Source organism: Ureibacillus aquaedulcis, from assembly GCF_030418165.1.
Lineage (GTDB): Bacteria > Bacillota > Bacilli > Bacillales_A > Planococcaceae > Ureibacillus > Ureibacillus aquaedulcis.
In genome coordinates this window covers 1-115,343 of record NZ_JAUHTQ010000002.1, presented here as the reverse complement: position 1 = coordinate 115,343, position 115,343 = coordinate 1, and the positions used below count along the sequence as shown (strand labels likewise).

106 protein-coding genes, 1 tRNA gene, 3 pseudogenes and 1 riboswitch (1 of these 111 running past the window's edge) are annotated in these 115,343 nt (G+C 37.0%); of the genes and pseudogenes, 24 read left to right on the top strand and 86 right to left on the bottom strand.

The window, feature by feature from the left end; genetic code table 11:
- The 4 genes from QYB95_RS03205 to QYB95_RS03190 all read right to left on the bottom strand — a co-directional run.
- On the bottom strand, positions 1–413 hold the 5' portion of the coding sequence (locus QYB95_RS03205) for an AAA family ATPase (RefSeq protein WP_301136650.1). The gene continues 103 nt to the left of window position 1, outside the view; only the first 413 of its 516 coding nucleotides appear in the window; its start codon is at positions 411–413; its stop codon lies beyond the left edge, outside the window.
- Positions 414–636: 223 nt separating this feature from the next.
- The gene (locus QYB95_RS03200; RefSeq protein WP_301136648.1) at positions 637–1,311 is read right to left on the bottom strand and encodes a serine/threonine protein kinase; all 675 of its coding nucleotides are present in this window, start codon (positions 1,309–1,311) and stop codon (positions 637–639) included.
- Between the two features lie 643 nt (positions 1,312–1,954).
- Positions 1,955–3,586 carry an L-glutamate gamma-semialdehyde dehydrogenase gene (gene pruA, locus QYB95_RS03195; RefSeq protein WP_301136647.1) on the bottom strand — a complete coding sequence of 544 codons (1,632 nt, stop codon included), beginning with the start codon at positions 3,584–3,586 and terminating at the stop codon, positions 1,955–1,957.
- A 174-nt stretch (positions 3,587–3,760) separates the two neighbouring features.
- Positions 3,761–4,714, bottom strand: coding sequence for a LysR family transcriptional regulator (locus QYB95_RS03190; RefSeq protein ID WP_301136645.1), 954 nt, complete (start codon positions 4,712–4,714; stop codon positions 3,761–3,763).
- Positions 4,715–5,016: 302 nt separating this feature from the next.
- Between QYB95_RS03190 and QYB95_RS03185 the strand changes: the two genes are divergently transcribed.
- Positions 5,017–6,231, top strand: coding sequence for a pyridoxal phosphate-dependent aminotransferase (locus QYB95_RS03185; protein WP_301136644.1), 1,215 nt, complete (start codon positions 5,017–5,019; stop codon positions 6,229–6,231).
- Positions 6,228–6,671 carry a RidA family protein gene (locus tag QYB95_RS03180; RefSeq protein ID WP_301136643.1) on the top strand — a complete coding sequence of 148 codons (444 nt, stop codon included), beginning with the start codon at positions 6,228–6,230 and terminating at the stop codon, positions 6,669–6,671. The genes QYB95_RS03185 and QYB95_RS03180 overlap by 4 nt, the downstream gene beginning before the upstream one ends.
- 93 nt (positions 6,672–6,764) lie before the next feature.
- Here QYB95_RS03180 and QYB95_RS03175 read toward each other — a convergent pair whose 3' ends face one another.
- The 4 genes from QYB95_RS03175 to QYB95_RS03155 form a co-directional block, all read right to left on the bottom strand.
- On the bottom strand, positions 6,765–7,514 hold the full coding sequence (locus QYB95_RS03175; RefSeq protein ID WP_301136642.1) for an SDR family NAD(P)-dependent oxidoreductase: 750 nt from the start codon (positions 7,512–7,514) through the stop codon (positions 6,765–6,767).
- A gap of 399 nt (positions 7,515–7,913) precedes the next feature.
- Positions 7,914–8,591: a hypothetical protein gene (locus QYB95_RS03170; RefSeq protein ID WP_301136641.1), complete on the bottom strand. Its 678-nt coding sequence runs from the start codon at positions 8,589–8,591 to the stop codon at positions 7,914–7,916.
- 472 nt (positions 8,592–9,063) lie between these two features.
- Positions 9,064–9,582, bottom strand: coding sequence for a GrpB family protein (locus QYB95_RS03160; protein ID WP_301136639.1), 519 nt, complete (start codon positions 9,580–9,582; stop codon positions 9,064–9,066).
- A 133-nt stretch (positions 9,583–9,715) separates the two neighbouring features.
- Positions 9,716–9,970, bottom strand: coding sequence for a hypothetical protein (locus QYB95_RS03155; protein ID WP_301136638.1), 255 nt, complete (start codon positions 9,968–9,970; stop codon positions 9,716–9,718).
- Positions 9,971–10,505: 535 nt separating this feature from the next.
- Here QYB95_RS03155 and QYB95_RS03150 point away from each other — a divergent pair.
- Positions 10,506–10,931 (top strand): hypothetical protein, encoded by a 426-nt coding sequence (locus QYB95_RS03150; RefSeq protein WP_301136637.1) that lies wholly within the window; start codon positions 10,506–10,508, stop codon positions 10,929–10,931.
- A gap of 407 nt (positions 10,932–11,338) precedes the next feature.
- Here the strand turns inward: QYB95_RS03150 and QYB95_RS03145 are convergent, their stop codons facing one another.
- A complete protein-coding gene (locus QYB95_RS03145; protein WP_301136636.1) occupies positions 11,339–11,542 on the bottom strand; it encodes a hypothetical protein in 204 nt (67 codons plus the stop codon).
- A gap of 651 nt (positions 11,543–12,193) precedes the next feature.
- On the opposite strand from QYB95_RS03145, the gene QYB95_RS03140 reads away from it, so the two are divergent.
- Positions 12,194–12,970 (top strand): glycosyltransferase family 2 protein, encoded by a 777-nt coding sequence (locus QYB95_RS03140; protein WP_301136635.1) that lies wholly within the window; start codon positions 12,194–12,196, stop codon positions 12,968–12,970.
- The gene (locus QYB95_RS03135) at positions 12,963–13,325 is read left to right on the top strand and encodes an SMR family transporter (protein ID WP_301136634.1); all 363 of its coding nucleotides are present in this window, start codon (positions 12,963–12,965) and stop codon (positions 13,323–13,325) included. Before QYB95_RS03140 ends, QYB95_RS03135 begins: the two co-directional genes overlap by 8 nt.
- A gap of 72 nt (positions 13,326–13,397) precedes the next feature.
- Here the strand turns inward: QYB95_RS03135 and QYB95_RS03130 are convergent, their stop codons facing one another.
- The 6 genes from QYB95_RS03130 to QYB95_RS03105 form a co-directional block, all read right to left on the bottom strand.
- Positions 13,398–14,837 (bottom strand): ArnT family glycosyltransferase, encoded by a 1,440-nt coding sequence (locus tag QYB95_RS03130; RefSeq protein ID WP_301136633.1) that lies wholly within the window; start codon positions 14,835–14,837, stop codon positions 13,398–13,400.
- A gap of 595 nt (positions 14,838–15,432) precedes the next feature.
- Positions 15,433–15,636: a hypothetical protein gene (locus QYB95_RS03125; protein ID WP_301136632.1), complete on the bottom strand. Its 204-nt coding sequence runs from the start codon at positions 15,634–15,636 to the stop codon at positions 15,433–15,435.
- A 581-nt stretch (positions 15,637–16,217) separates the two neighbouring features.
- Positions 16,218–16,499: a hypothetical protein gene (locus QYB95_RS03115; protein ID WP_301136631.1), complete on the bottom strand. Its 282-nt coding sequence runs from the start codon at positions 16,497–16,499 to the stop codon at positions 16,218–16,220.
- A 186-nt stretch (positions 16,500–16,685) separates the two neighbouring features.
- Positions 16,686–17,237, bottom strand: a complete 552-nt coding sequence (locus tag QYB95_RS03110; protein WP_301136630.1) for a GNAT family N-acetyltransferase — start codon at positions 17,235–17,237, stop codon at positions 16,686–16,688.
- A 158-nt stretch (positions 17,238–17,395) separates the two neighbouring features.
- Entirely contained in the window at positions 17,396–17,611 is a 216-nt protein-coding gene (locus QYB95_RS19285) for a DUF4181 domain-containing protein (RefSeq protein ID WP_425609175.1), read from the bottom strand.
- Positions 17,612–18,472: 861 nt separating this feature from the next.
- Positions 18,473–18,700: a hypothetical protein gene (locus tag QYB95_RS03105; protein WP_301136629.1), complete on the bottom strand. Its 228-nt coding sequence runs from the start codon at positions 18,698–18,700 to the stop codon at positions 18,473–18,475.
- Positions 18,701–19,356: 656 nt separating this feature from the next.
- Here QYB95_RS03105 and QYB95_RS03100 point away from each other — a divergent pair.
- Positions 19,357–19,497, top strand: a complete 141-nt coding sequence (locus tag QYB95_RS03100; protein ID WP_301136627.1) for a YrzI family small protein — start codon at positions 19,357–19,359, stop codon at positions 19,495–19,497.
- 620 nt (positions 19,498–20,117) lie between these two features.
- On the opposite strand, the gene QYB95_RS03095 is transcribed toward QYB95_RS03100, so the two are convergent.
- The 18 genes from QYB95_RS03095 to QYB95_RS03010 form a co-directional block, all read right to left on the bottom strand.
- Complete coding sequence (locus QYB95_RS03095; protein ID WP_301136626.1) at positions 20,118–20,738, bottom strand: HAD family hydrolase; 621 nt, start codon at positions 20,736–20,738, stop codon at positions 20,118–20,120.
- Between the two features lie 685 nt (positions 20,739–21,423).
- On the bottom strand, positions 21,424–21,561 hold the full coding sequence (locus QYB95_RS03090; RefSeq protein ID WP_301136625.1) for a hypothetical protein: 138 nt from the start codon (positions 21,559–21,561) through the stop codon (positions 21,424–21,426).
- A 171-nt stretch (positions 21,562–21,732) separates the two neighbouring features.
- Positions 21,733–21,897, bottom strand: coding sequence for a hypothetical protein (locus QYB95_RS03085; RefSeq protein WP_301136624.1), 165 nt, complete (start codon positions 21,895–21,897; stop codon positions 21,733–21,735).
- Positions 21,898–22,262: 365 nt separating this feature from the next.
- Positions 22,263–22,442, bottom strand: a complete 180-nt coding sequence (locus QYB95_RS03080; protein ID WP_301136623.1) for a hypothetical protein — start codon at positions 22,440–22,442, stop codon at positions 22,263–22,265.
- 424 nt (positions 22,443–22,866) lie between these two features.
- Positions 22,867–24,330, bottom strand: a complete 1,464-nt coding sequence (locus tag QYB95_RS03075) for a S8 family peptidase (protein ID WP_301136622.1) — start codon at positions 24,328–24,330, stop codon at positions 22,867–22,869.
- Positions 24,331–24,618: 288 nt separating this feature from the next.
- Positions 24,619–25,260, bottom strand: coding sequence for a hypothetical protein (locus tag QYB95_RS03070; protein WP_301136621.1), 642 nt, complete (start codon positions 25,258–25,260; stop codon positions 24,619–24,621).
- A 22-nt stretch (positions 25,261–25,282) separates the two neighbouring features.
- Positions 25,283–25,774, bottom strand: coding sequence for a hypothetical protein (locus tag QYB95_RS03065; RefSeq protein ID WP_301136620.1), 492 nt, complete (start codon positions 25,772–25,774; stop codon positions 25,283–25,285).
- 864 nt (positions 25,775–26,638) lie between these two features.
- Complete coding sequence (locus QYB95_RS03060) at positions 26,639–27,613, bottom strand: agmatinase family protein (protein ID WP_301136619.1); 975 nt, start codon at positions 27,611–27,613, stop codon at positions 26,639–26,641.
- Between the two features lies 1 nt (position 27,614).
- Positions 27,615–28,871, bottom strand: coding sequence for an imidazolonepropionase (gene hutI / locus QYB95_RS03055; protein WP_301136617.1), 1,257 nt, complete (start codon positions 28,869–28,871; stop codon positions 27,615–27,617).
- Positions 28,871–30,547, bottom strand: a complete 1,677-nt coding sequence (hutU, locus tag QYB95_RS03050; protein ID WP_301136616.1) for a urocanate hydratase — start codon at positions 30,545–30,547, stop codon at positions 28,871–28,873. The genes hutI and hutU overlap by 1 nt, the downstream gene beginning before the upstream one ends.
- A 91-nt stretch (positions 30,548–30,638) precedes the next feature.
- Positions 30,639–32,156 carry a histidine ammonia-lyase gene (gene hutH / locus QYB95_RS03045; protein WP_301136615.1) on the bottom strand — a complete coding sequence of 506 codons (1,518 nt, stop codon included), beginning with the start codon at positions 32,154–32,156 and terminating at the stop codon, positions 30,639–30,641.
- 122 nt (positions 32,157–32,278) lie between these two features.
- Positions 32,279–32,722 (bottom strand): histidine utilization transcription antiterminator HutP, encoded by a 444-nt coding sequence (gene hutP, locus QYB95_RS03040; protein WP_301136614.1) that lies wholly within the window; start codon positions 32,720–32,722, stop codon positions 32,279–32,281.
- A 523-nt stretch (positions 32,723–33,245) separates the two neighbouring features.
- Positions 33,246–35,351 (bottom strand): transglycosylase domain-containing protein, encoded by a 2,106-nt coding sequence (locus tag QYB95_RS03035; protein ID WP_301137050.1) that lies wholly within the window; start codon positions 35,349–35,351, stop codon positions 33,246–33,248.
- 365 nt (positions 35,352–35,716) lie between these two features.
- Entirely contained in the window at positions 35,717–36,709 is a 993-nt protein-coding gene (bioB, locus tag QYB95_RS03030; protein ID WP_301137048.1) for a biotin synthase BioB, read from the bottom strand.
- A 161-nt stretch (positions 36,710–36,870) separates the two neighbouring features.
- Positions 36,871–37,230 (bottom strand): hypothetical protein, encoded by a 360-nt coding sequence (locus QYB95_RS03025; RefSeq protein ID WP_301136613.1) that lies wholly within the window; start codon positions 37,228–37,230, stop codon positions 36,871–36,873.
- Between the two features lie 373 nt (positions 37,231–37,603).
- Positions 37,604–39,094, bottom strand: coding sequence for an MFS transporter (locus tag QYB95_RS03020; RefSeq protein WP_301136612.1), 1,491 nt, complete (start codon positions 39,092–39,094; stop codon positions 37,604–37,606).
- 440 nt (positions 39,095–39,534) lie between these two features.
- Positions 39,535–40,083 (bottom strand): hypothetical protein, encoded by a 549-nt coding sequence (locus QYB95_RS03015; protein WP_301136611.1) that lies wholly within the window; start codon positions 40,081–40,083, stop codon positions 39,535–39,537.
- A 166-nt stretch (positions 40,084–40,249) separates the two neighbouring features.
- Positions 40,250–40,672: a hypothetical protein gene (locus QYB95_RS03010; RefSeq protein WP_301136609.1), complete on the bottom strand. Its 423-nt coding sequence runs from the start codon at positions 40,670–40,672 to the stop codon at positions 40,250–40,252.
- Positions 40,673–41,604: 932 nt separating this feature from the next.
- On the opposite strand from QYB95_RS03010, the gene QYB95_RS03005 reads away from it, so the two are divergent.
- The 4 genes from QYB95_RS03005 to QYB95_RS02990 all read left to right on the top strand — a co-directional run bounded on the left by QYB95_RS03005 (position 41,605) and on the right by QYB95_RS02990 (position 46,655).
- Positions 41,605–42,495: a dimethylarginine dimethylaminohydrolase family protein gene (locus tag QYB95_RS03005; protein ID WP_301136608.1), complete on the top strand. Its 891-nt coding sequence runs from the start codon at positions 41,605–41,607 to the stop codon at positions 42,493–42,495.
- A gap of 52 nt (positions 42,496–42,547) precedes the next feature.
- Positions 42,548–43,348 (top strand): dimethylarginine dimethylaminohydrolase family protein, encoded by an 801-nt coding sequence (locus tag QYB95_RS03000; protein WP_301136607.1) that lies wholly within the window; start codon positions 42,548–42,550, stop codon positions 43,346–43,348.
- 102 nt (positions 43,349–43,450) lie between these two features.
- Positions 43,451–45,070, top strand: a complete 1,620-nt coding sequence (locus tag QYB95_RS02995; protein WP_301136606.1) for a M20/M25/M40 family metallo-hydrolase — start codon at positions 43,451–43,453, stop codon at positions 45,068–45,070.
- A gap of 172 nt (positions 45,071–45,242) precedes the next feature.
- Positions 45,243–46,655 (top strand): amino acid permease, encoded by a 1,413-nt coding sequence (locus QYB95_RS02990; protein ID WP_301137047.1) that lies wholly within the window; start codon positions 45,243–45,245, stop codon positions 46,653–46,655.
- 58 nt (positions 46,656–46,713) lie between these two features.
- Here the strand turns inward: QYB95_RS02990 and QYB95_RS02985 are convergent, their stop codons facing one another.
- The 3 genes and pseudogenes from QYB95_RS02985 to QYB95_RS02975 all read right to left on the bottom strand — a co-directional run bounded on the left by QYB95_RS02985 (position 46,714) and on the right by QYB95_RS02975 (position 49,853).
- Complete coding sequence (locus tag QYB95_RS02985) at positions 46,714–47,448, bottom strand: IclR family transcriptional regulator (protein ID WP_301136605.1); 735 nt, start codon at positions 47,446–47,448, stop codon at positions 46,714–46,716.
- Between the two features lie 504 nt (positions 47,449–47,952).
- On the bottom strand, positions 47,953–48,468 hold the full coding sequence (locus QYB95_RS02980) for a P-loop nucleotide/nucleoside kinase family protein (RefSeq protein WP_301136604.1): 516 nt from the start codon (positions 48,466–48,468) through the stop codon (positions 47,953–47,955).
- A gap of 432 nt (positions 48,469–48,900) precedes the next feature.
- Positions 48,901–49,853, bottom strand: a pseudogene (locus tag QYB95_RS02975) (aldo/keto reductase).
- Positions 49,854–50,311: 458 nt separating this feature from the next.
- Here QYB95_RS02975 and QYB95_RS02970 point away from each other — a divergent pair.
- Complete coding sequence (locus tag QYB95_RS02970; protein WP_301136603.1) at positions 50,312–51,706, top strand: hypothetical protein; 1,395 nt, start codon at positions 50,312–50,314, stop codon at positions 51,704–51,706.
- A 52-nt stretch (positions 51,707–51,758) separates the two neighbouring features.
- Here the strand turns inward: QYB95_RS02970 and QYB95_RS02965 are convergent.
- The 3 genes and pseudogenes from QYB95_RS02965 to QYB95_RS02955 form a co-directional block, all read right to left on the bottom strand.
- A pseudogene (locus QYB95_RS02965) lies at positions 51,759–52,100 on the bottom strand (DUF2812 domain-containing protein); the annotation flags it as partial.
- Positions 52,101–52,117: 17 nt separating this feature from the next.
- Positions 52,118–52,294 (bottom strand): DUF2812 domain-containing protein, encoded by a 177-nt coding sequence (locus tag QYB95_RS02960; protein ID WP_301136602.1) that lies wholly within the window; start codon positions 52,292–52,294, stop codon positions 52,118–52,120.
- Positions 52,294–52,518, bottom strand: a pseudogene (locus tag QYB95_RS02955) (helix-turn-helix transcriptional regulator); the annotation flags it as partial. The gene QYB95_RS02960 and the pseudogene QYB95_RS02955, both read right to left, overlap by 1 nt.
- A 216-nt stretch (positions 52,519–52,734) precedes the next feature.
- On the opposite strand from QYB95_RS02955, the gene QYB95_RS19245 reads away from it, so the two are divergent.
- A complete protein-coding gene (locus QYB95_RS19245; protein ID WP_345783702.1) occupies positions 52,735–52,962 on the top strand; it encodes a hypothetical protein in 228 nt (75 codons plus the stop codon).
- 37 nt (positions 52,963–52,999) lie between these two features.
- Here QYB95_RS19245 and QYB95_RS02945 read toward each other — a convergent pair whose 3' ends face one another.
- The 9 genes from QYB95_RS02945 to QYB95_RS02905 form a co-directional block, all read right to left on the bottom strand.
- Positions 53,000–53,860 carry an MBL fold metallo-hydrolase gene (locus tag QYB95_RS02945; protein WP_301136601.1) on the bottom strand — a complete coding sequence of 287 codons (861 nt, stop codon included), beginning with the start codon at positions 53,858–53,860 and terminating at the stop codon, positions 53,000–53,002.
- Positions 53,861–53,990: 130 nt separating this feature from the next.
- Entirely contained in the window at positions 53,991–54,929 is a 939-nt protein-coding gene (gene metA / locus QYB95_RS02940; RefSeq protein WP_301136600.1) for a homoserine O-acetyltransferase MetA, read from the bottom strand.
- Between the two features lie 101 nt (positions 54,930–55,030).
- Positions 55,031–55,140, bottom strand: a riboswitch (SAM riboswitch).
- A gap of 84 nt (positions 55,141–55,224) precedes the next feature.
- Positions 55,225–56,004: a hypothetical protein gene (locus tag QYB95_RS02935; protein WP_301136599.1), complete on the bottom strand. Its 780-nt coding sequence runs from the start codon at positions 56,002–56,004 to the stop codon at positions 55,225–55,227.
- 15 nt (positions 56,005–56,019) lie between these two features.
- Complete coding sequence (locus tag QYB95_RS02930; RefSeq protein ID WP_301136598.1) at positions 56,020–59,805, bottom strand: DEAD/DEAH box helicase; 3,786 nt, start codon at positions 59,803–59,805, stop codon at positions 56,020–56,022.
- Positions 59,806–59,961: 156 nt separating this feature from the next.
- The gene (locus QYB95_RS02925; protein WP_301136597.1) at positions 59,962–60,387 is read right to left on the bottom strand and encodes an acyl-CoA thioesterase; all 426 of its coding nucleotides are present in this window, start codon (positions 60,385–60,387) and stop codon (positions 59,962–59,964) included.
- Between the two features lie 234 nt (positions 60,388–60,621).
- Positions 60,622–61,320 (bottom strand): DUF421 domain-containing protein, encoded by a 699-nt coding sequence (locus QYB95_RS02920; protein WP_301136596.1) that lies wholly within the window; start codon positions 61,318–61,320, stop codon positions 60,622–60,624.
- Between the two features lie 231 nt (positions 61,321–61,551).
- Positions 61,552–61,626 (bottom strand) — tRNA-Asn (locus tag QYB95_RS02915).
- A gap of 230 nt (positions 61,627–61,856) precedes the next feature.
- Positions 61,857–62,153 (bottom strand): spore coat protein, encoded by a 297-nt coding sequence (locus QYB95_RS02910; protein WP_301136595.1) that lies wholly within the window; start codon positions 62,151–62,153, stop codon positions 61,857–61,859.
- Between the two features lie 13 nt (positions 62,154–62,166).
- Entirely contained in the window at positions 62,167–62,355 is a 189-nt protein-coding gene (locus tag QYB95_RS02905; RefSeq protein WP_301136594.1) for a hypothetical protein, read from the bottom strand.
- Between the two features lie 317 nt (positions 62,356–62,672).
- Between QYB95_RS02905 and QYB95_RS02900 the strand changes: the two genes are divergently transcribed.
- Entirely contained in the window at positions 62,673–63,047 is a 375-nt protein-coding gene (locus tag QYB95_RS02900) for a nucleotide excision repair endonuclease (RefSeq protein ID WP_301136593.1), read from the top strand.
- A gap of 53 nt (positions 63,048–63,100) precedes the next feature.
- Here the strand turns inward: QYB95_RS02900 and QYB95_RS02895 are convergent, their stop codons facing one another.
- The 3 genes from QYB95_RS02895 to QYB95_RS02885 all read right to left on the bottom strand — a co-directional run bounded on the left by QYB95_RS02895 (position 63,101) and on the right by QYB95_RS02885 (position 65,501).
- Positions 63,101–63,679: a hypothetical protein gene (locus tag QYB95_RS02895; protein ID WP_301136591.1), complete on the bottom strand. Its 579-nt coding sequence runs from the start codon at positions 63,677–63,679 to the stop codon at positions 63,101–63,103.
- 113 nt (positions 63,680–63,792) lie between these two features.
- A complete protein-coding gene (gene panF, locus QYB95_RS02890; protein ID WP_301137046.1) occupies positions 63,793–65,238 on the bottom strand; it encodes a sodium/pantothenate symporter in 1,446 nt (481 codons plus the stop codon).
- A complete protein-coding gene (locus QYB95_RS02885) occupies positions 65,238–65,501 on the bottom strand; it encodes a YhdT family protein (RefSeq protein WP_301137045.1) in 264 nt (87 codons plus the stop codon). Before QYB95_RS02885 ends, panF begins: the two co-directional genes overlap by 1 nt.
- Before the next feature lie 259 nt (positions 65,502–65,760).
- Between QYB95_RS02885 and QYB95_RS02880 the strand changes: the two genes are divergently transcribed.
- Complete coding sequence (locus tag QYB95_RS02880) at positions 65,761–66,222, top strand: hypothetical protein (protein ID WP_301137044.1); 462 nt, start codon at positions 65,761–65,763, stop codon at positions 66,220–66,222.
- On the top strand, positions 66,219–66,503 hold the full coding sequence (locus tag QYB95_RS02875) for a DUF2653 family protein (RefSeq protein ID WP_425609174.1): 285 nt from the start codon (positions 66,219–66,221) through the stop codon (positions 66,501–66,503). The genes QYB95_RS02880 and QYB95_RS02875 overlap by 4 nt, the downstream gene beginning before the upstream one ends.
- A 67-nt stretch (positions 66,504–66,570) precedes the next feature.
- Here QYB95_RS02875 and QYB95_RS02870 read toward each other — a convergent pair whose 3' ends face one another.
- From QYB95_RS02870 to QYB95_RS02850, 5 genes are all read right to left on the bottom strand, one after another.
- Positions 66,571–66,843, bottom strand: coding sequence for a hypothetical protein (locus QYB95_RS02870; protein WP_301136589.1), 273 nt, complete (start codon positions 66,841–66,843; stop codon positions 66,571–66,573).
- Between the two features lie 198 nt (positions 66,844–67,041).
- On the bottom strand, positions 67,042–69,243 hold the full coding sequence (locus tag QYB95_RS02865) for a 5'-nucleotidase C-terminal domain-containing protein (protein WP_301136588.1): 2,202 nt from the start codon (positions 69,241–69,243) through the stop codon (positions 67,042–67,044).
- A 220-nt stretch (positions 69,244–69,463) separates the two neighbouring features.
- Positions 69,464–72,169 (bottom strand): aconitate hydratase AcnA, encoded by a 2,706-nt coding sequence (gene acnA / locus QYB95_RS02860; RefSeq protein ID WP_301137043.1) that lies wholly within the window; start codon positions 72,167–72,169, stop codon positions 69,464–69,466.
- Between the two features lie 230 nt (positions 72,170–72,399).
- Positions 72,400–72,954 (bottom strand): hypothetical protein, encoded by a 555-nt coding sequence (locus tag QYB95_RS02855; protein ID WP_301136587.1) that lies wholly within the window; start codon positions 72,952–72,954, stop codon positions 72,400–72,402.
- A 33-nt stretch (positions 72,955–72,987) separates the two neighbouring features.
- A complete protein-coding gene (locus QYB95_RS02850; protein WP_301136586.1) occupies positions 72,988–73,818 on the bottom strand; it encodes a DUF2785 domain-containing protein in 831 nt (276 codons plus the stop codon).
- Positions 73,819–73,987: 169 nt separating this feature from the next.
- Here QYB95_RS02850 and QYB95_RS02845 point away from each other — a divergent pair, with 169 nt between their 5' ends.
- Both QYB95_RS02845 and yfkAB read left to right on the top strand, forming a co-directional pair.
- Positions 73,988–75,910 (top strand): right-handed parallel beta-helix repeat-containing protein, encoded by a 1,923-nt coding sequence (locus tag QYB95_RS02845; protein WP_301136584.1) that lies wholly within the window; start codon positions 73,988–73,990, stop codon positions 75,908–75,910.
- A gap of 124 nt (positions 75,911–76,034) precedes the next feature.
- Complete coding sequence (gene yfkAB / locus QYB95_RS02840) at positions 76,035–77,144, top strand: radical SAM/CxCxxxxC motif protein YfkAB (RefSeq protein WP_301136583.1); 1,110 nt, start codon at positions 76,035–76,037, stop codon at positions 77,142–77,144.
- Between the two features lie 35 nt (positions 77,145–77,179).
- On the opposite strand, the gene QYB95_RS02835 is transcribed toward yfkAB, so the two are convergent.
- Positions 77,180–78,439, bottom strand: coding sequence for a helix-turn-helix domain-containing protein (locus tag QYB95_RS02835; RefSeq protein WP_301136582.1), 1,260 nt, complete (start codon positions 78,437–78,439; stop codon positions 77,180–77,182).
- A 190-nt stretch (positions 78,440–78,629) separates the two neighbouring features.
- Between QYB95_RS02835 and QYB95_RS02830 the strand changes: the two genes are divergently transcribed.
- On the top strand, positions 78,630–80,018 hold the full coding sequence (locus QYB95_RS02830; protein ID WP_301136581.1) for an MFS transporter: 1,389 nt from the start codon (positions 78,630–78,632) through the stop codon (positions 80,016–80,018).
- A gap of 49 nt (positions 80,019–80,067) precedes the next feature.
- Here the strand turns inward: QYB95_RS02830 and leuD are convergent, their stop codons facing one another.
- From leuD to ilvD, 8 genes are all read right to left on the bottom strand, one after another.
- On the bottom strand, positions 80,068–80,658 hold the full coding sequence (leuD, locus tag QYB95_RS02825; protein ID WP_301136580.1) for a 3-isopropylmalate dehydratase small subunit: 591 nt from the start codon (positions 80,656–80,658) through the stop codon (positions 80,068–80,070).
- Between the two features lie 19 nt (positions 80,659–80,677).
- Entirely contained in the window at positions 80,678–82,087 is a 1,410-nt protein-coding gene (gene leuC / locus QYB95_RS02820; RefSeq protein ID WP_301136579.1) for a 3-isopropylmalate dehydratase large subunit, read from the bottom strand.
- Positions 82,088–82,102: 15 nt separating this feature from the next.
- Positions 82,103–83,200 carry a 3-isopropylmalate dehydrogenase gene (gene leuB / locus QYB95_RS02815; RefSeq protein WP_301136578.1) on the bottom strand — a complete coding sequence of 366 codons (1,098 nt, stop codon included), beginning with the start codon at positions 83,198–83,200 and terminating at the stop codon, positions 82,103–82,105.
- Positions 83,201–83,364: 164 nt separating this feature from the next.
- Complete coding sequence (locus QYB95_RS02810; protein ID WP_301136577.1) at positions 83,365–84,909, bottom strand: 2-isopropylmalate synthase; 1,545 nt, start codon at positions 84,907–84,909, stop codon at positions 83,365–83,367.
- A complete protein-coding gene (gene ilvC / locus QYB95_RS02805) occupies positions 84,909–85,922 on the bottom strand; it encodes a ketol-acid reductoisomerase (RefSeq protein ID WP_301136576.1) in 1,014 nt (337 codons plus the stop codon). The genes QYB95_RS02810 and ilvC overlap by 1 nt, the downstream gene beginning before the upstream one ends.
- A 102-nt stretch (positions 85,923–86,024) precedes the next feature.
- Positions 86,025–86,540, bottom strand: coding sequence for an acetolactate synthase small subunit (gene ilvN, locus QYB95_RS02800; RefSeq protein ID WP_301136575.1), 516 nt, complete (start codon positions 86,538–86,540; stop codon positions 86,025–86,027).
- On the bottom strand, positions 86,537–88,309 hold the full coding sequence (gene ilvB / locus QYB95_RS02795) for a biosynthetic-type acetolactate synthase large subunit (RefSeq protein WP_301136574.1): 1,773 nt from the start codon (positions 88,307–88,309) through the stop codon (positions 86,537–86,539). The genes ilvN and ilvB overlap by 4 nt, the downstream gene beginning before the upstream one ends.
- Before the next feature lie 446 nt (positions 88,310–88,755).
- Entirely contained in the window at positions 88,756–90,426 is a 1,671-nt protein-coding gene (gene ilvD, locus QYB95_RS02790) for a dihydroxy-acid dehydratase (RefSeq protein ID WP_301136573.1), read from the bottom strand.
- An 839-nt stretch (positions 90,427–91,265) separates the two neighbouring features.
- Here ilvD and QYB95_RS02785 point away from each other — a divergent pair.
- A complete protein-coding gene (locus tag QYB95_RS02785) occupies positions 91,266–91,523 on the top strand; it encodes a GlsB/YeaQ/YmgE family stress response membrane protein (RefSeq protein WP_301136572.1) in 258 nt (85 codons plus the stop codon).
- Between the two features lie 86 nt (positions 91,524–91,609).
- Here QYB95_RS02785 and QYB95_RS02780 read toward each other — a convergent pair whose 3' ends face one another.
- On the bottom strand, positions 91,610–92,296 hold the full coding sequence (locus QYB95_RS02780) for a lytic transglycosylase domain-containing protein (RefSeq protein WP_301136571.1): 687 nt from the start codon (positions 92,294–92,296) through the stop codon (positions 91,610–91,612).
- 137 nt (positions 92,297–92,433) lie between these two features.
- Here QYB95_RS02780 and mscL point away from each other — a divergent pair, with 137 nt between their 5' ends.
- Both mscL and QYB95_RS02770 read left to right on the top strand, forming a co-directional pair.
- A complete protein-coding gene (gene mscL, locus QYB95_RS02775; RefSeq protein ID WP_301136570.1) occupies positions 92,434–92,829 on the top strand; it encodes a large conductance mechanosensitive channel protein MscL in 396 nt (131 codons plus the stop codon).
- A 182-nt stretch (positions 92,830–93,011) separates the two neighbouring features.
- Positions 93,012–94,118, top strand: a complete 1,107-nt coding sequence (locus QYB95_RS02770; RefSeq protein WP_301136569.1) for a methionine biosynthesis PLP-dependent protein — start codon at positions 93,012–93,014, stop codon at positions 94,116–94,118.
- Positions 94,119–94,182: 64 nt separating this feature from the next.
- Here QYB95_RS02770 and QYB95_RS02765 read toward each other — a convergent pair whose 3' ends face one another.
- The 4 genes from QYB95_RS02765 to QYB95_RS02750 form a co-directional block, all read right to left on the bottom strand.
- Positions 94,183–94,785 (bottom strand): SCO family protein, encoded by a 603-nt coding sequence (locus QYB95_RS02765; protein WP_425609173.1) that lies wholly within the window; start codon positions 94,783–94,785, stop codon positions 94,183–94,185.
- Between the two features lie 127 nt (positions 94,786–94,912).
- Positions 94,913–95,041, bottom strand: a complete 129-nt coding sequence (locus QYB95_RS02760) for a YvrJ family protein (RefSeq protein WP_301137042.1) — start codon at positions 95,039–95,041, stop codon at positions 94,913–94,915.
- Between the two features lie 82 nt (positions 95,042–95,123).
- Positions 95,124–95,351, bottom strand: coding sequence for a DUF2922 domain-containing protein (locus QYB95_RS02755; protein ID WP_301136567.1), 228 nt, complete (start codon positions 95,349–95,351; stop codon positions 95,124–95,126).
- A 30-nt stretch (positions 95,352–95,381) separates the two neighbouring features.
- A complete protein-coding gene (locus tag QYB95_RS02750) occupies positions 95,382–95,600 on the bottom strand; it encodes a DUF1659 domain-containing protein (RefSeq protein ID WP_301136566.1) in 219 nt (72 codons plus the stop codon).
- Positions 95,601–95,721: 121 nt separating this feature from the next.
- Here QYB95_RS02750 and QYB95_RS02745 point away from each other — a divergent pair, with 121 nt between their 5' ends.
- Positions 95,722–96,156 (top strand): DUF2621 domain-containing protein, encoded by a 435-nt coding sequence (locus QYB95_RS02745; protein ID WP_301136565.1) that lies wholly within the window; start codon positions 95,722–95,724, stop codon positions 96,154–96,156.
- A 56-nt stretch (positions 96,157–96,212) separates the two neighbouring features.
- Here QYB95_RS02745 and QYB95_RS02740 read toward each other — a convergent pair whose 3' ends face one another.
- The 12 genes from QYB95_RS02740 to QYB95_RS02685 all read right to left on the bottom strand — a co-directional run bounded on the left by QYB95_RS02740 (position 96,213) and on the right by QYB95_RS02685 (position 108,490).
- A complete protein-coding gene (locus QYB95_RS02740) occupies positions 96,213–96,704 on the bottom strand; it encodes a CcdC family protein (RefSeq protein WP_301136564.1) in 492 nt (163 codons plus the stop codon).
- Positions 96,705–97,072: 368 nt separating this feature from the next.
- Entirely contained in the window at positions 97,073–97,441 is a 369-nt protein-coding gene (locus tag QYB95_RS02735) for a response regulator (RefSeq protein ID WP_301136563.1), read from the bottom strand.
- 71 nt (positions 97,442–97,512) lie between these two features.
- Positions 97,513–98,223, bottom strand: a complete 711-nt coding sequence (locus tag QYB95_RS02730) for a cytochrome c biogenesis CcdA family protein (protein WP_301136562.1) — start codon at positions 98,221–98,223, stop codon at positions 97,513–97,515.
- A 190-nt stretch (positions 98,224–98,413) separates the two neighbouring features.
- Positions 98,414–99,343 carry an EamA family transporter RarD gene (gene rarD, locus QYB95_RS02725; RefSeq protein WP_301136561.1) on the bottom strand — a complete coding sequence of 310 codons (930 nt, stop codon included), beginning with the start codon at positions 99,341–99,343 and terminating at the stop codon, positions 98,414–98,416.
- 163 nt (positions 99,344–99,506) lie between these two features.
- Positions 99,507–101,276 carry an ABC transporter ATP-binding protein gene (locus tag QYB95_RS02720; protein ID WP_301136560.1) on the bottom strand — a complete coding sequence of 590 codons (1,770 nt, stop codon included), beginning with the start codon at positions 101,274–101,276 and terminating at the stop codon, positions 99,507–99,509.
- Complete coding sequence (locus tag QYB95_RS02715) at positions 101,266–103,029, bottom strand: ABC transporter transmembrane domain-containing protein (RefSeq protein WP_301136559.1); 1,764 nt, start codon at positions 103,027–103,029, stop codon at positions 101,266–101,268. The genes QYB95_RS02720 and QYB95_RS02715 overlap by 11 nt, the downstream gene beginning before the upstream one ends.
- A gap of 488 nt (positions 103,030–103,517) precedes the next feature.
- Positions 103,518–104,759, bottom strand: a complete 1,242-nt coding sequence (locus QYB95_RS02710) for an ABC transporter permease (protein ID WP_301136558.1) — start codon at positions 104,757–104,759, stop codon at positions 103,518–103,520.
- Positions 104,749–105,648: an ABC transporter ATP-binding protein gene (locus tag QYB95_RS02705; protein WP_301136557.1), complete on the bottom strand. Its 900-nt coding sequence runs from the start codon at positions 105,646–105,648 to the stop codon at positions 104,749–104,751. Before QYB95_RS02705 ends, QYB95_RS02710 begins: the two co-directional genes overlap by 11 nt.
- 14 nt (positions 105,649–105,662) lie before the next feature.
- Positions 105,663–106,211, bottom strand: a complete 549-nt coding sequence (locus QYB95_RS02700; protein ID WP_301136556.1) for a DUF2812 domain-containing protein — start codon at positions 106,209–106,211, stop codon at positions 105,663–105,665.
- On the bottom strand, positions 106,208–106,525 hold the full coding sequence (locus QYB95_RS02695; protein ID WP_301136555.1) for a PadR family transcriptional regulator: 318 nt from the start codon (positions 106,523–106,525) through the stop codon (positions 106,208–106,210). Before QYB95_RS02695 ends, QYB95_RS02700 begins: the two co-directional genes overlap by 4 nt.
- A gap of 203 nt (positions 106,526–106,728) precedes the next feature.
- On the bottom strand, positions 106,729–107,655 hold the full coding sequence (locus tag QYB95_RS02690) for an alpha/beta hydrolase (RefSeq protein ID WP_301136554.1): 927 nt from the start codon (positions 107,653–107,655) through the stop codon (positions 106,729–106,731).
- A 208-nt stretch (positions 107,656–107,863) separates the two neighbouring features.
- Positions 107,864–108,490: a cupin domain-containing protein gene (locus tag QYB95_RS02685; protein WP_301136553.1), complete on the bottom strand. Its 627-nt coding sequence runs from the start codon at positions 108,488–108,490 to the stop codon at positions 107,864–107,866.
- A gap of 294 nt (positions 108,491–108,784) precedes the next feature.
- On the opposite strand from QYB95_RS02685, the gene QYB95_RS02680 reads away from it, so the two are divergent.
- Positions 108,785–109,117 (top strand): CotD family spore coat protein, encoded by a 333-nt coding sequence (locus tag QYB95_RS02680; RefSeq protein WP_301136551.1) that lies wholly within the window; start codon positions 108,785–108,787, stop codon positions 109,115–109,117.
- Positions 109,118–109,199: 82 nt separating this feature from the next.
- On the opposite strand, the gene QYB95_RS02675 is transcribed toward QYB95_RS02680, so the two are convergent.
- From QYB95_RS02675 to QYB95_RS02660, 4 genes are all read right to left on the bottom strand, one after another.
- The gene (locus QYB95_RS02675) at positions 109,200–110,348 is read right to left on the bottom strand and encodes a toxic anion resistance protein (protein ID WP_301136550.1); all 1,149 of its coding nucleotides are present in this window, start codon (positions 110,346–110,348) and stop codon (positions 109,200–109,202) included.
- 255 nt (positions 110,349–110,603) lie between these two features.
- The gene (locus QYB95_RS02670) at positions 110,604–111,386 is read right to left on the bottom strand and encodes an SDR family NAD(P)-dependent oxidoreductase (RefSeq protein ID WP_301136549.1); all 783 of its coding nucleotides are present in this window, start codon (positions 111,384–111,386) and stop codon (positions 110,604–110,606) included.
- A 70-nt stretch (positions 111,387–111,456) separates the two neighbouring features.
- A complete protein-coding gene (locus tag QYB95_RS02665; RefSeq protein ID WP_301136548.1) occupies positions 111,457–113,604 on the bottom strand; it encodes a DUF2339 domain-containing protein in 2,148 nt (715 codons plus the stop codon).
- Positions 113,605–113,829: 225 nt separating this feature from the next.
- Positions 113,830–113,934, bottom strand: coding sequence for a YjcZ family sporulation protein (locus tag QYB95_RS02660; protein ID WP_301136547.1), 105 nt, complete (start codon positions 113,932–113,934; stop codon positions 113,830–113,832).
- 283 nt (positions 113,935–114,217) lie between these two features.
- Here QYB95_RS02660 and serC point away from each other — a divergent pair, with 283 nt between their 5' ends.
- Entirely contained in the window at positions 114,218–115,312 is a 1,095-nt protein-coding gene (gene serC / locus QYB95_RS02655; RefSeq protein ID WP_301136546.1) for a 3-phosphoserine/phosphohydroxythreonine transaminase, read from the top strand.
- Positions 115,313–115,343 lie beyond the last annotated feature (31 nt).

Below are 115,343 nucleotides of genomic sequence, written 5' to 3'. Positions count from 1 at the left end.
AAGTAACGATTCCATTTAAACATTTTTAAAAATATATCTATTGTTGGTTTGTAATTAGCTTTTTCCAATCGAAGTTTTTGTTTAAGAAATCTCTTTATAATTCGGTAAGTTCTTATTGAATATTTTGTATCTAAAAAGATAATCAATTCAGCACTATGAAAACAATTGCTTACCCAATCCTCATTGTGTACCCCTTCTATTATCCAACTGCCGGATTGTATTATACTGTTAAGATACTTTTCTCTTTCGTGCTCAGTTCTTCTTCTATCTCCGGATTTATCCCTAATCCAGACCACATTATCCAATTCGTAGTACGGTATATCCAACCTCTTAGATATCTCTTTTGCTAAGGTTGTTTTACCACTTCCAACTGAGCCAATAATATGTATTCTTTTGTATATGCTCTTTTTCAAAAAATCACCAACTTCGTAATGATCTGCTTCTAAGATAATTCGATATGAGAGTTGGATTTACCTCTTATTGATACATTGGTATAGAAATCCTGCTTTATCTTGGAATTTTAGTACTAGTTTAACAGTCTTGCCATGAAAAAAAGCACCTTCCTCATTTGAGGAAAGCACCCGTGATTTTGATAAGTGAATTGTTGGACACATATCTTCTGTAGAGCCAGTTCTCCTATTTTTTATACAGAAGTTTTATAATGGTCTTTGTAAACTCTTCATATGAAGAGGCATTCTCCCCCAGCTTGTTATACCACTTTCGAATCGTTTCCACTAGCCAGAAAGGAACGGCATTTCCATCTATTAAATGATAGTATTGCTCATATCCTTTTTTTAGATGCTCCCATCGATAATCATTACCTGGCCGTGTGTACTCAGAGACATCTATTATTTTTGCTCTTCCGTCTTGCAGTAAAATATTCTTCAAATGGATATCACGGGGGTTTAGGCCCTTTTTACGAACGTATTCCCTTGCATCCTCCACATCTTTTACAACCTGTTCTGGAATATGAATACCTTGGAGAATGCAGTCAAAGAGAGTAATTCCTCTCTCGTAACTTAAAACGAGGTAATCGTCGCATGAAGCAAAACATGTCGAAAAAAAAGGTGAATCCCCTAATATACGATAAACACTTGCTTCAACTTTTACTTTGTCTACTTTGTCCTTGGCATATAATTTAAATGCATAGTGCGGGGCATAGAGAGATTGAAAAACCGCTGCATCTGTACCGATGCCTATACACTTCATATCATCACCTTCACCATATATGGTTACTGGTTCATTATTAGGATTTGAAACAACTTTAAATTTTGAAAGGGATTCAATAGCTTTGTTCCAGTCACTTTCCATACAATCTTTCCCTTCTTTAATGTCGTACTTGGTTTTGTTTCTTTCTACTCAAGAAGTTTCTTAGGAAACTTCTTGAAAACCTTCTGTCTTAGGAATATTTAAGAACATCTCCATGCCGTGATGACAATTGCTCTTGGATTAGTGAAAAGGGCTTTTAATCCAAATTGCAGTTAATTCAACTGCATCGTTGTGACGATTAATCTTTATTCTATATTTATTAAACTCTAAGTAAATATTCCACTAAAATAGTGCCGGAAACATTTTAAGTGCTAATGAGATATGGGCACTTCTGTTGGAATACACAATATCCCACTATTTAGCATGCCGAATAATTTAAGGAATAACGATTTAACGAAATAGATCTTCTATTTTTCTTACACAAAATTTAAATGGATAGATGAAATGTAAGTAATGATTTATGGTTGAAATAGCTTGCAATGCACTAGGGTTGGCCAATTTCTTGATTCCCTTAAGTACAGTATGCGAAATGGAAGTGTATAATTAGTAAAGGGAAAATATAAAAAGGCTATGCTTATACATAAGAAGGATCCATTATCATATAGAATTGAAACTCTGATATAGTTAGAAACCATAAGAAAAAGAGGTTGAAGGTAATACTTCAACCTCTTTTTATGGTTAATAATTATTCTTCATCCATGAATGGATAAGCAATATCGGTAGTTGGCGCAAAGTTTTCCTTGATGACACGTGGAGTTGTCCAACGAATCATATTAAATACAGAACCTGCTTTATCGTTTGTCCCAGAACCACGGGAACCACCAAATGGTTGTTGGTTAATCATGGCACCAGTTGGCTTGTCATTGATATAGAAGTTTCCAGCTGCACCAGATAAACGATTTTCCAAGTGAAGAATTGCTTGGCGATCCTGTGCAAAAATAGCACCTGTTAATGCGTACATAGACGCTGTATCAACTGCTTCCAATGTTTCTTCCAATTGATCGTTTTCATAAACATAGATTGTCAACACTGGCCCAAAGATTTCTTCCACCATCGTTTTGAAGTTTGGATTCGTTGTGACAATGATCGTTGGTTGAATGAAATAACCAACAGAATCATCATAAGTACCACCAGCAAGTATTTCTGCTTCTTCAGAAGCTGCCGCATAGTCGATATAGCTTGTAATTGAATCAAACGCAGGTTTATCAATTACCGCGCCCATGAAATTACGGAAGTCGCGTACATCCCCAACTTTAAGTTTAGCCGTTTCTTCAACTAAACCTTGCTTTACTTCTTCCCAAAGGCTTTGTGGAATGTAGGCACGTGAAGCTGCAGAACATTTTTGGCCTTGATATTCAAATGCTCCACGAACAAGGTTGGCTACTACTTTGTCAACTTGTGCCGTTTCGTGGGCAAATACGAAGTCTTTCCCGCCTGTTTCCCCAACTAGACGAGGATATGATTTATAGTTTGCAATGTTCTCGCCTACTGTTTTCCAGATTGTCTGGAATGTAGCTGTAGAACCGGTGAAGTGGAATCCGGACATACGAGAATCTGTTAATACAACTTCAGATACTTGTGATCCACGGGAAGGGACGAAGTTGATGACACCTTTTGGCAACCCGGCTTCTTCCAAAATACGCATGAAGTAGTAGTTTGCCAGAAGAGAAGTTGTTGCAGGTTTCCAGACAACCACGTTGCCCATCATCGCTGGAGCTGATGGCAGGTTCCCGCCGATTGCAGTGAAGTTGAATGGAGAAATCGCTAATACAAAACCATCCAACGGACGGTAATCCAGACGATTCCAAACATTCTTCATACTGTCGGGCTGAATTTGGTAGACCTGGTTTGCATAATCCACACCGAAGCGCAAGAAATCTGCTAATTCCTGTGCAGCATCAATCTCAGTCTGGATCGCTGTTTTGGATTGTCCCAGCATCGTCGCAGCATTCATGACATCACGGTATGGACCAGAGATTAAATCAGCAGCTTTTAAGAAAATCGCAGCACGGTGTTCCCATGGCATATTTGCCCATGATTCTTTCGCAGCCATCGCCGCTTCGACAGCATCACGCAATTCTTTCTCGCCTGCTTCCGAATAGTTTGCCAGAACGTGCTGGTGATCATGTGGCATAACTACTTGCTTGACTGTATCGGTTTTAATATTTTGACCCTTGATAATAACAGGGATATCGACTACGATTTCGGATTGGCGTTTTAACTCCGCTTTTAAAGTTTCTCTTTCCTTTGTACCCGGAGCATAAGTGTTGCCAGGTTCATTCTTAGGGGTTGGGATCTTGAAAATTCCGTTGCTCATACTTTCACTTTCCTTCCTATCGTAAATATCTTTCTCTTATTATACTAAACAATCTTATCTCATTCGACAAATGATAAATGTTATTCCATACGGATTCTAATTTTTCTGCCCCTCATGCATGTTACATCCTCATTTAGCTTGCAAGAATGTAAATGTATAGATTTAAGTGCTGGTCTAAATGCTAACAGGCTTTTTATTGTTCAAAAATCTAATAAAATCCATACCAACCTTTGAGAGTGGCTGCTTTTTTTTATGATACAACATAATATTTCGATTAGAATTTTCATCATTAATTTTGTAAAAGAACACTTTATTTGTTGCTTCCAAGTAACGAGTAATCCCTGCTCGTACAAATGCAATTCCTTTTCCGTTGCTGGCAATATAATAAGAAGTGAGTAATTGATCAAGATGCATGGATACTTTGGGTGAAAAGCCTGCGTTTCTGCACATTTTCAGACTTCTTTGATGCATGTCATTACCCTTTTTCAGTAAAAGGAAATTTTCATTTTGAAACTCGCTCAGATTTACCTTCTCATACTTTGCATCTAAATATTGTCCACTAGCAACCTCATCAAAAGTTAATCGATACTTTTTCAATTTTTTGTTAAGTCCATAAGATGTTGGAACCGCCAGCAAAATTTGTTCCTCTGCCCACACAACCGAATCAAAAATTTTTGGGTCTCTTTTTTCAACATCTATAATAATATCAACAATACCCGAGCGTAGGCATTTTATAAGATCTTCTGCATTTGCTTCCACTAGATTAACCGTGTAATTCGGGTATTTACTCTGGAACTCTTGAACTAGTGTGGGCAAAAGATAGACGCAAAAGAAAGAAGCACCCCCGACATTTATTGTCCCGCGGCTATTATCCAATAGACGATTCAAATTTGCTTGCAATTCTCTTTCTATGGTCATGATTTTCTCAATGGACTCAATATAAAATTCACCAGCTGGTGTTAACTGAACAGGGTTACTGCTTCTGTCGAAAATGGAAAGACCAATTTCATCTTCAATCTTTCTAATTGCTGTGCTCAGTGCTGGCTGCGAAATATATAGTACCTCAGCTGCTTTAGAAAAACTTTTATTCAAATACACTTCATAAACATAATCTATATGTTTTAACATAATAGCTCCTCTTTTCTTCTCTTTCCGTTTTGTCGAGTGATTTATGAAAGTAAATTATTTGATTAGGCAATTGTTTGTAAATCCCCTCGCCCTCATTATTTAAGCAACATTTTTATTTCTATATAGGGAATAATAACCTAATCCCACTCCTCTACTATCAGTATAAGGAAAATTGTATATAGTTATAAACTTTTCGATATTTGAGTTAAGACGTATGTACTTCTAATATTATAATATATCGAATTGATAAAGAATTCAGTTAGTTATGGCAATTTATAGCCATAGAGAAGAGAGGGAGAATAATGAATTTGATAGAAGAAAAGTTTATAAAACTTGGAGCTGAATTTGCCCCTGGACAGGAAGTACGGCAGAACACAAACGAAGTTAAACTACGAGGCGAGAAAATTTCCGGTACACCGGTTGATTTTTCGCATGGTGATGTTGATGCTTTTGTGCCAATTCCAGGTACTCTGGATGATTTCGTCGAAGGTGTTCATCTTGGCGCTAAACAGGCCTATACTGAGTATCGTGGAAGCAAAGTTCTCCGTGAGAATGTGGCCGAAAAGCTATCCAATTTTACTGGTACAACGATTGATGCAGAACAGAATTTTATTATCACACCCGGTACACAGGGAGCACTTTTCCTGGCAATGGGGGCTACTGTTGCTAGAGGCGACAAGGTGGCTATTGTAGTGCCGGATTATTTTGCCAATCGAAAATTAGTTGAATTTTTTGATGGAGAAGTCGTTCCTATTCAAATGGATTATTTGGGAACAAATACTAACGCAGGTTTGGATTTAACTCAGTTGGAGGGCGCTTTTAAAGCTGGTGTGAAGCTCTTTTTATTTTCTAATCCTAATAACCCTTCTGGCGTTATATATTCCCAGAATGAAATCCATCAGATTGCAGCACTGGCACAAAAGTATGGAGCAAGCGTTATTGTTGATCAACTCTATTCACGCCAGATTTTCGACAAAAGGTCTTATACACATCTTTGTGCACAAAATATTCTGGACCCGGAAAATATGATTACTATCATGGGGCCATCAAAAACAGAATCACTTAGCGGCTACAGGCTCGGGGTGGCATTCGGCTCAGCTAAGATTATTGATCGAATGGAAAAGCTGCAGGCTATTGTGTCTCTCCGTGCAGGTGGCTATAGCCAAGCTGTATTAAAATCTTGGTTTGCTGAACCTGAGGGATGGATGGCTGAGCGAATTGCACAGCACCAGGCAATCCGTGATGATTTGGTTGCGATGCTGCGAGCTGCGGAAGGTTTTAAGGTAAGGCCCTCAGAAGCAGGCAGCTATCTCTTCCCGAAACTTCCGGAATTGGATGTTGCCATCGAAGAATTTGTCAAGGTTCTTCGCCTTCAGGCTGGTGTTATTGTTACGCCGGGTACAGAATTTGGGCCGCAGTTCACGGATAGCTTCCGTATCAACTTTTCTCAAAACCATCAAGCTGCGGTCTCTGCCATCTCACGTCTTATAATGGTAGTGGAGGTATATCGTAAATGAGCACTTTAGAAGAAAAAGCTAATCCTATTCCACAAGGAAATTATGTTCCGGCATCCCGCTTTGGAAATCTAGTCTTTACTGCCGGGATGACTCCGAGAAAAAATGGTGTTCTGATTCAAAGTGGAAAAGTAACTGCCGAGCTGCCGGTTGATACCTATAAAGGAGCAATCAGACAAGCGGTAGGAAATGCAATTACTGCAGCTAAAAACATACTTGCTGAAGAAGAGCAGCTCGAGCAGATTCTTTCGCTCTCTGTTTACATTAATGCAGAAGAGACTTTTCAGGCGCATTCCAGCCTTGCAGACCTTGCTTCTGATTACCTTTTTGAAGAATTGGGAAATTTGGGTATTGGAAGCCGGGCTGCCATAGGTGTTGCATCATTGCCGGACAATGCGCCGGTCGAGATTCAATTGATTGCTGCCATTTCTTCCCAAAAGTAAGTATGGGCACTATACTACTATGGTTTTATACCATTGTCATATAAAAAGACCTACACGAAACTTAGTGTAGGTCTTTTAAGCCTAAGCGAGGAATTATTTTGTGCTGGTGAATCCACCATCAATACGAATAACTTCACCATTGATATATTCAGCTTTGGAAGTTAAAAGGAAGGTAACGAGTTCGGCTACTTCCTCCGGTGTACCTAAACGTTTTTGTGGTATACCGCCCGTAGCATTTGCTTTCATCTCTGGGTTAGCTTCATAGAAAGCTCTAACCATTGGTGTTTCGGTTGGACCTGGTGCAATGGCATTGACGCGTAAGCCATCTTTTGCATATTCAGCAACCATACTTCTTGTCAAACCAACAATCCCATGTTTTGTAGCAGAATAGGTTACAACGGAATCTTGACCAATCACACCAGCACTGGATGCTGTATTGACGATTGAGCCCCCGCCATTTTTCAACATTACTTCCGCTACATAACGTACACCATATAATGCACCAAGAAGGTTGATTCCTACAATTTGGTTAATTTCTTCGATTGTTGTATCCAAATAGAATTTACCGCTGCCTGAAATTCCAGCATTGTTAAAGAAGTAATCAATTGAACCGAAGTGTTCCACTGTTTTATCAACATAACTTTTCACTTCTTCTGGTTTTGATACATCAGCTTTAATGAAAATTGCATCAACACCCTCGGCCTTTACTTTTTCGACAGTTTCATTTCCGCCTTTTTCACTTACATCGACAACCGCAATATTGATGCCTTCTTGAGCCATACGGATGGCAGTTGCTTGACCGAGCCCGCTGCCCCCACCTGTAATGATCGCTACTTTACTCAAATGAATTCCTCCCCAATAAGATAAAAATTAACAAAAATTTAACGCGTAAATTCTTTTATTAAAATAAAAATTCACACGATCAATATATATCAATTTCCCTATTCTTTCAAAAAATAAAACCTTAAAAGAATAAAATTTATTAATTTCGATTGTTTTGTATTATTTTTATCTTTCAGAATGAGGGGCATTGATCAGTAGACAAATCGGTGGCATCATGAACCCATTAATCATGATAAGGAGAGCTGGTGAACGAAGAAAACAGTATACTTATCTTTAATCTCCATTGATTCTTTTTAATATGGTTCATGATCTCCAGGGGACACATCTGCTAATGTGTCTCCGTTTCATTATTCCTTGCCATTTCATCATGTTTTATAATTTATTTTTCCTTACAATTGTTTACCTAACTGCTGACATATAGCGGTTATATAAATTGGAACATTCATTCATACAGTCCAAGTATATATTTCTTATTTCCTCATTCGGACATAATCTTAGGTAGCTCTCATTTTTCAATAAGGAAATAAGAGGTTTCATTTCGTAATAGTATTCATAATTTTCCTTTTGCGTCAAAAGTTCTTTATACCCTTCTAATATCGTAGAATAATAGTTATCCATCAAACGAAATTTACACTTCGATAGCTCTGTATAGTAAAAACTGTTAGTTTCCACCGATATATATTTAGCAAGATACATTTCGTTATCTCCTAAATAAGCAAGGGTAGCTTGTGAATAGTAACGATACTCCCCATCCTTATACTGTTTTTTGGATATACGAAAATTATGCCATTTCATCACTTCCTCGTAGCGAGCTCCTAATGCAAAATAGGTACTTGAAACCATAATAGGTTTACGTTTCAATAGATAATCGATAATGGTAACAATCAAATCCTTTTCATCAAGAGTGGTAATCGAAGCCCAACCAATATAATTGTTATCGAAGCTACCGACGATACATACTTCTTTATCCGGGCCAACATAAATATCAAAATATATTTCTTTATCATTTATTTTATAATTAGGTTTTTTGCAATTCTTTTTATTAACCAAATTATATTTTTCTATATGCAATACCAAGACCTTCCTTCTAATCGTCATACACAAATTAAAGCCATTTCAGCGATACTATTTCCTCACTTTTTCATAAATGGTGGTTGGTAAGCTATTTTGCAGTTCTGCTACTGTATACTATTACAGTTATTGCATTCAATAGGATGGTAACGAAGAGAAGAATAGCCGAGGCAAACACTACAGCACATATCGTATCCATAAGAGCAGTCCAATCCCCTACCTTTATCTTATGGTGCATATAAAAAATTTGGAAAAATAGCGAAATGGCACAAGCACTCATGCTAAAGACAGAAAAGGTAACCCAATTTTTAACGTGATATCGTGAAAGATTGACGACAGGAAATATCCAAGCAATTAGTCCGAGTACGAGACTGCCAACATTAAGCCAACCAAAATCAAGCATTTACTAATCCCCTATTCTAATTACTTCATTCTTGTACACTAATTGTAGTATTGAAATTATACTTTCGTATCATGGTTACGTCTTGCTTTGATAGCAAATCATTGCTTTTCCCTCAATCTCCAAGACTAGCTGTTCCTTGCCTTTGATATATGATTCAATGTCATAAGGAAATCGTTGAGAAAGAGATTCTTTTAAATCTCCATACTTTTTAGCAACATCTGGATGCGCTCGCAAGTAATCACGAAATGCTAGATGACGATCAATTTCGGAATTACCTAATTGATATACGTGTACATGGTGGGTTCGATGATCTTCGCCTTTTTGGAAGTATCGACGTTCAGGAATCCCATTTTCTCCTTTTGGGTTATAACCAATTGCAATCATCGATACGCAAAACTGATCGATTCGATTTATGTCTTTAACGACAGGCATAATATCGATGATAGGCTTTGCTTTTAGACCTTTTACGGATGTACTGCCAATATGGTGAATATCAATTATTTCGACACCAAGTATCTTATGTAATATGTTAGCTTCTTCTTCTAACATCGAAAACCATTGCTTGTTATATGGCTTCACTTCAACTTTTCTCACTTTGAGCCCCCGTTATTGTTGGTTACTATTTCCAATCGATTTTACTTATTTTAAACATGGTAAGTATGATCCGTCCTTAAGGAATGCGCCAATTTGTGAAACATTGAAAAACGCTATGTTTGCAAAAGAGTTCCTAAACTATTCCGTTAATACCTCCGTACCGATTGACTTGATAAGTCCATTTACTTCCTTGCTTTACTACCGTATCTTCAACTGTATATTCATACACCATTTTTGGCTCACTATTGAAAATTACATGAAGATATATGATAGGTTCTATTTTGGAGTTGTCTGTATCATAGATTTCCCAGGAATCTGTTGGATATTTTTCCTGTAAATAATCTTCTAATATTTGCATAGCTTTCTCGGTTTGATGGTCTATAATCATTGGTCTAAGCGCTCCTTGAAAAAAATAGGTACAAATTAAAACGATACCCAATATAACCCAAACAATCCTCCTAAATTTCTTGGGGATAAGAAAAACTAATAGACTAGTTCCAAGAATACATAAAGTAATAAAAAATAACCCAATCAAGATTGTTGGTTCCATCTTTTTCCCCTTACTGAAAATATAATACCTTCATCTTTAACTAGCTACTAAGTTAGATATAAGAATTACAAATTGCAATAGTTAAAGTTTCAAAAAACTACTGCTATTGAAGTACCACGCTTAAACTAATATTAACAAAGTATCCATTCCACTTCCATTTATAACCATAAATTTGAATAAGGCAAAATACTTAATAACGAGATGCTGCAAATTGTCGAACAAGTACCCAGTTTGAAGTGTATCTATAAGAGTAGGGTGAATAACTTATCTGCTCAGGGTTCAAAAAAATTGTATTTAAACCAATTATAGAAAACATCTTTTCTTCGAGATTTCTGGGTAGTTGTGCTATATTCAAAGTGTCAGGAGTGAGTTGATGAAAAAGTTCATAACAATTACCGCTATTATACTTGTTTTAGTCGGAGCAGCTGGCTATGCTGTGTGGCATTTTGGGACAAATATCGCTTCCGAAAAAATTATCGAAAAAGTGGAGTCTACTTTAGATGACGAAAATCTAGAAGAGGTAAAATCCTATATCGAGAACGATTCGAAGGTTCAAGAAATTGTAAGCGAGGCAGCAACTATAGATCCGGAAACTCTTCCCTTCCAAACGAAGGAAGAAGCGACACGTGTGTTAATAAAAAAAGTGGGCGTAAATCGTTTGCTTGATATTCAGGAACAAGTGCAAAACGGTTCCATTAATCAGGATGAGGTTTTATCCGAAATTGAAGGGAAACTGTCTGAAGATGAAATTTCTGCTTTAAAATATGTTTTGTATAAGGAATTGAATAAATCAAACTAGCCCATTAAAAGTTTAAATTAAAAGAACAGAGAGTCTGAGATTCACATAAAGATTTTCAACACATTTTTTCACTTATACTAATTCCAACCACGAGATAGCTGCAAAATGTTTCGATTGGATATGGGGCTGGTGGATTTAATAATAAATGCTTGATTCCTATCTAGTGAAATTTTATTTAAGATAGCAGAAACTCCCATTGCATAGCAACAAAGGACTTTCTGGATAATGGAGAAAGTACTAGTATAAAGCGCCAAAGGTCTTTCCTTCCACTAGCAAGTCTTACCTACTTTGTTCGTGTAATCCTTCCTTCTTAATCTTGAACGCGTTTGTTTTCCTCAACAATCTGGCCCTTAAACGGAAGGGATACATTCCTTATTAAAGAAAAGCGCCAGATTGTTTAATAAGAATTACTTCTTCTTTCTTGTTTGTATATATTTTTCTGTATAGAGCCCTGCATTAAACACCGATAAAATCATGATCAAGAAAAATAATACCCGAATAGCTGGATCCCTCTTGTCAGTAATAAACTCAATGCTCGTAAAATTAATATAAAGAAAACCAATAGCAACAAAAATAGATAGAAAGAATTGCCCTTTTAAAGACCTAACCATAAATTCCTCCCACAACCACAAATATTATTAATCAATTCTAACTAAACAAGCAAACCTCATCAGTAGGTCACTTAAATTTTAACATAAATTTCCATCTACTAAAAATTTAATGTTCAATTATAGAGCCATTTTTATATAGAAAAGCACAATTCTTACTGCAGAGTAGCCTGATTGTAGAATAAATTAAATTCTTAGCAATCCCCTATAGAAATATGAATTGTAACTTCCAATCAGAAATGCAAGGACGCAAAAAATAAATTGTTTTTGTAAACCAAAATAGAAATCATTGATTTCAAAAAATAAAAAAATGAACTGTTAACGTCTCAACACCCCTTCGTTGATTTACAGCGAATATCAACGGTTATGTATGGTAACACTTATTGAAAAGCGAAAACATTAATTATTAATGTTCTTCGGTTTGCCTAACCATAAATAAGTAAATTTTAGATTTAATATTTTAACAATCTATTGTATAATAATATTTTGAGAATAACTCTAGATTTTGGTGACAAATAGCAAGAATTGATAAATGACAATTTAAAACAAAATCCAGAAAGGTCCTACTTTAAAGTTGTAGGTAATGGTTAAAGAAGGATCTTTAGGGTAAATAATGCATAAATAAATTACTTTATGTTTCTAAGGATGTTAAATATGAATAAAATAATTGTTGGCCTTCCTGCTTATAATGAGGAAGCAGCCCTTCCAAAACTATTGGATAAATTAGTGGTACTGAATAATTCATTCGAAGGAAAATTCCATGTAGTGGTTGTGAATGATGGAAGCACTGACCAAACAGGCGTAGTGCTTGAAAAATATGCGAGTAACTACCCTTTTCTTTCTTACATAAATCATCCTGCTAACAAAGGTCTTGGGGAAGGAATGAAGACATTATTTCAATATTGCTTGGATAATTTTGATGACACGGATGTTCTAATTACATTAGATGCCGACAATACCCACAACCCGAATATCATACCATCTCTTGTTTCCAAGCTCGAAAGCGAACATCTTGATCTCGTAATAGCCTCCCGTTTTACCCAAGGAGGCAAAGAATTAGGTCTCTCATTATCAAGGAAGTTCTATAGTCGCGGAGCAAAACTATTTTTCAAGCTTTTTTATCCTATTCCGAATGTATCGGATTATTCTTGTGGATATCGAGCATATCAACTAGGATATGTCAGGAAAGCATTTGACCGTTACCAAGATAAATTAATTACATCAAATGGATTTGAATGCATGGTTGAAATCTTAGCACGCTTTAGTAAAATTGGGGTTAAAGCAGGGGAATATCCACTGGTATTAGAATATCAACTGAAAGAAACAGCAAGTAAAATGAAAATCGGAAAAACTATTTTGGGTTATTTCAAATTATTGCCGAAAGTCAAGCAACCCCCACTTTCAGATGAAAGAGGCGGGAATTATGAATAATCTAATTACAATCCTGCTCTCCGTTTTACTAGGTTCTTTGGGACAAGTCATACTAAAAATAGGTGCCAATAAATTAGGGACGCTTTCTTTAGCATGGAATTCACTTTTTTACGATATCTTTCGCATAGTAAAAATACCTGAAATTATCATTGGCCTTGTACTATTTGGTTCGAGTTTTTTGCTTTGGATTAAAGTACTTACAAAATCCGACCTTAGCTATGCATATCCAATGGTTAGCTTGGGCTATATTAATGTGATTGTTATTTCTTATTTTCTCTTTAATGAACAATTTACTCTAATGAAAGTCATTGGTGTTTCACTGATTATTTTAGGGGTAATTGTCCTGAATAAGTAATTCATTTCTCCCTACCTAAAAAACGTCATTTTCCTTACTAGGAAAATGACGTTTTTTGTTTTTGTCTTACTATCATTTTTCTTTTAACAGGTAAAATGAGTAAGCAGGATCTTCAGCTACTTGTACTTTTATGAAATGATCATCAAGATATTTTCGATAGGCATTATCCCCATCTCCATAAATATATCCTTTAATCGGAACAAAATATTTGGCACCATGTGAAATAAAGTACTCTATTTCTTCTTTAGGTTCCTGAGGGATATAATCATAATAATTTATATTCGCCCTCCACCCCTTTCTTTCACTTGCATTTATAAGTTCCGGTGAAAAGGTTCCGATGACAATCAAGTCTTCCTTGGAAGTATATTTTTTTACATATTCTGCTTGTTTCAAGAGATTATCTTTTTCAATAACTTTTGGTTGTATAGTAGAATAACTATTAAAAATTATAATAGCCAATACCCCTATCACAAAAATACTTCCAAATCTCCACTTCCAAATGCTTCCCAGAGCTTTCCCAGCAAGAATTGCAAGGACAGGTCCAATTAAAATGAGATAATAATTAAACTGAATTACGGCTACGATTGTTATAACTTCTAATACAATGGCAAGCACCCAAACAACAATCGGGTATTCAGACTTCCATTTCAACATGAACATGCCAATGACCGCCAAAATTAGACCTATCCATGTAAATGACTGCGGCAAATGAGTAGAGAAGAACTGCAGGGATTCTTTTGTAAACACAGCAGTAACAAACTCAGGTATGATATGCTTGGAGCTGATTCCTGTAACAAATTTGAATTCGGCAACCGTTTCCAGCCATTTAAAATAAACAAATGGTAAACCTAGTGCAAAAATAGCAAACAGCCATAGCTGCCAGTTTAGAAATATTTTACTCTTATACTTCACAATGCTCATCCATAACATTGGAATCCCTATAAATATTGCTGGAATTTTTAACAGAATCGCCAATGCGGTCATTACCGTTGCCATGATTAGTGTTTTTGCTTTCCCCTGCTCAATCCAAGATATAAAATAATAGAGCGCTCCCAGTGAGAAGAACAGTACCGCTGATTCAGGCATTATCGCCCTAGAAAAAAACCAGTTCAAAGGAAATACCCCATACAACAAAGTGGTAAGCAGGGCAACTTCAGTAGAATTGTATTTTTTCGTTATTAAGTATAAATAACAAGCTGAAAAGGTAAAGAATAAAATGGGTATCAATCTTGCAAGTTCATAATGATATCCAAATAACTTATACAGTATAGCGATTAAAAATGTAGTAACCTGAAATTCTAGTTGTGCATAATTGGGTGATGGCCCATCATAATTCAACTGTGGAAAAAAGATATTGAAACGCTCCTCAACAAAATTCCTTGCCATTGATTCTGTATCAGCTTGCCTCCAAGATTCTCCTACTTCATAAGGTGAATTCTCGATATGGGGGATCCTTATAAGAAAAATCACGGCTAGTAAGATGATGAAAAGCCACTTGTTTGAAAAACGCATTTCTTAACTCCTAATAGAAAATAATTTGTTTTATTGTACCCTTTACTTAGACTAGTTAGTCTTCTAATCCCTCCTTCTGATAATTTCCCATAAGAAAATTGATAGATAAAACTGTATATCATGCAATCACAGATACTGTAATTATTTCATCCATCCTTGTTTTTTAGACACTCCTTTTTTCACGATTACCTATTAAGTATAGGATTGAATCTAAAAAAAACCTCAATTGAGACAGTTCACTTTATGAAATGTATACAAGTCTGTATTTCGCAGCAAATGGTCCTCTAATGAAATGGAGCAATGATCATTGATATAAAATCGCGTCAGTTTGTTACATTAATCTGAGTAATATAAACAAATTATAAAATATTATAACACATTGATTTGCTTTTTCTCTGAAATATTTACCAATAAAATAGCTCTAGACTTTTATAATCTAGAGCATTGAATATTATAGGTAATCTAGTATTTGCTCAACTTAACTCACTAGAAAGCTCAGTTAATTTATGTGCATTATTCATTTAATGACCCTTATCATAAATAAAGTCACTCTTCTTATTCAAGGAAAGCACCCGACTGTTGAACAAAATTAATATTATTTAATGCTTTTAACTTGATTGAGAATTTTAATAATTTCAGTAAGTCTATCGTTTCTATCCCTGTCTAATCTTGTTTTTTCATTCATGAACTTAACTACTTTAATTACAAAATAAAAAGCCAAAACAACAAGAACTAAATATAAAATAATAGGTAAAATAGTGAATAGAACAAAAATGTCAGCTGGCGATGTGTGTTCCATCTTAATCCTCCAAAAAAGTATTATATTATCCATATATAATTGAACTGATCATAGTTATAAATAAAGGTAATTTTAAGCTCTCTTTTTATTTTGCTTGGAAACTAGATATATTAAAAGGGTGATGATCGCAGTGTTTTGGATAGCTAAAACGCTAATACCTAATAGAACCTCATCACTAGATTGAGCCCCCGAAATATAGCCTAGAACGCTAAAACAAATAAAAGCTAAAACCATCAGTGATATAAATATGAGAATATATTTCAAATGAAATCCCCCTTTATTTTTTCACTACCCAAGCATATCCCCTGTTGGTGAAACATCACAGTAACCTATATTATCAAAAGTTGAAATCACTAAAAAAGGTGACTTAGAAATAAAATCATAACAAAATGATGGTCTAAGTCTGTAATCACCTTTTTTATTACCGATCCGCTCGGAAATCCAATAATTGAACGTTACAATTCTTACTCCGTGAAAGGGCGCGACAGTGTAAGAACATTATTTAAGTAAAGCCCTCGTTATTTTTACATAAAGACCTACACAGTAATTGCATATTATATAAATGAAGTGACAATAAGTAATTATTTTTTACCTTTTCGTTCTAAAAATATAGGTGCTATATTTAGTAAGATAGAAACAATTGTCAAAAACCATAATGCCCTTCCGTAATTAGGTACTTCACCCAAGAGTGACCAATCTTCCTTTTTTACCCACTCCGATACAAGGCTGTATTCTGTAGAAAGTGTTAATGCTGTAAATGATAACCCCATTGCCATCGCAAACTTGTAATCTTTACCCGTTGAATACATATAAAGATTTATAAAAGTTGCTACTATTGCAATAAGACCTATTATTAGCCACATAATAATGCCTCCAAAATAATTCCTTTTTTTATATAGACTTAAATGGTAATTATATGGTTCCAAAAGCGTGCTTTCAAAATCTTTCATATAATGTTTTTCAACTATCTGGCCCATTGTGGAAAAAGGCACAATTCTACAAAGAATTGCGCCTAATTGTTAAATATTTAAGTTCAACTAAAGCCTTCGTTACTTGAATAACTTATACCAATACAAAGTGGTTTCTATATTTGGATTATATGACTGTTTCATTGTGTCAACTCCACCTAGTATGAATCCTTGTTTCACATAAAACCTGCACGCTCCAAGATTATCATCTTGAGTCTCTAGAGACATACCGATAAGTTTTCTTTGTTTTGCCCACTCTTCCGCTTTAGTTAAGAGCAACTTCCCGATTCCATATCCTCTAAATTCCTTTTTTGCAGCGATATTTTCAATATAACAGAAGCCATTCCAATCCTTAATTATTCTAATTTGCCCAATGCAATTATTATTCTTATAAGCTAGAAATAGAGCTTTATCTTCATGGTTTATATATTGGCTCCAATCAAGTTTATCATCTGGGAAACGAATTTCTTTAGTTTCATCAACTTCAAATAGTGCCTCTTCAAAAGTCCATTTTCCTGATTGAAAACTGGGGAGAACCTTACCAAACACTTTAAAATAATCATTTGTTTGATTGATGTCCCCAATTAATTCATCGTTTAATGGAGAAATTGTGATTTCCTCTGCAATATTCATTTTGACACCTTCCTATCTAAAAAAGTTTACTAGAATAGAACTAAATACCTATCTAAGAACCCATTTTGAAAAATGGGGATTTAAAATGGGGAAAATGCTGATCTAAAACCATCGCGCTTGATTGTTTAGTTTATCATTCAACTAGAGACATCTTTATTTTAAAATTCTCCAATTAACATAAACAAAAACATAACCAAGAACATTAACGAAAATAACCAATCATGAAAGAAACTTTTTTCACTTTTCTTCTCACGCCATTCCTCAATTCCTCGAAAGGAATATAATAATGCAAAGAATAAAAATATAGGAAAAATAACCATAATATTAGCTACTACATAAAATGAACAGACAACAAATATAATCATAAGTAGGATTTCTATGAAACAAATACTTTTTTTCTTCCTTTACTCATTAAACTCTTTTTAACTTCTTTATATTTAAAGTTCTTTTTAAATACAACTCTGACAAAATCACATAGATCAAAAAAATAATTAGCAACCCTATAACGCGTGCAGTAATGGTTATTAGCTCCCCCTCCACCTTATATAGTTTACCATAAAAACCCATTACTTTTTTTACTATACTGTAAGTTAATTTAAGTGTATTCTTCACAATCGCAATTGAATTTAAGTATGTGTTTACTTTCATCAATAATATCGACCTTAAACTAAAAAGACCTTTCCTGATTTCTAGGAAAGCGCCCGATTGTGGTGTTAAGACGGGATTATCAAGGGTAGAAACAAGAATTAGCGAGGATTCTTGAAATAATAACTTTAGGCCAAAAGTGATGCCTCCAGAACTACCAGCTACCCCACATGGGAGATAAACAAGTTTTAAGATTGTAATAATTCACTTCCACAGGTTGCACAGTTGGGACCGTTTTTATCTCTGCTACATCCCCTGTCTGTTCTACCATAATTTCACCGACAATCCCTATAGCACAAATTACTGCTAAGATTGCTCCTATCTATTTCCCCTTTTTATAAATGAACACCCGCATCATCTCCCTTTGATTACCTATACGATAATTATTCTAGAAGTGTCGTAAATATTTATTGAATGCTTTTGTTTATCGAAGGTGATAGGTCTTAGTATTCGAATATATTATTTATTAGACAAATAAAAAAGACCATTAAAAATGGCCTCTGCTTCAAAAAACCTGCCCAATGGTGGAGAATGGATAAATTAAGATTTTATTGTTCCAATAAGAATATAATCTGAACTAATACATGTGGCTAGATTCTCTTTTTAATATCTTCTCTTATTAATTCAATAATATTATCAGTTAAATTAGCTGGAAGAGACGTACCATCTTTAAAAACCCATGTATTAATTATTTCAAGGTCTGCTTTTTGAAAAGTAATGCTATAATCTTTATTTTGGTAAGTAAAATCAACAGTCACGAATTCTTCGCCATCTAGTTCATCATCAATAATCATGTTATTTATTTCATAAGGCTTCATGAACCGTCTCCTCCTTAATCATCTTTTATATAGAGTTAACTTTATATTTATCTTTATTCACTATTTTTAACTAGTCTACACAGTTTATTTCAAAAAAAGCGGCCTTATTTTTTAAGTAACGTACCCCCTTTTATGAAGAATGACACTATCTTTCTTCAGTAAAGCGAATTAATACTCTAGAATTTGCGCCCTATTGGAATTTTATTGAACTAATTCCCCCGCTAGTTCACTATTAATTACTAAATGTTTTGCTTTACGTCTTCATATCTTCTGTTTGCTCTTTCAAAAAACTAACAATGTAAAGCAGCAAAAAGTTTTTCCGATCATTGGAACAATCATGAATAATTGGTAAAAAATGTTTACAAATAACTTAAAGATGGTTATACTTACAAAGTAAACAAAAAATTCTTAAGGAGGTCGAATGAAATGATCGTTATCGTTAAATTGATGTCACCGGAACTTACAGCTTCAGCAAGAATGAAAATTACACATTCGACCAGATCGGAATGGATCGCTTAGGTTTTTTTTATAATTAAGCATACCCATACCGCAGGGAGAAGTGTGCCCCTGCGGTATTTTTGTGCCTTTTTTCACCGTAGGGGGAGTCTCTCTACGGTTTTTTGCATTTTTCAGGGTATTTTAAGGAGGTGATATAAATGACCTTAAACATTTTTTTTCTCACGATAACTATTACAAAACGTGAGATCTCTCTTGAGAAAGCACTTCATAATGAAAATGCGAAAAAAATCTTAGAAGAGAGCAGAAGAAAAGTACAAAATCATATTCGTCAATATTAATCTTGTTAATTAAAAAACATGAAAGGTGGGCATTGAAATGATTTATATGATCAAAAGACGTCATGCAGTTTTATGGTTGGAGAAAGACTCAACCTAGCCAAAAGATGAAGTAATATAAAGTGACAATATAGCTATTTAATTTTAAAATCTCAGTAATGCTAACCCGTTCTAACCTAGGACGGGTTGCATCAGGAGGTATTTTGCACTTTTTTAAACGTTATTTTATACATACAACTTGATGTAGTTGAGGAAAATGCGGAATTACAATGTTAGGAAATTTTAATTCTAAAAACCGGAATTCCTCGATCTTAAAATTGAATTTGGCAATTTTTTACTGCTTAATTCAATTATTCCATTAATCTGCCCCGTTCGTACAATAAGCTCAATAAAAAAGGCATTAATCTTTCTTGGATCAATACCTTCTTTATTATAACTATCTGTGTTGTGTGCTGCAGAAATCTTATCTATGTTCATGCACCTAGCACTTTCAATTCAATTCCCCAATAATAAAATTCTTTGGTTTTATATCCACTAACAATCTTAGCTACTCTCTCAACTGTTTCCGAAATAGACTTGTGGATTGTATTAATTTTATTGTTTGTCAGGCAATTGTTAATACTTCACTGGAAAATACTTAAAAGTTCATCAAAACTTTCAATTTGATGATCAAATTGACTTACTTGCCCAAATCCGTATTTAGCAAATATAAAAGGAATTTTAGCAAATCTGGCCGCATTTAAATCACCTTCTGTGTCACCTATATAAACTGGATTTAATAAGTTGTTTCTATGAATCAGTAGTTCAATATTTTCAGCTTTTGACAGGACGGTTCTCCCATGACTTTCAAAGTCCAAAAAATACTTTTCAAGTTTATGATACTTGTAGAAAGTTTCTATGTAGCCATCTTGGCAGTTGCTAACAATGTATAGTTTATAATTTTGAGAAAGCTCTTTTAGGACATTTTCTACATTTGGATAGAGAACTCCACCATGTTTTTCTAAGAAAGATTGTTCTACTTCGCAACAAACATTTACAAGTTGTTGCCGCTCCTTATAACTTAAAGCAGGAAAGAGTTTTCTGCTTATTTCATTCATTTGTAATCCCATTGTACCTTCAAAGTCTTTCCTAGTTAATTCACTTTGTAATTGGTTATTGTTTGTTATAACGCTGTTCCATGCACTGAGTACTGTGTCAATTGGATCCCAAAGAGTTCCATCTAAATCAAAAATTATGCTATCCAATTAAATTTCACATCCCTCTAAAGTAGTTTTATAACTAATTTTGTTTTCCATTGCTTATACTTTGGATAGCCGGCTCTTAAACAGCAAGGCCATACGCCTCCCAAATTAACAATACATTCTAAGTAAATCCATATAATTAGTATACTAAGTAAGGAATTCTTCACATCGATACCCTACTTTCTCTAAAGCGTTTTAATTTAAATTCTACAACACCTGGTACCTTCATTTTACTAAACTGTAGATTAGTTAAAGGGCATTTCTATCAAATGCATTTAATTCTAACACAATATCCATATTTGCTAAAAAATGCAGTTTAACAAACCGACCTTCAAACAAAGAAAGCACAATTCCTTTTTAAGAATTGCGCCCGATTTGAATATGTTATTTATTTATCTCTTATTTTCTCTAAGTCTTTAATTTGCCGTTTTATTTCTTTAAGTTCAGCCCTTAAAGACTTGACCTGCTTTGAAGTATCAATTCCATATCGAACGGCGTATGTAATAATGAGAAATAGAATAATTAAACCAATAATACAGAATAGATATATCTCCATCACCATTTCGCTCCAAACTTTTCTACCTCAACATTGCAAAGAATGTTGTGTGTTCATTTAACATTAAAATTAATAATATTGCCTGAGATGAAAATAGACCCATCTTACATAAGGAAAAGCGTCCGTTTATTACTAATTTTGCTGTTTTTGATTTAATTCATCACGTAATTTTTTTATTTCTTCCGTCTGTTCAAGAACATTATTATTCAATCTTCTTATTGAATCATATATAGCAAAAAGGCCAACAAAAATTAAAATAGCAAAAAGCATATCGATAATTTACCTTCTTTCTAGTATTTTTACTTCCAGAAGGATAATAACTTTATCTTTCAAAAGTAATACATCTCTATATATTAACATTAATTTCAGATTTATTGGGAATTGTTATTCATGAGAATGGCCCTATTATTGAAAAAAGCAAAATTCCTAAAGAATTACACCCTATTCTGGAATTAGCTTTTGAATTATATCTTCAAATTTCATATATTCAGGTTTCATTTTTTCTTTAATAGCTTCCATAATTTTTTTAGCTTCTTCTCTTGAATATCCTTTTAAGATCAACTGACAATAAGCATACAAATATTCTTCACTAGTCATTTCAGCCACAAATTTCACCCTTTCCTATTTTGAAATTTAATTCAAATAAACACACACCTTTGTTGAAGACGTTAACTATTAAGAACACAATTATACTCGAACTACGCCAGGTTGCAATATTCGAAAAGCCACTCGTTTTGCTTTTTGGTTAAGGACGATTTTCTTAAAAAATGGCCCCTCCATTTTGCCCTTTGCATGAAGAAAGACGCCTTTCATTCTACTAGGCTATACCATTAGTTTAACTACATTTCCTCGCAAATTTTACTACCATTAACATGATGATGCTCAACAATCTAGTCCTTAATGAAAAAAGCACCTTCCTTATCAAGGAAAGCACCCGCACCCGTTTGTCAAATAAAGATAATGTAAAGTAATTAATCAGCTAAATTAACGATTATCATATATAGATTTGGTATATGAATTTTACAATCATCCATTGTTTTGGAAGCTAAATATTCATCGGGATGTACCTGCCATTTGCTTGCAATGCTATTCAGCATCATTTTCAACTTAGCTTTAGATAATATATCAACTTCTAATAATGTCCTATACATATTCTCGTTCTTCCAATATTCTTCTACTTTTGATACAGAGACACTTACATCAAAACTATTAGTAAACTTCTTAAAGTGATTTATTATTTGCTTATTTTCCTCCATAATAAATTATTTTTTCTATAATTAAAAACACCGAAAATGAAAATAGACGTGAGTTACTTCACTACATTGCCCTAGAATGTAAAAATGCGCCTATTCCTATAGAATGGCACCCTTTAAAGGAATAACTGAATTAAGTTCTTACCCCTTTAACGGCATAATTTTTCTTGAACTAAAGTACCTAGTAAGCTTTCATTGCTATTCCACTGCAACTTATGGAAAGATCACTAAATAAAAAATACTCGACTCAAGTAGGCAGAGCTGATTTTTACCCAATAAAAAAACATGAACCGTGATGATGGTTCATGTTTTTTTGTCCAGTTTAACGAACTTGGAATGAAGTTGTTGCCGAACTGCTTGTATAATTTAGTTTCGTTGTTTCACTCTTCACTTTATAAACACCCTTTACTGTGTATAAGGACGTCGTCATATAGCATGTAAGTACGCCACTTGCATTAGTCAGCGATTTTAGAGTCGTTATTCTGCCCGTTGGGGAAGTAATCGAAAGTGTGACATTTGCATTGGATAGAGCCACTCCTTTGGCATCCACTACTTTCGTGGTAATTGTTACTCTTTCTCCTCCCAGGTAGGATGTTTTATTGGTAGATACAGTTGTATTGGTTGTTAATGCAACAGGTGCTGTAGTGTTTGACATAACAATTGGAGCTTGAATTAAACCAAACCCAAAGTATGTATCTTTCCCCACTAAGCCCAAGTCCACAACGCTGCTTTCTAATTTTTTGCGCAAGTCCGAAGCAGAAAGCATAGGATATGTTTGTTTTAATAACGCCAGATTGCCTGCTACATACGGTGCAGCCATAGATGTACCGCTCATATAAACATATTGGTTTCCTAAGTAAGTACTTAAAATTCGGTCACCAGGTGCCGCCACGTCCACCGCCGTACCTGTTGATGAGAAGTAAGCTCTCGCATCTAGATTATTGGTTGCAGCAACCGCAATAGTAGAATCATAGCGGGCCGGATAATTGACAGTATCTCCGGTTCCGTCAGCCGTACCACTATTCCCGGCAGCGGCAACTACTAATACTCCTGAATTGTATGCTTTATTCACTACATCTTTTAATGCTAATGATTCAACTGACAGACCTAAACTTAAGTTGATGATATGTATTTGATTCGTTATGGACCAGTCAATCCCTGCAATTATATCTGAAACATAGCCGCTGCCATCTGCATCCAATGCCTTTACTGCATAGATATTTGCATCCGGTGCAACTCCTATTGTTCCAAAACTATTGTTTTTCGCACCGATAATTCCTGCTACATGTGTACCATGGCCGTTATCGTCTTGATAAGAAGTAGTATAATCGGTAAAGGCTACGCCACCGGCAATGACTAAATCATCATGAGTGGAGATTCCTGTATCAATTACAGCGATTTTTATCCCTTTTCCCGTCACGCCACTTGACCAAGTTTTTGGTGCGTTGATGCGTTGAATTCCCCAGTCCTGCGTTTGAGCGGAAACTTGTACAACCTCATCTTTTTCCACTGCTGCAACATTTGGGTTATTTCTCAAACCTTTAATTGCTGTTGCCGGCACTGTAATCGCTAAAGCTGGAACGTGTTTATACTCACGGTTCACTTTGCCTTTTGCATTGGAAACCAGATTTTTATCTACCTTTTCCTTAAATAAAATAATGACCCTCTCTTTGTCATTGCCGTTTTTTGCATTTTCTTTTCCTGTAATATTCGCGGCTGAAACATTGCCGGAAAGAAGAGAAAATAAGAGTATAAATACAAGCCAAATGGCCATGTTTTTCTTCAAAAGTAACGCCTCCCTTAATTTTTACAACGGATTTCTAATAGGTTCGTTGTAATTTTCTCGGATTTATCCGAGTTCACTATGAATATCGTCACCTTTTAAAATTTATTAATAGGTATTTTTAAAAAAATTAACATTTTAAAAAATAAAAAACCCCATGACTATTTTACTATTAAAAGAGTGGTAATTGGCTATCTTCTAAGAATATTTTTCAGAACGAAAAAGAGTAAAACCACGTAGTTCAGGTAAGAGGGTTTGCTTCTTTATCATTTACTGAAGAGAGGTCAGTTTCTAAACTATATGTGATATTCCACAATCTGGCACGATTGTTGAAGATCGTTGTTCAACTATCACATTTTTGTAATCTATCTCCAAAAAGTAAATTGCTTTACTTAAAACATCATAAAAGAATTGAGTGAATTCCAAATCTTTAAATACAAAAACTTCTATCTGTTTATCATTGTTTTGATAGGCTTCATATATTCGGTGGTTTCCATTGATACAATAAGGTCTGTCTCCAGTCAAATACTTGCTTTGAAGAACCATTACTGGATTTTTATGATTGGGCTTTATGCAATGTGGATCCTTGTTTATGTTGCCTTGATCAACAGACTCAATAATATTGGATGGTGAAAACAATTCCGGTTTAATGCATTTTTCTTTTATTAGCGAGGTAGCGCCATCAATATCTAACGCATATTCAAATACTCCAGTCGGAAACTCTGCATATAATGAAAATGTCTCCTGACCAATCGGATGAATTACAGGATAAGTTTGATTGATAAGTGTTCGATTTAGAATTTCAAGCCACTTAGATGCAATCTCGGAACCATAACTTGATTTTTCCTGCATTTCATTGATACGTGCCATAACATGTTTAAAAGGTTTGAAATTTTGATATGTTTTTTCATAGATTTCTATATTGTTTTTCAACTCTAATCCTCCAATCATCTTTTTATTGAATATCCAATGCAACTATATACGTAGCGGTACTATCTTCCCATATCCCTACTATTTCAACTACATGTTTCCCTTTTTCTTTTATCTCTTGAAAAGTATTGTATGTAGCAACCATATTATGACTATCCCAGACGTTTATTTCATATCGAGTTGGTTCTGTTTCAAAAAATATTTTTGCAGGTTCGGTTAGATTAACACTAACACCTTCTTCAACATTTACTATCTCGGTTGGGGGTAAAAAATCAGCCAACATAGTTACTTCTTGCATCTTATGCTTGTCAAAAAATGTCCAATTGTAGGTACCACGGTAAGTTTTTAACTCATCCTTACCAATTGTTAACTTTATATTGGGTGGCTTTTCTTCTTCGTATGGCATCGAGCTTGCAGTATTTTTACTTTTGGATGGCTCATGCTCCTCTGCAATACTGCATCCTATTAATGAGAGTAAAACTACCAAAGCCAATCCCGTTCGACTCAAAGCATACATAATAGTCCCCCCTTTTGAATTAGTGTTTATTTTCAAAATAAAGTTACAACCCTCTTCAACCTATCTACCTAAAAGTTAAGTGCTCTATAATGAAAAAAATATTACTACAAAAAAGCACTAATCCTTCGTGGATTAATGACCTGCTATTTTAATTAAGTAATTCAATTTATTATGTTGCATTAAAAGGACTGCCATTTTGATTCTTTTTCTTCTTATTATTTCCTGCTATCTTTCCTATACAACCAATAATAAACAGAAGTATTGCTATAATTTCTAGAGGCACGAATAAAAGCAGAAATCCTAGTCCTGCAAATCCATCCTGCGTTATGTCTCTATAAATAAATGAACCAGCAACAGTGAATATAGGAGTAAAAATTACCGCTAAATACATGCCCCATATCATTAAGTTAAGTGGCCAAGACTGTTTAAAGGTAAGAATGAAAGCTATTATAAAAAAAAGTATAAGTACGAGGGATGAAGAGATTATTATTTGATCCACGCTCCTTTATTTTTTGTTTAAAATAATGCTCGAGATAAATTGCTAAGCCTCACAAAGTCCTAGTCTTGTTATTAATCATTTTGATTTAGACTTACCCAATTTTACCATATATTTCAACTAGTAGAAGTTCAGAGGGGATATGTTTTTTTATATTTGTCTAAACCGTCCGCGACATACTGGCAATTACTCCCCAACAGTCAGGCTCTATAGTCAATGAGAAGTCTATCACTTCTCGCTGCAAATTTTAAATTCCTCATGTTCTCTTAATAATAAACTAAAAAAGGATACTATAAAGCTGCTCTAACTAGCCCATAGTATCCTTAATGCTTTTCAATAAAACAATACAACCCGTCAGTAAACTTGGATCATTTGGTCTGTGAAATACACCCTGTAACAAATTGGAGCCATGCATATACCCCGGTTTTTACCGTTTCGGCAACCGCCGAATCTTTGCTGGGATCTAGACAAACAAAATCAACATGTCTAACAGCCGGGTGCTTACCGATTTCAAGTAAACTATCAAACAATTCAATCGAAGTCATGCCACCTGGAGTAGAGGCTGGTACACCCGGTGCGACTGAGATATCCAGTACATCCATATCGACGGTTACATAGATGCGGTCAACTTTCGCTGATAACTTTTCGAGTGCTCCCTTGATTGTATTGATAAGCCCCTCTTTTCTCGCTTGCTTTAATGTTACCATTCCGATATTGTGTTCGTTAGCATAATCAATCAATGGCCTTGCATTAAAGTAGCCATGCAATCCAATATTGATGACATGCTGACCCTCGACAATCTTCCCATCAATCAATTGCCTGATTGGTGTTCCGTTTGCCGGTCCCAATTCCTTCGGATCTCTTACATCCAGATGAGTATCAAGCTGCAAGATTCCAATTGTTTCATTTAAATAAGCTTCTTTGATTCCTCGAACCGCACACGCGGTTGTCGAATGGTCACCGCCGATCATACACGTTATTGTTTTTGGGTAGTGTTTTGCTAAATAAGCTGTAGTTTCTTGAATCCGTTGATGTGATAACAGAATATCTGTCGTATGCATTGCCACATCTCCGGCATCTGCTACTTTAAATTGGACTAAATCAACATTTTCATCCAGATTATATGTCGCAAAACCTTTCCATGCTCGGCGGAACTCTGATGGGTATAAGGAAGCCCCGGACACACTGATTGACGACCTGGAAATAGGGGCGCCATATAGAATCATTTCGGGCGCAGTTTTCAATTTCTTAAGTTGTTGAACCCATTGATGAACATAAGTTGGTTGATTTTCCTCTGGATGATTCCACGACCATTCAGGTATTTGAAGCCAATGCTCACTCATATTACACCACCTTTATGCCTTTTTTCCAAACAGATTTTACATGATTGACACCGAATAAATATTGCAGTTCCTGATAACTTTTCGTATTCCACAATACGATATCCGCTTGTTTACCAACTTCCAGTGAACCTACTTGTTCCTGACGATTGATTGCACAAGCTGCATTATAAGTTGCTGCTGTTAAACTTTCAGCCGGCGTAAGGCGCATCGAAATACAAGCCAGATTCATTATAAGCGGCATCGATGTTGTAGGTGAAGATCCTGGATTACAATCGGTCGAAATTGCCACAGCTACACCATGGTCGATCATTTTCCTGCCTTCAGCTGCTTCCTCCCGTAAATACAAGGCTGTTGCAGGGAGTAGACAAGCAATTGTTCCAGACTCCGCCATTGCCTTTATCCCTGCTTCCGATGCTTTTAACAAATGTTCAGCTGAAATGGCACCTATTTTTGCAGCCAACTCTGCTCCTCCATAGGGCTCAATTTCATCTGCATGAATCTTTGGAATTAATCCCAAACGTTTTCCTGCTTCTAAAATCCGCTCTGATTGCCGGGGTGTATAGACACCTTTTTCACAAAACACATCATTGAATTCGGCCAGTTTTTCCTCGGCTACTACAGGCAACATGTCATCTATCAAATGATGGACGAATGCATCCTCACGACCTTTATATTCAGGCGGTACGGCATGGGCACCCATAAAAGTTGGAACAATATCGATCATATGCTGTTCCTGCAGCTTTTTCATTACTCGCAATTGCTTCAGTTCCGTTTCAAGATTCATTCCGTAACCGCTTTTTCCTTCAATAGTTGTCACACCGTGGGAAAGGAAGGAGTCAAGACGACGTGTTGCTTGTTCAATCAGCTCATCTTCCGTTGCTTCTCTTGTCATTTTTGTTGTTGCATGAATTCCTCCACCAGCATTCATGATATCCATGTAGGTAGCACCCTTTAGGCGCATTTCAAACTCATGTTCACGGCTCCCTCCATAAACAACATGTGTATGGGGATCCACCAGCCCTGGAGTAACTAAATGGTTCGTGGCATCGACAATTTCTGCTTTATGAAGTTTATCTGAAAAGCGATTTTCGAGCTCTTTCGTAGTCCCTACAGCATGAATGATTCCATTCTCAATCCACAAACTGCCGTCTTCGATTAATCCCAGATTAGACATTGCTTCTTTGGTGCGTGGTCCTTTTACATCGGAAGCAAGTGTCGCCAGTTGAGCTGCATGCTTAATCCAGACCGGTTTTATCATTACTGATCAGCCCCTTTTTCAAGCATCGGCATCTTGATTCCTTTTTCGCGCGCAGTTTTTTTTGCAAGTTCATAGCCAGCATCCGCGTGACGTACGACACCCATACCCGGATCTGTCGTCAATACTCGCTCAATGCGTGCAGCTGCTTCTTTTGTACCATCAGCAACAATAACTACTCCCGCATGTAATGAGTATCCCATTCCCACTCCACCGCCGTGATGTACGGAAACCCAAGTAGCGCCGCCTACCGCGTTTACCATTGCATTTAAGATTGGCCAATCCGCAACAGCATCCGACCCGTCTTTCATTGCTTCTGTTTCTCGATTTGGTGAAGCAACAGAGCCGGAATCCAAGTGGTCACGACCGATGACAATTGGTGCTTTTAGCTCGCCGCTTGCGACCATGTCATTTATGATTTTCCCGAAACGCGCACGTTCGCCGTATCCTAACCAACAAATTCGTGAAGGAAGCCCCTGGAACTGTATTTTGTCTTGTGCCATGCGAATCCAGTTGCATAAATGTTCATTCTCGCTAAATTCACGTAAAATTGCTTGGTCTGTTTTATAAATATCTTCAGGATCTCCTGACAATGCCACCCAACGGAAAGGTCCTTTTCCTTCACAAAATTGTGGACGAATATACGCTGGAACAAATCCCGGGAAGAGGAAAGCGTTCTCTACCCCTTCATCTTTTGCCACTTGACGAATATTGTTTCCATAATCAAAAGTGATTGCTCCTTTTTCCATCATCTCAAGCATTGCTTTTACATGTGTTGCCATCGATGCTTTCGAAAGCTTTACATACCTTTTCGCATTCGAGCTCCGTAAAGCGGCTGCCTCTTCAAGTGACATCCCGGATGGTACATAACCGTTTAGCGGATCATGTGCGGATGTTTGATCTGTTAAAACATCAGGGATAAAGTTTCTCGCAATCATTTCAGGAAGAATAACCGATGCGTTACCTAACAAGCCAATCGATAAGGCTTTGCCCTCTTTCTTCGCTTCTTCGGCCAAACGGATTGCTTCCTCTAACTTATAAACTTTCACATCTGTATAGCGGGTTTCAATTCGGCGGTCGATTCTTGTTTCATCTACTTCAATGGCGATACATACGCCACCATTCATTGTTACAGCAAGAGGCTGTGCACCACCCATACCCCCTAACCCGGCGGTAACAGTAATCGTGCCTTTAAGTGTATTGTTGAAATGCTGCTTCGCTAACTCCGCAAAAGTTTCATACGTTCCTTGGACGATTCCCTGGGATCCGATATAGATCCAGCTGCCTGCCGTCATTTGGCCATACATCATCAACCCTTTTTTATCGAGTTCGTGGAATGTTTCCCAATTTGCATATGCTGGAACAATGTTGGAATTTGCCAGAAGAACTCGTGGAGCATCCGTATGCGTTCTGAAAATAGCTACAGGCTTTCCTGATTGAACAAGTAATGTTTCATCGTTTTCTAGTTCCTTAAGTGAGTGGACAATTGCATCAAAAGACTCCCAGTTACGAGCTGCTTTTCCAATGCCCCCGTAGACAACTAAATCTTCCGGTCTTTCTGCCACATCCGGGTCTAAGTTATTCATCAACATACGAAGGACTGCTTCTTGTTGCCAGCCTTTCGTATTCAGATTAGTACCAGTCAAACGCTCAATTTTGTTGTTTGAAGTCGCTTTCATAAATTTTTCCTCCTAATTGGATTATTGAATTCCCTAGTGTTTACACTAAGGATTTTTCATCTATATTCTTCAATTCTTCTAGCCTATAAATTTATCGATAGATTAATGCTTCACAATTTTCAAATTGAAAGGTCCCTTCCTTTAACCAGTTATTCATTGCCTCGATATCCTTAGAAAACACACGATCAGCATTAATAAAAGGAACAAGTTTCCTTGCATTCTCCAAAAATTCGCGAGTGGCTGCAGCCATTTTATCTTTCCCCCGAATTTCAGCTGCCTGGATACTGCAAATTGCTTCAATCGCCAAGACACGGCGTGTATTTGTAATGACTTGATAGGCATGTCTTGAGCCAATCGTCCCCATACTCACATGATCCTCCTGGTTTGCTGAGGAAGGAATGGAATCAACACTTGCCGGGTGTGCCAAGGTTTTGTTTTCGGATACAAGTGATGCTGCTACATACTGCATAATCATCGCACCTGATTGCAACCCTGGTTCAGGGCTTAAAAACGGAGGTAAATCATTTAATTGTGGATTGACGAGTCGTTCAATTCGGCGTTCTGAAATGTTGGCTAATTCTGCAACGGCAATCGCTAAAAAATCCATGGCAAATGCAATCGGTTGACCGTGGAAATTACCTCCGGATAAAACCTTCTCACCATTATCAAATATCAACGGATTATCGGTTGCCGCATTCATTTCAATTTCCAGTTTTTCTTTCACATAGTTCAATGTCTGCCATGTGGCGCCGTGCACTTGAGGAATACAACGGATTGAGTATGCATCCTGAACACGAAGTTCTCCCTGCTTTGTTATTAGAGAACTATCGGCCAGGTAACCTCGCATGCGCTCCGCCACTTCTACTTGCTCTCTGTAGCCACGTGCCAGATGAATGTCTTCGTCAAATGCATCAATGATCCCTCGTAACCCCTCAATGGTAATGGAAGAAATAAGCTCCGTTTGGTAAGCTAATTTTTCAGCTTCCAAGTAGGCAACAACTCCCATTGCCGTCATTGCCTGGGTACCGTTAATAAGTGCCAACCCTTCTTTTGCCGTTAAAGTAATCGGTACAATCGTTTCTTTTTTTAATGCCTGTATTGCGGGTATTCTTTCTCCTTTATAAAAAACTTCCCCTTCGCCAATTAACACCAAGGCCAAATGGGAAAGTGGAGCTAAATCACCACTTGCACCCAGTGATCCTTGCTGCGGTATGACCGGGTGAATACCGGCATTTAATAACTCCAGCAATCTTTCAATGACAACAGGACGCACACCGGAAAACCCCTTTAATAGTGCATTCGCTCGAAGGAGAATCATGGCACGGGCTACCACCTCCGGGAAAGGGTCGCCTATCCCGCAAGCATGTGAACGAATTAAATTGAGCTGGAGTGCTTCAACATCTTTTTTACCTATAAGCACATCACTAAATTTTCCAAACCCTGTTGTGATCCCGTAAACAACCCTCTCTTCGGCAACGATTCTTTCAACCGCTTTTCGACTTTCCTGGACCTTTTTTATGCTATCTTCAGAATAAACAACTCTTTCTCCTTCAAATAATATTTTTCTTACATCCGAAAAAGTAAGTGTTTGACCATTTAATGTAACCATCTTTTGTTCTCCCTTCGATTTGCTTTGATGAAATAAGCCAATAGAAAAGGGGGCTATATCAAAGAAATCACCAAAAATGATTTCTAGATATAGCCCCCTATTAACTGAATACTATGGGCAAATTATATGTGATTAATTCCTAAACCAATTGTTTCGTGCTCAGACCCTTTGACCGGTGCACCAATTGTTCCGTATAAGGAGACAGCAACCCAATCTCCTTCTCGCTCATTATCATAAGGATTTCCACGTAAAACAGCAAAAGATAATCCGACTGTTCTCAGGACAGATCCTATTTGCACCTGACCTCTCGTTATCCCATTCAACGCTTCAATAATGGCATGGTATAATGCATGTGATTCTCTATAAAGGTCAGGGTTTATTACCCCATTTTTCTTGGCCGCTGTTTCAATCGCGGCAACTACCTTATGTGCATCCATCGATCCAACTTTTCCTGTACAACTCTTCCAATTCAACTGCTTGAGGATTTCAAGATGTTCATTTGAATCATCAGAAAGCAAAAGTAAGATAGCGTGTTTACCAATACGACGATCATTACTTAATGCCATATTAACATCTCTTTTCATTTTTCTAAGTAAAATACAGCAACTTGCTGAATGTTCTAATGTCTAATAACTAATTTAATTGTAAACGCTTCAAAATTGGATGTCAACGGAATTTTTAGAAAATTTAGCAAAAGGAACATAATCAATGACTGCTTTAATAGATACGTATATTTTCTCTTTAGCCTCTTTTATATTTGGAAAAAAGCCTAATAATATGCTACATACCAGGCAACTGATTCGTTGTGCTAATTTTTTCTGGCTATAGTCAGAAAATAATTTAGTAAGAAACAATACCGCGGAGGATAAATGATAGCGTTTTTCAAATGTTAAAGAATCACAATCATCATAAATTGAACGAAGGTGCTGGATACTTAGTTAAAATTCTCATTCTAAATCCGCTTTATATAAACAATTAATGATGGAAGAACGATTTAAAAAACTAAGAATCTTATCCTTTCACTCAATTGGTCCGTAACAAGCCGTAATGTGTCTCTAGATGACTTGATATCCTTCCACTATACATTTTCTATTCATCTTTCTTAACTTTTTCTTTCTTCTCTTCCTTCTTTTCCTTGCCTTTTTCTTTCTTCTCCTCTTTCTTCTTCTCCTTTTCTTCTTTCTTCTTTTCTTTTTCGATTTCTTTTTCTTCTTTCCTCTTATCTTCTTCCTTCTTAATTTCTTCCTTTTTCTTATCCTCTTCCTTCTTTTCTTTTTCCCATTCATCAAGCTTTTTGGTTAGCAATGATAAATCAAATTCTTTCTTTGAAAAGTCAGTAATGGACTGAGACAAAATTTCTTTAAACACTTTGGTCACAGTAGAGCTGCTAGAATCCATTAAATAGTTATTTTCATTCGTTTTATCGTACCCCATCCAAACTGCCCCGACTATTTCTGGTGTATATCCGATAAACCAATGATCCTTTGCTCCTCCTGTATTAGCAAAAGGAAGCTGTGTTGTTCCCGTTTTACCTGCAATTTCCCATCCCTCTACTCCAGCATTGATTCCTGAGCCTTCTTCAACGACCCCTTTGAGCATATAGGTTATTTTCTGGGCAACTAGGGGATCCGTAACTTTGGTCGCATTACTCTGCCATTTTGCGATGACCTCGCCATCTGCATCTTCGACTCTTTGAATAGAGTGTGCTTCTACCATTACGCCATTATTCGGGAAAGTGGAAAAAGCTTGGGCCATCGCTAAAGGCGATACACCTTCATTCATTCCACCAAGTGCCAAACCGGGATTATAATCCTCTTCATTTAATTTGATACCAAAACGCTCCACTGCATTTGCGCCGTATTCCAATCCCATTCTCTGCAATAACCATACTGCCGGGACGTTATATGAATGAATTAAAGCTTCATACATCGTAACTTCTCCTCGAAACTGATTATCGAAATTCATTGGTTGATATCCGTCAATATTAATCGGGGAATCTTGCAACATATCATAGATTTCGTACCCTTGTTCCAAAGCCGGAGTATATACTGCCAGTGGTTTCATGGTAGAGGCAGGTTGTCTTTTCAGTTGTGTAGCACGATTGAATCCTCTGAATGTATGTTCCCCTCTTCCACCAACTAGTGCGTTGATTCCGCCCGTAGAAGGATTAATGAAAATTGCCCCACTTTGAATCAGCTGGTCAGATTGCCCTTCCGGAAACATTTCATCATTCCTGTACACCTGTTCAACAGCATCTTGTATGGTTGGATTTAACTCCGTATAGATATGAAGTCCACCTGCAAGAACCTCATTTTCTGTAAGATCATAATTTTTTATAGCTTCCTCAATAATATGATCTACATAATAAGGGTATTTACCTTCATACTCATCAATCTTATTGCCCTCCAAGACAATGGTCTGTTCTTTTGCCTTTGCCACATCCTCTTGAATAATGTAGCCCTCTTTCTCCATCAAGGATAAAACAAGATTTCTTCGTTCAACAGATTTCTCCATATCTTTAAATGGGGACAAGATGGAGGGTGCTTTAATCAACCCTGCAAGCATGGCAGACTCACCGATTGTTAATTCGCCAACATCCTTGCCAAAATAGGTTTGTGAAGCACGCTGGATACCCCAGGCTCCTTCGCCGAAATAAATCTGATTTAAGTACCGTTCCATGATTTCATCTTTGGAGTATGTTTGCTCGATTTTTTTCGTCAATATAAGTTCTTTAAACTTTCTTGTATACGTACGTTCTTGTGTTAAGAATACATTCTTTGCCAACTGCTGTGTGACTGTGCTTCCTCCCGCCACAATTTCTCCACTCATCATGTTTTGTGCCAAGGCCCGAACAATTCCGATATAATTAATTCCCTCGTGCTTGTAAAATCTCTGGTCTTCTGTAGCGATTACAGCATGAATAAGATGTTCCGGAATCTGTTTTATGCTAACTCCTTCGATATTCGATACTTCAATCTTACTAGCTACCTTACCATTCTGATCATATATAATCGTTGGCTGAGGAGTTGGTTCTTCCAGTTTACTGACATCACTTGTCCAAATTAAAATATTTAATATGAGTAAGCTGCATAAAGCGAATCCTAACATACCTATTAAAATCTTCATGATCACTTTCTTATCTTTAAACTTACTCCATAGCCGCAAGTTTAATTTTTGTTGCTGTCTTCTTTCCATTCTTCCCAAACTTTTGTACCTCCTTCAGCACTGACGATGTTTAACAGTGCCCGCTGCATAAATGTTATTGTTAGATAGGGATTATATATAGTCAATAGGGATATAGTAATCTAATACTTTATTACCTCTTATGTAACACTTGCATTGGCTTTTGCAATAGCCTCAACTGACACTTAACATATAAGGCCCCATCAATTAAAAAAAGAGTAATACAGATTACCTGTTTACTCTTTTGACCGCAAATTTATGAATGCGGGGTTATTTAAATTACTTCAATTCAGTTATACTCCTTTTTTTAAATCCTGAATTCGACACCAATTGTCTCTGGTGATTCCCTCCAGTGCTTTAGGCCAATCCAAATAATTTTATAATAGAGCAGCCTGTTTTTCTGCTAGCTCGATTTCAAAACCTAGATCTCTTAACATCGCATAATCCTGGTTCTCTTCCTGACCTTCTGTAGTTAAGTAGTCCCCTACGAAAATACTGTTGGCTGCATACAAGCCTAGGGGTTGCAGCGAACCAAGGTTTATCTCGCGGCCACCCGCAATTCGAATTTCTTTTGCAGGATTAATATAACGGAATAAAGCCAAAACCTTTAAACAATAACGGGGATTCAACTCTTTTGTGCCCGCTAGCTTTGTCCCTTCAATCGCATTCAAGAAGTTGACGGGTATAGAATCTGCATCTAGAGCTCTTAATGCTAAAGCGATATCAATAACGTCCTCTTTTGTTTCTCTCATCCCGATAATGGCTCCCGAACAAGGGGATAGACCATGTTTTTTCGCAATCTCCACTGTATTGACACGATCTTCATAGGTATGAGAGGTTGTAATATAATCATGATGACGGGAAGATGTGTTTAAATTGTGGTTGTAGCGATCCACACCGGCATCTTTTAACTGTTCTGCTTGGTCATCCTTTAATAACCCCAAGCAAGCACATACTTTTAAACCGTACATTTCTTTTATTTCTTTAACAGCATCACTTACTACATTTACATCTTTTCGTGTAGGTCCTCTGCCGCTCGCCACAATACAAAATGTACCGATTTTGTTTTCAAAAGCTTGTTTGGCGCCGGCTAGAATTTCTTCCTTTGTGATGAATGGATACTTTTCAATCGGAGCGGCAGAAATTGATGATTGTGAGCAATAACCGCAGTTTTCCGGACAATAGCCGCTTTTCGCATTAATAATCATGTTAAGCTTTACTTTTTTACCGAAGTAATGCTTGCGGATGGTAAAGGCACCTTGCATTATCGGTAATAACTCATCATCATCAGCTTGTAAAATTGCCATTGCCTCTTCGTCATTCAGAATTTTTCCTTCGATTACTTCATGAGCAAGTGTTATCCAGTTCATCATATTTCTCCTTTTCTATTTTGTTGTTAAAAGTATCGAGAACTTTGAAGGACTCCTCCAAGGATGGTTTCTCTTCAATATTTACGTTAACTAAAATACTTATATAGTTAACATAAAATATAAATAAAAAACCATTTTATGTCAACCCTATCCCTATTAAGTTAACCCAACGTTGATAGTTCAATGGTTTCTGATTTTGAATCCCATTCTATTATTGCTTTAATAGCCGAATCTTCACGTACATTAGAACAACTATAAAGTAAAGTAAGAACCCCGTTTTCATCTAATGTTGTCGAACCCTCTAAAGTATGGACGGAATACGCTATACGATCTGGGATTGAATCATGCCCAACATACTTTATATATCCTCCTGTTTTGCCACAATCATTTTGATTATCAATTTCATACAATACTTCCCAATTATCACTTTTACCGATAAAACTTAAAATGTTCTTTGTACAAGCACTTAAGATAACAACACAGACAATGAAAATCACGATTCTAACTATAGAGAACGTCATTTATTAACCTTACCCTTTCAAATGTTTTTTATTTGAAAAATGTCTTAATTATAAAGTAAGCAAACTTTTTAGATAAATGAACTCCATAGGAAATTTTTAACCTTACTTAAGTTTTTTAGAATACACACTGCTTAGTGGTAGTCCATGTCTGTCTCAAGATATAGTAAAAATCTTCTACCATAAAGGTTGAGTGCTCTCTAAATTCTGGAAATTTAAATTTGAACCTAATTCACTTGTTGGTGCCTATTTTATAAAGCAACACTTATATATAAAAAAGCGCCTATCCTAGTTACAGGAAAGCGCAATTTTGCTTATTAAGAAATATTTAGTTGATATTAAGTTTAAGAAATATGTTCCATTATTTTTCCTCTAATTACTTCCCATCTTCCGCACGATCTTCAATCCGTTCTTCTATTTCTTTCTTTTCTTCGTGCCACCATAATGCTTCTTCCGGTTCTTCCAATATCTCTTTGATTTCCGCTTTCTCTTCAACCGCCGGCGGTGACCCTCGTAGGGCTTTTCCTGAAGTATCCTTCAGAAACAGGGTTACTACAATAAAACCGACAATCGATGCAAATATCGCATAGTAGGCAGGTATCATTTGATTCGCGGTTTTGCTGATTAACCACGACACAAGTAATGGTGTCGTACCACCAAACAACGATGCAGATATATTAAATGTAATTGCCAATGCCCCATTCCGTACATTCGTAAAAAATAGAGATGGTAATAATGCTGGCATTGTTCCCTGGAAAGAGGCGGAGAATATGCCAAGAATCATTAGTCCAAAAAATACAAGCAAAGTGTTTCCACTACCGATTAAATTAAAAGCAGGTATACTTAAAATAATCAACCCGATTAAACCGCCTTGAATTACCTTCTTTGCTCCAATACGGTCACTAAAATATCCCATTAGCAATACAATCGGAATCATTATCACCATCACAATAACAATTAACAAAAGCCCTTCTGTTTCCCCATAACCAAGAACCGCCGTTAAATGAGATGGCATATAAGATAAAACAATATAGTTTACTACAATATAAAAGAAAACAACAAACATCCCCATCAGTATTGCTCTCCAATGGAACTGTAAAATATGCCTTACGGATTCATTATCATCCTCTTCTGATTTCTTTTCCTGCATTGCCTCAAAAGCGGGAGATTCTTCTAAATTATTTCGCAAATAAAAGCCGATCAGACCAATAGGGGCCGATATGAAGAATGGAATGCGCCAACCCCATTCCAACATTGTTTCCTCCCCTAAAATGTAGGTAAGTAAAGTAACTAGACCAGCTCCCGCTATATAGCCAACTAAGGTACCGACCTCTAGACCACTTGACATGAAACCCCTTTTTTTATCGGGTGTGGATTCAGCAATAAAGGTCATGGCACCCGAGTATTCTCCACCCGCTGAAAATCCTTGAACTAATCGGGCAATGAGTAAAAGCACCGTGGCAGTAGTGCCAATCGAAGCATAGCTCGGGATCAACCCTATACTTAACGTGGCAAGCGCCATCATAATCAGGGTAATAGCCAGCACTTTTTTACGACCTAAACGGTCCCCAAGCATTCCAAAGAAAATACCGCCAACAGGTCGAGCAATAAAAGCTACTGCAAAGGTTGCAAAAGAAAATACTAATTGCATAGGTCCACTAACTTCAGGAAAAAATACTTGTCCAATTGTGGCAGCAAGATACGAGTAAATCCCAAAATCGAACCATTCCATACCATTGCCAACAGCGGTTGCCATAACCGCCTTACGTGCGGAATCCGTGTCAACAACGGTTACATCCTCTTTTTTCAACTTTGGTTTTGATTTTCTTTTCAATTTTGGACTATTAGGATTTTTGTTATCAGGCAATCGAAAATCCTCCTTGTTGATTAATTGATCCTAATGTTAAAATATCCAAAATGCAATTTATTATTTATTGAACTCTTTTAAATAATTATGTCAGCAAAACTTGGTTAGTTTTCAACCTAAAATATGGCCTAATAATAATGTTAATAGTTATATTGGGTAGTCTGACTTGGATAGTGGTAAAGAAGGATTAATGTAGATATTAATGAGATGGGGATAAAGCTAACAAGTAGAGTTTAAACAATAAAATAAAAACTAATGATGATGAGGAAGTCTTACAAATCTATTCAACAGTTTAATACTTTGAAACACAATGCTCATCTTTTTGGTAAAACATAGGACTACTATAGATTTAACAGGTTAAAACTCAAGCTAATAGCTGATTCAATGAAAAAAAGCACTCTCCCTATTCAGGATAGCACCAAAAAATAAGAAGCTTTCTTTTAGCTACTTTTTTCTTTCATCCACTCTTTATATTCAGGTAAAGTGTATTCGTCCGTTTTTACAACCTTCCAATCATTGTCTTTATATTCTAGGAAGACCTTGATTAAAAGTTCCCCACCTGACTCCTCGAAATCACTTCTCAAATAGCCGATGCCCCCATGAAGAAGAACGATTACTTCATTATCATTTATGGTTTTCACTTTAATCCGACCAAAACCTTCAATATTATAATTGGCATCCAACATATCAAAATCTGCATTTAAGGTTTTCAGTTCCTCATTCTCAGCATTGACCCCTAGTTCAAGGTCAATATTATCTTTTAAGTCTGGATACTTGTCCCACAGAATGTTAATATCGTTGTTTATCACTGCTTGCGTTCGATAATACATATACTCTCTTAGTGGATTTGTGTATTTCACCCTATCAGATGATTCTGGCTCAACAAAATCTTCCATTTCTCCTTCTGAATTATGGTTTGTAGTTTGCTGGCAACCTAGCAAAGATAATAAAATAGAAGCCAGTAAACTCCCCAAAACAAGATATCTCATTATCCACCTCCTATATTTTATAGCCGAGCTGAGCTTCCATACGCATACAATTCCCCTTGTAAACCTTTCTGCATGTAATGATTATGACATAAATTAGGTCATTTAAACGTGGTATCCTTATGACGGAAAAGCGCCAAAAATTATTATTTAACTAAAGCACTATTAATTAAACAAACTTTATATTTCTCCGGATTGGATTTTCCACCAAAGCATAGAGTAAGCCCGCAACACCAAATAGTGTAATGGAATTGGTAATACTTAAATTATATTCATCTATGTGGCTAGAATCATATATGAAAAAAGAAAATACCCCTAGTATCCCCCCAAAAGAACTAAAGGTAAGCATCTTAAGCAGTAAAGGCTTTACAAATTTACTTACGATAAATGTCAGTGGCAAAAATGTAATAGGGTATAAGACAAAAGCTAAAGAACCCTTTAAGAACAAATAACCAACTCCTAAATCACTAAGTCCCATATATTCTGATGTCCTGATTTTATTCCCTTCTAAAAATTCTAAACCAAATCCAGCTAAGCCAAACAGTAATATAAATGGTGTCCACATAATTAAACAATGATATATGGTTTTCATACTAACCATCCTCTAATGAATTTTTTAACTATTAATACAATTAAACCTCTTAATTTATCAAACGTAAAAGGCTGAATAAAGTTACAGGTTTTCATTAATTAACCCGTTTAATAAAAATAAGCGCTCCCCTTACAATTCAAGGATAGCGCCAAAATATGTAATTGAGAAGTCTATATTATTTTCTTTTGTTACAGAAGCACTTACACCATAATCATTAGTAAAATTCTCAAAGTGATTTATTATTTGTTTAGCTTATTCCAAGGTATCTGCTTCGAAAATTATTGTAAGTTAGTATGTTGAAATTGTTGAAGAGATAAATGGAGAAAGGGAGAAACAACTAATCTTGAAGTTTTCCTATTGATGATCTTAAAACAGAGGATTGGGTTGAACCAGAATTATTTTAGACAATTTACAATAGAAAAGGCAAATTGGGATTTTACCAACCGTCTTGAATAGATACAGAGCCTTTATAAAATCGTTAAAATAAATTGGTTATATAAACAGTCTACTTATACCATTATAAATAACATTTTAATATAAATATCCAATAAATCTGCTCCCTATTTATGAAGAAAGACACTCTCCTATTTAGGACGTCAGATGTTAAAAATCGTTTTTCAAATAAAGCCCTCTTTATTTAAGTACACTCTTTCAAAACCGGCTTCAACTTTAAAAGATTTTTCCCCACCAAAGCCTCCGCAAAAATAACAGCTCTCGAATTGTTCGTCCTTCATCGCAGAATGCAATTCTGTCTTGACAAGTCTATAACTTTAAAAACAAGTCTGTTTCAAACGAAATAAGTTTCTAAACTATTAATAATTAAATATTCAAAAAATTAGTTTGACTATTTTGCTGAGGTAGTGTTAAATTTATACCATACTTTCCATTTAATAATATGATTTTCCGCATAGTGGAAAAGGAGGTCTATGTATATGTCATCTCAAACTTCACCAACTTATAGCTCATCAATGTTCAGCTCTTTACAAAGAGTCATTATCAAGCACCCTAAGGATGCCTTTATTAATCAAACTAACCTAAGTGACAACTGGCAAAAATTCAATTACATCGAAGTGCCAAATTTTCAAGATAGCATAATAGAATTCAATGAATTTCTAACCATCTTGGAAAAGCATGTACCCAACATTGATTATCTCCCTCATTCCGATCAAGTAGGAATGGACTCAATTTATACACATGATCCCGTCAAGTTTACTAAATACGGGGCAATAATCTTAAGGTCTGGCAAAGAACTTAGACAACCAGAAGCGGAAATCTATAAAGAGTACCTGGAGTTAAACGGAATCCCTATCGTCGGAGAATTGACTGGTGATGCACTTGCGGACGGAGGAGATTTAGTTTGGCTAGATGACCGCACCCTTGCTGTAGGATTAGGTTATCGAACAAACTTGGAAGCTATTAAACAACTAAGTGAAATTACGAAAGATTTTGTAGATGAATTAATTGTTGTGCAACTTCCACATGATCAAGGAGAAAATGAGTGTCTTCATTTGATGTCCTTCATAAGTATGATTGATACCGACTTAGCAGTTGTACATTCTCGGTTAATGCCGGTTTTTTTCAGACAGTTGTTGATTAAACGTGGCATTACATTAATCGAAGTGCCAAATGATGAGTACCTAAATTTAGGTTGTAACGTTCTTGCTTTAGCACCACGGGTGTGCGTCATGATTACCGGAAACGAAGTGACAAAGAAACAATTAATAGATGCCGGTGCTACTGTTTACGAATATAAAGGAAATGAGATTAGCTATAAGGGAACGGGGGGGCCAACTTGCTTGACTTGCCCAGTTGTTCGTAATTAATAAAACAAATACTTTAACCTATATGAAACACAATCAGAAAGGAAGATAAAATATGTTAAAAAACGTAAACCCTGGAACACTAGAAAAAGTTATTTTTAGAAACGTAATTGTAAAAACTCCTGGGAAAAGCTATGTTAATGGCTTAACGACTTCGGATCTAGGAATACCAGATTACAATCAATTATTAATTCAACATGAAGCTTATGTAGAAGCATTAAAAAAATGTGATGTAGAAGTAACTCACCTCCCAGCTAATGAAGATTACCCAGACTCTACGTTTGTAGAAGATACCGCAGTATTAACTCGTCAATTTGCAGTTGTGGCAAATCCAGGCGCAGCATCTAGAAATGCAGAGATTGTTGAAATGGAACCTGTGCTAACAAATTTCTTCCACAAAATTTATACCATCAAATATCCAGGTACACTTGATGGTGGTGATGTTCTCCAAGCGGATCAACATTTTTATATTGGCCTTTCTACACGTACAAATGAAGAAGGGGCTCGCCAATTAAAAGAAATTTTAGAGACTGAAGGTTATAAAGCAACCATCATTCAATTAAAAGAATTCTTCCATCTAAAGACTGGGATTGCATATCTTGGCAATAACATAATGGTTGTAGCGGGCGAGTTCATTGATCACCCTGCTTTTGAGCAGTATGAAAAAATTGTTGTATCAAAAAAGAATGAATACTCAGCAAATTGTATTCGTGTAAATGATTATGTCATTCTTCCAAAAGGTTACGAAGAAACAAAGAAGAAAATTGAGGGTGCTGGCTTTAAAACGATTGAACTTGAAATGTCAGAATTCCAAAAACAGGATGGCGGATTGAGTTGTTTATCACTACGTTTTTAATAACTGTTAAACATTAATATTGAGTGGTGGAGGTCTAACTCTTAGGCCCCTCCTTCTTTAAGAACTGCAACAAAATATTCTATTAGAAAATAGGTGGTCTCTTTGGGTAACTATAAATGGAACAACCCCGAACAACTTCGCTCCTTATTGTGCGAGGTTGTTAGCTGGGATAGCCGTACACACACGGAAGGAGAACGGAAATTTCCTTTTAAATTGCAACAAAAATTATTAGAGAATGATTATTTCAAGCAACATCCAGATTATTTATCATTACACGAAGCAGATCCTGGAAGAAATTTGGTTACAGCTTTATATAAACATCAAGATGCAACTGATACCGTTGTATTAATCAGCCATTTTGATACAGTGCAAACAGAAGAATATGGGGATCTTGAAGATTTAGCTTTTAATCCAGAGCTTTTAACAAAAGAATTAATTAAACGTAAAAATGAGCTAAATGAAGAGTCACGGATTGATCTGGAATCCGGCGATTTTTTATTTGGCCGTGGCACAATGGATATGAAAATGGGTCTTGTTCTCCATATGTCGATGATTGAAAAAGCGATTTCAGAAGATTGGCCTATTAATCTTGTATTAGTAACTGTACCTGATGAAGAGGTAAATTCTGCAGGAATGCGTGCTGCGGTAAAGGTTTTAGTTGCCTTGCGCGAACAATACACACTGTCCTATAAATTATTTCTAAACGCGGAACCTTCTTTCACACAAAAACCAGGGGATGAAAACTATTACATCTATAGTGGAACCATTGGGAAAATCATGCCTGCCGCCCTTTTCTACGGGAAGGAAACGCATGTTGGCGAACCATTAAAGGGTATGACAGCAAACTACATCTCTACATTCATGACACAGTTAATGGAATGGAATGCTTTGTTCTGTGAAAGTGAACGTGGTGAAAGTACTCCCCTTCCGGTTTCCTTACAACAAAAAGATTTAAAACTACAATATTCAACACAAACACCCTATCGTGCCGTAGCATTGTATAACGTATTTTTGATGAAACGAACTGCACAAGACGTTATGAATTTATTTGAACAGGTAGCACTTAAAGCAGCTAAACAATGTAATGAAGCATATCAATTGATTTGTGCACAGGCCCGGGTAAAACCCATCGGCAAAGTTAGCGTAATAAGGTATCAAGAACTTTTAGAATATGCGGAAAAGAAATTGGGTAAAAAGCAAGTTGAAAAACTGCTAAGTGATGTACTTGCACATGATGAATGGGATGAAAGGGAAAAATCGTTACGTGCTGCGGATGAATTACTTATTCGCTGTTCTGAATTAGCACCAGCAATTGTATTATTATTCGCACCACCCTACTATCCAGCAGTGAACTCATCAGATGACCCATTAATTAAAGAAACTATTGAATTGGTGAAAAACCTGGCATTAAAAGAATTTGAATTGGAAGTAAAACAAATTCATTACTTCAATGGACTATGTGACTTAAGTTATGTGAATTATCAGGATCAATCTTACGGATGGACAACCTTTGAACAAAACACACCTACTTGGGGTTCCTTATATAATATCCCTTTCCAACAAATGAGTGAGCTTCAAGCACCTATATTAAATGTTGGACCATTCGGCAAGGATCCCCATCAAAGCACTGAGCGTGTTCATATTAATAGTGCTTTCGTTCAAACACCTAAATTGATTGAAAGTTTGTTAAAGGAGTTATTTTCAGTGAAACCAACAATGTGAGTGTACTTAAATTTCCTCTTTTCAAGGCGAAATACATTCATTTTGTTTTAATATTGATAGTTAGTAATCCAGCATTCTCTTGTATCTGTTGATAAAAAGAAAACTAAAACAAAAAAGGATGGTGAAGTGATTGGTAAAATTAAAGGATCAATCTAACCTGTTAAACCGCTCCATGAAAAGTCGCCACTTATTCATGTTATCTCTTGGTGGTGTAATTGGGACCGGTTTATTTCTAAATGCCGGGTATACCATTAATCAAGCGGGTCCCGGGGGTGCATTAATAGGTTACATTTTCGGTGGCTTGATTTTATACATGGTGATGGTTTGTTTAGGGGAACTCGCGGTATACATGCCTGTTTCCGGATCTTTTCAAACATACGCTAGCAAATTCGTTACCCCTTCAGCAGGTTTTTCTCTAGGATGGATGTATTTCGTTGGTTCTGCTACTACCGCAGGTGTTGAATTTACTGCAGCGGGAATATTAATGCAACGCTGGTTCCCGGATGTTTCCATATGGATATGGTGTGCCCTTTTTATTGCCTTATTGTTCGGACTCAATGCCCTAACTACAAAAGCCTTTGGAGAAGCGGAATACTGGTTTGCAGGAGTTAAAGTTGTTGCAGTGATCTTATTTATTCTAATCGGAGTTGCAGCTTCAGTTGGTATCATGCCATTAGAAGATCGCCCAGCTCCTTTTGTAGAAAACTTAGCACCAACTGGCTTGTTTCCTGCTGGGCTTGGCATAATTTTTGTAACGATGATGAATGTTATTTTCTCCTACCAAGGTTCTGAATTAATAGGGATTGCTGCGGGTGAAAGTGAAAATCCTAATAAAGACATTCCTCGTGCTATTAAAAATATATTATTTCGAATCATAGTGTTCTATCTTTCTTCCATAATTATCTTGTCTGCTATCTTTCCGGCAAGTGAATTGGGGTTAATGGAAAGTCCTTTCGTCACGCTAATGGATTTAGTTGGAATTCCTTATGCAGCAGATATTATGAACTTTGTCATTTTAACGGCTGTTTTATCGGTAGGGAACTCTTGTATTTACGCTTCTACACGTTTGCTATGGTCAATGTCCAATGAAGGCATGGCACCAAAATTGTTTGGTTCATTGAATAAACGTAAAGTTCCATTTGCTGCACTAGTATTTACAATGATATTTTCATTACTGTCTTTATTAACAAGCGTATTAGCAGCAGATACCGTATTTGTGATCTTGATGTCAATAGCCGGAATATCAATAACAATCTCCTGGATTGGAATTGCCCTTTCACAGCTCATGTTTAGGCGAAAATATATTAAAGCTGGCGGAAAAATAGAAGATTTACGATATAGAGTAAAATTCTATCCTTTTGTACCAATTGCATGTATTGTAACTTGTACAGGGTTATTAGCATTCTTAGCCACGGATCCAACTCAAATATTAGGCTTGATAATCGGCATTGCATTTCTAGTTGCATGTTACCTCTTCTACTATTTCAAACATGATTTCCGGAATAAAAAAGAGCCCGTTAATATCCTTGAAATTGAAGTAGTTATCCAAAATAGTGAAAGTGAAAGAGAGACTTTAAAAGTATAAGCTCTAAACTAGAAATGCCCCAAAACGTGAGAGCTTTGGGGCATTTTTATACTGAAGGTCAGCCTTTATAAGCTAAATTTTTTGAAATACGTCTTCCACTCTCCATTACATTTTCAATTAAAAACTGCAGCTTTTCATTTGTCATGTTAAAGCTCACACAACCAATGCTAATTGCCCCTTCTATATCACCTGAATGGTTAAAGACCGGTGCTGCTATTGAAATTGTTCCTTCTGTCCGCTCACCACGGCTTATTCCATAACCATTTGCTTTGATTTCATTAATATGTTCTAGAAAAATAAGTTTCTCCGATTCGGGAACGAGAATATTAATGATTTGATTCGATTTTGCCTTGTCCATATGGGCAAGCATCGTTTTGTTAGCAGCACCTATGTTCATGGGAACTCTAACGCCAATTTTATCAACAACTCGGATTTGGTTCTCAGAGCTATCAATTCGTTCGAAGATTAAAGACTCTGTCTCCCCCATTGGTTTGTTAAAATATATGGTTTCCTTTACTATGTGCATGAGTTTTTCCATTTCTGCTCTAATATGACTGGTAAAATCAATGGAATCATACATTTGTAGCCCATACTCAAGCCAAAGTGTCCCTAGACCATATTCCTTTGTTTTTTCATTCTGAAGAATTAGCCCATGTTTTTCCAAAGATTTCAACAAACGATGCATTGTACTAACTGGAAGTTTACATTCTTTCGAAAGTTCTGTAATCGATAACCATTTGGAATTATTCGCAAGCGCTTTAATAATATCCATTGCTCGATCGATAGTTTGCATAATTTCACATCAACTTTCTCTGTCAGGTTATTATAAGGAAATTATAGCATATCAATTTTTTTCCCACTATACAAAATATACTTTCATTATACGGAATACCATCTGTGAAATAGGCACTATACTCCAATGGAGTGCCCAATTGTTGAAAAATAAATTTCTATTAGCTAGCTTATCACATCAGATGGAAACCACTTACCATGATTATGACAAAAGGAAGAAACTCAATATTTATTATATATGCTGACATCTTAGCACTAACTTTTCTCCGTCAACCTACAAATGGATTTAATTAGGAAGATAAAAAGCAAAATTACTTTCAACTTCAATTAACGTTTTGTTAAAAATTCGAGTTTTTTGTTACATACCACTATTCCGTCTCGTTAGCTTTTAGTGTAATATCGAAAATCTGGCACGATTACTGAAAAAAGCACAATTCTTCTACAAGAATTGCGCTCGTTTGCTGAATACCATAGGAGTTTCTATTAGCTGATTTAATCCGACTAATTATTTTTCTGGTTCTATAACGCTGTGTTGAACCAACTCAAGAATATTTAAACCCTCGGATGCTTCTGGTGCTTCAAAAAATTTAGTAACATGAATAAACATCGCTTCCGTGTCAAAGGCGGCTCTTTGGGGTTGTTCGATACGCCTTTGTGCAACTTGACGCAAGCATTGCTCGTTATTTAGATTAAGGAAAATTAGTTGATGGTTTGCATTGACCTCTGACGCCATATCCAAAAACCACTTACGCAGTTTTTGAGTATTAGCTGGAAAATCCATCACTACATCCGTGCCGACACTTAATATGTTTTGGACATGCATTTTCACCAATGGTTTGAGCTGCGCTGAGAATTTAATATAGTCTTCAAATGATCTGATCTCATTTGGATAAAGAGATTCAAGCCATTCATCCTCAGATAACAGAACCGCATGTTTTTCTTTGGCCAATTGTTTTGATTTAGTTGTTTTTCCTGCCCCCATTTTCCCACAGAAAAAGTACAGCGTCCCCAATTGTCTCATATTTTTATCCCCCATCTTATTTTGATGGTTTTTACCCCATCTGGTAAAATTATAATTTATAAATTTGGTTATTAGTATAGTCACTGTCTTCTTTTAATAAATTTATTGAGATTCAAATCAATATCTAAATCTGCTCCTTTAAGTTTGAATTTATTTTTTAATGTTTAGGATTTAAAGCCCCCATAAGACCCAGTCAGATTTTATTTCTCTAACTATATAATAAAACCTTTAATTAAAAATATGTAATAAGGCGTAGCTCCATTCTTCGGAATTGCAAGATGATTTAAAAGATAATGAAAAAATAATTTTGCAGACTCATAAATACTGAAAATATCATTGAATAAAAAAAACGAACAATCACGAGATTTCCTCTCATCAAGAAACTCGTAATTGTCCGCCTCCATGCGTTCGCTAAATATCCCAGCTACATTTTTATATATCTTGGCTTTTGCTATTCATCAACTTATTGTATGCATCCAAATATACCTTCTCTGCATTTGAAGCTCTATCATATGAATTCATCGCGCGATGCCATAATGGATATATAGGTTCAAGTGCTGTTAGGTCAGTAATTTGCGAAATATCCTCGTCCGTTAATTTCAAATTATATGATGCAATGTTTTCATGCAGCTGTTCTTTATTTCTTGCAGCTAGAACGACCGAATCTACATTTGGTCTATCACGTAACCATGCAAGAACAACTTGCGGTACTGTCGCTTTATGTTTAGCTGCCACATCTTGCAATAAATCGACCAGGTTATAAAATAAATCTAGATTTTTGATATATGGTTCCGGCCAGCCATTACCTTGTCTTGTGCCTGGTTCGGCTTTTTTATTTCTTGTTATTTTACCCGTAGTAGCCCCTCTCCCAAGGGGGACCAAATACTATTGGCAATACCTAGTTCTTTACCAGCCGGCAAAAGTTCATACTCCGCTTCACGTGATTCCGGGGTGTAATATATTTGCTGTGCAATTGGCGGCATCATATTATTTTCTACTGCTAGTGTATGTGTCTTGGCAAGCGCCCAACCGCTGTAATTGGATACTCCCCAATAACGAATTTTCCCTTTTTTAATTAGGTCATTCATCACTTGGACAGTCTCGTTGACTGGTACTTGTCCATCCCAACAATGAACATAGTATAAATCAATATAGTCAGTACCCAGCCTTTCCAATGTAGCATCTATTGACGATTCAATATTGATTCTTGTGGCACCCACATCATTTGGATTATCTGTCAGGGGAAACCCTGTTTTACTGCTGATGACCATATCATGACGCTTATTTCTTATTGCTTTGCCTAAGACAATTTCAGCATCACCCTTTGCATACAAATTTGCTGTATCAAATTGATTGATGCCTTGATCCAGAGCGTAATCTACCATATAATTTGCCGTTTCCTGATCCATGTCACTCACTTTTTCAAAGCCTTTAGTACCACTAAATGGGATTGTACCTAAAGCATATTTGGAAATATTCAAACCTGAATTGCCAAAAAGATTATAATCCATCATCATTCCTCCTTTGTATTGTTTTTTTCCACGTACCCTCAAAATAAAACGTTGTTGATGCTAGGAATGTTGTCCTTCCATAAAAAAGGCACAAAACTAGTAATAGAATTGCGTCAAATTGGAGGGAACTCGTTGTTCAATTGTGCGCTTGTTAAAATTCCATCTTTTTTCCCCTACAGTAATTATTGGCGAAGGTGTTTCAGCAGAGAATAAAATTTATCGTGAAAGTTATTAAACTTCATAATCGTAAATTAATTTCCACTGCATTCCCCTTCTCACCATCTAGTCATAAGCCTCATATTCTATGGTTAAAGGAAATGAGGGGATAGCTTATGGGTGTTGATTTGTCGGCGTTGCATTGGATTTATGTCGCGTTTATTGTTTTGATTATTGGGTTTATGGTCAGACGTCGCGATACGTCTTTAATATGTATTATCGGGATTTTCGTTATTGCCATTGTGGCAACCGGGGACTTTACGGCTTCAATAAGTGGCGTTTTTGATAGCTTTATCTATGCCATAAAGGAACTGTTATCAACGATTCTCATTATCTCCATTATTGTTGCGATGAGTCGGGTGTTGATGAAAACGGGAATTAATGAAGTGATGATTTCCCCTTTTACAAAGATTATCAAAAATCCTACTCTTGCCTATTGGACAATTGGGATCTTAATGATGATCATCTCCTGGTTCTTCTGGCCATCTCCGGCGGTTGCCCTTCTTGGAGCGGTCCTTCTTCCTGTTGCCATTCGAGCGGGACTCCCAGCATTAGGAGTAGCCATGGCCATGAACTTGTTTGGTCACGGTATTGCTCTGTCCAGTGATTTTATCATCCAAGGTGCACCGAAGTTAACGGCTGATGCCGCAGGGCTTCCTGTATCTGATGTCATTTCGGCAAGTATTCCACTTGTGATTGTAATGGGTGTTGTGACAACGATTGTTGCCTTCCTCATGCTGAGAAGAGATATGAAACGCGGTAATATGGAGATGGTGGGAACCTTCGATCGTGAGAAGCAAGAAGAGACTGTAAATACTAGCTTATTAACTTTGGGTCAGCGTAGATTTTTTGCGTTGCTTATTCCAGTAGCTTTTATTCTTGATGTTGTGGGAATGTCCATCTTTAATCTTTCTGGTGGCGATGCGACAGCATTAGTAGGTGGAACAACTGTTTTCATTCTCATCTTGCTGGCTATCTTTGCCCATAAAAATGATGGCTTGGAAAAAACAACAAGCTATTTAATCGAAGGTTTTCAATTTGGGTTTAAAGTATTTGGTCCGGTTATACCGATTGCTGCCTTTTTCTATCTGGGGGATTCAGGATTTATTGCAGTACTCGGTGAATATTTACCAAACGGATCGCAAGGGATAGTGAATGACCTCGGTGTTGCTCTTGCCGCTATCGTGCCATTAACAGGTGAGATTGCTGCTATCACTTTAACAACTGTTGGTGCCATTACAGGTTTGGATGGTTCCGGTTTCTCGGGAATCACGTTAGCCGGGTCCATTGCGAACCTCTTTGGTACTGCAATTGGTGAAGGAACAGCTACTCTTACGGCTCTTGGCCAAATTGCCGCAATCTGGGTCGGTGGAGGTACACTTGTTCCTTGGGCATTGATTCCTGCTGCAGCGATTTGTAATGTCAGTCCATTTGAATTGGCACGCAGAAACTTGGTTCCTGTTGTCATTGGTCTACTCGTAACAACGATTGTTGCGACATTCTTACTGTAAACAAAGATGTGGGTTTTCTCATTTCGGAAAACCCACTTTAAATGGCGTATCATTAGAGTTGTTTCAGCGTTCTTAGTTTTCTTTTACGATAAAATAATGCTACTAACATCATTAGTGTTGGAGTTGCGAAAACAATTGATATACAAAAGGCAATGGTACTATATTGTTCAATTGGTCCTGTAAAGAGTTTCATCATGATGATACATAATAGGGTAAATGGAAAAATAAATTTGCCGATTATAAATACTGATTTTGAAAGTCGATCAAGTTTATCTACTGCCGACTCTGTATCACTGTAGATTGGTGTCGTACCTGGTTTAGCTTTGAAAATATGCACATCATAGCTAGAGGAAAGGTGTTCCCATCCAGCCAAAGCAAACAATTCCAAGTATTCCTCTTTCTCGCCGTCCTTTAGCGATAGTCAATACTGTACTGTAGATCTTCTTGCGTTGATTTTTCTAGACGATACCCTGCAAAGGCAAGATTTTTTAAATGCCATCCTTGTTTTGCTTTTAGCTTTAGCTTTTCTAAATCTCTTTTCTCACCAAAAGCCAATCCCCCGGACATCATATAATTTGTTCTTCTCATTACCCATTTTCCTCCTTTAGCCCTTTTTCAGCGAGTTCGAGCATGACTTTTCGCCGTTTAATATCCACTGTCAACACTTCCCTGCCCTTCTCCGTAAGCGCGTATACTTTCCTCTTGGAGTCTGAATCATCATGTAAAATAATCAGTTCTTCCTTTAGTAATTTTTTAATAATGGTATATAGAGAAGCTGGACCACTGACAAAATCGCCCTTGGTTGTTTGTTTCCTCGTATTTCATACTGGTTCGAGTTCCGGTGTACTTTCTTCAGTCAAAAAAGTAAATGAGCAGCAATTTGCAACCATGATTCAAGAATTTCAAGCGAAGCAAGACCAGGGGAAAAGATTAAAATTATCTTGCTTCCTAAAGACGGAAGATGTAACTAAATCAGGTGCATGGATGAGAGTTGACAGGCATCAGGCGATACACTGGCTTTTGATAATATGGATAATCGTTCGATATCCGGATCAACGGAATGGAACCAGTATACAATTGTGCTGGATGTGCCGGAGGAAAGTACATCGATTTATTTTGGAGTCCTATTGATAGGAAAAGGAAAAGTTTGGGCGGATAACTTCCAGCTGGTTGTTGTTGATAAAAAGACCCCGACTACTAATAATCTACACCAAGAAATATTGCCTGAAGAGCCTATCAATTTAACATTTGAATAAGAAAAGGATGCTCGTCGCATCCTTTTTTTAAGGGAATCTAGTGTTCCAACCCATCCACATACCGGCCGTACTTTGGTATTGCAATCTTGTCAAAATCATTTACTAACAAATCTAGTTTGTCCGTTAATTCTTTACCTTGCAATGGGAAACCATGACCTGTAACTGCAACGGTTGGTTTTAAGTCTCTAAGTTTTTTCACAGAGTGCCAAGCTTCCTTCCAATCTGTTGTCAAATAGCGCGGAGGCCCACTAATTTCTTGCTCCTGTACGAGCACTTTAAAAAGCGATTCCTGCTTGACCGTTACAAATGCGTCACCTGCCACCAAAGCCCCATCTGCTTCTCTGAAGAAGGAGACGTGTCCAGGAGAATGCCCTGGTGTATGCACCCATTTCCAGTCCATTAATAAGGGTACCGAACCATCACTAGGCAACGTCTTTACATGCTCTCCTAGATTTATCGGTTCTTTGGGAAAGAAAGGAGACATTCTTGCAACCAATCCACCTTCAACAGTCGGGTCTGGATCGGGATAGCTTTTTACCCCTGTCAGGTATGGGATTTCTAATTCATGGGCATAAACCGGTACATCCCAATGCTCGACTAACTCAATGATTGCCCCTACATGATCAAAATGCCCGTGGGTTAATACAATGCCATTTGGACGTGCGTTTGAACCAAAGCGCTTTTCTGCTTCCTTAATAATCGTATTTACGGACTTAGGCATCCCCGCATCGACTAATGTCCACCCTGTCGAATTGTTCGGATCCCCAATCATGCACAAATTGACTACTTGAATTGTAAAAGAGTAAATATCAGGCATTACCTCCTGACCTGTACCACTTCCAATTGATGTCATCGGAATATACTTATAATCCTCGCCATAATTCATTTGTTCTGTCATTTTCTAAAACCTCCTTTCTCTAGTATTTATCCTATAAATGCGGTACCTATTCATCTTTTAAAAATAAAAACCCACAAAAAAATTGTGGGTTTGTTTGATAGAATTATGGATTATAAAATAACAAGCAAGTTTAAATATGGAACTCAATCGTATCATCCACATAGTGCCAATCGAATGGTGTTTCTTGGTAAACATAATAGTTGAGCCAATTATAGAACAGCAGATAGGAATGAGCACGCCAAGTATTTTTCGGTGTGTTCGTTGGGTCGTTTTCAGGGAAGTAGTTCACAGGCAAGTCAACCGGGTCCCCTTTTTCTACATCTCGCGCATATTCATCAGCCAAAGTGGTTGCATCATATTCCAAGTGCCCAGTAATCATGATGTGTTTTGAGTCTTTTGATTGGACAATAAATGGTCCGGCTTCTTCTGAATAGCTAAGTAAATCTAGTTCCGGATGGTTTCGTACATCCTCTAACGAAACAGAAGTATAGCGTGAGTGTGGTGCAACATATTCATCACTAAATCCACGCACTAAGTCAACCGTTAAATCCGTGATCACATGGGAATAAATGCCCGAACATTTTTTAGGGAGTTCGAATTTACCGATATTGAAATGTTTATATAGGGCAGCCTGTGCTCCCCAGCATATATACATACATGAAGTAACATTTTCTTTCGCCCAGTCCATGATTTCCGAGATTTCTTCCCAATAAATAACGTCTTCAAACTCCATACGTTCAATTGGAGCTCCGGTAATAATCATGCCATCGAACCTGCGATGTTTAATTTCATGGAAAGTCTTATAAAATGTCTCCAAATGTGATTTTGAAACATTTTTTGATGCATATGTAGCCGTGTTTAAGAAGGTCACATTTGTTTGTAATGGTGTATTACCTAGTAACCGCAGTAATTGCAGCTCTGTTTTTTCTTTTTCGGGCATTAAATTACACACTAAAATATTTAAAGGTCGAATTTGTTGTGTGCTTGCACGGTCTTCCTCCATAACGAAGATTTTCTCTTGTCGCAATATTTCGCCAGCAGGTAAATTTTTTGGTATATTTATCGGCATTCTTGTTCCCCCATTTCTCTACATGCCAAATTCATTCTATTTACACAATAAAAAACCTCCCATTCCAGCTTGAGAATGAGAGGGTATGTGTTATACGCGCACTCTTATCTCCCAAGACACTAGTGTCTTGCTGGAATTAGCACCTTTCTAACGATGTTAGAGGTTGCTGAAGCTTCATCGGGCCATTTCCCTCTGCTTCTCTTGATAAGATAGATGAAATTAAACTAATGGTAACATGGATCATAAACTTTTGCAATATTCGAGTTTTCTAAAAATCACATTTGTACTTTTCGTTCTATTGAGGTTCTTTTGCTAACTTGTCTCTCCATGTTGTTTTTTCATTATCTGAAATGAGCTGCTGTAATTGCTCATCCCATTGGTTTGTTAAAGTATTCCATACGCGTATTGAAAATAAATCTTTTTCTTCGTCATAAAGTAAAAATTCGATACATGGTACATCATTAACTTGGATATCCTCAACAGAGTCGATGGATGTGATATGAAGTTTTCCCTGTTCTCCTTCAGCTTTTTCGCTATCATTTTTATTAGATTGAATTTCCGAAATCACGACGCTATCTTCAAAAGAAAGATTAATATCTTTTACTTGATAACGGAAGATTTCTTCGGGAAAATCTTCGAAATCAAGAACCTCTTCTATGTCTCCATATAGAAAGTTTGTATGAGTCGGACTATATAAAAGCTCTGTTGAAGTTTCATCCTGCTCCTCTTCAAAGACCCCCGTTGCAAATTGTTTTTGCCCTTTTTCCGTTAATCGAAAGTATGAATCTAATTTTTCAATCAGACCCGTCTTTTGCATTTTCGATAATAAATCTTCCACAAAAAGTTGTTCAACAAGGAGAATTTCGCTGATTTGCTCGGCACTTTCAAACTTTGTGTCTTTCAATGAAAGAAAGAGCATTTTCATTAAAATATCCATTTTTGTTCGAATGACAGGCTTATAAGTGACATTCAATGAATGAACAGGAACACACCAAGTATCAGATTGTAGTATAGTAGCTCTTGATTTTTTTGTTAGTTCTTCTTCAAGCGACTGCTGTAAGGAATGTAGTTCCATTGCTCCTCCTTCAATTTAGGATATTATACTTTCAATTGTATTTCGGTATCCATTTTGTGATTTTACTGTATTTAATAAAGTTTTATACATTTTACGCGTTTCTTCTTTTTTCGGACGGTTTACAAACATTTCGGTACTTCCGATTAAAACAAGTAATTCCCGGGCACGGGATAAGGCAACATTCAAACGGCGGTAATCTTTGGCAAACCCGATATCACCGTGCCTATTATCATTATTACGAACCATACTCACTAAAATGACATCCATCTCCATGCCCTGGAATTTATCGACAGAACCAGTTCGGATGTGTAGATGAGGGAGTTTCAATTCCTGCTCAATGAGACGATTGATTCGTTTTACCTGCGCTGCATAGAAACTGATTACCCCAATCGATTTCAGTTCCTCTTTCGGGATTAAACCTTCTGCTTTTGCCTTCGCAGTGGCTTCGTTCAAGTCGGTCAACATTTTGCGAATGACTTGGATTTCAGACTCATTCAGCAAACTTGAGCCTTCCTTCATGCGTTCTTCAAAGAATTCCTGTTTGTTCGGGATATCAACCCATAAAAGATGCTCGTTTCGTTTAAAGAACGGACTTTCCAATTTATGATCCCGGAGAGCGTCCGAATCTGGGAGACCGCATTGCAAAGAATCGTTCCCATATTCATAAAATGGTGAAATTGTCTTCATAATATTTTCATGCATACGATATTGAATTGCCAGCATCTTCTTGTTTGATGTGGGCAGGTTCTTGTATAAACGTTCGAAAAGAGATTCTTCAAGAAGTTTTTCTAATTCGCGTTTTTCCTCAAAAGTATCACTTTCCTTAATGACCGTTTCCAGCGTCTCTTCAAAAGTATCATCACCGATTAATGGAGGAAGCTGATGATGGTCTCCAACAAGCACAACCTTTTTCCCCTTTAACATTGGAAGCAACAGTTCAGGAGGCGTTGCTTTAGATACCTCATCGATAATCACAACATCGAAGATTGGATAGTTTTCCATAAACTCCTTGTTCGCTGAAGCTACACAAGTTGTTCCGATTACATTTGCATGTTTTACATAGAGTTTTCGAATTTCGTCCAAGTCATGCTCTGTCGCCTGTTCAAGCAGAGCCTTCCATTGAAGCTGCATACTTTGTGCGACTGGAAGCATGTCGATTTTTTTGTGTAGTTTTTCGATTCCTTGCTCTTCGTTATTAATTTTTTCCTTCGTTTTTTCAAGTTCAAGTTCAGGATTCTGCTTGGTGATTTGTTCGAGTTGCTCACTTTGCTTTTCAAGCTGAATGCCTTGTGAGTTAAGTTCCTTCAATTGAGCAATCATCTCTTTTAGAACAGCCTCACCGTTTGTTATTTGTTTCTCCACACTTTCAAATTCTTCTTGTTTCTTTGAAAGTTGATTTTTTAGTCCATCAATTTTTTCTTTATTTTGCTCCAGCTCTATAATTTCTTTTTCCAGTACATCTCTAACAGTCTGAATTTCAGCAATTGATGGTATGGACTCCACTTCCTGTATAGTAAAGTCAAAGGATTGTAGCTGAGTTTTATAGTAAGCTTGTTTTGTTTTGAGATCTTCTTCCTTTGTTTTAAATGAAAGAATGGAGCTTTGATCAATCCCGCCCTGCTGCATCATTTGATCGATAATATCTTCTTTAATTTTCCTGAAGATCAATAAAGATTCTTCAATCAATGCCCGATATCGCTGAGCTAATTGACCCAAAACGAGCTTTCTTTTATAAAGGCCTTCTATGGAACGAACTCCATTGTCTTTATTGATTGTCTTATTAGCGAAGGCACGGCTAAGCTTTGTTAAAAATTCGTCAATTTCTTGAAGGGAATAATGGTCATTGTTCGTCAATTGCGGCATTCGCACCTGGATACCAAGATTCTTTTGACTATATTCCATAGCTTTTTCTAAACGACTTGAAATTTCATTGAGTGATTTGAACCCTACCAATTTTTCTGCAATTTGTTCCATATCGGAGAAAAGTCGATTCAAGACGTATCCTCTGCGGATTCCATTCTTTTCTATAAACGACTCTACATCATGAACTTTTTTCAGGGCATGCACTTCCTGCATAGTGGAGTCCAGCATACTGCTGCGGTCTGCGAATGCTTTGCTTTGTTTTTGGACCTCATCTAACTGAAATTCGATTTTTCCAAGCTCGGATTTCACATGATTGTATTCAAGCATTTGCTGGCTTTTTATAATATTGTTTTTTGCTTTTTGGATTTCTTCATCGATTTCAGCAGCTGAACCGATTGTTTCTAAGCTTTGCTTTATTTCATTTATCCGTGTCGAGATTTTATTGCGTGATTCTACTAGTTTTTCTAATGTTTCTTCGGTTTTTTCACGTTCTTTTTTAAGGGGGACTATTTGCTTTTTGAGTTGAGAGATTTCTTCAGAAATAACCCTTAGTTTTTCCTTTGCAGTTACCTTTATCTCGATTTCCTTCAGCAATCTAGTTTCTTTCGCTTTTAGGTCGGCTATTCTAGTTTCGCAGTTTGATATTTCTTCTTTTAACTGCAGTTCCTTTGTCTTGTGGCCTTCAATTTCTTTCGTGATGGCTTCATAGGTTTGTTCCTTCCAATACTCAGATACATTTTCTTCAATGAATTTTTTACCTTCTTCTTCAATGCTCTCGGTACGTCCATAACGAAGGATTCGAATATCTTTGTTTGATAAAAGCCGGCCTAATGCATTGTCTACCGCCAGGTTCGATTGTGAAGCAATTAAAGTTTTAAGGCCTGCTTTTGCGTTCTGGTAGCAAATTTCTGAAATAACGGTTGTCTTTCCTGTACCTGGTGGGCCCTGGATTACATATAAGTCCTCAGCGGCTATCGCACCGGCAACTGCAGCCCTTTGGTATTCATTTAAATTATTATGAAAGTCCAATTCTATCTCATTTTTTCGTTCACTGATTTTCGGTGTATCTTCAAATAGAATATTTTCAAGATTCGGGTTCGCAGCCAGGCCTTCCTTTAAACGTTCAAAGCCTTTTAAAAGTCGATTTAACTGTGATTTAGTTGAAGCATTACTAAAGGTAATGTATTCAGAGGTAAAATCAAACTCATTGGTACGTGCAAGCTTCGCCACTCTTGGATTTAGTTCGATTTGAATAGTTCTTTCGTGTTTGTTCGCTTTAACAACTTCCCCAATTTCCCGGGGGTGTCCTTTTACATAAGCACTTAAACCCTTTAACTGCTTCCATTCCTTATCTTCAATTCCGTTACAGCGAATGGAGACCTTCGAATAGTCGGAGCTATATTGTATCGAATGGAAAGTTGCGTCAATATCATCAATGGAGGCATTCTTATATTGGACCTTCAAATATCCTTCCCAGCTCGAGATACGTTTATTGACAAAGTCAAATCGTTCCTGTGCAATTGGTAGTTGAGCCAAGGTAGAGATAAATTCTTTCGGATATGTATGACCATTGATGCGTGAGGGAACTAATCGAATTCGCATTCTTTGTCTACGATTTGTGGCAACAGGTGTATTTTTGCCTCTTGTTCTGAAGCTTTTTGCGACCAAGCCATTTTTCAAGTCGAATGCACAATCCATGATCACTACGCGATCGCCAAACTTCTTTTTCAATTTTTCATTGCGCTGATTATCAAAGTAGATGGTTAAAGATAGTGAAGTTTCCTCGACTGATTGCTTCTCAATATAAACTTCAAATGGATTTTGTAGCTTGAAGAAGGAGTGCTCATCCTGAAAGTGTTGTTTAATGGCCTCTCGAGCGGTATTCGTTAAGACGATAAAGCATTTAACAGTCTCGATTGCTTCCATAATTTGCACCATGACAACACCCCTTTCATTTCGTTTCAAATTTTTCTCATAAACTTTATTATATCAAGATTCTTTTTTACTTGGTAGCTTGACAAAAATAGTTTGAAAGTTGTTAATACGAAACAAATTTAAAAAGACCAGCGAAATGGCTAGTCTTTAAAAAAATGCTTAATTTTTTGAATGAGCTATTTCTAGATATTTCTTATCCCAATGCGGGTCTACTTTACTGAGTGGATAAGGGCGGAAGCTATCCTTCTTAACTAATGTATGTAATGAAGTCGCTGTCGCTGCGAGCGAACCGTCTTCGTGTAAAATTTCATAGCCATAAACCGTTTTTAACTTTGAATGGGATTCTACCCAAGTTCTCACCGTAGCAGTTTGACCATAACGCATAGCCTTTTTATATTGAATCGATAAATCCAACACGGGTGAGATATACCCTTGTTCCTCAAGCCCTGCGTAATTAAATCCAACATCTTTCACTAATTGGGTGCGTCCAATTTCCATCCATACAAGGTAGTTTGCATGATAAACCACACCCATCTGATCTGTTTCTGCATAACGTATTTCGATTTGTTTTTCACTAACAAACATTTTGATCACCTCATCCTTATTATAGCTTAACAAATGTTCATTAGTAGGGATTTTAACTCGACATTTATGAGGTAAGTATTATGAAGGTAGAATTCATACCAAAGTTACCTATTCCAAAGTTTGTAAATTCTACGGTGTTGTGGTTGCTAAAAGAACTTTGGGACATGGTCGAGTACGTATATGATATGGTATTAAACTAATCACTTTAACCAAATACGTTACTGGTAATTTCTCTCAATTCTTCATCTGATCATCTTTGCTATCGATGTAGAGACTGCCATCAGGTTGAACTTCGGCAAAAAATACTTCTTCAATGGAGTTGATGCCAACATTTTTTAGCTGTTGCTCTAACCATGTTTTATCTAGCTGCAGGCGTGAAAGATTATTCGTATTTACCACACCATCTGAAATCACTTCCGTTGCTGCAGGGTAAACCTTGTATTGATTTTGCATTCTTAAATCACCTCTGGTTACGGGTAGTTTGTTTTCTTTCTTCATGACAGATAACTTCCCGCTCGTTTCAAAGACTGCGTAATCAACATCATTTAGAGAAAATACATCCTTCTCTCTTAACATGGAATTCAATGAATCCATATCAAGTTGTGTTTTCCTTAATGCTTGTTCCATAATCTTGCCATCCTTAATCACAATAATGGGCTCACCTGTCGTGTATTTCCTTAAATTCTTGGATTTTATATCGACAAACGCCATTATTAAGGTGAAAGCTGCCCACCCTACCAAGGCTATTATTCCGTTCCGTATACTCAGACTTTCACTAACCGCCAAACTTGCTGTAATGGACCCAATCGCAATGGCAGAAACAAAATTAAAAAAAGTCATTTGGCTTATTTCTTTTCTACCCATGATTCTAGTTAGTAAAAATAACACGAAAAATGCAATGAACAATCTTAATATAAGCTCTGAAACCGCCATAAACCTTCATCCACCTCTCAAGATTTCTTCAATAAAAGATATTTTCGCAATATTTATATGTTATCCATAAAGCTTGCCGTTATTCGATATTTAATAACCGTTTAATCCTGCCAAGTTAACAATGGCCAGGTCAAGTTCAATTTAAACAAAAAAAGCATTATCCGTTTGGATAACACTATGTGCCCGATACCTTATGCTTTTTAAAAGTCACTTAAAGCCAAAATATTAGGATGGCTCCGAAGGTAGGACTCGAACCTACGACCAATCGGTTAACAGCCGATTGCTCTACCACTGAGCTACTTCGGAAGAATAATATGGAATTTCCAATTGGCTTGGACTATAAAAAATACTTCTATCGCGTTACCTAAGATATCCTTTCCAACAATACTTCCTTTTAAACATAATCATTCGATTTAAATGTTAGAATGGTAATTTTTAATCCCTACATTTGTTAGGTTGAGAATGAAAACTAAGAGAACTCCTGCCTCTTAGTTTTCACAAATTCACACAAAATCCGTTTTAGTGTAAACGGAAAATTATTGCTGCGGCAAGTTTAGGGCAGTTCCGGCAGCTTTTAAATCAACATCCAATTGTTGAAATACATCACCAGGGTAGTAGTACCCTTTCGAGATCATATAATCCGTAATTCTCCCGTGTGTCTCTATTGCTGTATTCAACTGATTTTTAAGTGTATCTCTTACCTCTGGTGTTGCCGTTTCCGTAAGAGCAAGTGCGTAGTTTTTAATTCCTGATTTTGCTGCAATAAGTAAATCTGTTGCAATTACTTGATCAGTTATTGCGCCCATTCCACCCATGTTTGGATTGTTTGTCATGTGTTTTGCCCTCCTATTGTAGATAGCCTTGTAGTGCTTGAATGCTTTCTCTATCGATTTGCGATGTTTCAGTAAGCAATTGCTTTAATTCTTCATCCTGTGCAAGTGGGGCCATGGCTGTTGATTTAGTTAAACATAGGGTCTTGAAAGTTAATAGCTCATGGATTTCTAGTCTTTCATGTACACCCAATTTTTCCTTCATAATTACCTCCTGAGATAATTGAATTTTTAACCTCTCCTATAGTAACCAAAATCAATAAAAAATAACCTAATGAAATTAAAAGTAAGTTGATTTATAGAAGTGTGATTTATTGGTTGTTATATATAATAAAAATAAGAGCATTAGTGAAAATGCTCTTCTTAAACAAATTTCGTCTATTGCATTTATAACTGCTCCGTCTGCTGTTCATAATAGAAAGAAAGCACAAACGAAAAAATGGAATTGTTGTTTCCTTTATAGCAATTCATTGGCATTTATGGTAGCATGAAACTCTATTCATATGAAGGACGTGAACTATTTTGATTAAAATTGAATTGCCAAAACCAGATGTTGTCATCTATCAACGCGAACAAGTACTAAAAGATGGTGAAGTGCCGATTACTCCTTTCCACGGGTTTATCGATTTCCACAAAATCACTCGTGAAAATGGTGGATTTTTCCTTTTCTATAACAAAGCAAACGAAGTTCTCTTTGTAGGAAAAGCCCGTAAGATTCGTCAACGCATCAAAAAACATTTTGAAGATAATGTTTCTCCAATGAAGAAATACCGGGACGAAATTTATAAAATCGAAGTGTATGAAGTGGAAGATCCAATGGAGCGGGAAATTTATGAAACATATGCAATCAATAAACTCCGCGCGAAATACAACATCGAAAAAGTATTTTTTGAATAATTAAAAGCTGATTGGAAGAAGGTACCCTTCCCCAATCAGCTTTTTGTTTTTTATTATAGATCTAGTAGTTGGGCAACCTGTTTAAAATCCCCTAAAATAAAATCCTTGTTTCTCATGACATCATTAAACCATGGATCAATGGGTTTCTTTAACGGTTCTTCCGGCTCTTCACCATGGTGATAAGCAAATACAAGATAATCAATCATCTTCGTACGTTGTTCATAAAATTTGGTACGTTGATGGAAGTCTTTATTCACTTCAATATTAAATAATTCGCCCAGACGTATAATACCCGCGTTTACATGTTGTTCCGCATAGAGAGAAGAACCGACAATTGCTAGCTTTTGCTTAAATGTTAATGGCATCTGCTTAAAGTAGGTCTTCATCAATTCTTCAGTCTGCTGAGCTATTAATTGCAGCTGGATCTTTTGTGCTGCTGTCAGGCTTCTTGTTTCCTCGAAAACGGGTATGATGGTAAAGGCTTCATCGAAAAGCGCTTTCGTCTTATCATAACGCTCTTGATCATATGACTCTCCAATACGTCGATAAATTGTTTCAGCCACGAACAATCTTTGTAAATATCCTGTTAGTAATATCATTCCATTATATTGTGCTTTGATGTCATTTGCCATTTTGAAACGACCCCTTTCTGTTTTTTTGTGGATCATCTCAATTAAGAAATTCCCATCTATATTACTTAAGACCTTACCATATTAAACCAAAAAACTAAATATTTTATTAATATTTAAAAATCAGCTGAATCTATAGTTGATTTGCTCTGAGTAGCTATACTGGCGACAACAAAAGTTATCAATGATGCCAAGATTGGGATCGTTACTGAATGCATTCCAAAAATATTCGGTGACAATTGATAAATGGCGATATATAAGACCAGCCCAACAATCATCGAAGAAATGGCCCCATATTTATTGGCCTTTTTCCAATAAAGTCCAAAGACAACTGCCCATAAGAAAGCTGATTCCAAACCACCAAAAGCAAATAGATTAAGCATGATCAACAGTTCTGGAGGATTCAGGGAAAAAAGCACGACAGCCAGTCCAATAATGGTTGTCACCCAGAAGCTTCTTGCTTTGATTTGTGAGTCCGTCGCCTTCGGATTAATGAAATTAAGGTATACATCCTTTACGACAGTTGAACTCACAAGCATCAGTAGTGCATTAACGGTCGACATAATCGCCGCCATTGGAGCTGCAAGCACAATTCCGGCTAGAACCGGCGGCAATACTTCCAGAGTTAATGTCGGCATTACTTTATCTGCTATTTCAATACCTGGCGTTACAGGACGTGCCAAGACACCAATTAAATGCATCCCGAACATGATGGTGCCTATGCCAATCGTTCCAATAATAATTGCACGGTGCAAGCTTTTTGAATCCTTGTAGCTCATCGCACGTACAGCGATTTGAGGTAATCCAATAACCCCCAAGCCAATTAAAATCCAGAAAGTGGATACATATAAAGGTGTAAGCGAGCCATCTGAACCGAATGGCGATAGCATCTGAGGGTTTTCATTTAAAAGAGAACCCATAATATGATCTATGCCCCCACCTGCCATAATTGTTCCCACTAATAGTATAACTGTACCTATAATCATGATGGTTCCTTGCAAAGCATCCGTTAATGCTACTGCCCGGAAACCACCAATAATCACATAAACCAGTACTGTTACAGCAAAAATAAGCAAGGCCACCGTGTAATTTAGTCCTGTCAATGACTCAATTAGACGAGCTCCCCCAACCCATTGCGCTGTCATGGAAGCAAATAGGAAAACGATAATACTTAACGCCGAAATTAATACGACAATATTACTGTTATAGCGTTTTTTCAGGAAATCGATTAAAGTAATGGCTTCATAGCGTCGGGAGATAATAGCAAATTTCTTACCCAAAATCATCAGGACAAAATAACCGGCAGGTAACTGCGCCATGGCGAGCAATACCCAACCGAGCCCTAAATTATAGGATACTCCCGGTCCCCCTATAAAACTTGATGCACTACCATAAGTAGCCATCATTGTCATCGCAAGAAGGAAACCGCCCATTTCCCGGCCGCCTAAAAAATACTCCTGCAAGAAAGAATCTGAATTTCTCACTTGTTTATTTGCCCAAAAACCAATTGCAAAAATGATAATCAGGAAGATAAAAAGTGGAAGGATCACTTGCCAATGAATCATACTTCCTCCTCCTTATCATCGAACGGGACATCCTTGAAGAAGACTTTGATTGCTATCCAAATAAGGATGATCATAAAAATAGTCCCTGCTATACAGCTATAGAAGAACCAAGCCGGGAATCCAAAAATCATGTCATATTGGGTTGGATCTCCTGAGCCGAGTCCATATGCAAAACCGAACCAAATGGCAAAATTTATGATAACCAGGACAACGCCTATCAGCGCTTCTCTATTTGCAATTTTAAAACGTGCATCTTTCAACTTCATTTCATTCCTTTCATCATTACACGATGCCTAGATTTATTTTCCTTTACTATCATACTTTCTCATCTAGCAAAATGGAAGATTTACTAGTAATTCCCCCAAAATCTTATTGCATAGAAACTAGCCTTGAATCCCAAAATATATCTAGGAACTCACGTGGAGTAGCAAATATTTTTTTATTATTTCATATTTTGATATAATGATAGTATATAACACAATTGGAATTTGTGTTAATTCGGATGGGGGTTATAAATTGATGAAAAAACTTGCAGCAATCCTATTCGCCGTTACTTTAGCGTTCTCAAGTGTCGGCACAGCTATTCCTTTTTTCGACCATGTGCAAACTGTCGAAGCAAAATCATACAAATCAGGTAAGAAAAGCTATAACACAAGTCCTGGTACATCGAATAACAATATTCGAAATAATGATTCCGGCTCTAATTCAACTGTTAACAAATCAACGACTACAAATAAATCAACGGCCACTACTTCAAAAGGTGGATTTACTAGCGGCGGTCTAATGAGGGGCTTATTTATCGGTGGACTTGCAGGCTTGCTATTTGGCAGCCTATTCTCTGATATGGGTCTCCTTGGCAATATACTAGGTTTTGCAATTAATGCAGCTGCCATCATTTTCATTGTCTTCATTTGCATGAAAATAGTTCAAATGATGAAACGCAAAAAGGACAAAGAGGTAACGGACCATTGGAAAAGATGACATTATCAGAGCAGGAGATCATAAATGCAATATGTTATTTCCATGCAAAATTTAAGCAAGTCAAGCCAACAGATGTTGAAGTGGAGCTAATGTATGATGATGCAGCTGGTTACACTGCTGAAGCTTATGTAAATGGTCAAATGGAGTTTTATAATACCGTCAATTTCATCACGGCGATTCGACTATATATTGAGGAAGTAGTGAACAGGGATGCCATTTCTGCCAGAATCATGCTGGAACTGCATGAGGATGAAGGCATAATCGCCAAAATTGAATGGTAAAAAAAAGAGGTATCACATTTGTGGTACCTCTTCTTATCGTTAATACATCTTAAACCTACGATATATATTAGTTGTTATCCAGTTCAGTCTGATCAAATTTGATAGTCTTCATTACTTTTGTTCGTCGGTCTTTCAAGTGGTAGTATTGAATATTGCCATTAATCAATTCAACAAAAAACTCGATTTCCGCGTGCTTATAGATCGGCCACTCTGCAAGTGCCAACAGACCTTGGGGTGGAGGAACTAGTTCTAAACAATCTAAGATTTTAGGATTATTGAAGTTTAAGTAAAAATAATGCCCCTCTCGAAACTTCGCTAAGATACTATATCTATTATCCATAATTCCTCCCGTATTATTTAGAATAAAGCATTATGTATTTACTATTTTATTAATAGTAGATATATATTTCAACTAAAATATTAATAGGATGTAAATTTCCTGAAATAATGGTTAAATCTACTCATAAAATAATAGTTGCTGAAAAAGAAAAAAATCCGATCTACAAATCACTGTAGATCGAATCTTCTTGAAATTGAATTATTCTGCTACGTCTACAATACGACCTTCAATTGTCGGTGTAATTGTACCGATGGATTCTAGATGCTCTTTAAAGTTTTCCCAGTCTGATAAACCTAAGTCAGTTACTCGGCCTTCTGCATATGCTTTAGCGAACATATCATAACCGTCTCCACCCTTGGCAGTAAATGCGTTTGTGGCAATTGTATAAGTTGTATTATCCTCAAGCACTACTTCCTTGCCTTCTGCATCTGTGTAAGCGATGCTTACAACACGTTCTCCAGCAGGTTTAGATGAGTCAAATTGTACTTTTACGCCCTTCGATACGTGCAAGAATCCACCGTTCTCATTAGGATATACACCGACACTAGTTTCAAATGCTGCTTTTAACTCGGCACCTGTCACATCCATGACAGCAAGTGTGTTTGAGAATGGAAGAACTGTTATTACTTCAGAAACCGTAATAGGTCCTGCATTAATTGCAGCACGAATACCGCCACCGTTCTGAACGGCCATTATTACATCTTTACCCGTAAAGCTTCTCGCTTTTTCAACCATTCCATCCGTAATTAAATTACCTAGAGCCGTTTCATTTTTACGAACACTTAGCTGTTCAGTATTTCCTTCGTCAGAAACACGTGGGCTTACTAAAGCTTCAGTTGTTGTAGCATCAATTTCCGCATTTCCAACTTCTTCAACTCTTTCCTTATAAGGCTTCAATAATTCAAGTGCCCCTTGATCATCAGTATATTCACCAAGATCAAGCAATTCCCCCTTGTATGCAACAACTGCGCCTTCTTTGTCAAATGTTACATCAAGCGTTCCTAAATAGCTGCTTGCATTGGCAGCTTGTACAATTAGCGTTGTGTCTTTTGCTTCGCCTGTTGTATTCGTATCTACCACATACGGCTCGTCTAACCTTGTATGTGAGTGACCGCCTACAATAACGTCTATTCCTTCAACACTTTCTGCTAGAATAATATCATTATCGACAGCAGGATTGTCATCATAACCCAAGTGGGATAGAGCAATAATTTTATCTACTCCGAGTCCTTCAAAGGCTTTGACAGCTTTTTCTGCTTCCTCAATATAATTTTCGAAAGCAATACTTCCTGGAGATGAAATATCGGCAGTTTCCGCTGTCGTTAAACCGAAAATACCGATTTTCTCACCGTTCACCTCTTTAATGATGCCGTTATAAATTTTGCCGTTCTCAGGTTCGCTGGAAATTAAATCAGTAAATAAACCTGTAAACTTGTCATCCCCCGAGAAGTCCACGTTTGCACTTACGAATGGGAAATCAGCCGAATTAACAAAGTCCACTAAAGCTTGATGGCCTTCCGTAGTGGAGCCTGCATCAAACTCATGGTTACCGAATGTCATTGCATCATATTCCATATAATTCATGAATGCAAGATCTGCTTGGCCTTTGAATTCATTGTAATATAGTGTACCTGTGTTCGCGTCACCAGCATCGAGCAGTAATGCTTCCGGACTTTTAGCGCGTTGTTCTTTTACTGCAGCTGCACGTTTTGGTGCCATCTCGACAGCACTATGTGTATCGTTGCTGTGCATAATTGATAAAGAGAATGATGATTCATATACATTTAGAGCACGATGAAGGAAGGATGCTACTTCCCCGCGTGTTACTTTTTTATTGGGAGCGAAAGTTGTTTTGGAAGTACCAAGTGTAATTCCGAAATCATAAAGTGCTTTGATTTCATCGTTTAACGATTTCACGTCTGTAAATGGTAATGCTTCACTATTCTTTGGATAGATTTTCAGTGCAGTCGAGATCATTTTTGCTAAATGAGCTCGGGAAATTTTTTCATTCGTTTTGAAAGTTTTATCTTGATAGCCATCGATGATTTTCGCTTCTTTTAAAGCAGCAATTGCACCATAATAGCTATTAGCTTTTGTTACATCCTTAAAACCAGGATCTTTTGGATTTTCTGTATCCAGTTTAAGTGTTTTCGCTAAAAGTTGTGCAACTTGTCCGCGTGTAACATCCGCATTGGGTTTATATGTACCATCTTTGTAACCGTTAATAATACCTAATTCTGATAATTTTAAAATAGATTCATAATGAGTATTTGATGTAGAAACGTCCTTGAATGGACTTGCAGCATGAGTTTGCTGGGGAGTAACAACTAGCACGGAAGAAGCTAGGGCTGCGGTTGTTGCGGTTGCTATAAAGATTTTGCTACTTTTAGAAACTTTCATTCAAATAAAACCTCCAGGAAAATTATTTAAAATTATGAAATAAATATAATTTTATTATATTCTAAACGATATATTTCTAAAAATCTATAAGCTTTCCAATTATTTATGTTAATATTTACAAAATTGCAAAAATGGAGGATAATTTTGGGAAATTTGAAGTCTTATCAACGCCAAAAAACCGATAAGTTCAAAGGAACTTATCGGTTTTATTTAGCAATAATTATTCAGCTGCTTTTGCACGAAGAACCATTTGCAGGATACCACCGTGACGGTAGTAGTCTACTTCAACTTCTGAGTCGAAACGAGCAAGAGCTTGGAATTCTTTTACAGTTCCGTCTTCTGATTTAGCTGTTACAGTCAGGATATCACGAGGTTTTACATCATCAGTTAGGTTTACTGAGATTTCTTCTTTACCAGTTAATCCTAATGTATCAGCGCTTTCACCTGGTAAGTATTGAAGTGGTAATACACCCATCATTACAAGGTTTGAACGGTGAATACGCTCATAGCTTTGTGCGATAACTGTTTTAATTCCTAATAAGAATGTACCTTTAGCAGCCCAGTCACGAGAAGATCCCATACCATAGTCGTTACCAGCTAATACTACTAATCCAGTACCTTGTTCTTGATATTTCATTGCAGCATCGTAAATGTACTCAACTTCTCCTGTTGGCCAGTAAGTAGTGAATCCACCTTCCGTACCAGGAGCAACTTGGTTACGGATACGGATGTTAGCGAATGTACCGCGCATCATAACTTCGTGGTTACCACGACGAGAACCGTAAGAGTTGAAGTCACGGATTGCTACACCATTTTCTTGCAAGTATTTACCTGCTGGTGTATCTTTACCGATCGCACCTGCTGGTGAAATATGGTCAGTTGTAATAGAGTCGCCAAATTTAGCGATTACGCGTAATCCTTCAAGTGTTTGGATTGCGCCAGGCTCTTTAGAAAGACCAGTGAAGAATGGTGGGTTTTGAATGTAAGTTGATTTTTCATCAAATGTGTATAAAGACTCAGTTGATGTTTCAATTGCATTCCATTTTTCGTTAGCTGTGAATACTGTTTCATATTCTTTTTGGAATAATTCACGAGTAACTACTTGGTTTAATACTTCGTTCACTTCTTCAGTTGTTGGCCAGATATCAGCGAAGAATACAGCGTTACCGTCTTTGTCAGTGCCGATAGCATCTTTTTGCAGGTCGATATCAACAGTACCCGCTAAAGCATAAGCAACAACAAGTGGTGGTGATGCTAAGTAGTTAGCTTTTACTAGTGGGTGTACACGACCTTCAAAGTTACGGTTACCAGAAAGTACAGAAGTTACGAATAGATCTTTATCTTTAATTGCTTCTTCGATTTCTGGAAGTAATGGACCAGAGTTACCGATACATGTTGTACAACCATAACCTACTGTGTTGAAGCCGATTTGGTCTAAATAGTTTTGTAGACCTGACTCTTCTAAGTAACCAGTTACTACTTTAGAACCTGGTGCTAAAGAAGTTTTAACCCATGCTGGTGGTTGGATACCTTTTTCAACTGCTTTTTTCGCAACTAAACCAGCAGCTAAAAGAACGTATGGGTTAGATGTGTTTGTACAAGAAGTGATTGCAGCGATTGCTACAGCACCTGTTGGCATTTCCACATCGCCATCTGCAAATTTAACTGTAGCTTTTTTAGCGAACTCATCTTCTGTTAAACCAAAGCCTTGTACGCCCATTGGAGCAGTTACTGCTTCATGGTAGCGAGCTTTCATATCTGAAAGAGGAATTAAATCTTGTGGACGTTTTGGACCAGAAAGGTTTGGTTCAATGTCCTCTAATTTAATTTCTAATACATCAGTGTAAACAGGCTCTAATGATGGATCGAAGAATAAGTTGTTAGCTTTTAAGTAAGCTTCAACTACTGCAATGTGCTCTTCGTCACGACCAGTTAAACGCATATAGTTTAATGATTCTTCGTCAATAGCGAAGTAACCACATGTTGCACCATATTCAGGAGCCATGTTTGAAATTGTAGCACGGTCAGCTAATGGTAATTTAGAAACCCCAGGACCGAAGAACTCAACAAACTTACCTACTACGCCACGTTGACGCAATACTTGAGTTACTTTTAATGATAAGTCCATTGCAGTTGCACCGTTTGGAAGATCACCAGTTAATTTAACACCGATTACTTCTGGAATTGGGAAGTATGACGCTTGGCCAAGCATACCTGCTTCAGCTTCGATACCACCTACACCCCATCCAAGAACACCGATACCGTTGATCATTGTTGTATGTGAGTCAGTACCAACTACTGAATCCGGGAAAGTTTCAAAAGTGCCATCTTCGTTCTCTTTTACGTGAACTACTGGCGCTAAATATTCTAAGTTAACTTGGTGTACGATACCAGTTGCTGGAGGAACAGCACGGAAGTTATCGTATGCAGTTTGAGCCCATTTTAAGAAGTTGTAACGTTCTGCGTTACGTTCGAACTCAAGATCCATGTTAGTTTGTAATGCAGATGCATTACCGTATTTGTCAACTTGTACTGAATGGTCAATTACAAGGTCAACTGGAATTGCCGGGTTGATTTTATCCGGATTTCCGCCTAATTCTTTCATAGCTGAACGTAAAGACGCTAAATCAACTACTACCGGAACCCCTGTGAAGTCTTGTAATACTACACGTGATGGCTTGAATGGTACTTCACCTTCTGCATCGGCACCAGCACCAAATTTCGCTAAGTTGTTTACGTGTTCTTCTTTAATTACATAATCATCAAATTGACGTAATACAGATTCTAATAATACTTTAATTGAGTAAGGTAGGCGTGATACGTTTGCTACGCCAGCTTCTTCGATTGCAGCTAAACGGTAGAAGTTATATGTCTTACCATTAACATCAAATGAAGAACGGCTGTTGTGTAAGTTGCTTGCCATTATTGTACTCCCCCTATTAATTATTGAAATGCTTGCAAAGCTTTTCTCCATAAACCATCATAAACGATTTATATACATAAGTAAATTACATTAATATTATCTTTTGTGATAAGTTATTTTTATGACCTAGTCATTTACTATGCATATAGTATTATAACTTACTATTGTAAAATAGCAAAGTTAATATTTTAATACATTATTCCATCTTCCTCTTCAATTTTGGACAATAATGATTAGATTGATAATTCACTTAAAAGAGAGTCATTTTTATCCAGTACTCGAATTACATAGTTTTTCGAATCATTTAATGCCGATAAATCTATGTACCAGATTTCATACCCTGCAACATTATAATTTTCAGCTATTTCCGCTGAAAGAGAAGTTAAGGGTATTTGTTCGGCAGGATGATTATTGACTGTAATTTTTACATCCCCATTCGGCTTAATCAATCCAAATAATATATTGCTATCGGAATAGCCAGCATTTATCGTATTATCTTCCAATGGTTTAGGTAATGGTGTGGATGTGCCATCACCTGAACTCCAGCCTTTGAAATTTTTGGATATAACTTCAGTTCCAAAGGTATCTCCATTAGATAAGAAGAAATATCTTTGCTCCTTTTCACTTTTCGGCCCTACGATCCACTCATAATTTGCATCGCTCGGCAGTGCTTCTTCTGGGGTTTCTTTCCCATCACCTGAAAAATGAACTGAAAAGAAACTATAGCCGACTCCTAAAATAACGAGGATGCTCACTATAACCAAAGTCCGAATCATACGCCTTCTCATACTTTCACCCCTCACAGTATTTCATCCAATTCATTAATGTTTCATCCATTTAGCAAGAAATAACGAAACGATGGCCATTAATTCCGGTGATTTTTGAGAAAACTTTAATGTGAGATACAAAGTTTTCATAAAATGAAGAGTATTTGTCCGCGCTTTAAAATACTGTGGAGTATAGCCTACTTCCATTAAATAAAATTGCAACTTATCAAATACCTGTTCTATCCATTCAATCAATATTTCTTCAGGGAAATTTACCGATATTAGTTTTTCAAAAATTGTTACCAAACGCTCTTCTTCATCGTCAACAAAGACCGTCCCTTTCCAGAAACTATCCTTGATTCCTTGCAGTATGATTGGAGCGAATCGAACATTGAACGAAGGATGAGAGATGATTGCGCTCGATAAATCAGCACCATGTGCAATACTGTGTGCCCAACCTTTCTCGCCAACAAAACCGCGCACATCGTTTTCCTTTGCAAGATAGTGAGCACCTGCATCCAATATGCCAAGCGCTTCCTGCTCACTTAGGAAACGTCGTTGTCCGTCTACATTTAACAAATTGCTTAGCCATAGCGCTGAAAAAGAACGTGTAAATACACTGTCGCTATCACGCTCGCCGATGGAATGATACAAATAGTCGTCCCCTTTAAGGGTTATAGCAATTTGAGCCATTTGCTTCTTTGAAAACAATTCGGCAGCCAGCAATTCAATAAATAGGCGGTAATTTAATTTATCGCGCAGTTCATCTTCAGGGTATCCGATATGCGTAATCATATCGGCGATTAATCGATCCCCGTGCTCATGCATATATGCTTGTTTTTCCGTTGGGTTCATATGTAATAGTTCATTTAAAGTGGCTTTCAAAGGCTAAATCCTCCTAAAGTTAAATAAAGTTAATTGTAACCCTCTCTTTTGTTTTTAGCAAAAAAGAAAATCAACATCCATTTTTTAGAAAGAATTGTAAAAAAAGCGATTAAGATTTCGCATTTTAACTGACAATAGAAGTAATGTTTCAATGGAGGAGGTACCCTAATTGTCGATTTATCGTTTCTTTTCGAGCTTCTTTATAAAGGTTAAAACCATTCAAAGGATTATACAGCAATCAAAAGCAGGAAATTTCATCCAACTTAAGCCGAAGTTATATAAAGAATCCATTCATTTCGATAAAAATATGGTTTTAGCTGGCGATATACACGATGAGACAACACTGGAAGGTTTAATTATTATCCCGAAGAACGTTTCGGTTACCTTGCAAAACTTAACGATCTCCCCTACTGCACAAATGTATATCGAAGGAGAAGTCGTGCTACAGAATTGCCATTTCAAGGGTGGGAAAAGCGATATACATGTGACGGTTGACGGCGGGAAGATCCACGCTCATAACTGTTCCTTTGATTACGCAAAAGAGATGGCGCTTTCCATCGTTAATAATAGTAAGGCATTCTTTGAAAACTGTACATTCTGCCATAACGGCAAAGTTCAAATACTAACGGAATCATCCCAGGTAAGTATTGAAAAATGTGAGTTTTCCTATGCCAAACATGCCTTATGCATTAAGAATGGTTCCTTCGTTCAATCAAGGAATGTCCATTTTCATCACCATACAAGTGCACAGATTGTTGTGGAGGATTCTCGATTCATCGATCATGAAAGCGTGATTGAACACGGGGATGGCATGGGAATTCATGTCTACCATGAAGGAGATGCCTCGATACAATCGACCGTCCTTCAATACAACACCCAAACCCAGATTTGCGTTCAAAGGGGATTATTAACTGCCCGTTATTGTTCCATCCAACAAGGCAGGGATGCAGGAATATCGATAACACAAAAAGCCGAAGCGCAAACTTTTCATTGTGAGATTGCCCAAAATAAAAAGTCCAATATTGTTGTGACGAAGGATTCCAAGATGAATATCGAGTTTTGCCAAATCCATAACGGGGAAAATGTCGGCATTCAAATAGGCGATCACTCGATTGTCAATATCTTCGAAACATCGATCAAGGCCCATCGTTCCTCTCAAGTGTCCATTGCCAACAAATCGATTTGTTCCATGAAAAAGTGTGGGATTACAGGTGGTTACCATGTTGGCGTGTGTATTGAGGATAATGGGAATTGTTCGATTGCCGAGTGTGAAATAACACATAATGCAAATTCAGCAATTACATTGTTTAAATCTGAACTATCTATTTTCAAGTCTATTTTAACCCAGAATGTAGGAAATGGGATTTTAGCAATGTCTCATTCAAAAGTGGAAGTTGATATGTGCAAGATTTTTGATAACGAGATGCCGCATATTGCTTGCAAGTCCAATGTGGAGATTTATATTATCCATAGCGTGCTCTATAATGGGAAAAGTTTATTCATCGTCAATGAGTGTGAACTGACGGCCATAGATTGCCAATTTTATGATAGCCTCAATGTACAGATTGAAATATGTGATTTGTCCAATGGACGCTTCGAAAATTGCCAAATCTATAACGGGAAATCCTACGGAATAAAAGTTTTGCGGAACTCTAGTCTATTTTTGTTCGATAGCCAGATTTTCAACCATGAGCTTTCTCAAATGGTTGTAAATGATAGCTCGGTCATATTGAAAAACAGCGAATTATTTGATGGCAATCGAAATGCTTTATATATTCAAAATCATAGTGAAGTGTTTGTTACAGATTGTTTTATTTCAAAACATGCCCAGCATCAAGTTTGGATAGATTTTGAATCTACGGTTGAATTAAGAAGTGTCCAAATTACGGATGGTGCCCTGACCGATATTTTTGCGCAAAATCAGTCCTCCGTTTACGTTTCGGAGAGTGTCATTCGTAACAATAAATCTCGTTTCAATGTGCAAGCCGTTAATTTTTCCAAGATTGAAATAAGTAAAACCGTGGTTGAAAATATTTATGGAGATGTCTATTATAGTGAAAATCATAGCTTTATTAAGCAATTAGATACTTAATCTATCGCTGGAAAGTAGAGTGTATTATCCCACTAACAGTTAAATCTTCTACATAAAGCAAAATTAGTTTTCTAATGGACCAGGTTATGAGAAAATGTAACTTTGGAAAGGAAGATCGAAAACTATGAAAACATTAGAAAAAATTACCCCTAAATTCGATCCTTGGGAAGCTTATCTAGATGTAGAACAACACGGGAAATTGACACTTTCAAATATTGAATTTACAACGACGACTTTATGTAATATGAGATGTGCACACTGTGCGGTCGGCTATACATTGCAAACAAAGGATCCTGCCCCATTGCCAATAGATTTGATCTTAAAACGATTGGATGAAATCCCGGATTTAAGAACCTTGAGTATTACAGGCGGCGAACCGATGCTGAGCAAAAAGTCGGTGGCAGACTATGTTAAACCCATTTTGCAATATGCCCATGAACGAGGCGTAAGAACGCAAATGAACTCCAACTTAACCATTGATGGCGAAAGATACTTGGAAATTGCACCATATCTTGATGTTCTTCATATTTCTCATAACTGGGGAACGATTGAAGAATTTGTCGAAACAGGGTTTGCCATGATGGAAAGGAAACCAACCTTTGAGCAAAGAGCTGCCCTTTTTGATCGAATGATTGAAAACTCCCGCATGTTATCGGAACAAGGGGTTATGGTTTCTGCTGAAACGATGTTAAATAAAAAGACGATTCCTTACATCGAGCATATTCACCACCAAATTGTTCATGAAATGAGATGCGCAAGACACGAGGTGCACCCAATGTACCCATCCGATTTTGCGTCCAGTCTTACTTCTCTTTCACTAGAGGAAACACGCGATGCAATCAATCACTTACTCGATATTCGTGATGAAGACACTTGGATGCTGTTTGGTACACTCCCCTTCTATCCATGTAGCCTAAATGATGAAGATCAAGCCTTGTTAACGCGTTTAAGAGAAGCAAAAAATGTCACGTTGCGTAATGACCCGGATGGCCGTTCTAGACTCAATGTGAATATCTTTAATGGGGACGTGATCGTTACAGACTTCGGGGATACACCTGCACTAGGCAATATCCAAACAGATTCTCTGACAGATGTTTTTGATAAATGGTTAGCGACCGATTTAGCGAAATCATTAAATTGCCATTGCCCTGCAGTGAAATGCCTGGGTCCAAACGTATTGGTAAAAAATATGTATTATCAAAATGCTGAATTTGTGAGTGGTTCAGTAAAATAGAAAAAAGGGTTGAGTAGAGGTGGAGGTCCACTTACCTACTTAACCCTTTTTCCATATCGAATCTTTTCATAGGCTTCTTGAATGAACGATTTGTATATTGAACTTGGAAACTCTGCCACGCCATGGTAGGCATATAGAACTTCTTTTTTTGCAGCTTCCTTATCTCCTAGTTCGAGGTAGCACAAAGCTCTTACTGCAAAACATCTAAGCATAATGGATAGATCAACCGGATGGTGTACATATTCCGGTATAGTAATTGATTGACTGAGATCAAGAGCCTTTTGAAACTTACCAAGCGCCCAATATGCGTAAACCTCCTCCATTTTGTATAAAATAGAATCATCGAAGGAATCTTTTTCATATCTATCCGGGATTACATACTTTCTAAAACCCGGCACTTTCTCATAATCCTTTTCAATAAGGTTTGTATAATGCCCGTATGCAAATGCAAGGGCAGATATAGACAGTTTGTCTTCAGTAAAATCGGCATGCTGCTTTAATTTAGTTAAGTAATATTTACTCTTTTCTTTATCGCCTTGCCCAATTGCCTGGATTAGTGTAAAACGATAAAAATCATCCAAGCGGTAATATATTTTGTTTTTATGGGCTATTTCCAGTGCTAATTTCAAATGTTCCTGTGTTTTCAACGTATCATCCACCGCTGCATAGAGAACGGTTAATATATAGTGCATGTCCAACAATGCAATATGGTCAATTAGGTGTTCATATGGCTTTATTCTTTGTTCAGCTTCGAGAATGAATTGCAAAGCAATTTTATAGTCATTCCGTTGAAAGGCGTCGCCTGCCAAAAAACTATAGCATTCTATTATTCGACTATAAGCATGAATTCTTTCATAATAGTCAATGATATCGAACATCGTCACTTCTTCTTGTTCATATTTTAAATGGGCAGATAGTCGAATATAATAATCCAGCAGCTTTATTTCTTCGTATTTTTTTCCCTGTAAATCGTCTTTTATTGCCGTAATTTTTTCATAAACCTCTTCAAATTTTTCTTTCTTTTCCTCGGCATTTGGAGAATAGACTGATTTGTATAAGGTTTCAACCTCCATGAGCAGTTCCCGCAGTTCTTCAACATTCCCTTCATCAAGCAAGGCAGACACTTCGACCCCTACTCTTTCAGCAATATATCTTAAGCTTTCCATCGAAGGCTGTGCCTTTCCATTCTCTATTAAGCTTAACATCCCTTTCGTCAAGCGATCCCCTGCAAGTTCGGCTAATGTCATCTTCTTTTGTTTTCTAAGTTGTTTGATACGTTCTCCAAGTGAACTCATAAACCTTCCCCTTTTTTCAAGAAAAATCAGAATAGTCAGCATTTTTTTAGTTTAATTAAACAAATATTACCCTAATTTTCAACTTTTATCAAATAAGTTTAATTTAATTTAACTATTTGGTTGATTTTTTCAAAAGAGTGGAATATTATGGGTTTAATTAAATTAAACTTTTAGTAAGGGGGATGGTCATATGTCTGAAATGACAAAACAAAGGCGCGCTACCTATCATTTATATACTTTCCTGATAAGTAAAATTATTTCATCGCTGGGTGCCAATGTTTATTCGTTTGGAATGAGCATGTTTATCTTATCGATTACGGGTTCTGCCTTAAGTTTTGCAGCAAACTTGATTTTTTCTATTATACCCCGCGTCATTCTATCTCCAGTTGCCGGGATATTAACAGATCGCCTTCCAAGAAAAACAGTCGTGTTAGTTGGTCAAGGCGGCGTGATTTTATCGCTTACAGGGCTATTAACATATTGTCTGATTTTCGACTTGTCGATTGCTGCTATATATGTAACAACGGTATTTTATACAATCAGCAGCACTTTTTCATCAATCGCCTTTTCTGCATCGATTTCCAACTTGGTTGATCAGGAAAGAATCCAAAAAGCAATGTCATTCAACCAAATGTCCCTGTCCATTTCAGGAATTGGCGGTCCAATTGTTGGTGGTATGCTGTTTGGGTTTGTTTCAATGGAAATATTTTTGCTTATTAACATTATTTCTTATTCAATAGCCTTTCTATTAGAGTCAACGATGAATTTTAGACTATATTCCACGAAATCGCAAAATGCCAAAAACGAGGAGTCGATGCTACAAAGCTTTAAGGAAGGACTGCGTTATCTAAAAACCAAACCTGTCATTTCCCGCCTGCTAATGGTAGTCCTGTGGCTTAATTTATTTTTTGCTTCTGTTAATGTTGGAACGAATTTTATTTTGGTAGAAGTATTGAAAATGGAGTATTCTTTAATTGGCTTTGTGGAGGCATCTGGGGCAATAGGCATGTTGCTCATCTCAATTTATTTCGCTGCACGTTCAAATGTTAAGTACCCTTTACAGTTTTCAAAACGAGCGGTATTAGGTTTATCGATTCTGGTTGGAACAATCGCCATTCCTCTTATCTTCGATATTTCCGGCACACTATTATTCATATATTTCCTAGTAATTATGTTCCTATTCGGTAGTTTTAGTGTTTTAACAAATACACCGCTTGGAATTATGATGCAAAAAGATGTAGATGAAAATTATCGCGGAAGAGTGTTTGGAATTCTGGAAATGATGGCGATGGGTTTAATGCCGGTTGGCTCTTTGGTATTCGGCATACTTTACGATGTTGTGCCAGCAGAAATTATTTTGATTGTTTGTAGTGCCTTATTAGTGACAGTTACACTAGTTTTACTCCCTTCTTCGTTAATCAGGTCAGTCTACCCTGAACTGGAAGATGAAAAGAATTTTGTTAAATCCGCCTCTGTGAAAAATAAAGAAATGCTGCTAAAAAAAGAGCTCTTGAACGAATATCGTGAAGATACAGAAATACAAAAGCAATCATCGAACCCCACTACGATTCGGTTCTAAAAAATAAAGTCACTTCATTCTAAACTAGAGTGAAGTGACTTTATATTTATTAATATACAACTCGTTTTTCTTCGAAAGCCCTAATCTGATCTTCATATTGGAATGTAAGTGAAATCTCATCCCAACCATTTAAAAGCATTTGTTTGTAATACGGATCGATGTTGAAACTGTAAACTTTCCCATCATTTCCTGTTACAGTCTGTGCTTCAAGATTTACTTCTACGTCATAAGGAGCCTTTAAGCCTTTTGCCAGAATTTCATCACATTCTGTTTCTGTTAATTTAATTGGTAATATCCCGTTCTTGAAACAGTTGTTGTGGAAGATGTCAGCAAAACTTGGCGCAATCACTACACGGAAACCGTAATCCAAAATAGCCCATGGAGCATGTTCACGTGATGAACCGCAACCAAAGTTATCTTGTGCAACCAAAATTTGCGAATTCTTGTATTCAGGCTTATTTAAAACAAAATCAGAAATTTCATTCCCCTGCTCATCAAAGCGCCAATGATAGAATAAAAAACGTCCAAAGCCAGTTCGTTCGATGCGCTTTAAAAATTCTTTAGAAATAATTTGGTCTGTATCGACATTTTTGCGATCTAACGGTGCAATTACACTATTTACAATATTGATAGGTTCCATTTTTTCTCACTCCTACTTCTTATACTTGTTGCGTTACATATTTACGTACGTCAACAAAGTGACCTTCTATCGCCGCTGCTGCAGCCATTGCAGGACTTACTAAGTGTGTACGAGCCCCTGCACCTTGACGACCTTCGAAGTTTCGGTTGGATGTAGAAGCACAACGTTCGCCTGAAGGAATAATGTCTTCATTCATTCCAAGGCATGCGGAGCAGCCAGATTCGCGCCATTCAAAGCCTGCTTCCAAGAAGATTTTATCTAATCCCTCTTTTTCAGCAGCAGCCTTGGTAGAGTATGAGCCAGGAACCACAAAAGCCTTTACGCCCGGTGCTACCTTCTTCCCTTCTACAATACTTGCAGCTGAACGCAAATCGGATAGTCGGGAATTTGTACACGAACCAATGAATACATGTTGTATTTCAATTGAAGAAATAGGTTGCCCTTCTTCCAATCCCATATAAGCAAGAGCTTTTTGAAGAGCGGATTTATCAGATTCTGAATCAAAATCTGAAGATGTTGGTACAGTTTTCGATACGCCAGTACCCATTGAAGGGTTTGTTCCCCATGTTACAATTGGTTCAATTTCATCTGCATCGATTTCCAGCACAACATCATATGAACAACCCTCATCAGATGCCAAGCTTAGCCAGTATTTTGCGGCTTTTTCAAAGTTTTCATCCTTTGGAGCGAATCGGCGTCCGCGAAGGAAATCGACAGTTGTTTGGTCTGGAGAAATAAGACCTGCTTTTGCCCCAGCTTCAATCGACATATTACAGATCGTCATCCGCTCTTCCATCGTAAGGTTACGGATAGCTTCACCTGTATATTCGACAATGTGGCCAGTACCAACACCAATTCCCCACTTTGCAATAATCGCCAAAATGATATCCTTCGCTGCAACACCTACACCTAATTTACCATTTACACGAATTTCCATTGTTGGCGGCTTGGTTTGCCATAATGTTTGAGTAGATAATACATGTTCAACTTCCGACGTACCAATACCAAAGGCTAAAGCTCCAAACGCCCCATGTGTGGAAGTATGTGAATCACCACAAACGATCGTTTTACCAGGCTGTGTCAAGCCAAGCTCAGGACCGATTACGTGCACAATCCCTTGGTCTGGGTGACCCATGTCAGCAAGCTCGATTCCAAATTCTTTCGCATTTTCCGCAAGCGTCATAATTTGTTTTTTTGCAATTGGGTCGTTTATTGTCGGTAAGTTTTTTGTTGGAACATTGTGATCCATTGTTGCAAAACAAAGATCTGGACGACGTACTTTACGACCTGCTAAACGTAGTCCTTCAAAAGCTTGAGGAGACGTAACTTCATGAATTAGATGAAGATCGATATAAAGTAAATCCGGTTTCCCAGCTTCTTGATAGACGACGTGTGAATCCCAAATTTTTTCTATAATATTTTTTGCCATACTCTTCACCAATCCTTAAATATAAGATTCCATAATACTATCTGCAACGAAGTTTGTATCAATCTCGGCGATTACTTTATCCGTCCATTCATCTGTAGAAAGTGCACGGCTATTATCTTTCACCAAGTCTGCTGTAAAGTAGCCATCATCAAATACGCTGCTTACTGCACGTTCGATTTCTGCCGCTTCATCTTGAAGATCAAAGGAATAGCGCAGCATCATGGCAACAGATAGAATTGTCGCCGCTGGATTTGCAATGCCTTCTCCTGCAATTTCAGGAGCAGAACCATGAACGGGTTCATAAAGCCCGAAATTATCACTGCGAATAGAGGCAGATGGCAATACTCCCAGCGAGCCGGTAATAACGGATGCTTCATCACTCAAAATATCCCCGAACATATTATCTGTTACTACAACATCATAGTGTCCCGGGTTTGTAATTAATTTCATTGCAACGGAGTCCACTAGATTATGTTCAACTGCTACATCTGGGTATTGCGCTTTTTTCTCTTCAACAATTTGGCGCCATAGTCTGGATGTTTCAAGAACGTTTGCTTTATCAACAGAACAAAGTTTGCCTTTACGTACTTTTGCAAGCGAGAGTGCATTATCGATAATGCGTTCAATTTCTTCGCGAGTATATACATTTAAATCACTTGCCTCTGATTCGGTGCGATTTTTTTCTCCGAAGTAGATACCGCCTGTAAGTTCCCGAACAATCATTAAATCAACATTTTCCGCTACTTCCCTCTTCAATGGAGAAGCATCAAGTAAGCTTGGGAATGCTTTTACCGGTCTAAGATTTGCGAATAAGTCGAAAGTTTTACGGATTTGAAGCAAGCCTAATTCAGGACGTAAATCTGCAGGATTGTTATCCCATTTCGGACCTCCTACTGCTCCTAAAAGGATTGCATCACTTTCTTTGCACATCTTGATTGTTTCTTCCGGAAGTGGATCCTGGAATTGATCTATGGCCGCACCACCGATTGCAGCATATGCTAGTTGAAAATCATGATTGTATCTTTTTGCAATGACTTGTAAAACTCTTACTGCAGCAGCAACAACTTCCGGTCCAATCCCATCTCCGGGAAGTACTGTAATTTTCTTTTCCACCTGCAAAAACACCTTTCTTTACTAATTTAATCATACGTAAGTTTAAAGAAATGCCATCAAAGTGTGTCTTTGATGGCGTCTCCATTGTTGATTTAATAAATTTTAAAAAAGCAATTTAATAACCAGCACATCTCTATTGCCATGTCAATCCAAACTGAACAATTCTAAACCTCGGCTGTTTGTTTCAAACGAACGCTTTCTTGAATGATATGGCGATTAATTGCATTTAAGTAAGCTTTCGCAGTTGCTTCAAGAACATCCTGGGAAGCATCTCGGCCAGTTGAGGTAAAGCCGTTGTATCGTAAATTTACGATTGCCTCTCCTAATGCATCCCGACCTTTACTTACCGATTTCACTCGGAAATCCAGGATATTCACTGTTCCATTCACTAATTGCTCTAGAGTATTGAAGATCGCTTCAACAGAACCCGAACCGGTAGCAGCTAATGTTTTAAGCTCTCCTTCCGGCGTTAAAACAGATGCTGTAGCAGTTGGAATATTTTCTGTTCCATAAGAAACTTGAACTGACTTCAATTCAAATAACTGTACATCTTCGATTGAAACTTGTTGTTCAGTCAAAAGTGTCATTAAATCTTCTTCTGTAATTTCTTTCTTGCGGTCAGCTAGCTTTTTGAACTCTTGGAATGCTTTATTAAGTTTTTCTTCGGATAAATCAAAGCCCATTTTTTCTGCACGATCTCGGAATGCCGCACGACCGGAGTGTTTACCTAAAACTAAAGGAACTTCTCCTTCGCCAACTAATTCAGGTGAGATAATCTCATATGTTTCTTTGTGTTTTAACACACCATCTTGATGAATACCCGATTCATGTGCAAAGGCATTTTTCCCTACTACCGCTTTATTAGGCTGGATGATAACGCCCGTTAAACGACTAACTAGTTGGGAAGTCCGTTTAATTTCTTTCAGGTTCAATCCAGTTTCTATTTGATAAAGGTCTTTTCGGATATGCATGGCAACACCGATTTCTTCCAAGGATGCATTACCTGCACGCTCCCCGATTCCATTGATCGTACACTCCACTTGGTCAGCGCCATTTTGAATCGCTGCAATTGAGTTTGCTACTGCCATTCCAAGGTCATCATGGCAATGTGCCGAGAATTTCACTTTTTCAGCTCCACGCACATTTTCACGCAAGAATTTAAACAATTCACCATATTCTTGCGGTGAAGCATAACCAACTGTATCAGGTACATTAATTGTCGTCGCACCAGCATCAATTACTTTTTCCATGATGCGAACCAAGAAATCACGATCTGACCGGAAACCATCTTCAGCCGACCATTGCACTAATGGAAAGAACTTCTTCGCATATTTCACTGCTTCAACCGCTTGTTCGACTACTTGGTCCGGTGATTTTTTTAATTTGTATTCCATATGAATGGGACTTGTAGCCAAGAATACATGAATATGTGGTTGCTCAGCATCTTTGATTGCTTCCCAAGTTGCATCAATATCATTTTTCACACAGCGGGCAAGACCTGTAACAATCGAATTCTTTACCGTTTTAGCAATTCTGTTGACTGCCTCAAAATCGCCGGGGCTTGAAGCAGGAAAACCTGCTTCAATAATACTGACACCTAGACGTTCCAGTTGCTTGGCGATTTCGATCTTCTCTGCAGTATTTAAGTTAATGCCTGCCGACTGTTCTCCATCACGTAGCGTTGTATCAAAAATATCAATCTTGCGCACTACTTAATCACCACTTTTTTCTTGCCTTCATTAATGAATGGCATCATTTCACGTAATTTAGATCCCACTTGTTCGATTTGGTGTTCTGCTCCTGCATTTTTGTATGCAGTGTAACGAGGACGACCTGTTTCGTTTTCTTTAATCCAATCTTTGGCAAATGTACCGTCCTGGATGTCAGTTAATACTTCTTTCATGCGCGCCTTAACTGATGAATCAATGATACGAGGACCTGTTACATAATCTCCCCATTCAGCCGTATCGGAAACTGAGTAGCGCATTGTTTCCATACCACCCTCATAGATAAGGTCAACGATTAATTTTAATTCATGCAATGTTTCGAAGTATGCCAATTCCGGTTGGTAACCAGCTTCTACCAGCGTTTCAAATCCGGCTTTGATTAGTTCTGTAGTACCACCACAAAGTACTGCTTGCTCACCGAAAAGATCTGTTTCCGTTTCTTCTTTGAATGTCGTTTCCAACATTCCCGCACGTGCTGAACCGATTCCCTTACCGTAAGCTAATGCTAGATCGCGAGCTTCACCAGTAGCGTTTTGGTAGATTGCGAATAAAGCAGGAACTCCAGCTCCTTGAACATAAGTACGGCGCACTAAGTGCCCAGGACCTTTTGGAGCTACCAAGAATACGTCCACATCTGCCGGAGGTACAATTTGACCGAAGTTAATGTTGAAACCATGTGCGAACATTAAAGCTTTGCCTGGTTCAAGGTTTGGAGCAATTTCTTCCTCATAAACTTGTTTTTGTCTTTCATCCGGAAGCAAGATTTGGATGATATCAGCTTCGGCAGCAGCCTCAGCAACAGTTTTCACTTCTAATCCATCTTCTTTTGCTTGATCAAATGATTTACCAGGACGCACCCCAACTACTACGTTAAAACCAGAATCCTTTAAATTTTGTGCGTGTGCGTGACCTTGTGAACCGTAACCGATGATTGCAATTTTCTTTTCTTTTAATGGAGCCTCATTAATTTCGTTTTGATAGTACATTTTTGTCATTTTCATTTCCTCCTAAAATTGGGTTCTATTTTTTTAAATGCTAGACAACACGCATGAAAAACGCGCCATCGATATATATACTAACTATCAAGTAAGGTACACTTACTTAAGAATAGAAAGTTGCGGTGTTTCAACTGGCTGAGTTTCCCGAACAGATGCCGTAACACCTGTTCGCGTTAACTCCTTAATGCCATAAGGGCGAATCAATTCAATAAATGCATCAATTTTATCAGGATCTCCGACTACTTGATACGTAACAAAGTTTTTGGATGTATCAATTATCTGCGGTCTAAATGGATCCACGATAGAGTTCATTTCATGTCTAAGATTAGCCGGAGATACCACTTTAATTAGGGCCAGTTCTCTTAGGACAATTGATTTTTCCGTTATATCATTTACCTTCAGGACATCAATCTGTTTAGACAATTGCTTTATTAATTGTTCGAGTTTTGTTTCATCCGCTACGTGGACAACAAATGTCATTTTCGAAATATTCAATTGTTCCGTATGACCCACAGTGATTGATTCAATGTTGAATTGACGCTTCATCAGAAGACCTGTCACGCGATTTAGTACCCCACTTTGGTTTAAAACCGTAACTGTTATTACTCGTTTCAAAATTTCTTCACCCCTACAATATCATCCAGAGATTTTCCGGCTGGAACCATTGGATAAACGTTTTCTAATTGTTTTACTCTTGCATCGATTACTACAGGTTCATCGGAATTTAATGCTTCCTCTAATATCGATTGAGCCTCATCCATCGTGTTGATACGGTAGCCCTTTACACCATAGGCTTCCGCTAGTTTTACGAAATCCGGTTGAACTGGCATTAAACTTTGTGAATAGCGGCCGTCGTAGAACAATTCTTGCCATTGGCGCACCATACCAAGTGCACCGTTATTAACGATGACTACTTTTACGGGTAGATTATATTCATTAAGCAGTGCAAGCTCTTGCAGTGTCATTTGGAAGCCGGCATCTCCACAAAATGTAATGACTTTTTTGTCCGGCTTTGCAAATTGGGCACCGATTGCGGCTGGGAATCCGAAGCCCATCGTCCCAAGGCCGCCGGATGTAACCCATTGATGATCGTGATTCAATTTATAGTATTGAGCTGCCCACATTTGATGCTGTCCTACATCAGTTGTTACCACTGCATCTCCATTTGTGATGGAGTGAACCATCTCGATAATTTGCTGCGGCAAAATTTCTTTTTCATCTTCCACATACCAATAAGGAGTATCGTCTTGTTTGTCGTTTAGGTATGTCAACCACTCTTTTGTATCCGGTCCTTGAAAGTCCTTTTGCAATAAGGCTTTTAATGCTTCCTTTGCATCTGCCACTATTGGAATATCCGTAGGTATATTTTTGCCGATTTCTGCAGGATCGATATCGATATGAATGATTGCTGCGTTCGGAGCAAATAGTTTTGTATCCCCTGTCAGGCGATCATCGAATCTGGCACCGATATTAATAAGCAAATCCGCCTTTTGAATTGCATCGTTCGCTACTGCTGCACCATGCATTCCGGCCATCCCAAAGTTTAATTCGTGCTGTCCATGAATACTTCCTAAACCAAGTAAAGTATTGATAACAGGCAATTTGTATTTTTGGGCAAATTCAGTTAATTCTTCGCGTGCATCTGCAAAAAGGACACCTGCACCAGCTAAAATCAAAGGTTGTTTCGATTCGCCAATTGCTTGAATTGCTTTTTGAATCTGCAAGAAATTAGGCTTTGTATTCGGCTGATACCCCGGCAGATATAATTCTTCTTCTCTACTAGCCTCGGCCAATGCTTCATCGAATACAGAAGCGGATATATTTTTAGGGAAGTCAATTAACACGGGACCTTTTCGGCCGCTATTTGCAATATGGAATGCTTCTTTGACGATTCGCGGAATGTCATTTACATCCTGTACTTGATAATTATGCTTTGTAATCGGTGTCGTTATTCCCATGATATCCGCTTCTTGGAATGCATCCGAACCAATTACATTCGTAGCTACTTGCCCTGTAAACACAACTAAAGGAATTGAATCGATCATCGCATCTGCAATTCCCGTTACTAAGTTTGTAGCACCAGGTCCACTTGTTGCAATTACTACTCCCGGTTTGTTTAAAACACGTGCATAGCCTTCTGCTGCGTGGATTGCCCCTTGTTCATGCCGAGTTAAAATGTGTCGAATCGGGTTTCTGTATAGCGCGTCATATACATGTAATACCGCGCCACCAGGATACCCAAAGACAATATCAACATTTTGATCATGTAATGCTTGAATTAAAATATCCGCACCATTTCTTGGTTTATTGTTTACTTCCGTTTGCAATTGACTTGTTGTGATTGTATCTGTTTTTTCATTAGTTGTGGATACGTTAGCAGCCATTTGTTAACTCCTCCCTTAATTTTGAAAAATAAAAAAAGCCTTTTTCTCCAACGCAAAGAAAACCTTTACGTAGGGATGAAAAAAGACTTTCATGGTACCACCCTTGTTCATAGCTAAAAAGCTACCTCGTGAATAGCGGGACTACCTATCTCCATCAAACTTTCCAAATAATATGAAAATTCAATGTGCAACTAGACTAGGTACACTATCCATTAATAACGAGCATTTCGAAATATGCCCGGAGCTATCTAATTGCCTGCGCGTTTAATAGCTCACTCCGAGGGGATGTCGGATATAGTTGTATCATCGGCTTCCAGCAATACCGACTCTCTGGTAGATACAAGACTCTATAACCTTTTACCTCATCATCGAATTCAATCTATTCACTTACAACAGTATTCGTTTCACTTTACTCAATTATACCATTAAAACTTTAACCTGGTGAATTATATTTTCATAATTCCGCCTTTAGACGCATTTGTTACAAGTTTTGAATACCTTGCCAACCAACCTTTTTGGATTTTCGGTTCAAATGGTTTCAAGTTTAATCGACGTTCAGCCAATATTTCTTCTGATACATCCAGATTTATCGTTCTATTTGGCAAGTCAATGATGATTTTATCACCATTCTCGATTAATGCAATCGGACCGCCTTCTGCCGCTTCAGGCGATATATGGCCAATTGAAATACCACGTGATGCCCCACTAAAACGGCCATCCGTAATTAAAGCTACCTTCGTTCCTAAACCGCGCCCCATAATTGCTGATGTTGGAGCAAGCATTTCAGGCATTCCCGGACCGCCTTTTGGACCTTCATATCGGATAACGACAACATGCCCTTCTTTTACGATACCATTGTCGATTGCCTCTTGTGCTTCATCTTGTGAATCAAATACAATCGCGTCGCCAACAAAAGTTTGAATGGATGGGTCAACAGCACCTACCTTGATAACAGATCCTTCAGGCGCTAGATTGCCAAATAATACGGATAGACCACCAACTGGACTATAAGGATTATCATGTGTACGAATTACCTGGTCGTTAGTTATCTTGTGATCTTTTACAAGTTCACGCATCGTTTGGCCGGCAACTGTAATTCGATCAGGATGAATAGCACCCGGAATCTTTGTTAACTCATTGATGATAGAGCTCACACCACCAGCTTTATTAATATCGTCCATTGAGATATCGGATGCTGGCATAATTTTTGCCAAGTATGGTACACGGGCAGCTACTTTGTTGATGTCCTCTAAGTTATATTCAATTTCTGCTTCGTTAGCAATCGCTAATGTATGTAGAACAGTATTTGTGGAACCACCCATTGCCATATCTAAAGCGAATGCATCGTCAATTGCTTCTTTAGTAATTATATCCCGTGGTTTAATATCTTCTTTTACCATACGGACTAATTGTTTTGCCGCTTCTCGAATCAATTCATATCTTTGCTCACTTGTTGCAACAATAGTACCGTTACCAGGAAGTGCTACACCAAGCATCTCCATTAGGCAGTTCATGGAGTTGGCTGTAAACATACCCGAGCAGGAACCGCATGTCGGACAAGCATTATTCTCAATATCCAATAATTCTTCTGCTGACATATTACCGGATTTATGAGCTCCAACACCTTCAAATACAGATGTTAATGATAATTGTTTACCTGATGCAGAAACACCTGCTTCCATCGGTCCACCTGATACGAAAATGGACGGTACGTTTGTACGTACAGCAGCCATTAACATTCCCGGTGTAATTTTGTCGCAATTCGGAATGTAGAACACTCCATCAAACCAGTGTGCGTTAATAACCGTTTCAGCCGAGTCTGCAATTAACTCGCGGCTAGGCAGTGAATAACGCATTCCAATATGGCCCATCGCTATTCCATCATCTACACCGATTGTGTTAAATTCGAATGGAATTCCACCGGCTTCAATAATCGCTTCTTTTACAACATCAGCAAAACCGCGTAAATGTACGTGCCCTGGAATGATATCGATATACGAATTACAAACACCGATAAATGGCTTACCTAGATCTTTTGCTTTTACTTTCCCTGTAGCATATAAAAGACTACGGTGAGGAGCACGATCAACCCCTACTTTAATCATGTCACTTCTCATTTTGAAACGCCCCTCATGAATATCTATTACTTTATCAAGAGATAGATAGTATTAAAAATGTAATCCATCAGTTACTTACTGTAACATCATTTTGTTCGTTTTCTAATTAACGAACTTCTTAAATTGTTGCTATCATAGTACAAAAAAGCATGCAGAGTCAATATGATTTTTGTAATTATTTATAAAATTCTAAAAATTCATAAATAATGAAATCGTTTACATACTTGCTATTGTATATTTTCTTCTGTTTTAATTAGTTTTTTCAAAAATTTAATAAAATTTTTTATTTTTCAAACCTGCATAAAAAATAGATAATTACACCAAGTTGTTTCTAAACCTCTTTATAAAGAGAAGTACCATAAAAATGTTAGCTTATATTGCTGAAATTTTAATTAAACATAATAAAAGCCCAGCTAAATAGCTGGGCAAAATAAATATAGATTAATTTATATAGAGCAAATCTAATGAGAGGTTTAACAATATGACGGCGTGAAGAAAGGCAATTACTAACCCTTGGCGATTTAATTTTTTCATTACTTTCATATTCATATAAAACACCTCATTATAAATTATATTTTGTACTGCTTGAAGAAATTATACTCCTCAATTTATAAAAAATCAAAATATTTTGAATAAATTGTGAACTTATTTTTTCCTTAATATTAATAATACCTCGGCAATAAAATTTTCTTTATGCATTTGTTCACTAAAAAATGTACATATTACTTATTGAAAAGCTGTATTAACTAGTAGGTGGATTCAAATAAGTTTAGAATATCTTTTTTTAGGTTATAAGTTAGTACACGCTTTTATCAAATAAAAAAGGAGTTGACAATCATATGATGAGTTTCATTTGGTTTTTAATTATCGGCGGAGTACTAGGTTGGTTAGCGGGAGTTATTATCGGTAGAGATGTTCCTGGAGGTATTATCGGAAATATTATTGCAGGTATTATTGGATCTTGGATTGGTAGTGCAATCTTGGGTGACTGGGGTTGGCAAGTATCTGATTTCTATGTATTCCCTGCCCTGATTGGTGCAATTGTTCTTATCTTTATCGTAAGCTTAATTATGCGATCAATGCGCAAAGCAACATAATAAGATATAATTTAAAGAAAGAACTCAACTGCGGTTGAGTTCTTTTTTTCGGTTCTTCTTGAAGATGCAGTATAAACAAATCCCTGCTATTTAACAGATTGTAGCAAATCTTCACTTTGTTGTTCATATTGATGATAGTAATATAAAATATCATCCACATATTCTTCACTATGATTGTAATTGAATATAGCTTTTTTAAGTTCTCCGTCCGACGCACCTGAACGCGATAGATAATTTGCAGCACTGAAAATGGCATCTTCAATATCAAATGGATCCGCAACGCCATCTCCATTTGCATCTACACCATATCCACCATATTTTTTAATGACTTCAGGATTTGTTTTTTCTGCTTCAGGTATATCGCCTTCTCCTAGATCCGAACATGTTGGATGACTCCAACCCACAAAAGTACATGGCATAAATTGCATATGCCCTTCTGCCCCAACTGGAGAGACAAGGGACTTCATAGTAGAAAAGCGAGTTTCCACACGATGGTGTGCTGCTAGCAGCGTCCAAGGAATATGGTAAGCTTTTGCTGCCGATATATAAACCGGGATATATTCTTCCGGTATTTGAAGATCAAATTCTCCCTGAATGTCCTCTGTCTCACCTTGAGATAAGTTTTGGATAATTGGTAGATTCCTTAGGTTTTCCCAAGTAAAGAAGACGAGGGAATAAACCGTAATTGAAATGGGGATTAATAAAATGATAAGGAATAATTTTACACCTGGACTTAAAATAGGTGTTTTTTTCTTCTTTTTTTTGCTTTTCATCTTTTACACATCCACAAGTACCTTCATTCCATTCTATTTTACATAAGATTTACTTCAGCAATATGCGTAGATTATTAGATTCTTTGAAAGGTTCATTCTATACTAAGTAAATAATAAAGAGCAAGGAGATGCAATAAATGTGGAAAGAATTCAAAGAATTTGCAATGAAGGGAAATATACTTGATTTGGCCATCGGGGTTGTGATTGGAGGTGCATTCGGTAAAATTGTCACTTCTTTAGTAGAAAACATCATTATGCCCATTGTCGGAATGCTAACAGGCGGAATTGATTTAACAGAAAGTTTTATGTTTGGTTCCGGGGAAGCTCAAGTGAAACTAGGTGAATTTATTCAATCTATCATCGACTTTTTAATAATCGCCTTTTCAATCTTTATGGCGCTTCGGGTTCTTAGTAAAATAAATCACAAAAAGAAAGAGCAAGTCGCACAGGAACCAACAACACCAGAATTAGATCCGAAAGAGGAGCTATTAAAAGAAATCAGAGATCTACTAAAAAACAATAATCATATTTAAGATAATGTCAAAATGGTTCACCCCTTTTTATTAAAAACTATTGAAATTTGCGCTATAGCTAATTAATTGTGCGGTAATAGTATTGTTTTCAGTAATTTAACATGATAAATTGTATTAATAATCAATAAAATTGATCTATCATAATATTTGGTGAATGCATTCAAAAGGAAAGAGTGAGAAAAGTGACAAAACGTTCAATCGAAACGAAACTAGTTCAGTTAGGTAACTTAAGTGATGCTAAAACAGGAGCAGTCAATCCTCCAATTTACATGTCAACAGCATATAAACATGCTGGTATTGGACAATCCACTGGCTACGACTATACACGTACTAAAAATCCGACACGCGAAATTCTTGAAAAAGGGATTGCCGATTTAGAAAATGGCGATGCAGGTTATGCATGCAGCTCAGGAATGGCTGCTGTACAACTGATCTTGTCTCTTTTCAAACCCGGTGATGAAATTATCGTTCCGGATGATATTTATGGTGGTACATACCGATTATTAAAAACATTTGGTGAAACGTATAATATTAATCCGGTCTATTTTGCTTCCTTGGAAGAGATTGAAGGATTAATTAATGAAAATACGAAGGCAATTTTCTTGGAAACGCCTACGAACCCACTAATGATAGAATTTGATCTAGATATCTTTGCAAGCATATGCAAAAAACATAATTTGCTATTTATCGTAGACAATACATTCTATACACCATACTTCCAACGCCCAATCGAACATGGTGCTGACATCGTGTTGCATAGTGCAACAAAGTATATCGCAGGCCATAACGATGTGTTAGCCGGATTGGTTGTTGCAAAGGGCCAGGAGCTATGCGAAAAGTTGGCTTTTGCACACAATGGCATGGGATTAGTGCTGTCGCCAATGGATAGCTGGCTAGTTATTCGAGGGTTAAAAACGATGCATTTACGTTTGAAGCAACACGATTCAAATGGTAAACAAGTAGCAGCTTATTTAGAAACAGAACCACTGGTTACTGATGTACTTTACACTGGTAAAGGCGGCATGCTTTCTTTCCGTGTAAAAAGTGCCGAAATGGTAAATCCGTTTCTGCAAAAAATTCAATTAATTACATTTGCAGAGAGCCTTGGTGGTGTTGAAAGCTTTATCACTTACCCTGCTACACAAACACATGCGGACATTCCATATGAAGAACGGGTTGCACGGGGCGTAGATGATCGTTTACTCCGTTTTTCGGTAGGTGTTGAGGAAGCAGAAGACATTATTGCCGACCTTAAGCAAGTATTTGAACAGTTAAGAAGCGAATTTTAAATTTCCTTTCTCCAACCACTAAAAAGAGCCAGGCTTTTAAAAAGCCTGGCTCTTAAGCATTTAATTATTTTCCTAATCGTTCCTGAATCAGAGTTTCCATATCAATCGCAATTGTATCTACTGGTACATCTTCAGAACCGGGATAATTTTTCACTGCCACACCGTTCTCATCAACTAGGTAGAAGGTAGAGCCATGTATTACTTGATCGCCATCGCTCGGCATTTTCACTAATGATTTAAATGAATTTAATGCGAATTGTTCTATCCACTTTTGATCATAGCCGGTTACTAAATTCCATTTTGAATCATCTGAAACCGTGAAATTGCTTATATAATCAGATAGCACTTCAGGAGTATCGTTTGCTGGGTCTACAGAGAATCCCACGATGTTATAATCTTCGACTCCACGCTCTTTCAGGGCATCTTGAATTTCAGTCATATGGAATGTCATTGGCTGACAAATCGTATTACAATTTGTAAAAATGAACATCGCTAACCACGGCTTGCCTTTTAAGCTCTCAAGAGATACTTCTTCCCCTTTATGATTGGTTGCCGTAAAATCCTCAATTACATATTCTGTGTCTGCTTTAAATTTATAATTGCTGCATGCACTTAAGACAACAGAAAGTACAAGTATTCCGATAAGACCTGCTAATTTCCTATTCAACATTATTCAACTCCTCTTTCCCTCTCTCATCTTATCGAAATATCTGAAACCATACAACCAATCAAATTCGGACATATCGAACAAATTTGTGAATGAAACACATTTTGCTCACTTAAAGGCATTTATTTTAGTGGTGATTTATTGACACGAGTGCAGTGTGTATTGCTTCAAGTTTGGTTTCGATACGGTTTAACAAATAGAATGAAACCACTATAGGAAAACCAATTTCTTGAATAAAACGAACCCATTCCTCCATCAACGAATTTCCTCCTTTTTTTACATTTTAAAGAGAAAGCCGACAGAACCCTGTGGAGGATTTGTCGACTTACTTTTAATCGTTATATACTTTCAACGAATTCAATTTCTGATACAGTGCGCTCCACAATACGAGCTTGGTTAATGCCGATTAAACTACTTCCGGTGCTTTGAAAAATATCCGAAGTTATAATGGTTTGCATCACACCCTCAACTTCGGCTGGTGTTAAGTTTTCCTTTGGTTCATTTACAGTCAAAGTCAACGTTTTACCGTTTGAAGTATCAAACTTTAATTCTAGAACTTGTGTCAATTAGATTGCTCCTTTCATTTTTAGTGTTTTTTACGCATCAACAGTTTCCGTCAGGATCTTTTCCGCTAATAAAAAATTATGGCTTGTTAGACTTGAAATAGCTTGTACCACTGTCAGTATTTCTGAGGCTTCAACGTTATTGCGTACATTTCGGTACGTTTTTGAAGTGATAACTGATTTTCCTTGTTCATCCACACCTGTTACATAAGAGATTCTAATTGCTGCACTATCAAAATTAAAAGCTGCCATGTGTATCACCTCCTTTCACTTATATATATATCTATTTTCGTTAAAAAAAGAGACATTTAGAGTGAAAACTTTTTTGGTTCCTTTTATAATAAGAAATAGTGATAGTAAAGAGGTGAACGGATTGAACAACTTGGAAGGTTGGTTTTTGTGGTTTATCCTATTTTGGGTATTTGTCTTAATTACCTTGATGGGGATCGGCGGATTCTTTATGTTCCGCAAATTTCTGAAAGCATTGCCTAAAAAGGACGGAAAATCAGACTTGGACTGGCAGAATTATTACTTGGATAAAACAATTCATTTATGGGGCGAGGATGCAAAGGAATTGCTGAATGAATTAGTAAGCCCTGTACCTGACTTGTTTCGTCAAGTTGCAAAAGAGAAAATAGCGGGGAAAATTGGGGAGATCGCTTTAAAAGAAAAAGCTAAATCAATTACTCACGACCTCCTTATTAGGGGGTATATAATAGCAACACCTAAACGTGATCATAAATTCCTTAGAAAAAAACTGGATGAATTAAATATTGATGTTACCCCATACGAACATTTTTTCGAGTAACATTACTACATACTTAAAATAAAACGGGACCCTCTAAAGGAAGGTCCCGTTTTTCTTTATGATGCCAATAATGTTTTTTCGATTTTCTTGTATCTGGAGTACATGGCAAGTCTCCATGGCCACAGCATAGAAAATGCAAGTATCCAGAACATTCCTGCAAGTTCACCGACATCAAAAGAGTCTGAAAGGTAGACTTTCAAAAGAACACGAAGGATTAATAATCCAGCTAATATAAAGAAAAATGCCTTTGAACGTTTCATATAAATTTCGTCATTGCGCACTTCGAATTTGGATGTGGCGATCAATACGGTAGAAAAAATGACGCCCACTGCGACTGCTTCCAAAATTTGAATAGGCGTAACCCGAAATTCTTGAAAAATAAACATTAATCCGCCAGATGACATGGCAATTGGAGGAATTAATATTTTTTTTGCATTTACGGGTTTCTTTTGGGAACGTATGCGTACCATCATCACAAACAAACCCATTAAAAATGCCATCACTGTTGATAAAATAATAAAATATTGAGAAGGTATATTTGCTAACATAACTCTTCCCTCCTCTGTCAACTCTCTCTACTGGTATTATCTTTACCTTATCTTCCGTTTTATATCCTGCTGCAGACTTTAAAGTTAAATAACGTATTGATAATACCGTATATGAAAAAATTTTTCCACAAAAAGCATATTGGGAAATCACTTTTTGGTACATAAACAGTATACTGTAATCCCATACGGTGTGATTACCGTTACGCTAAAACTATACACTTCTCCATTTTCCGATCTTTTGCCAGAAAGGCATTCTCAGCACGGCATCGAAAGACATCAATTGTATGATGCTACTTAAAAAAACGTGCAGACAAGTTAGATGCCAACTTTGCCTACACACTGCCTGCTAAAAGATGGACCAAATAGATCTAATCAACATAGCCTAATATGTTATCTACTACTGTTTTTAACTGATTTTTTTCAAAAGGTTTGGTGATAAAGTCCTTTGCACCAGCTTCAATAGCTTCAACAATGATTCTTTGTTGTCCAAGAGCTGTCATCATAATAATATTAGCTTCCGGGTGTTCGGGCATGATTTCCTTTACCGCATCCAATCCGGACATCACGGGCATTGTAATATCCATTGTCACCAGATCAGGCCTAAATTGACTGTATAGCTCTACAGCCTCCCTGCCATTTGAAGCCTCACCTATGACTTCAAAGCCCCACTCCCTAAACATATTTCCGACTGCTACTCTCATAAAAAGTGCATCGTCAACTATTAATACTGTTGGCATTCTTCATTCCCCTTCTATAAGAATTCAATCTGCTTGTTCCTTGTATATAGTAATGGAAAGTTAACTTTAATCTAGAAGCCTGTAAAACCACCAAATATTGGAGATAGAATGCGAATAATATAATCCAATCCATTAAAGAATAGTAATATTCCGACAGCAATCATAACATATCCGCCGACTTTAACTATTTTTTGGCTATGCTTGCGAATCCATCCCAGCTTCGAGATAAAGAACGATAGCACAAAGAATGGAATAGCAAAACCAAGGTAATACGAAAGCATATACCAAATGCCAGATTCAGGATTTGTGCCTGCTAATGCAATAATGGACATTAGGATAGGTCCGGTACAAGGAGTCCATCCTGCTGCAAATGCAAAACCGATTAATAATGATCCCAAGTAGCCAGATGGTCTATTTTTAAACTGAAATTTACGATCTTTCATTAAAAAGTCGATTTGCAGTAATCCGACAATCATCAATCCAAATACGACAATCAAGATTGCCCCAATTTGTCTCATCAAATCTTGATATGTAATGAAGAAGTCTCTTGCTAGTGATGTACCGAATCCAATTGCAATAAAAATAATAGAAAAACCAATTAAAAAGAATAAAGTATGTAAAATTGCACGTTTTTGCAACATACCTTTTTCATTTTTCAATTCATCATAGCTCATACCTGTTATATAGGATAGAAAAGCAGGATAAAGCGGCAGCGTACATGGTGAAATAAAACTTAAAAAACCAGCACCGAACGCTAAAAAGAAATTTACATCTGTATTCATGGTGTTCTCTCCCTACAATTAATATCTCTATCGTACCAAAATTTCACTCATAATGCTTTGAAATGGTTTCGAAGATTCTTTGTCTAAAATTTGTAGGAAATGTGAATGAAGCAGATCTAGTTACTTGATATACAAAATCATAACATATTCAATATAATAGAAATACAAAATTCTAATAATTCAACCAAATTTATAAACTTTTGGCATTCAAGGTCTCTTGTTGAATGGCACTTCTCTTTTTACTCTCAAAAATAGTTGAGAAAGTAAATATAACAATAGAGGCCCAGATAAACATGAATGAAATTAATTCCGTTTGTGTAAATGGTTCATGGTACAAAACAATACCTAAAAAGAGCACGATTGTCGGTGTCATATACTGAATAAACCCAATGACATACTGTGGCAGCAATTTCGCCCCCTTAGCGAATAACACTAGCGGAATTGCGGTTACGATTCCTCCCAGCACTAAAAAAAGATCTGTCTGCCAATTTACATGTAAAAAAGAAACAGAATTAGTTGACATAACATAAATATAGTAAACTATCGCGACTGGGAGCATCAACAATGTTTCAATGACTAAGCCACGAGTGGCATTTAAAGTAGTTTGTTTTTTTAATGCACTGTAGCTAGCAAAGCTTAAAGCGATTAACAATGCTAGCCATGGTATCTCTCCAAATCCTATGGTCAGTGATATAACGCCTATAAAGGCAACGATTACAGCACTAACTTGCAATTTGGAAAGTTTCTCTTTAAAGAAAATCATCCCAAATACAACCGTGATTAATGGATTAATATAATAACCCAAACTTGCATCTACTACATGATTATTGTTTACTGCATATATATATAAAAACCAGTTGCAGGAAATCACAAAAGATGCTGCTAATAAGGATAGAAACAGTTTTTTGTTTTTCCATAAAGATTTCAAATCTTCTATTAATAGTTTTCTTTGATTAATTATTAGAATCAAGAGAAAAGTAAATACAAAAGACCAAATTACCCTGGATATCAATACTTCCAAACTATCAACATGGGCAAGCAGCTTCCAATAGAGCGGGAAAACTCCCCATATACCGTATGCACCTACTGCATAAAGTATCCCCTTACGATCTATATTCATTATGGCACCTTCTTAAATCATTTTTCTTTCGTAAATCTGAACTAAACCAATTATAGTACTCAAAAAAATTGAAGTAAATCTTGAAATTAAATAGACTGATATCGACTCCTCTTTTAAAAAAGAAGAGGATACCTCCAATCATGCGGCATCCCCTTTCAAATAATTACTCAACAATTCCGTTTTGCAATAGATACATTTTATGATAAAGGCCTTTTTGTGCAAGAAGCTCTTGGTGTGTCCCTCTTTCAACAATCTCCCCTTGGTGTAAAACAAGAATTTGCTCTGCATCCTGGATTGTCGATAGGCGATGTGCAATTGCAATGGTTGTACGACCTTTTCTCATTTTTTCTAAGGAAGACTGAATTGCCACTTCAGTTTCAGTGTCAATTGAGGCTGTTGCCTCATCCAGCACCAGTATTTTGGGATTTGTGGCTATTGTACGGGCAAATGCAACAAGCTGTCTTTGACCACTGGAGAAGGTCGAACCACGCTCGGAAACCTTCTGTTCATATTGGTTTGGCAATTGTTCGATAAATTTATCGGCTTGAACAAATTTTGCAGCTTCTACCACATGCTCAGCTGTTAAATTCGCATCAAGTAATCGGATATTACTCGCAATGGTGCCATAGAAAAGGAATGGATCCTGCAGAACCAGACCCAATTTGCTTCTTATCTCATTCTTGCCATAAGATTTGATTGATTTCCCGTCTATTAAAATATCCCCTTCTTCAAATTCATAAAAACGCATCAACAGGTTAATTATAGAGCTTTTGCCGCTTCCGGTATGCCCAACCAATGCAACCGTTTCTCCCGGCTTTACCGTAAACGATATATTTTTCAAAACGTTTGTTTTGCCGTTATAACTGAAGGTTACGTCTTTAAATTCGATTAACCCATCCCTAATGGTTAAGTCACTTTCCTTCTGCTTTGGCTCCACTTCCTCATCGTCCAATAGATCGAACACACGGGAGGCCGCTACAATGGCTTGTTGGTAAAAGGCCAAACGTTCCATCACATTATTGATTGGTTCAAAGAATCGATTGATATATGTGATGAAAACATAAACAACCCCTACTTCAATTGCTGTATTGAATGATGTCATACCAAAATAAGTCAGGATGATGACAATCGCCGAGAAGAATATTAAATCAATTACCGGTCTGAGTAAAAGACTGTTTAATTTAATATTGTTCATCATTGCAACGTAATGCTCTTCATTTATCTGATCGAATTCATCAGAAAAACGCTGCTCCTGACGGAAAGTCTGAATGATGCCCATTCCAGATAAGCTTTCGGCTAATTTTGCATTTAACTGACTAAGCTTCTCCCGCATTGTCATGAATACAACTGAACTATATTTCCTGTATAAATAGATAACCAAAAATATTAATGGCAATAAAACAAGGGCGTATAAAGCAAGCAATGGATTCAGCAGAAACATGGCAATATACACACCGACAATTAGAAAAGCAGCTTGAACGAATGAACTCAATACGGAAACAAATAATTCCTTTATGGCCTCCGTATCATTTGTAGCTCTGGAAACAATTGATCCTGCTGGTGTTTCATCAAAATATCGCATTCCAAGTCCATGAATCTTCGAGAAGACATCTATTCGTAGTTGCTGTATAACTTTTAGCGCAATCTCCTGGAACTTTACAAGCTGTATATAGGAAATGACAACATTCAATATTTGAATGATAAAATAAGAAACAGCTAAATAAAGAATAGGCTTTAGATCGAATTGATTCTTTGCCACGTGCTCATCAAGAAATATTCCAATGAGATACGGGCCGACTACATCACCAATTACTGTTAGCATTAGCAAAAACAGAGCAAGTACGACCGCTTTCTTATGCGGTTTTAAATAAGAGAGCAACCTGAATAGTATTTGTGTCTGTTCTTTACTAGAAAAGGCAAGCTTATCTTTCATTTATTTCCCCTCCCTTTTCTACCAATCTTTCAAGTTGCTGCAACTGATACATCTCAAAGTATCTGCCCTGGAGCGACATCAACTCTTCATGGGTTCCTTTTTCAACTATTGTTCCTTCATGCATGACAATAATTAAATGCGCGTGTTCGATAGCACTTAAACGGTGGGAGGTAATGATTGTTGTAGCGTCTTCTCTTGCTACTTTTAATGATTTTAGTATGGCTTCCTCCGTTTTTGCATCCACTGCTGATAAAGAATCGTCCAAAATCAGGAGCTCCGGTTTCAGCATGAGTGCACGTGCAATGGAGATTCGCTGTTTTTGTCCACCAGACAACGAGACACCACGTTCTCCCACAATTGTTTGATAGCTTTCAGAAAAACGCAAAATATCTTCGTGTATATGAGCGATACTTGCTATACGCTCAACTTCTTCGGTTTTTTCATTCGGATTATTGAATGCGATATTTTCGAAAACGGTTGTGGAAAATAAGAAATGATCTTGTGGGACATAGCCTATTGATTCTCTTAGTCTTTGTTTTTTATACTCATCGATTGAATGGTTTCCAAATCTAATGTCTCCAGTATATCCTTCAAATTCACGTAGGAGCAGTTTCAGGATGGCTGTTTTACCCGAACCGGTTTTACCTACAATCCCCAATGTTTCTCCACGTTTCAATTTAAAATGAACATCATGGAGTGCACTTGTTTGATCGCCGGGGAACTTGAAATCATTAATGTTGAAATCAATATCTCCATATGGTTTCAGATCCAGTGCGTTTTCTTTGTCGTCAATTTCTGCCGGCACAGAAAGCAGGTGCTCTATTCGGTCATAGGAAGCTGAGCCGCGTTCCATAATGTTGAAGAGCATACCAAAGGCCAGCATTGGCCAAACGAGCAATCCAAGGTAAGTATTAAAGGCGACCAAATCACCGATTGTCATCGTGCCTTCATAAATAAACTTCGCTCCAAATCCCAAGCTCAGCATAAAACTAAAGCCGATAATTAAACTGATTGTCGGATCAAACAATGAGTCGACCCGTGCCACTTTCATGTTTTTATCCACTACATCATTTGACAGGCGGGTGAAGTCTGCTGTATCCTCCTCTTGCTGTCCGAAGGTTTTGATTACTTTAATCCCTGAAATGCTCTCCTGTGTTTTATCGTTCAAATCTGAAAATGCAGCTTGCGCCTCACGAAACCTCGAATGCAGAAGCTTTCCATAATAGCTTGTTGAAATGGCCATTACCGGCATCGGTATTAAGGCAATTAACGTTAAACGCCAATCAATCGTTAAAGCCATGGCCAAAATTACAAAACCTCCAGTTGTAACAGAATCGAAAAGGGTTAAAACACCCCCACCGGCTGTTTGCTGAACAGCTGCGATGTCATTTGTGGCATGCGCCATCAAATCCCCGACTCGTCGCTGCTGGTAAAATGAGGGGCTCATTTTCGTAAAATGCCGGAAGAGCTTCTCCCTTAATAGTTTTGCTAAATAAGTGGAAGAACCAAATATCATACGCCGCCAATAGTAACGCAGGATGTAGATGAGAATCGCTACGACAATAATTATTCCGACCCACTTTGCAAGCGACTGTGGGGTTAACTCCCTATTTCCAATTTCGTCAATTACATAGCCAATTACTTTTGGAGGTACAAGATTTAAAATGGCGACCAATGCGAGCATGGTCAAACCAATCAAGTACTCTTTTTTCCTCAACTTAAAAAACCAGCCTAATTTCAAAAAAACTTTCATTTATCCACCTTCTTTGTTTTCTAAAGGTACTAAATTTTTAAAAGATTCAGTTCTTATGAAGCCCAACTTATTTTAGCAAATATTAAATTAGGCGTGAAGACTATTCTTGAAAATAATTCAGAAATCGAAACATTTCATTCTAAAGTTGGAGGTGGATTGAGGTTTTTAAGTGAGGCAAACGCATCTGAACACGATTTGCGGTCCAGTTTTACTACCTTTTGGAGCGGTCCTCTTTTTGAGTCGTCTTAATAACTGTCACTTTGCTACCGGTCGAGAGAGTTTTCTTTTTGAATCGTCATTATAAGCAAGGCTTTACTACCGTTTAATGCTATTTTCATTTAGCATCGTCGTAATAAACCCTGCTCCTTTCCGATCGAATCATTCATCTTTTTAAATCATCTCAATCTCAATAAGTCTTTCCTTCGCAATAAAAAGACTGCAAGAAAATCCGGAATTCCGAATCTCTTTACAGTCTAGGTTCTTTGCAATTATGTTGTAACTTTAAAGACAGTTTTAATTTTTTGAATAACCCCGCCGGAACTATAAGTTAGCACACTGCGTTTATAGAATGATAGGCTGACAATGTATAAAGCTAAAACCGTTATAATTAGTACGGCTAATGAAATCATAGGTTCGATCGTGGATATATCAGTTGCACCGATACGTAATGGCATGACCATTCCGGAAGTTAACGGAATATACGAGAATACTTTAATGAGCAAAGTATCTGGATTCGCAACACCTGAAATCATGACATAAAAACCAACGAGTGCAATCATGATCCCTGGAGTCATAACTTGGGAAGCTTCTTCCACTTTCGACACAAGTGAACCGAATAATGCACCGATTATTAAGAATAAGACGATTGTTAAAAATAAAAAAGCAATTACATAAAAAACATAGGAATATGAGAGTTCATTTAAGATCGACTCAACCATTTCCCATTTTGCCCCATCATCAGTTACTCTTAGCAGCACAAAAAGGAAACCAAATATAATCACGAATTGTGTAAGAGCCAGTAGAGTAATCCCTATAATTTTCGATTGGAAATGAGTACCCGGTTTCACACTGACCAATAGCATTTCCAGTGCTCTTGACCCTTTTTCCGATGCCACATCTGTCGTAATCATTGAAAGGAATGCCATGATAAAGAAATAAATGACAATACCCACGAAATAGGAAGCCCATATACCTGATTGTTTTTGGTCCTCGCTTTTTCCATCCGCAGCACCTTCGTTTAAGTTTGTATTTGTAATAATCGCTTCAGCGTTCAAGATCTTGTCAGCTTCGCTGGCTGTTAAGTTCAATTGTTGGATGCCGTAGATTTTTCCTGCATATTGCACAAATGACGAAATAGTAGATTGATCATTGAATTTAAGTGGAACAAAGGTTGCGATATCTGCTTTTAATTTTTCATCTTCCTCTTCGACAACTACAACTGCATCAAATTTTTCTTCTTCAAGCTGTTTATATAAAGTTTCGATTGACTCCGTTGGGAAGCTAAATGTAATGTCTTCATTTGATAGGAATATTGGTTCTAATTCAACTGAAGTTTCATTAACCAATGCCACTTCCAACCCCTCTTCATTCACAAAGAGTCCCTTGATTTCCGACCAGAACATTACAACAGCAATTATCGCGACATATAAAAGAGTCATAAGTATAAAAGACTTCGCACGAACCTTTTGTTTATAGAGCTGCTTAATAAGAATCCATAATTTATTCAACATTGCCACCTACCTTATCTTTGAAAATTGCATCCAGCGATAGATAATCCAGACTGAATTTTTCAATATATTGTCCATTTGAGACAACGTCGAAGATAGATTCCGCAAAGGATTCATCCAACAGAGTCAACACATATTCATCCCGTTCGACCTTAACTTCTTTTACTCCTGCCATTTTCTTTAAGTCATTTAAAGAAACATTGGTACGAAGAGTTAACTTCGTTTTCCCATATTGTTTCTTCAAGTCTAGAAGACTACCTGAAAAAAGTGAGACTCCCCTTTTAAGAAGACAAAGATGATCACACAATTCTTCGACATTATCCATCTGGTGACTGGAAAATAGAATAGTTACACCTTTCTCTTTTAATAATAAAATCGCATTTTTCAGCAAGTCACGGTTTACCGGATCCAGCCCACTAAACGGTTCATCCAAAATCAGAAATTTCGGTTTGTGAATAAAACTTGCAATGAGTTGAACTTTTTGTTGATTCCCTTTTGACAAAGTTTCCGCTTTGCTGTTGCGCTTTTCTTCCAAATCGAAGCGCGCAATCCAGAAGTCAATTTCCTTTTTCAGCTCATCCCGTTTCATACCTCGCAATTCGCCGAAGAAAAGTAATTGTTCCTCCACTTTCATCTGAGGAAAAATACCGCGTTCTTCCGGCAAATATCCTAAGTAATCACGGTTTATTTTCTTTATGGGTGTACCATCCCAAGCAATCATACCTGATGTTTGGTCCTGCAGATCCAATATCATACGGAAAGTGGTGGTTTTTCCAGCACCGTTTTGTCCAATAAGTCCAAAAATCTCACCCTTCCCTATGGTAAAAGATAGGTCATTTACAGCTATGAAATCTTTATATTTTTTCACAACATGCTCTAATGTTAAAGTCATTATTAAGCTCCTTTCTAATCACAGAAAATGTCCAACTGATGTTTTAAGTGTCTTCGTTTTTTCATTATTTTTATCAAGGGGAATAATAAAATAATAGCGCAGCCTATATTAACTCCCCCTACAAAATCATTAATGCCAGCCAGATTACCAGAATTCAAGAGTGTTGAATTAATGATTCCAATGAATAAGTTAATAAAAAATACTGTTAAAAAAAGATAGAATACTCGATTTAGGTAAGCAAGCCTTGAAGTAGTATCACTATATAATTCAAAGGGGCCCTCTGCAGCCTTTTTTCTAAAATAGGCCCAATTAAAGAAGACCCTTACCAGTTCAATCCCTGAAGATTGCAAAAACCTGATGTACTCCTTGCTATCCTCTTTGGAACCGATGCCGGATATCATTTCATTGCGGTAAATAAACTCTCCAGGTTCTCCTTTCTTGAAAGAGTAGAATACCAGACCAAAGGAAGTTAAATTCCATCCTTTTTTGGCCATAAGATTTACCCATTCTTCCTCTCTTTCATAATCTAAAAAAAGCCGAATTTTCATTTTGCTTGCTCTCAAAATTTGCCACCTCCTGTAATACGGACACCATTATCAAAAAGTTCCCTTAATCTTGAAATTTCTGATAGAATTACCTTTTTTCCTTCCTCGGTAATGATGTATTCCTTTTTACGCCCATCGTCTTCAAAAGCTTGAATCCATCCTCGGTCTAGCAGGGTTTTAATCGCTCCGTAGATTGTTCCAGCCCCTAATTTCACACGTCCCGCCGTCATTTCCTCCGTCAGTTGAATAATTCCGTACCCATGTCTGGGTTCGTACAAAGAAAGTAAGATATAGTAAACCCCTTCCGTTAAAGGGGGATGCTCATGTGTCATATCATTCTTGTCCTTTCATCTATATTGTCGAACGATATATCGGCTGTTGATATATGGAATATATCAGCAACCGATATAGTTGTCAATATGAAGTAGACTTGTGAATATCATTCTTATCATCACAAGCATGGAGCATTCATTATTTTTCCTCATAAATAAAAAAGAGAAGCAAAATTAACCCTGCTTCTCTTTCTTTTACGTGATTATTGTTCCAAGAATGCTCCAATGGTCTTAACAGACTCATCAATTTCTTGACCAAAAAAATTGTTTTTTGTGAAGAAGCTGTGAACCAAGCCACTTGCAATGTGTAATTCAACTTGATTGCCAAAGCGTTCGAGTTTATGTGCATAGGCGATTCCTTCATCCTTCAACACATCATTTTCTGCTACGATTATACAAGCTTTGGGCAATTGTTTTAAATTTCTTGATTGTAATGGAGCTACATAAGGATGGTTTCGCAGCTCCTTATCTTGTAAATAGTAATGGGCAAACCATTCCATGTCTTTGCTCTGTAAACCAAAACCTTCCGCGAACTTACGATAGGAATCTGCAGCAAACGATAAATCCGTTACAGGGTATAGCAGCACTTGAGATTTAATAGCTGGACCTTGACACTCATTATTCAATATTGTCACTACGGCTGCAAGATTCCCTCCTGCACTATCACCCATAACTGTCACTTCGTTTAGGAGCCCATTCAGCTCTTGCAAATTTTCCATTGTCCACAGAAATGCATCATATGCGTCATATAACGGTGTAGGAAATTGATATTCCGGCGCTAATCGGTAACCAACCGAAATGACAATTGATTCGGTCTCGGCTGCAAGAATCTGGCAGGATGCATCGCATGTCCCAATATCGTTTAATACCCATCCTCCTCCATGATAATAAATAATAATTGGGAATGGTCCATTGCCATACGGTGTATAGATACGAATCGGTATTTGTTCTCCATCACGTACAGTGATGACTCTATCTTCCGTTTTCTTCAATTTAATTTGATTAGATACTTGAATTTTCGGGGCATTGGCACGCAACCTTCGTACTTCATCCGGGGTCATCGTATGTATGGGTGGTTGCTGTTTCACATTTTCTAAATAGCTTTTCGTGCTTTCCAATAAATTTGCCATTTGATTCACAATCCTTATATTGATTTTTTTACCGATCTATCATGTAATATCAATTATAAGTAAGTTTATAGGAATTATCAAATATAATATGAGTGTAAAGCTGTATCGGGCTCTGACCTAAACTTTCTTTTTTCGATTAAATTTAGAACCGTATATCCTTATCCGTTACTCATACTGAAAAAAGACATGGCCCCCCATGTCTTCATGCCTAGGAATAAAATGGGTGATTCTTTGGTTGATAATTTACAGGTATAGCATAATGGGGAGCGTATGGAGGATATGGTTGCTGATAGTGATAATTTGGATGACAATCATTATAAGGACCGATAAATGTACCTGGCTTTACCGGTGCAACGCTTTGCTTCCAATGCTGTTCATCGATACAGTACGTTTTTGACATTATGCTTGGTGGAGTAAACTTTAAGATATCTGAACCCAGTATTACCTCAGGTATATTGGCATCAAAAATTGCTAAAAAATGAGTATTGTCAACTTGTGCTTCAATGTAATGCCACCAACCTTGAGGCACGTTTGTTACTTGACCGGGAGTTATGGTGAACTGCATTAATTGTTTCATATAAGGGTTGAAGATTGAAACAATCGCGCACCCCGAAATACAGTAAACGAGTTCAGCTGCATTTTGGTGGTAATGGGGCTCGACAATATTGCCCTTACTTAAAAATGTATCCAGCATCGAAGTGCCTTTCAAAGAATTTAATTCATTGGCTCCCAAAACATTTATAAAATTTTGTGGATCTTTTTTAAATAGCTGACTTTTGTTTACATCAAAGAAAAATTGAATGGATGGTGAAGAAAAATCAATGGATGAACTCATCTATGCCGTCTCCTTTATTACATTGTTGAAAAATCGCTAACCGTAGAAACTTTAGGAATTTCCTACCTCTCACAAACCTTGTTACATGACTTTAGCCCGCCTTCATCCCATCTATTGTATGTATTTTGTCGATTTAGGTTCTTGCACATAAAGTAAGCATTGCAATGACTTGCCTACTGTATGTGATAAATCTAATTATTAACTTTATTCAGTAATAGGTATTTATCTAGTTGAGGTACCCTCTTTTGAATAGATTAGTAATGCACAAACTATTAAAAAAAGAGGAGGGTAAACATGAACCGTCGTCATCACTGCGGAGGGCGTTGTAACAATCCCATTTGTTGTCCGCCAAATGTTTTTCCAACACAAGTAGCGCCTGCACGGATATCTCCAACACAGCATATTGTGAAAACGAACATTTTCAACACAGTAGTACCACATTGCCATCCAGTTCATACGACAACTGTCAACAGACACAATACTCATCATCAGCATTTCTTCCCACGTACAGAATCTGTTGTGAATGAATTCACTGAAACGCAAGAGTTTTTCCCGCCATATAATGCAGGAACTGTAGGTAATATGGGTGCTCCAGTTCGTAGAAGAAGAGGATTTTTTAATTTCTAGTATCTAGAAAAGCCAAAGATTTCTTCTTCCCATAAAAAAATAGATTACCTTCACTTCCATGTGAATGGTAATCTATTTTAATTTACATACGTTTTAATTTTTCATATTCCAGTTGTAATTGTTCGATTCGTTTTCTTCCTTCTTCACGGTTACGAACTGTTTCAGCTTGAATTTGTTTTGTTTCTTCAATTCCTGACATAATTGTCTGCCAAGTTGTTTCGATTGTTTCAATCTTGATGCTTGGATTTCCAGCTGAACGAGCAATATCGATGCTGTTTTGGCGAATATTTTCGGCATTTCGAATCAACATTTCATTTGTGCGTTTATCAAGCTCATTCATGGAATCTGCCACTAGTTTTTGGCGCTGGATTGTAACCGCATGAATTAACCCTTGCTTAAATATAGGAATGGTCGTCACAAATGCAGAATTAATTTTACCGATAAGATGATTGTTCCCTTGTTGAATCATTCGAATTTGAGGCGCTGCCTGGAAGGAAACTTGTTGAGCCATTTCTAGATCGTACCTACGTTGCTCCAATAACTCCATATTTCTTCTAAGTGTCTCAAGTTCCATAATGGCTTCTTGATCTCCCTCATTTGCTCTTTGCTCCAAGACAGGGATTTGTGGGTGCAGCTGCTGCAATTTTACTTCGATGGCAGCAACATGCTCACTCAAACTTTGAAAATAGCTCAAGTTTTGGTCATACATTTGCTCGAGCTCGATTGTATTCCGTTTCATCTCAAGCTCATACTTTTGTATTTCATTGTAAATGACATCGATCTCTTTATTCATTGTGTCGTATTTCGACAAGATTCTTTCTAACTGCTCTTTACCTTTATTGAATAAGCGCTTTAGTAATCCGCCTTTTTTCTCTTCCTTGAAATCCTGTGGGTCAAAGCGGTCCATTATTTTATTTAAGTTATTAATGAGCTCACTTGATCTTTCAAGCTTGCTTGTTTTGATGGAAGCCAACATTTTATCCGAAAACTTCGAGATTGCTGTTGCAGTTTCTTTACCGAATTCCAGAACAGCAATTTGATTTTTTGCGTCTATTTTTTCAGCAAGCGCTTGTACCTGTGGCTCTTCCTTTAGAGCAAGCTGACGTTTTTTTATCTGAGATAATTCTTCCTGGCTAACAAGCTGTTGCTGCGGTATTTCGGAAAGTGCATTTCCATCTACATTTATTTTTGAATCCAGATCATCAAATAAGGGGTTTTTTGTTTCTGACATTAAAATCCTCCGTTCCATTTATAGAAATTCCTTGATAGGCAAATAAATACATTCAACACTCATCATATACAAATTATACTTATTAAAAACATACGAATTACAAGTAAAAAAGTTTCATATTAGATTTCCATTACAACTATCATAACACTATTAAGACAATATTTAGTTGTTCATTGTTTTAAATTAAGTATGTAGCTTCTACTAACAAAATGAAAAAATCCTGCTTGAGCACAAACAGGATTATTAATTTTTCTATTATAAAGCTGCACCTGAACCACCATCTATATTAATGGCTGTGCCGGAAACATAGGAAGCTGCATCAGAAGCCAGGAATGTTATAACATTTGCTGCTTCTTCCGTGTTGCCAATGCGACCAAGCGGAATTGTTTTGCCTACTTCTCTTGAATATTCTTCCCAAGTAGCTTCCGGCATTTCATTTTGCCATTTACCCTCAATTTGCCGGCTTCGAATTAAACCGATACAAACCGAATTCACTCGAATATTATATTTCCCTAAATCCTTGCTCATCGCTTTAGTCAAGGCGAGACCGGCAGAACGACTAACGGTAGTAGGCAAACTTTGTGCAGGTGGGGTTTTAGCTAGAACAGCCGTTAGATTAATGATCGAGCCGCCATTTTGTTCCTTTAAATATGGCAGGGCATATTTTGAACAATGAATCGCTCCAAATAATTTTAAATTTAAGTCAGCGTGCCATAAATCCGTGTCCACATCTTCAAACGAATTAGCAGATGAAGTACCGGCATTGTTAATGACAATGTTTATTTTGCCATAATGAGCGACGACTTCTTCAATTAATCTCTTACACTCTGTCTCGATGGATACATCTGCGGAAACAGTTAGAACCTCTTCCCCAGTTTGTTCTTGAATAAATGTTTTTGCTTCTTTCAAAGCACCCTCTTGTCTAGCGGCAATTGCTACTTTTGCTCCCTCTTTTACTAGCTGTAAAGCTGTATATAAGCCGATTCCTTTGCTTGCCCCTGTAATGACAGCAACTTTGTTCTTTAACCCTAAATCCATATGCAATATCTCCTTTAAATTAGATAATAGTTAAATTATATAGGAATAAACATTCATTGTGCGAATTTTCTTATTGCTTGGTTTTATTGTTATTGGAAAGAAGCCGGTTTGACAGGAATAATCCGATGCCTCCAATGACCATAAATAAAATAGCTCGTATAATCAAATTTAAGGAAGCGAGATCGAAGAATACCAGTTTAATAATAGCAATCGCTAGTACACAATACCCCATAACCTTGACTTTTTTTGATTGTCCTGTTGTACTCATCCAAAGAGATAGACTTGCTGTTAGGAACAGTAAAAGTGTTTTACCTGTAACAATAATGAGATGACTCATTAGCCCTTCATATAAGATTTGACTAAGGATTGAATATCCAAGCAGCATTGCCCCCAGAATTCCTACTGTCAAAAGTCCATCTACATCAATTTTCAATTTTGAAATCCAGGTCCTGTATAAGTATCCTTTCATATAAATATCTGCAATGATAGCAATGAAAATCATTGCGTAGATTACTCGTACAATAAGATTTAGCCAAATATCAAAGCCTTCAACAAAATGAGTTGGTATAAGGCTCATGTACACTAGCAAGAATGCAATAATTAAAGTATATCTAAGCCCTCTTCCGATCAACTTTTCCGAGATAAACAAGGAAACCAGCATGATGAACGCGAGCACTAATGCTGTAAAATAAGGATGATCGCCATTGGATAAATAAGTAATATCAAACTTTAATACATAGTTAAAGAAATAAACAGCCAGTAATATCGGGAAAATATCCAAGGAAAAATTCACATTGGCTTTTCCATCATCCGATAGTTCAACCTTGGATTGTTGTTTTAAATAGAAGAATAATGCTAGCAGGTAAATAAAAACAAATAAGTAATTTAAATGTTCCAAAGTCCAAAAAGGATTTATTTCATCAACTAGTAGATGAATCGTCACAAAAAAAGTAAATAATAGACTATAAGTATATTTCATCAGTTTGGCATTTAGCTTTAGTGCGAGCATCAATCCCAGGAATGCACTTAAAGGCAAAAGTACCATTTCCAGATGATCAATCGCATTTATTACCATGACAATATTGAAAATTGTTAACAATGCGAGCGTTCCGGCTATATCCACAATCCTGGACTCACTGCGTTTATTTGCAAATAGAGCCAAAATGCCATAAATGACTGCCAATACTAGTAACGGCAGCGAAGAATCATCCGCAATGATATTTACGATAAGTACCGTTAGTCCACTCAAGCTAAATAATAAGCCTTCATGGATTGTTCGCCATTTACTGAATGGCTTGTATAGATGCCACCAAACGAGCAGTAAAACAATGTTTAGCAGGATGCAGCTCAATACATACATTGCTGATTTATCATCATTCAGACTCCAAATGACCTGAACTGCAATGATTGAGAAGACGTATGAAATATACATAGCGATCGACTGGATATGTTTAATAAATATAATCTGCATGGACCCATAAACAAGCAGGACATAAAGTAAAATGATTATTCCATTGAAATCCATGTATTCTAATAGATAAGGCAATAATAATGAAGTGAAAATCACGAAGATTGAAAGCACTTCATTTTTCTTTACGTAACAGATGGTGATTCCATAAGCGATAAAAATAAGAGCCAAAAGAAGCGCAAAATATAAACCTAATACCTCATACAGTATAGCACCTGCAGCAGTTGTCAATATTCCAATGATAAATGCCCCACCGTAAAGTACGATTGTGAAAATCTGTGAGGTTTCCGGCCTTTTCAGATCCATGAACAGTCCTATCATGATTAAGCAAAGAGACAAGGCATATGCTAATGCGATTTTTAGTGCATTTGTTAATAATCCAAAGTCACTAATTACTTTAAGTCCCCAGAGTACACCAAGAACCAGAATAAGCATAAAGATTTTAGGCAATAACCAAAGAATGATCTCCTCAAAACTTCTATTCTTCCGGGGAGGTACTGATTCAATTTCTCGGTCAGATTGTTCGGTCGAACTATTTGTGATCGGTTCTTTTGCTTTTACTGACGCTACTCTGTTTAATTTAACCAGATGGTTATCTGCTTCTTCACGAGCCTCCTTTTTTGCTATTTGATCGGTTTGAACACCTGTTTCTTTTAAACTGGTTTTAACCTTTAGTTCATCCAGTTCTAAACGTAGCGCTCGAACTTGAATCTCCAGGTTTTCGATTCGCTTATCCGTTTCATTACCCATTTAAGTGCCCCTTTAATTATAATTGATTGCACCTCTATTTTAATTGAAAAAAATCCAATTTCAAGGAGTAATAGGTAATAACTTTTCTAAATTAGACATCCTTCTCTTAGTGCCAAGGTCGAGACTATCCAAATACATACTTGATAATTACTTATGTACTAAACAAAAAAATGGACTTCGAAGCATATAAGCTTCGAAATCCATTTTTTATTGATTTTAGATTAATTAGCTGTTGAAGTAGTAAGCACCAACGATAATTAAAAGAATGAATAGTACAACAATCAAAACAAACTCGTTGTTGTTTTTAGAATAGCCACCATGGCAATACATAGCTTTCTCCTCCTTTTTTCTATTTAGTACAATTTATGTCGGCAGCTTGATTTCGACAGGGACAAATGCACAGTATTTAGGGAAATAAGCCAAAAATTTGAGGAATGAAAGTAAAAATGGATTTAGACTTACTATTGTTCCAAACAAAATCTTCTAATTATATTGTCCTGGCAATTCAAAATGTCCAAAAATTCATCATTTTTTTAAAAATCAAATCCATTCTCTAAAAAAAGGTATATAATCAATATATCAATTTATTAATTTTCTACAGGGAGTGTTTTATTTGATTACAACAAAACGTGCATACAATTTTAATGCTGGACCATCTGCATTGCCTATCGAAGTATTGCAAAAAGCACAAGAAGAAATGGTAAATTACAATAATTCTGGCATGTCAATTATGGAAATGAGTCATCGCAGCAAAGATTATGAAGCGGTACATAATGATGCAATTGCTCGTTTAAGAGCCCTATATTCAATTCCCGATAACTACGAAGTTCTCTTCCTGCAAGGCGGCGGAAGTCTGCAATTTACGATGGTGCCAATGAATTTCCTCGGCAAAGAGCAAACAGCCAGCTATATTTTGACTGGATCTTGGTCTGAAAAGGCGATCAAAGAAGCAAAACTTTTTGGACAAGTACAAGAAGCAGCAAGTACAAAAGAAAACTCTTATCGTAATATTCCGGCTTTAGAAGAAATTCAATTCAGTGAAACAGACGCATATGTTCATATTACTTCAAACAATACAATTTACGGTACTCAGTGGAAAGAGTTCCCTCAAACCGGTGCGGTTCCACTAATCGCTGATATGTCCAGTGACATTCTTTCCAAACCAGTAGATGTAAGCAACTTCGGCATCATCTATGCTGGAGCGCAAAAAAATCTTGGCCCTTCTGGAGTGACTGTAGTCATTATCCGTAAAGACCTGCTGGAAAAAGCGAATACCAACATTCCAACAATGTTAAAGTATTCAACACATGCCGATTCGAATTCTCTATATAACACTCCTCCAACATTCGGTATTTATATGCTAGGTGAAGTATTGAAATGGGTAGAAGAAAAAGGCGGTCTTGAAGCGGTTGAGAAAAACAACGAAGAAAAGGCGAAGCTTATCTATGATGTGATTGATAACAGTAATGATTTCTACAGAGGACATGCTACACCTGAATCTCGTTCTCTTATGAACATTACTTTCCGCGTAGCAAATGAAGAACTTGAAAAGCAATTCCTAGCCGAAGCAAAAGAAGCAGGATTTGTTGGATTAAATGGCCACCGTTCTGTTGGCGGCTGCCGCGCTTCAACTTATAATGCTGTACCATTCGAAACATGTAAAGCACTTGCCGAGTTCATGATCGAATTCCAAAATAAGCATCAATAATTGTTTTAATTCCCGAAGGCCCAATTAATTT

Bases quoted from the DNA above. Each gene is read 5' to 3' on its own strand.
- QYB95_RS03200 (WP_301136648.1), bottom strand. From the start codon at position 1,311: ATGGAAAGTGACTGGAACAAAGCTATTGAATCCCTTTCAAAATTTAAA.
- pruA (WP_301136647.1), bottom strand. From the start codon at position 3,586: ATGAGCAACGGAATTTTCAAGATCCCAACCCCTAAGAATGAACCTGGC.
- QYB95_RS03190 (WP_301136645.1), bottom strand. From the start codon at position 4,714: ATGTTAAAACATATAGATTATGTTTATGAAGTGTATTTGAATAAAAGT.
- QYB95_RS03185 (WP_301136644.1), top strand. From the start codon at position 5,017: ATGAATTTGATAGAAGAAAAGTTTATAAAACTTGGAGCTGAATTTGCC.
- QYB95_RS03180 (WP_301136643.1), top strand. From the start codon at position 6,228: ATGAGCACTTTAGAAGAAAAAGCTAATCCTATTCCACAAGGAAATTAT.
- QYB95_RS03155 (WP_301136638.1), bottom strand. From the start codon at position 9,970: ATGATTATAGACCATCAAACCGAGAAAGCTATGCAAATATTAGAAGAT.
- QYB95_RS03150 (WP_301136637.1), top strand. From the start codon at position 10,506: ATGAAAAAGTTCATAACAATTACCGCTATTATACTTGTTTTAGTCGGA.
- QYB95_RS03145 (WP_301136636.1), bottom strand. From the start codon at position 11,542: ATGGTTAGGTCTTTAAAAGGGCAATTCTTTCTATCTATTTTTGTTGCT.
- QYB95_RS03140 (WP_301136635.1), top strand. From the start codon at position 12,194: ATGAATAAAATAATTGTTGGCCTTCCTGCTTATAATGAGGAAGCAGCC.
- QYB95_RS03135 (WP_301136634.1), top strand. From the start codon at position 12,963: ATGAATAATCTAATTACAATCCTGCTCTCCGTTTTACTAGGTTCTTTG.
- QYB95_RS03130 (WP_301136633.1), bottom strand. From the start codon at position 14,837: ATGCGTTTTTCAAACAAGTGGCTTTTCATCATCTTACTAGCCGTGATT.
- QYB95_RS03125 (WP_301136632.1), bottom strand. From the start codon at position 15,636: ATGGAACACACATCGCCAGCTGACATTTTTGTTCTATTCACTATTTTA.
- QYB95_RS03115 (WP_301136631.1), bottom strand. From the start codon at position 16,499: ATGTGGCTAATAATAGGTCTTATTGCAATAGTAGCAACTTTTATAAAT.
- QYB95_RS03110 (WP_301136630.1), bottom strand. From the start codon at position 17,237: ATGAATATTGCAGAGGAAATCACAATTTCTCCATTAAACGATGAATTA.
- QYB95_RS03105 (WP_301136629.1), bottom strand. From the start codon at position 18,700: ATGAAGCCTTATGAAATAAATAACATGATTATTGATGATGAACTAGAT.
- QYB95_RS03100 (WP_301136627.1), top strand. From the start codon at position 19,357: ATGACCTTAAACATTTTTTTTCTCACGATAACTATTACAAAACGTGAG.
- QYB95_RS03090 (WP_301136625.1), bottom strand. From the start codon at position 21,561: ATGCTTTTTGCTATTTTAATTTTTGTTGGCCTTTTTGCTATATATGAT.
- QYB95_RS03080 (WP_301136623.1), bottom strand. From the start codon at position 22,442: ATGTATAGGACATTATTAGAAGTTGATATATTATCTAAAGCTAAGTTG.
- QYB95_RS03065 (WP_301136620.1), bottom strand. From the start codon at position 25,774: ATGTATGCTTTGAGTCGAACGGGATTGGCTTTGGTAGTTTTACTCTCA.
- QYB95_RS03060 (WP_301136619.1), bottom strand. From the start codon at position 27,613: ATGAGTGAGCATTGGCTTCAAATACCTGAATGGTCGTGGAATCATCCA.
- hutI (WP_301136617.1), bottom strand. From the start codon at position 28,871: ATGATAAAACCGGTCTGGATTAAGCATGCAGCTCAACTGGCGACACTT.
- hutU (WP_301136616.1), bottom strand. From the start codon at position 30,547: ATGAAAGCGACTTCAAACAACAAAATTGAGCGTTTGACTGGTACTAAT.
- hutH (WP_301136615.1), bottom strand. From the start codon at position 32,156: ATGGTTACATTAAATGGTCAAACACTTACTTTTTCGGATGTAAGAAAA.
- hutP (WP_301136614.1), bottom strand. From the start codon at position 32,722: ATGGCATTAAGTAATGATCGTCGTATTGGTAAACACGCTATCTTACTT.
- QYB95_RS03035 (WP_301137050.1), bottom strand. From the start codon at position 35,351: ATGGAAAGAAGACAGCAACAAAAATTAAACTTGCGGCTATGGAGTAAG.
- bioB (WP_301137048.1), bottom strand. From the start codon at position 36,709: ATGAACTGGATAACACTTGCTCATGAAGTAATCGAAGGAAAAATTCTG.
- QYB95_RS03025 (WP_301136613.1), bottom strand. From the start codon at position 37,230: ATGACGTTCTCTATAGTTAGAATCGTGATTTTCATTGTCTGTGTTGTT.
- QYB95_RS03015 (WP_301136611.1), bottom strand. From the start codon at position 40,083: ATGAGATATCTTGTTTTGGGGAGTTTACTGGCTTCTATTTTATTATCT.
- QYB95_RS03010 (WP_301136609.1), bottom strand. From the start codon at position 40,672: ATGAAAACCATATATCATTGTTTAATTATGTGGACACCATTTATATTA.
- QYB95_RS03005 (WP_301136608.1), top strand. From the start codon at position 41,605: ATGTCATCTCAAACTTCACCAACTTATAGCTCATCAATGTTCAGCTCT.
- QYB95_RS03000 (WP_301136607.1), top strand. From the start codon at position 42,548: ATGTTAAAAAACGTAAACCCTGGAACACTAGAAAAAGTTATTTTTAGA.
- QYB95_RS02990 (WP_301137047.1), top strand. From the start codon at position 45,243: ATGAAAAGTCGCCACTTATTCATGTTATCTCTTGGTGGTGTAATTGGG.
- QYB95_RS02985 (WP_301136605.1), bottom strand. From the start codon at position 47,448: ATGCAAACTATCGATCGAGCAATGGATATTATTAAAGCGCTTGCGAAT.
- QYB95_RS02980 (WP_301136604.1), bottom strand. From the start codon at position 48,468: ATGAGACAATTGGGGACGCTGTACTTTTTCTGTGGGAAAATGGGGGCA.
- QYB95_RS02970 (WP_301136603.1), top strand. From the start codon at position 50,312: ATGGGTGTTGATTTGTCGGCGTTGCATTGGATTTATGTCGCGTTTATT.
- QYB95_RS02960 (WP_301136602.1), bottom strand. From the start codon at position 52,294: ATGAGAAGAACAAATTATATGATGTCCGGGGGATTGGCTTTTGGTGAG.
- QYB95_RS19245 (WP_345783702.1), top strand. From the start codon at position 52,735: ATGGATAATCGTTCGATATCCGGATCAACGGAATGGAACCAGTATACA.
- QYB95_RS02945 (WP_301136601.1), bottom strand. From the start codon at position 53,860: ATGACAGAACAAATGAATTATGGCGAGGATTATAAGTATATTCCGATG.
- metA (WP_301136600.1), bottom strand. From the start codon at position 54,929: ATGCCGATAAATATACCAAAAAATTTACCTGCTGGCGAAATATTGCGA.
- QYB95_RS02935 (WP_301136599.1), bottom strand. From the start codon at position 56,004: ATGGAACTACATTCCTTACAGCAGTCGCTTGAAGAAGAACTAACAAAA.
- QYB95_RS02930 (WP_301136598.1), bottom strand. From the start codon at position 59,805: ATGGTGCAAATTATGGAAGCAATCGAGACTGTTAAATGCTTTATCGTC.
- QYB95_RS02925 (WP_301136597.1), bottom strand. From the start codon at position 60,387: ATGTTTGTTAGTGAAAAACAAATCGAAATACGTTATGCAGAAACAGAT.
- QYB95_RS02920 (WP_301136596.1), bottom strand. From the start codon at position 61,320: ATGGCGGTTTCAGAGCTTATATTAAGATTGTTCATTGCATTTTTCGTG.
- QYB95_RS02910 (WP_301136595.1), bottom strand. From the start codon at position 62,153: ATGACAAACAATCCAAACATGGGTGGAATGGGCGCAATAACTGATCAA.
- QYB95_RS02905 (WP_301136594.1), bottom strand. From the start codon at position 62,355: ATGAAGGAAAAATTGGGTGTACATGAAAGACTAGAAATCCATGAGCTA.
- QYB95_RS02895 (WP_301136591.1), bottom strand. From the start codon at position 63,679: ATGGCAAATGACATCAAAGCACAATATAATGGAATGATATTACTAACA.
- QYB95_RS02880 (WP_301137044.1), top strand. From the start codon at position 65,761: ATGAAAAAACTTGCAGCAATCCTATTCGCCGTTACTTTAGCGTTCTCA.
- QYB95_RS02875 (WP_425609174.1), top strand. From the start codon at position 66,219: ATGACATTATCAGAGCAGGAGATCATAAATGCAATATGTTATTTCCAT.
- QYB95_RS02870 (WP_301136589.1), bottom strand. From the start codon at position 66,843: ATGGATAATAGATATAGTATCTTAGCGAAGTTTCGAGAGGGGCATTAT.
- QYB95_RS02865 (WP_301136588.1), bottom strand. From the start codon at position 69,243: ATGAAAGTTTCTAAAAGTAGCAAAATCTTTATAGCAACCGCAACAACC.
- QYB95_RS02855 (WP_301136587.1), bottom strand. From the start codon at position 72,954: ATGAGAAGGCGTATGATTCGGACTTTGGTTATAGTGAGCATCCTCGTT.
- yfkAB (WP_301136583.1), top strand. From the start codon at position 76,035: ATGAAAACATTAGAAAAAATTACCCCTAAATTCGATCCTTGGGAAGCT.
- QYB95_RS02835 (WP_301136582.1), bottom strand. From the start codon at position 78,439: ATGAGTTCACTTGGAGAACGTATCAAACAACTTAGAAAACAAAAGAAG.
- QYB95_RS02830 (WP_301136581.1), top strand. From the start codon at position 78,630: ATGTCTGAAATGACAAAACAAAGGCGCGCTACCTATCATTTATATACT.
- leuD (WP_301136580.1), bottom strand. From the start codon at position 80,658: ATGGAACCTATCAATATTGTAAATAGTGTAATTGCACCGTTAGATCGC.
- leuC (WP_301136579.1), bottom strand. From the start codon at position 82,087: ATGGCAAAAAATATTATAGAAAAAATTTGGGATTCACACGTCGTCTAT.
- ilvC (WP_301136576.1), bottom strand. From the start codon at position 85,922: ATGACAAAAATGTACTATCAAAACGAAATTAATGAGGCTCCATTAAAA.
- ilvB (WP_301136574.1), bottom strand. From the start codon at position 88,309: ATGGCTGCTAACGTATCCACAACTAATGAAAAAACAGATACAATCACA.
- ilvD (WP_301136573.1), bottom strand. From the start codon at position 90,426: ATGAGAAGTGACATGATTAAAGTAGGGGTTGATCGTGCTCCTCACCGT.
- QYB95_RS02785 (WP_301136572.1), top strand. From the start codon at position 91,266: ATGATGAGTTTCATTTGGTTTTTAATTATCGGCGGAGTACTAGGTTGG.
- QYB95_RS02780 (WP_301136571.1), bottom strand. From the start codon at position 92,296: ATGAAAAGCAAAAAAAAGAAGAAAAAAACACCTATTTTAAGTCCAGGT.
- mscL (WP_301136570.1), top strand. From the start codon at position 92,434: ATGTGGAAAGAATTCAAAGAATTTGCAATGAAGGGAAATATACTTGAT.
- QYB95_RS02760 (WP_301137042.1), bottom strand. From the start codon at position 95,041: ATGGAGGAATGGGTTCGTTTTATTCAAGAAATTGGTTTTCCTATAGTG.
- QYB95_RS02750 (WP_301136566.1), bottom strand. From the start codon at position 95,600: ATGGCAGCTTTTAATTTTGATAGTGCAGCAATTAGAATCTCTTATGTA.
- QYB95_RS02740 (WP_301136564.1), bottom strand. From the start codon at position 96,704: ATGTTAGCAAATATACCTTCTCAATATTTTATTATTTTATCAACAGTG.
- QYB95_RS02735 (WP_301136563.1), bottom strand. From the start codon at position 97,441: ATGCCAACAGTATTAATAGTTGACGATGCACTTTTTATGAGAGTAGCA.
- QYB95_RS02730 (WP_301136562.1), bottom strand. From the start codon at position 98,223: ATGAATACAGATGTAAATTTCTTTTTAGCGTTCGGTGCTGGTTTTTTA.
- rarD (WP_301136561.1), bottom strand. From the start codon at position 99,343: ATGAATATAGATCGTAAGGGGATACTTTATGCAGTAGGTGCATACGGT.
- QYB95_RS02720 (WP_301136560.1), bottom strand. From the start codon at position 101,276: ATGAAAGATAAGCTTGCCTTTTCTAGTAAAGAACAGACACAAATACTA.
- QYB95_RS02715 (WP_301136559.1), bottom strand. From the start codon at position 103,029: ATGAAAGTTTTTTTGAAATTAGGCTGGTTTTTTAAGTTGAGGAAAAAA.
- QYB95_RS02710 (WP_301136558.1), bottom strand. From the start codon at position 104,759: ATGTTGAATAAATTATGGATTCTTATTAAGCAGCTCTATAAACAAAAG.
- QYB95_RS02705 (WP_301136557.1), bottom strand. From the start codon at position 105,648: ATGACTTTAACATTAGAGCATGTTGTGAAAAAATATAAAGATTTCATA.
- QYB95_RS02695 (WP_301136555.1), bottom strand. From the start codon at position 106,525: ATGACACATGAGCATCCCCCTTTAACGGAAGGGGTTTACTATATCTTA.
- QYB95_RS02690 (WP_301136554.1), bottom strand. From the start codon at position 107,655: ATGGCAAATTTATTGGAAAGCACGAAAAGCTATTTAGAAAATGTGAAA.
- QYB95_RS02685 (WP_301136553.1), bottom strand. From the start codon at position 108,490: ATGAGTTCATCCATTGATTTTTCTTCACCATCCATTCAATTTTTCTTT.
- QYB95_RS02680 (WP_301136551.1), top strand. From the start codon at position 108,785: ATGAACCGTCGTCATCACTGCGGAGGGCGTTGTAACAATCCCATTTGT.
- QYB95_RS02675 (WP_301136550.1), bottom strand. From the start codon at position 110,348: ATGTCAGAAACAAAAAACCCCTTATTTGATGATCTGGATTCAAAAATA.
- QYB95_RS02670 (WP_301136549.1), bottom strand. From the start codon at position 111,386: ATGGATTTAGGGTTAAAGAACAAAGTTGCTGTCATTACAGGGGCAAGC.
- QYB95_RS02665 (WP_301136548.1), bottom strand. From the start codon at position 113,604: ATGGGTAATGAAACGGATAAGCGAATCGAAAACCTGGAGATTCAAGTT.
- QYB95_RS02660 (WP_301136547.1), bottom strand. From the start codon at position 113,934: ATGTATTGCCATGGTGGCTATTCTAAAAACAACAACGAGTTTGTTTTG.